Origin of the sequence: Sodalis sp. RH15 (assembly GCF_047324255.1) — a bacterium.
In the GTDB taxonomy this organism is placed as follows: Bacteria; Pseudomonadota; Gammaproteobacteria; order Enterobacterales; family Enterobacteriaceae; genus Acerihabitans; species Acerihabitans ligni.
The window spans coordinates 4,488,932-4,604,274 of sequence record NZ_CP178738.1; the positions used below are offsets into that span (position 1 = coordinate 4,488,932).

Genomic DNA, 115,343 nt, shown 5'->3' on the forward strand with positions numbered 1-115,343 from the left:
CTTTTTTTATCCCGTTGGAGATACAGTCAAGGGCCATCACTCAGCAACGATAAACAGAATCATTCAGTCCTGTCCCATGGGTCCTCGGCCATACGACGGGGACTCGCAGAGGGTCCTCGGCCATACGACGGGGACTCGCAGATATCGGCTCTCCTTATAGGCCTGAAAAGCCACCGCTTATGATATTGACAGACCGGGCGCTCTTTCAATAAAGTGAAGCTTCAACGACATGGCAGGCCGCCCGAGAAGGCGCACTTTACCCCTCCGGATATGGCGACACGACTGATTGTCTCGTCGCCAATTTCTTGCATAAATTTTACAGAGAAGCATCATGACCACTCATCCGAGACGGATTTCGTTCAGGAATCGCAGCATCGAAATCGCTGGGAATTTTTATGTCCCGGACGATTTTGACGAGGCGAAGCGATATGCCGCCCTCGTTATCGCCACGCCGGGAAGCAGCGTGAAGGAGCAGATCGGGGCGATCTATGCGGAAAAGCTGTCGGCGCAAGGCTTCGTGGTCGTCACCTTCGATCCCTCTTACCAAGGAGAAAGCGGCGGGGAGCCGCGTGACCTGGAGGATCCGGCAGCGCGCGTCGAGGACATCCGCTGCGCCGCGGATTTTCTAACGACGCTGCCCTTCGTCGGCGAGGACAACATGGGCCTGCTCGGCATCTGTGCGGGCGGCGGCTATGCGGTGAACGCCGCCCTGACCGAGCATCGCTTCAAGGCACTCGGCACGGTCGTGGCCGGCAATATCGGTCGCGCCTTCCGCCAGATGCAGCCGATGGCCGAGGTGCTCAAGATGCTCGACGCCGTCGGCAAGCAGCGCACGATCGAAGCGCGCGGAGGCGATCCCCGGCGCGATCCGTGGATTCCCGACACGTTGAAGCAGGCCGAGGCCTCAGGCGTAACCGATCCGGACTTGCTGGAGGCGGTCGGCTTCTATCGTGAGTCGCGCTATTGCCACCCGAACTCCACCAACCGATTGTTCTTCCAAAGCTTCGGGCTTCTCCTGGGCTTCGATGCCTTTCACCTCGTGCCGGAATTGCTGACGCAACCCCTTCAGGTCATCGTCGGCGGCCGCAAGGGCACCACGGGTTCCTATGATGACGGCAAGACGCTGTTCGACCTGGCGCCAACCAAGAAAGATTTCTTCGTCATCGAGGGCGCGGGGCATTACGAAATGTACTACAAACCCGAATATGTCGATCAAGCTGTCGAGAAGCTGACAGTGTTCTACAGAGAGCATCTCGGGGCGTAAAGCTGGAGATAAGCAGCTCTTCAGGAGGTTGTAGACAAAATGAACCTCCTCGTGATGTGTGCCTGTGACCATATCCGTCACAAGGAATTTGCAAAGATCTCCTATCGCGCTAAGCGCGATAGTGGATGAGATATTCCGCGACGGCAGGAAGACCATAGAAAGCCCATCCGCTCAATAATATTAAGACTTGAAACGAAGTTGTCCCATAACCCCTAAGTTTTGTAACACCGTCTCTTCTGTCCGTGTCTGCCGGCATTCAGGAGTTGCAGAAATCAGTCGCAAATTTCTTATAATATGCGACGATCTATGCAACACGATGGGGAAGCCATGATAGACAAGCACACCCGCCCTGCTCGATCAGAAAAGCGGCCGGATGCTGATCGGCTACGCCAGGGTATCAACCGATGACCAGGACTTGTTCTTCCTGACCGTCATGGTATCAATCGCCAAACATGGCATCAGGTTCATTCGATACCCTCGACCATGCCATAAAAAAGTGGGGCTTGGCTAGGCGAAAATTTGCCAGACGGTGCCACGCAAAAAAATCAAAAAAGCCCGCATTTACGCGGGCTTAGATGTACTTTTTGCTATCTGGTGCTGGACCTTACCGAACGTCCGATCACTCCCACTCTGTCATCAACAGGCCTTGTAAGTCACTATGATTTAAGGGATTTTCAGTGATCGATAAATTCCATACCGTCGCCGTCTACCGTCAAAATCGCGCGCTTAATGTTGGCGCGGGTTATGGAACGATTTGCGCGGCGTCGACATTTCCGAGCTTATTGTCGATCAGAATGAATCTTAGCGCGCTCAGACTTGCCTTGGAATGACCGATTCTTCTCCTGCTTACGGCGTCATCCCACCGAGTGTTCTGGCCGCCTGCTCAAGCCCACCCAGTACGACATCTGCGACACGCAATGAGAAGTCTTGCGGCAATTCGGCTTACACTTCGGCGATCGCCGCTGGGGTACGGGCAAGTACTTCTTCGATGATCGGCTCTGCGGTCGAGGCATAGCCGACTTTCTGTGCGGTGCTATTGAAGTGCCTGCGCTGGATGCCATGCATCTCGTAGTGCCGGTTCTTGCCGAGCAAGGCCATCGCCAGCTTGATGTCATACGGCGACCACTGGCTGGGACCATCGCCCAGCACCGGGTACACCGACATCACGTCATACAGCGGGGTCAACTGGAAACGACCACGAGGCAGAAGCTGGATGCTGAAGTTCTTGGCATGGCCGTCGGGCGCCCGCAGCAACCAGAACAGTACCTGCGACGCCATCAACGTCTTCATGTCGGCCTCGGCATTCACCGATTGCCGCAGCGTGCCGAACAGGGCCTTGAGGCCCGGACCGCCCTCGTTCTCGTATTTGCGCAATGGCGAGCAGCCCTCGACCTGGGAAAAGTCTTCCTGTGGCAGACGCATGAGCCACTGCCCATTCGGTGCGACGCGCCGGTCGAAACGCTCCACCACCAGCACACGCTGTCGGCCGAAGGTCGCGATATGGGCATCGGCCACGGGCAATCCGTAGGCTTTCAGCAGCCGCAAGCACAGCCATTCGTTGTCGACCGACGTGCTGAAGTCCGCCCGCCGCCCGCCCATCAGGCCGAGCGGAAGCTTGAAGATGTGGCTCGTCGGCGTGGCGCCACGCGGCGCGAGCCATTGCCCGTCCCACCAAAGGAAGGCCGTCTTCTCCTGCGCACCGGCCAGCGAAATGCGGAAGTCCGCGTCCGGGTCCCGGCCCCCGGCGAAGGCCTGCGGCGAAACGGTTTCGATCAGGTTCCGCTCGATATCCTCCTCGGACAGGGGCAGGCCCTCGATTCGATCGAAGTCGGTGGGCACCTCATCCTCATCCAGGATCTGGACGGCGCCCAGCGCCGTCGTCGGAAAGATCGAATCGGCAGGCGGCAAGGCGTTCGCGGTGTCGGCCGATGTTAGCGATGCCAGCGCCGTCGCGGCGATGTTCGCGAGCATTGCCGCGCGCGGTAGCGAAGTGGCCGTCCTGGTCAACAACGCCGGCATTATGGAGCTCGCGCCGATCGCAAAGATGGACGCCGATACGTTCGACCGTATGGTCGCGATCAATCTCAAAGGTACGTTCAATACGCTGCAGGAAGCCGCGAAGCGGATGGGCGATGGAGGCCGCATCATCAACACCTCCAGCAGCGTCACCAAACTGCGCTTGCCGGGCTACGGTCCTTACGCGGCAACCAAGTCAGCGGTGGAGACGCTGACCGCGGTCCTAGCGCACGAACTGCGCGGCCGGAACATTACCGTCAATGCCGTCGCGCCGGGACCGACCGCCACCGAACTGTTTTTCAAGGGCAAGTCGGAGGAGCTCATCGGCAACATTACGAAGATGGCGCCGCTGGAGCGGCTCGGCGAACCAAGCGACATCGCCTCGGTGGTGTCATTCCTCGCCGGCCCGGATGGTGCCTGGATCAACGGCCAGACTTTGTTCGCGAACGGCGGCGCGATTTGACCGGGGGTGTCGCCATGCAACAGGCACGAAAGACAGCGCTGGTGACCGGCGCTTCCCGCGGCATTGGCGCCGCGATTGCTCTACGGCTCGCGCGGGATGGCTTCTCGGTAGCGGCCAACTACGCTTCCGGCACGCGTGAGGCCGATGCGGTCGTCGACGACATCGTCGCGGCCGGCGGCCAAGCCTTCGCGGTGCAGGCCGATCTGGGAAAGGCCGAGGACACGGAGCGTTTATTCGACGCCGTGAACAGTCGTTTCGGAAGCCTTGACGTTGTTGTCCATAACGCTGGCATTCAGTTGCTCGGATCGCATGCCGAGATGGAGGTCGCGGCCCTCGACCGTCTTATCGAAATCAACTTGACCGCAGCGTTTCGCGTGCTGAGCCGTGCGGCACGGCAGGTCTCGGAGGGCGGGCGCATCATTGCGCTCTCCTCAGGCACGACGGCGGTGCTTCCGCCGCGCTATGATGTCTATGCGGCGACCAAAGCGGCGGTCGAAGTGCTGATTGGCGTGCTGGCGAAAGAGCTTCGCGGCCGCGGCATCACGGCGAATGCCATTGCGCCGGGCCCCGTGGCAACGGACCTCTACCTCAAGGGAAAGACGGCGACGGAATTGGAAGAGACCGCAGCCCGGACGCCTCTCGGCCGTATCGGACAACCGAACGACATAGCGGGCACCATCGCGTTCCTGGCCGGACCAGGCGGCGAATGGATCAACGGCCAGACGATCCTCGTCAACGGCGGCATGATTTGAGCCGCTCAACAGGAGAAGCAGAAAACATGAGCAAGACAATATTGATCACAGGCGCATCCAGCGGATTCGGCAAGATGACCGCCTATGCGCTTGCCGACGCTGGTCATACGGTCTATGCGTCGATGCGCGATACCAAGGGGCGCAATGCTGAACAAGTCGCCGCTGCCGCTCGTCATGCCGCCGCGCACAGTGTCGATCTCAGAACGGTCGAACTGGACGTGCAGGAACAGGCATCGGTCGACCGCGCCATTCAGACCGTGATCGATGAAAAAGGTGGTTTGGATGTTCTGGTCCACAATGCCGGGCACATGGTGTTGGGCGCCGCCGAGGGGCCGACGGCCGATCTTCAGGACAGGGTGGGAAAAGGACATGCTGCCATGGAGCCAAAAGACGCCGATCCGCAGGCGGTCGCCAGAGCGATAGCAAGCGTCGTTGAGCTTCCCGCCGGCAAGCGGCCGTTCCATATCACCGTCGACCCCGCCGACATGGGCTATGAGGTCATGGCTGCGATGGGCGACCGCATCCGTGCCGAGGTCATGAGAGCGATGGGGCTAGGGGATATCTTGACGCCTGCGTCCGCCTAGGCCCTATCAGCCCCCGGCATTAATGCTGCCACTACTCGAGGCCATCGAAGCCTGGGTAACCGATGCGGATCGGCTCACAGTGCGTGACCGGATCGTCGCGCTGGCCGACGGCATCTTCGATGGTCCGTTCCAGGGGGATGTGCCAGCTCGGCACATTTCAGGTAGTCCTTACTCAGCCAACGCGGACTCGAAGTCAGCACATCCGTATCGCGCATGCCCAATCCCTTGGCCACGGCGCGCCATCTAGCCACCGCCTGGACAACCTCGCCCGAAATCTCGTTCGCCTGCTCGGCCTTCAATCTGAAATAGGATGCTTCGCTCATCAGTAAGGCCCGGCTGGCGATGACTCCAGAATCCTCAGTCAGCCAGGTCTCGCTTTCGCGTCGGTCTCCAGGCATCGGGTCGAGGTCGAAGGCTGGCAACAGGCGCCATCCGTGACGGCGTGCGTCGTACAGGAAACCGGTATTGGGCAGGTGATCGTCGGTGTTGCAGATCAGGAAATTGAAGGCCAGTCGTCGCCATAACTCGTGGATATCGGCCCATCGGGTTGGCGCCCACTCGAAGCAGCATGTCCACCAGTTCCGTGTAGGCATGCGATGTGTCACGGCCGTTGGACTGCAGCATCGCCGCGGCCGACGTGTAGGGAATACGGCTGGCATCATCGGTGCGGTCGAACGTCGAATGATGGCAGCCGCCATGCCGTTGATCAGTTCCACGCGAGCCGGTACCACGTTGATGCCCGCCTTGGCAGCCAGATGCATGGCAAGTATCTCGCCACGAATGACGTCGCGCTGGTCCGGCTGGCTGGGAAACTTGCCCAGGGCCAGACGGCCATCCGTATCTCGAACTGTGGACTTGGGCCGTGCCCCACCTGCCACCGTTAACCGCGAGTTGCAGCGAAATGCCCATGATTCGGACCAATCAGCGCCACAACTCGACCAGATTCATGCGAACTCGGTCCAACATGATGACCAGCCATTGCCCGAAAGCTCAAGACGCGAGCATCCATATGGCGTCCGGTGGCATAGCGGAAGGGCATGATTAAGCTGATGCAGCTTATCGATCTATCGAGCGAATCGTATAGTCCGCCATGACTGACCAATCCTTGTCACCGCCGCCGGCGCTAACCGCCTTGGCCATCTGTTCGAGAACAGCCCTGAGCATAGGCAAGTCTCTTCCTAACTGTTCGGCTGCCGCATCGGCCAGGCGCAAATCCTTCCAGCCCAAGCTCGCTTTGAATCCAGGCTCATACCGATCTTGGATAATATTGGCGGAATATACCTGGTAAGAACGACTGCCGAACAGCGTATTCAATATCAAATCGAAAAAGCGTTCCCGCGCCAGACCGTTTTCCTCGGTGAGTACCACTGCCTCGGCCATGGCCTCGATCGCCATCGTGATCATCATGTTGCAGGCAATCTTAGCGGCATGAGCAGTCGGCTGCTCCTCGCCCAGGTTCCAGATCCGCTTGCCAATCACTTCCAATATCGGACTCAGCTTTTCCAGCGTGGCCGACGCACCAGCCGCCAAGATATTGAGCTCGCCCTTCGCGGCGACATCCGGCCGTCCGAGTACAGGCGCGGCCAGGTAATCAATGCCAGCTTCGCGATGGCATGCCACCAATTCCCGCGAAAACGAGACGGAGATGGTGGATGCAACCACATGCACCAATCCCGGCTTGGCTCGAGAAAGCACGCCGGTGTCCAGCAACACTTCACGGATCGCGGAATCGTCGGACAACATCGTCAAGGCGATGTCAGCCTGCAACGCCTGTTCCGGCGTATCGACCACATTGACACCCGCCACCTCACCGCCCGAGCGGCTCCAAGCCTTCACCGTATGACCAGCGGCAGCTAGATTTTTCGCCATCGCCTGGCCCATGGCACCTAAGCCGATTACACCGATTTCCATTTGATTCTCCTGGCAAGTGGGAATGCGCCGTCAAGACCGACTGCATCACCCGGGTTGGGTCAATTGAAGTGGGTCGCGGAGGCGACGGTGCGCCATGCATCGAGATCCGCTTGAAACGCCGCTCGCTTGCCCTCGGCGACGCCAGAGGCGACCGGCCCGAGAGGCCAGGTGCAGCGGCGATTCTGTACGGTCGACGGCGCGCATGATCAACGGCCCACTGGAACATCTTGTAATCAACCAAATCTTTTTCATGATTTCTCCTGTCCACGCCGTCAGAGGGTATCGAGAGATTTCAATCCTGCGTTTCTGTTCGCTCGATGATCCACTCAAGCACCGGGGCGAGCGCCGCATCGGAGTTTTTTTCGTATATCAGACCATGTCCATTGCCGTGAACGCCCCGGTCCGGCAGATGCAAAAGCTCGGCGGATGCACCTGCCGCGTTGAGGAACGCTGCGGTCGGCGGACTAGCCGCGGCAAAGGCGGACGCCTCCGCAGTCACGATCAGGATGGGCAATCCAACCAGCGACGGCAGCCGCAAGGTGCCGGGCTCGGCCGTGCGCAGTGCATCAGCATCGGCAACCGGGGGGGCGAAGCGCAGCGGCGCGGCACTCGGCCCCCAGCGCATCGCGCCGATGTTAGGAATGTCCGCGAACGGTGGTCCCATCGGTTCAATGGCAGCAATGGCCTTGACCAGCTCCGGCCGACGATCGGCCACCAACCAGCCATCCGGGCCAGAAGCCGAATGCGTGAGAAGAATGGCCGGCCCGATGCGATCGAGCAGCGCCGCCATGCGGTCGGCATCCAGCGTCTGGGACAGCGCAAGGTCCGCAGGTAACGGCCCATAACCCGCGATGAACTCATCCATCGCTGCGGCATCGTCGGACGCGAACGGCCATAGTGTGTGTCGCGGGTCGTCGCCTGGGAAGTAGATGTATTGACCGCCTTCATACGAAAACGGCGGCCCCATTTCACCCAGCGTGCGCGAATGGAACGGAGAACGCCCGTGCCCCGGCCGGTCGATGACCAGCACCGCGTAACCGGCCTCGACCAAGCGCTGTGCCCAGCCTGGCCTGCCGTCAGGCGTGTCGAACCATTCGGTGCCCTGAAAGCCACCGCCGTGCATCAGCACGATCGGCCAGGGCCGCGTCACGGCTTCGGGCGACTCCCATTCCACATACATCGGGCCGCGCTGGTAGGTCTTGCCTTCCTGCTGAACCCTCTCGCCGGGTATCCAGAAATGCCCGCGTTTCACCGCTCTGGTAGGCGCTGTGGTCCACGGCGCCCATCTCGTCTGTTGTTTTGACATCGAATTTCTCCGGATTAAAGCCTGGTCGCACGCGAACGGTCAGGCGTTAGGTCGGTGAAGCGCGGCACGTCTGCCATGACTGCGGAGGTCTCGGCCGAAACGAACGCGGCCTGTACGGCGGCCTCATCGCGGAACACACATTCGCAAATCGCGATCGTGCCGGCCTGGTCGATGGCAGGAAAAAATGCGGTGGCGCTGATCAGGCCGTATCGCTGCCATGAACGCATCACCAGCGGAAGGTGTTCGTTGACATAGTGATCGCGATCGAATCGGCTTTCCGGCGCACCTTGATAGCTGACGTAGATCACCACGGACGGGTCGCTGTTGCTCATGACGGCTCTCCTGCCCCGCAGTCGGCCAATCTGCGGGAAGTTGTTGAACGGAAGATCACTTGTCGTCGAGGAATTGCGTGACTGCCTCATTCAGCGGTGCTGCACATTCCTCGGGCAGCCAGTGACCACAGCCCGGCAGCACCGTGCCGGTGACGTGGGTCGCGTAGCGGCGCATCTGGTCGACCTGATATTGCCCCATGCCACCGTTGCCGCCGCCGCCAATCGCGAGCGCCGGAATCGTGACCTTAGTCTCGGCCAGGACCTTATTGTCCGCGACGTCCTGATTCAACACACGGTAGTACTCGAAAGCGGCGTGCAGGCTATGCGGCTTGGCGTAGGACTTGCCGTAGAGGTCGAGCAACCCGTGTGTGAATACCGCGGTGTTGGTCGCGTGCACCTTCATGAAATGCGCGAAGAAAAAGCGCTCCTTGCCGGTCACCAAGGTCTCGGCCAGATGATCGCCCGCGGCAAAGAAACTGAAGTGCCACACCAATGACTCGCCTTTCGGCGTAAAGGCCGGAAACGAGTAGATGGTGTCATCCGGGATCGGCGCTTCCATATAGACCACGCGGCCGATATTGTCCTGGTGCTGGACCAGCATCGGATAGGTATTCCAGATACCGATGTCATGCGCCACCAAGTCGAACTTCTTGCCGCCGCTGAACTGGACGGCCAGCTTGTACAGAAGCGGCGCGACGTCCGTGGCTCGATAGGATGGCGGTACCGCGGATTGTCCCAGTCCCGGGAGATCCGGCGCGACCACGGTGAAGTTTTTGGCCAATATGGGCATCAGCTGACGCCACTCGTACCAGGTCTGGCCAAAGCCGTGAACCAGGTAGACCAGCGGCCCGGAGCCGCCTTTGACATAGTGGAGTTTGACCCCGTCGATTGTCTGGTACGCGCTGGTAAAGCCCTTGGGGACCGGAAATTCGTCAGCGGCGAACGCCGGTGCTGCGAACGCTAACGCGAGGGCGAGCGCGAAAATATGTCGGAGACGTCGGAACATCTTGTTTTCCTTGAGTACGTGATGGAAAGGCAAAGAACATGGCAAGCGAAGGCGCACGGCTGGTGGCCATCGCTGGATAACGCATCGATTCAGTGGCCGTCGACGGCACGGGTACCGGCCAGGCGTGGCCCGGGCCGGAAGCCATGCGCTCTGGCCGACCAGGCAATGACGAATCCTAGTGCCAACAGCAGGACCAGGACCCAGGGGAACGAGCTTGCACCGCAAGCGTGCAGCAGGACGCCCCCGAGCAGACCGCCTCCCGCGATGGCGCCATTCCACGCCACTACATTCATCGACAACGCCGCATCGGCGCCGTCGCCGGCGGTATCAGCCAGAGCGGTCTGAAGCAGCGTTGCCGCCCCGCCGAACGTCAGGCCCCATATGGCCACGCCCAGATAGACCGCCATGGGCAGGCTGGCAAACCAAGCGAACAATAGGGAAACGACCCCAAACGTCGCCAGGCTCGTCAGCACCGCAGCGCGCAGGTGGCGATCCACCAGCCGCCCGGTGATCCAAATCCCCAGCAATGCAGCCAGGCCAAAGACCAGCAGCACCCGATCCACCCGCGTGAGCAGTCCGGCCTGCGCCACGAACGGCGCGACATAGGTGTAGAGGATGTTGTGCGCGAGCATCCAGGCGATCACCGTGCCGAGCACCGGCCGTACCCCCGGCGTAACCAACACCGTGCGCAACGACACGCGCTCGTGGGCCGCCTGACCGGGGTAATCCGGCACCTTGGCCAGCACCCAGACGATGAGCATCAAGGTCAGCGCAGACATGATCCAGAATGCGGCACGCCATCCCACCAGCGCGCCGAGCCAGGTACCCAGCGGCACGCCCAGTGACAAAGCGATCGGCGTACCGACCATCGCGATCGCCATCGCTTTGCCTTGTTGATCCACGGTGACCATCCGCCGCGCGTACCCCGCGAGCAGGCTCCAGGCCAATCCGGCGGAGACGCCAGCGAAGAAACGTGCGGCCAGCGTCAGCCAGTAATGGGAAGAGACTGCCGTGACCGAGTTGAACAGCAGAAAGCCGACGATCGTCAACAGCAGCACACTGCGCCGCCTCCAGGTCCGTGTAGCAATCGTCAGTGGAATCGCCGCCAGCAAAGAACCCGCCGCATAGGCCGTGACCATCTGTCCCGCCATCGACGGGGAGACGGCCAGTCCTTGGCCGATCTGCGGCAGAAGGCCCGCCGGTAACGTCTCGGTTAAGATGCAGATAAACCCTGTCATGGCCAGCGCCAACAGCGCAAAGACCGGCAGCGGCGTAGCTGCGTGCTCCGGCGACGAATTAGAAGTAGCTGTTTTCACAGGACGTTTCCTACTAGGGGAACAGAAGCAATGACCGATTTGATCTAAAGAGGAAGATGACCAAACCGTTTTGCAGTTTTATATCGAATGGTATAAATGTACGTGAAAGCATTAGCGATTGTCAACCACTTATATATCGATTAGTATTTATACCTTCACATAAAGGTCCGAATCGGCAGGAGAACGCCATGGCGCAGATGGGCAGACCCCGTACGTTCGACCGGGACGAGGCTATCGATCAAGCCTTGCACCTGTTTTGGGAACAAGGCTATGAAGCCACCTCTTTGAATCAACTGAAGGCCGCGATTGGCGGCGGCATTACCGCACCGAGCTTTTACGCCGCGTTCGCCTCGAAGGAGGCGCTATTCCAGGAGTGCGCGCAGCGCTACTTGAGTCAATACGCGACCGTGACTGAATGCCTATGGGATACAGCGCTGACACCGCGTGCAGCGTTGGAAAGGGCCCTGCGTGCTTCGGCGAAAATGCAATGCGAACGCGGCCATCCCAAGGGATGCATGGTCGCTCTGGCAGTGATGAGCGCGCCCTCGCCAGAAAACGCGGCGGTGACGCAATCGCTGACACGGTCGCGCGCTCGCACGCGGGGCGGCATCACCGATTGTATTGAACGCGGCATCGCTATCGGCGAGTTGGCGCCAGAAACCGACGCGCGAGCCCTCGCCACGGTGTTCGACAGTTTCTTGGTCGGCCTGTCCACGCTCGTGCGCGATGGAGTGAGTTATCCCGTGCTCAATGTTTCTATCGACTGCATTATGACGGCATGGGACACGGCAAAGATTCGGTGACTATGTTCAATTTCCAAGCTGCGGCTTCCTCGCCGTTTCAGCCAGCAGGTAAATTTTCAGCCGAATACGTTGCCATGCACGCTAGCGGCTGCGCTCGCGCATCTTTCGTGACAAATGGACGGTTCTTATCACGAATACCGGCTCCGGCTACGCTCAAATTCGCCAAAGCCCGTTGGAACCCTATTCGCCCTCTCGATTATCAACAGACTTCCCAAGCCGGCTAGGGTAAAGGGTTGGATGGGGCATCGACCTGGGGCCGATACCTTTGCTTTTACCCTCATCCGCGGAGTTCTTTAGCTGGCGCGGAAGATGGCGCAGTTTGCTGTGCCTTGACCTTTTCGGGCTTATTGCCAATCAGGTTTCATTATATCAAATTTACTGCTTTTTTAAGGCAGAGATTGCGGTTTATAAAAGACATAAATGTGATACTTTTAGTGAATCTATTTCAAATTTTATAAACTAGCCTAGCCAGCTAATGAGTACCCTTTCAAGTTTAGCTAATGCCTCGGCACGCTTACCTTCTGTCATCCCACCGATATTATGTAACTTCCATTTTACTGCGGACAGCTGTTGATCTGGCTTTCCGGCGCTAACGACCAATCCGTCCTACCACGCTTAAAAGACATCAGAAAGTTAAAATCCTGCTGGGTGAACTGTGCTTGAAGCACGGTCAGCGTCTGTTCAGGCATCGCCGCTTGCGCCATCTGGGACTGACGCTGTAAGGTCATCATCCGGTCCTTGGGATAGTCCCAGGATACCGAAGCCATCCAGGCTTTTTCAGTCGAGGTGAGTTCCAGCAAATAGCAGCGGCGACTGGTGGTGATCACCAAATTGGTTCTGAGCCCCGAGCGGATCGGTTTCACCAGCACATTGACGCGCTGTTCGTCGCCCGTGCCGCTGGCGGTCTCGCCGACAACCCAGCGCACCGTGTCACCGGCGGCGATCGTCACCAGTCCTTCGCCCGGTTGCAAGGCAACCATCGTTACCCGGCCCGGCGCGGCATAAAGCTGGTACAGCGCACCGTCGGTGTAAGGTCAGACCTGGATAGCGTTAACCTACCCTTCCAAACTTGGCGCTACGCGTGCCTCCGCATTGGCGCGCGATACCCGCACATGCTCATTGGCCGGCGCCGGTATGGATTGACCTTCTTTGTTATCCGGCAACGGTTTCATCTGCGCCGGCATCGGCAACACCTTCGGTACCGCCAACACCTTGAATGATTTTACCGGTTCGGGCCGGTAATAAGAAATGCTTGGCGGGTAACGCTTTTTATTCAAAACAGGACCAGCCAGCAGGCACAAAATAGGTTATATTGCCTGTTATTTATATAAGAGATTTGCTTGCATGTTAAATGATATTCGTACACCATTAATGTTTGTACTTATCGCTCTTATTATCAGTATTAAAAAAAATGGCATCAATAAAAGAACTTATTGTATAGTTATCGCACTTTCGCCCTTGGGTAATTTTCTAAATTTATTGTCGATTGAAAGCTTAACTACTGTTAATATCACATTACATGGCCTTATTGATTATTTTATCTCTACGGCCATAACGCTGATTATTTCGCTAATCATCTTATTGATATTTCATTTACTTGAAAAGGTAAATAAAAATTATGAATAATGGTAATATTCCACCCAGCGATCAAAAAATCATGAACAACCTCGGGCGCGATATAGCTTTTGGCGCGCTTGGCGGTGCGTTGACCGGTGGCCCGCCTGGCGCGGTAATGGGAGCCGGACTTGCCGCCGCGCAAAATGTCACTATTGGCCTGATGGATCATGGACCGGTCAATGTGCAGATGCCACAGGTGCCGATGAGGCCAACCCAGCTACATCAAGTCCCTTCGCTCAATATTCCTGGTGGAATGCCTTCTGAACAATGAAGAAATAATTTAAGGCCTTAATTCAGACTTTATACCAATAGTAACAGGAACATTATTTTATGATCCCATGGTAATGACCTACCTGTTATTTATCTACTGGTTTATACCTAATAAAATGCCGTTAATTTAGTCAAACACGCTATCATTTATATTATTATTTTCCAAAATAAAAAACCCGCATATATTTAGCGGGTTTTTTATCAAATTAACACCATTTATAACCGAAGAGCTATTAACTCACTCCCACTCTATCGTCGCCGGCGGTTTACCCGATATATCGTAAACCACCCGTGAAATCCCATCGATTTCATTAATGATCCGATTGGACACCCGGCCCAAAAACTCATACGGCAGATGCGCCCAATGGGCGGTCATAAAATCGATGGTTTCCACCGCGCGCAGGGAGACCACCCAGTCATACTTGCGGCCGTCGCCCATCACGCCCACCGAACGCACCGGCAGGAACACGGTAAACGCCTGGCTGACCTTATTGTAGAGGTCCGCTTTATGCAGCTCTTCGATAAAAATCGCATCGGCGCGGCGCAAAAGGTCGCAGTATTCTTTTTTCACCTCACCGAGCACCCGCACGCCGAGGCCCGGACCAGGGAACGGGTGGCGATAAAGCATATCGTAGGGCAGTCCTAGCTCAAGGCCTATGCGGCGCACCTCGTCCTTGAACAGCTCTTTGAGCGGTTCCACCAGCCCCAGCTTCATCTCTTTCGGCAGGCCGCCGACATTGTGGTGGGATTTGATGACATGGGCCTTGCCGGTGGCGGAAGCGGCGGATTCAATCACGTCGGGATATATAGTGCCCTGGGCCAGCCATTTGACGTCGGTCTGTTTGCCGGCTTCCTCATCGAACACTTCCACAAACACCCGGCCGATGGTTTTGCGTTTGGTTTCCGGATCGGCGATACCGGACAGGGCGCTGAGAAAACGCTCCTCCGCCGGGACATGGATAATATTCAGGCCATACTTCTCGCCGAACATCTCCAATACCTGGGCGGCCTCGTTCAGCCGCAGCAGTCCGTTATCCACAAATACGCAGCTCAGGCGATTGCCGATGGCGCGGTGCAGCAGCATGGCGGTGACCGACGAATCCACCCCGCCGGACAATCCCAGAATCACATGGTCGTGGCCGATTTGCCGGCGTAGGCGGCTGACGGCATCTTCGATAATCTTGTCCGGCGTCCACAACGCCTCGCAGCGGCAAATATCCTTGATAAAACGTTCCAGGATCCGCTGGCCCTGGCGGGTATGGGTGACTTCGGGATGGAACTGCACGCCGTAGAACCGTTTTTCCTCGTCGGCCATGATGGCGAACCGGCAGCTCTCCGTGCTGGCGACGGTGACGAACCCCGCCGGGATGTCGGTGACCTTGTCGCCGTGGCTCATCCAGACATCCAGCAGCGGCTTGCCGTTGACGCTGAGGGAATCCTTGATGTCCCTTATCAGGGCGCTGTCGTTTAACACCTCAACCTGGGCATAGCCGAATTCGCGCTCATGAGAGCCTTCCACCCGGCCCCCCAGCTGCATGGCCATGGTCTGCATGCCATAGCAGACGCCCAGCACCGGGACGCCGGCCTGGTAAACATACTCCGGCGCAACCGGACTGTTATGTTCGGTGGTGCTTTCAGGGCCGCCGGAAAGAATAATGCCGCTGGGTTCGAAGGCGCGGATTTGCGCTTTTGTCACGTCCCAGGCCCAGAGTTCGCAATAGACGCCCAGCTCGCGCACGCGGCGGGCGATAAGTTGCGTGTACTGCGAACCGAAGTCCAGGATCAGAATGCGATGTTTATGGATATTATCTGTCATAGAAGGCGTATTCCAAGAGCGGTGGTCAAAATACAACACCACCCGGCCGCGGCCGGGAAGAAAAAATCAGGGATGGCCAATCCTCGGCCATCTGACGCAACGGGCGGCGCACCAGGGAGATAATGCACTATTACCGCCCGCAGCGCACCGTCCGGCGCGTTTAGCCCATGCGGTAATTCGGCGATTCTTTGGTGATGGCGACGTCGTGGACGTGGCTTTCCTGAATGCCGGCGCCGCTGATGCGGACAAATTCAGCCTTGGTGCGCAGTTCGTCGATGGTGGCGCAGCCGGTGAGTCCCATGCAGGAGCGCAACCCGCCCATCTGCTGATGCACTATCTCTTTCAGGCGGCCTTTGTAGGCCACCCGCCCTTCTATGCCTTCCGGCACAAGTTTATCGGCGGCGTTGTCGGTCTGGAAATAGCGGTCGGAGGAACCTTTGGACATGGCGCCCAGGGATCCCATGCCGCGATAGGATTTAAACGAACGGCCCTGGTAGAGTTCGATTTCGCCGGGGGATTCCTCGGTACCGGCCAGCAGCGAGCCCACCATGACGCATGAGGCGCCGGCGGCAATGGCTTTGGCGATATCGCCGGAGTAACGGATGCCGCCGTCGGCGATAACCGGAATACCGGTGCCTTCCAGCGCTTCCACCGCATCGGATATGGCGGTGATTTGCGGTACGCCGACGCCGGTAACGATACGGGTGGTGCAGATGGACCCCGGCCCGATACCCACTTTAACCGCGCTTACGCCCGCTTCCACCAGCGCGATGGCGCCGGCGCCGGTGGCGATATTGCCGCCGATAATCTGCAAATCGGGATATTTTTCACGGGTGGCGCGAATGCGCTGCAATACGCCTTCGGAATGGCCGTGGGAGGAATCGATGAGCAGCACGTCGACACCGGCGGCCACCAGCGCGTCGATACGCTCTTCATTACCCGCGCCCGCGCCCACCGCCGCGCCTACGCGCAGCCGGCCGTGCTCATCTTTGCAGGCATTGGGCTTGCGTTCCGCTTTCTGGAAATCTTTTACCGTGATCATGCCCAGCAAATGGAATTGTCCGTCCACTACCAGCGCTTTTTCTACACGCTTCTCGTGCATTTTTTGCAGCACGACTTCGCGGGCTTCGCCCTCTTTCACCGTCACCAGGCGTTCCTTGGGCGTCATGACCGCGGTGACCGGCTGGGAAAGATCGGTGACGAACCGCACATCGCGGCCGGTAATGATGCCCACCAGTTCGTTGTCATCGGTGACCACCGGATAACCGGCGAAACCGTTGCGGGCGGTCATTTCCTTAACCTGGGACAGGGTGGTTGACGGGGTAACGGTCTTGGGATCGGTCACCACGCCGCTTTCATGTTTTTTCACCCGGCTGACTTCTTCGGCCTGGCGCTCGATGGACATGTTTTTATGGATAAAGCCGATACCGCCCTCTTGGGCCAGTGCGATAGCCAGGGGCGCTTCGGTAACGGTATCCATGGCCGCGGAGAGCAGCGGAATGTTGAGACGGATTTTTTTGGTCAGTTGGGTTCCCAGCTCGGCTGTGTTGGGCAGAACCGTGGAATGTGCAGGTAAAAGGAGGAGATCGTCGAAAGTCAGGGCTTCTTTTGCGATACGTAACATAGCAATATCTCACCAGGGTGGATGTATAAAATATTGCCGTGGCATTATACAGAACGTAAACGGTTGCCTCCAGCTATTTTTTTAAAAAAACCTTGATAACCGGCCAGCGTTAAGTAATATCAACCGATTAAGTCTTTTTTAACAAAGTTGATCCAGCTCACATGTCTGCACCCGCCTCGTCACTGATTTTTACCGTTTCCCGCCTGAATCAACAGGTGCGTGAACTGCTGGAAAGCGAGATGGGCCAGATCTGGCTAACCGGCGAGATATCCAACTTTTCCCAGCCCGCCTCCGGCCATTGGTATTTTACCCTGAAAGACGATCGCGCCCAGGTGCGTTGCGCTATGTTCCGCAACGGCAACCGGCGGGTGACCTTCGCCCCGCGCAACGGGCAGCAGGTATTGGTGCGGGCTTCGTTGACGCTGTATGAACCCCGCGGCGACTACCAGCTGATTGCCGAGAGCATGCAGCCGGCCGGCGACGGTTTGCTGCAGCAGCAGTTCGAACAGCTCAAGCAGCGGTTATCGGCGGAAGGACTGTTCGATCAGATCCATAAACAGCCGTTGCCCAGCCCGTCCCGGCGGGTTGGCGTCATCACCTCCGCCAGCGGCGCGGCGCTGCACGATATTCTGAACGTCCTGCGCCGGCGGGATCCGTCGCTGCCGGTGGTGATCTACCCAACGCCGGTGCAGGGACAGGACGCGCCCGCGCAGATCGTCCGGGCCATTGAAACCGCCAACCGCCGGCGGGAGTGCGATGTGCTTATCGTCGGCCGCGGCGGCGGTTCGCTGGAAGATTTATGGAGTTTTAACGACGAACGGGTGGCGCGGGCCATTTTTGCCAGCATATTGCCGGTGGTGAGCGCCGTCGGGCACGAAACCGATGTGACCATTGCCGATTTTGTCGCCGATCTTCGTGCGCCTACCCCCTCGGCGGCGGCGGAGCTGGTGAGCCGCAATCAGTTGGAGCTGGTGCGCCGGTTGCAGTCGCAGCAGCAGCGGCTGGAAATGGCGATGGATTATTATCTGGCCCAGCGCCAGCAGATTTTTACCCGCCTGCAGCACCGCCTGCAGCAGCAGCATCCCCATTTGCGGCTGGCGCGCCAGCAAACCACGCTGGTCAAACTGCGCCGCCGGCTGGACGACGGCGTACAGGCGCAGCTGCGGCTGGCGCAGCGCCGCCATGAGCGGGTGCAGCAGCGGCTGGGCCAGCAATCGCCGCTGCCGCGCATCGGCCGGGTGCAGCAGCAATTGCAGGCGCTGCAATATCAGTTGCAGCAGGCCATGACCCGCCGGTTGAATCAGCAGCAGCAAAAATTCGGCATGTTATGCTCGCGGTTGGAAGGCGTCAGCCCGCTGAATACGCTGGCGCGCGGTTTCAGCGTTACCACCGGCGCCGATGGGGCGCTGATTAAACGCACCGGGCAGTTACAGCCCGGCGATGCCCTGACCACCCGTCTGCAGGATGGCTGGGTGGATAGCCAGGTGGTTCGCATTACGCCGTCGAAGAAGACCGCCGGTAAAAACCGCTAGCCGCCGACACCTACCGGCCATTGTCCCGGAGATTGCCGGAAGGGACGCGATTAGCATGTTCCGGCTTCGGGACACATCTTTACCGCTCGGGAGCTGACCGTGCCGCCGAGTGGGCAAAAACGTTATACAACGCCCCGATAAACAGCAATACGCAGGTGCCGAGAAATACCGGCCGCATGCCGAAATGGCCGCCGACAACACCCCCCAGCAGCGGGCCCGCCACCTGGCCGACATATTGCGACGAGGTGGAATACCCCAGGATTTTGCCGGCAATCCTGTCCGGCACGTTGTGGCGGATGACGCTGGCGATACAGGGCAACAGCCCTCCTAATGCCAGTCCCATGAAAAACCTCAGCACCACCAGTTGCCAGCCCCGGCTGACAAATGCCTGGGGAATCAGCAAAACCGCCGCCGCCAGCAGGCAGCCGATGATCACATTCCAATGACCGCTGCGGTCGGCCAGCTTGCCCAGCCAGGATGCTGACAGAATGCTGCCCAGGGCCGCAGCGGACATGGCGAATCCCGCCACCAGGGTCACCTGTGAAAAGGGCACCAACTGCCCCACGTAAAGGGTAATGATAGGCTCGATGGACATATTGGCGATCATCAGCAGCGCACCGGTAATCAGCATGGCGATAACGGGTTTGCTCATGCGCGCCGCGCCGGCGGGCGCCGGTTCGGCAGCCCGTTTTTTTGCCGCGCCAGGCTCCTCCTTTAATAAAAAAGTGGTGGCGAGGAAAGCGATGAATATTGCCGCCCCGGCGGCGATAAACGTCCCGCGGATGCCAATCAGCGGCGGCAGAGTGCCCCCTATCAGCGGGCCGGCGAAATTACCGGCCATGATGCCGGATGACATTATCCCCAGCGCCCAGCCGGTGCGGGCTTTCGGCGTTTGGGTCGCCACCAGGATCATCGAACCCGAGGCATAGCCGCCCAGCAAGCCGGCGAGCAAACGCAGCGCCACCAGCTGCCAGACGCTTTGCGCCATGCCCAGCAACGTCATGGCGACGGCCATCCCGAGGCTCGCCCGGATCAGCATCAATTTACGCCCGTATCGATCTCCCAGGCGGCCCCACAGCGGCGCGGTAAACGCCGCGCTGAAAAATGTGGCGCCATAGGCTACCCCGGACCATTGGCTGATGGCCGCATGTCCCGTTGCCCCCAGTTGCTCCACGTACAAAGGCAGGAAAGGCAGCAATAGCGTCATGGCGATAATGGTGGTAAAGGAGCCGAAAACACAAACAAATAAATTACGCTGCCAGTAGCGACTACCGTCAGCGATATCCACCGAGGCATTAACCATGATAATTCCTTTAACCGCCAAAATACTCAGGCAATATCCGCTTATTCATAAGAGATTTATAGCCATTAGAAGCAAAAATAATACCAATCAAATACCAATGAAAACAACTTCTACCGTCGGGGTAAAAAAATCTTAAAAGACGAGCTGCTCTTTATTTCCGGATTAGAGACGATACGGTTGCTCATTGTATATTCTGCGGCAGATTCATCCTAAAAACGCTTTTATATCATCATAAAAAGAGAGTAACGATTTGTTAATGAAAGGTTATATTTTGCTAAATTCTTAATATTACGCTTTAAAAACAATCAGATAACAGGCATAAGCGTTAATTATCTTAACCAGGCGATAACATCACTTTTTGGTTTACATGCGGATGTCCGACTAATAGAATCGGGTTTGAATAGCAGACAGTATTGGGCCAAAAGCAACCTCAATAATATTGCCCTGCCGTATACTTACTTTTATATATAGAGACACTGCGCATGAAAGAGCATTTCGTCGCGGGCCTTTGCAGGAGTCTGTTGGCGTCTGCCCAACGGCAAAAGGCTGCGAACAACGCCCCGGTGGATGTTGTCCTTATCGGCGGCGGCGTCATGAGCGCCACCCTAGGCACGCTTATCAGGGAACTTGAGCCGGACTGGTCTATTCATCTGTACGAGCGCCTGGATAAACTCGCCCAAGAGAGCTCAGACGGCTGGAATAATGCCGGCACCGGCCATGCGGCATACTGCGAATTGAATTACACGCCGGAACAGGCAGACGGATCCATTGATATTTCCAAAGCTGTTTCCGTCAACGAATCATTTGAAATTTCCCGGCAATTCTGGGCTTATCTGGTTAAAAACCAGCGGGTGGGCGCGCCGGAAACCTTCATTAATAATGTCCCGCATATAAGTTTTGTCTGGGGCGAGGAAGATGTGAATTTCCTGCGCAAACGCTATGAGACATTACAGCAAAGCACCCTGTTTAAAGGCATGGAATATACCGAAGACAGCCATGTCATCAAACAATGGGCGCCCGCGATTATGGAAGGCCGCGATCCCTTTCAGAAAGTGGCGGCTACCCGGATGGCGATGGGCACCGACGTCAATTTCGGCGAACTGACCCGCCAGATGCTGGCGTCGCTGGCGCAACGGGGCGGATTTGATTTGCACCTTAAGCATGAGGTGGTAAACATAACGCGCCGGGAGGATGCGACCTGGGAGATATCCGTCGCCGATTTGAACAATGGCGGCAAACGCTCCAGCGTCCGCGCCCGCCACGTATTTATCGGCGCCGGCGGCGCGGCTCTTACGCTGCTGCAAAAATCGGGCGTTCCGGCGGCAAGGGGTTATGCCGGATTTCCGGTGGGGGGCAAATTCCTGGTGACCACCCGGCCCGATATCGTCAATCAACATCAGGCAAAAGTTTATGGCAAAGCCTCGGTGGGCGCCCCGCCGATGTCGGTGCCGCATATCGATACCCGCATGCTGGACGGGCAACGTTCCCTTTTGTTTGGGCCTTATGCCACCTTCAGCAGTAAATTTCTCAAGCAGGGGTCGTGGTTCGATCTGTTTTCGTCGCTGAACCGGCATAATCTGCTGCCCATGCTCCGCGTCGGCTGGGATAATCTGAATCTGCTGCGCTATCTCATAAGCCAGGTACTGATGTCGGATACCAAACGCCTGGAGGCATTGCAAGCCTATTATCCCGGGGCCCGGCTGGAGGACTGGCAATTAATCGATGCCGGCCAGCGGGTACAGATCATCAAAAAAGACCCGGTCAAGGGCGGTATTCTGCAGTTCGGCACCGAGATGGTCAGCGCGGAAGACGGATCGCTGTCGGCGCTGCTCGGGGCATCGCCGGGGGCGTCTACCGCCGCGCCAATCATGCTGGAACTGCTGAACAGCATGTTTAAATCCAGGGCGGCTTCGCCGGCCTGGCGCGACCGGCTGCAAGAGATCATTCCCTCCTATGGCCGGTCTCTGAACGGCGATGGGGAGTTGACCGATCGGATCCATGCCTATACCAGCCGCGTTTTACAACTGCACCTTGCAAAAAACCGGCCGCAAGCCGAGCAGGCGTCGGCCAAGGCATGGGAAGCGTTGCCCAAGGTCATCTGAACCGGCCGGTGATTTAACCGGCGGCTGTACGGTTCAGATTGCGATCGCCGCCGAGAGTTTGAGCATTCAGGGTTTATCTTGCTATAACATTGTTTATTATCTGCATAGCGTCCCACGTTGCGACGCGATAAAACGATGAAGGCATACCATGAATACTACCCGTTCGGCGCACCAGGAAGATTTGTTTTCATCTCTGGCCATCGTTTTATCCCGGCGGGACTGGGAAAATCCCGCCAGCACGCATTACCGGCGATTGCCCGCGCATCCTCCGTTCAACAGCTGGCGCGACGAAGACGACGCACGGCGGGATCTGGATTCCCCCAGCCGCCTCACCCTCGACGGTGAATGGTTTTTCAGCTATTTCAAGGAGCCGCAGGCCGTACCGGAGAGCTGGCTGCAGGAGGATTTGCCCGATGCCAGGGGAATAGCCGTCCCCTCCAACTGGCAGATGGCGGGCTACGACCTGCCCATCTACACCAATGTAAAATACCCCTTTCCAGTGGATCCGCCGCGAGTGCCTGAGCACAATCCCACCGGCTGTTATTCCCGCGATATCACCATACCCGATGGGTGGCTGAACCAAGGGCGGACCCGCATTATCTTCAACGGGGTGAATTCGGCGTTCTATCTCTGGTGCAACGGGCTGTGGGTAGGATATTCCCAGGACAGCCGGCTGCCGGCGGAATTCGATCTCAGCGGCTACCTGCATAGAGGGCAAAACCGCCTGTGCGTCATGGTGCTGCGCTGGTGCGACGGCAGCTATCTGGAAGATCAGGATATGTGGCGCATGAGCGGCATTTTCCGGTCCGTATCCCTGTTGCACAAACCGGCGGTGGGGTTTCATGACATCCGCATCCGCACCCGGCTGGACGCGTTATATACCGACGGCGTGCTGGACGTCTGCGTTGCGCTCGCGCCGCCGGAGGCCGGGTTAAGCGGTTACAGCCTCGTGGTTTCCTTGTGGCGGGAGGATGAACGCATCTCCGAGCACCGTATGCCGTTCGGTTCCGCGATTATCGATGAACGGGGTCGTTATCCGGAACGCGCGGATATGCGGATTGCCGTGGCGGCGCCGCGCTTATGGAGCGCTGAAACGCCGCATCTTTACCGGGCGGTGGTGGCGTTACGGGACAGCGAGGACGCTATCCTGGAGGTGGAGGCCTACGACGTGGGGTTCCGGCAGGTGGAAATCAAAGACGGGCTGTTGCAGCTCAACGGCAAACCCCTGCTGATTCGCGGCGTTAATCGCCATGAGCATCACCCGGCCCGGGGACAGGTCATGGATGCCGAGAGCATGCGGCAGGATATCATGCTGATGAAACAGAATAACTTCAACGCGGTGCGCTGTTCCCACTATCCCAATACGCCGTTATGGTACCGCCTGTGCGATCGCTACGGCCTGTATGTGGTGGACGAAGCCAATATTGAAACACACGGGATGGAGCCCATGAACCGGCTGTCGGACGACCCGGTCTGGTTCCCGGCTTTCAGCGAACGGGTAAGCCGCATGGTGCAGTGCAACGGCAACCACGCCAGCATTATTATCTGGTCCCTGGGCAATGAATCAGGCCACGGCGCAACCCACGATGCCCTCTATCACTGGGTCAAGTCCAGGGATCCCGGCCGCCCGGTGCAGTATGAGGGGGGCGGCGCCGATACCCCGGCCACGGATATCATCTGCCCGATGTATGCGCGGGTGGACGAGGATCAGCCCTTTCCGGCGGTACCCAAATGGTCGATAAAAAAATGGCTGAGCCTGCCCGGCGAGCGCCGCCCGCTGATTTTGTGCGAATACGCTCACGCCATGGGCAACAGCCTGGGCAACTTTGCCGACTATTGGCGGGCTTTTCGTCAATATCCCCGCCTGCAGGGCGGATTTATCTGGGACTGGGCGGATCAGGCCCTTGAGCGCGTTGACAACCAGGGCCGGACCTATTGGGCCTACGGAGGCGATTTCGGCGACCGGCCCAACGATCGTCAATTCTGCCTCAATGGTGTAGTTTTCCCCGATCGCACGCCGCATCCGGCACTGTTCGAAGTAAAAAAACAGCAGCAGTTTTTTCAGTTCCGTCTGCTGGAAACCCAGCCGTTACGTATCGAGGTGGAGAGCGAGTATCTGTTCCGTCCCAGCGATAACGAAATTTTACACTGGTCTCTGGAGCTGGAGGGGACGCCCCTGCGGCACGGGGAATTACCCCTCGGGCTTGCCCCCGGGCAGACAGCCGCGCTGACGCTGGCCGAGAGCCTGCCGCCGTTGCACAGCGAGGGACGGCTCTATTTACAGGTGCGCATCCTGCAGCCGGCCGAAACGCCCTGGTCTCCCGCCGGTCACTGCGTCGCCTGGGAGCAATGGCCGCTGGCCTGCGGCCGTTTGCCGCTCACGGCGCCGGATAGCTCGGCGGGCGATGTTCCGCGCCTGCATGAAAAAGAAAGCGAATTTGTTGTCTGCCACCGGCGGCAGCGCTGGACGCTGGATAAAAACAGCGGCTGGCTGAGCCAATGGTTTGACGATGAACGGCCGGCTTTACTGGCGCCGCTGACGGATCAATTCATACGCGCGCCGCTGGATAATGATATCGGCGTCAGCGAAGCGGACCATATCGATCCCCGCGCCTGGGTAGAACGCTGGAAAGCCGCCGGCCTGTTTGATCTTGAACACCGCTGCCTGTCCATTGAGGCCGAACAGCTGTCGAATCGAGTCATTTTCCGCGCCGTGCACGGCTATTTCCGCCAAGACAGTCTTTTAATACAAAGCGTCTGGCATATCACCCTTGATAAGAGCGGACAGATGGAAACCGACATCCGGGTGACGGTGTCCCCGAGCCTGCCTCCCCTGCCGCGGGTCGGCGCGGTCTGCCAGTTGAACGGCGTGGTGAAGGAGGTTGACTGGCTGGGGCTTGGGCCCCATGAAAACTATCCGGACCGGTGCGATGGGGCGCGTTTTTCCCGGTGGCGCCTGCCCTTCGAACAGATGCACACCCCCTATATCTTTCCCAGTGAAAACGGCTTGCGCTGTTTTACCCGCCGGCTGGAACTTGGGGAGTGGCAAATCAGTGGGGATTTTCATTTTTCCGTCAGTCGCTACGGCACCGGGCAATTGACCCGCGTCACGCACCGGCATCTGCTGGAGCCGGAGCCGGGAATGTGGCTGAACCTGGACTACCGACATATGGGGGTGGGCGGCGATGATTCCTGGAGTCCGAGCGTACACGAAAAGTACCTGCTGAACGACGGGGAATACCGCTATACCTTACGTTTTCGGCGGGAGGAGGCCCCACGCCAGGGTTCGGATGCAACCGGCGGCTAATGCATCTGCCCTTGTACAGGTTAACGATTGACATGGAGACCGGTTTGTCGCTACCGTCTCTCTACGTCCATTGCCGGTATGGCAATAGCGTCCGAACCACTGGCACAGGCTTTCAACCGGAGAGGTTTATACATGCCGGCCAACAACGTCACGATTATCCGGTCTATCGAGCTTAAAGATAAAGACAAGTGGAAACAGCTTTGGCGTCGTTATCTCAGCTTCTACTCCACCATCCTCGATGACGCGTTATACGATTTTACCTTCCGGCGCCTGGTAAACGGCGGCCATCCGGCCATGTTCGCCTTCGTGGCGGAAAGCCAGGGCCAGATCGTGGGGCTGGTGAATTGTGTCGTGCATGAAAGCAGTTGGTGCCAGGAACCGGTGGTTTATCTGCAGGATCTTTATGTGGATGAGAGCATGCGCGGCAAGGGAATCGGTCATTTATTGATTGAAAAAGTCTATGCCCATGCGGATAAAACCGGCAAGGCCGGCGTTTACTGGCTGACCCAAACCAATAATCAAATCGCCATGGCGTTGTACGATAAAATAGCCAGGAAGACTGATTTCATTCAATATCAGCGCTAGCGCGCGACATCCGGTCCTTGCCCGTTTTACCCCAAGGCTTTCCCCCTTTGCGCCAAAGGCGATTATACTTTTATAACGACATAATTTTCAGGCCAGATTTTTTAATACGGCGGAGAGAGTACGGCAAATACGGCCTTAATCCCCCGGCGGTACATCTGGCATTAGGCCGGCAAGGAGGATTATTTGTACAGTCCAGACCGACTTAGGCATAGCGTTATCCCTCCGTATATCCTGCGCCGTATCATGGAACGGGGCAGCGAGCAGCAGCGCTTGAATGCCCGCCAGACCCTGACCCATGTCCATAGCCTGATGGGGCGCAATCCTCTGCCCGCCCGCTATCAGGTCGCCCAGCAGGCCGGCCAGGTGAAGCGGGGGATATACGACGCGCACCAGGCCATGACCCTGCCCGGCACGCTGGTGAGGCAGGAGGGACAAGCCGCGGCCGATGACCGGGCGGTTAACGAAGCCTATGATTATCTGGGCATCACCTATGATTTTTTCTGGCAGATATTCCAGCGCCATTCACTTGACGCAAAAGGATTGCCGCTGACCGGCTCGGTCCATTACGGCATCGAGTATCAAAATGCCTTCTGGAACGGCGAGCAAATGGTGTTCGGCGATGGCGACGGCGAAATCTTCAATCGTTTTACCATCGCGCTGGACGTGGTGGCCCACGAGTTAGCCCATGGCGTCACGGAAACCGAAGCCAATTTGATCTACTTTGAGCAGGCGGGAGCGTTAAACGAATCTCTGTCGGACGTATTCGGTTCGCTGGTTAAGCAGTTCCATCTGCGACAGACCGCCGCGCAGGCTGACTGGATTATCGGAGCGGGGCTGCTGACGGAAAAAATCGCCGGCCGGGGCTTACGTTCCATGTCGTCCCCCGGCAGCGCTTATGATGACCCGCTGCTGGGCAAAGACCCGCAGCCGGATCATATGCGGGAATTTGTCCGTACTCGCGAGGATAACGGCGGCGTGCATTTGAATTCCGGCATCCCTAATCGGGCGTTTTATCTGGCCGCCACCGCGCTGGGGGGATATGCCTGGGAAAAAGCCGGTTATATCTGGTATGCCACCTTATGCGATCACCGGTTAAAGCAAAATGCCGATTTCGCCGCGTTTGCCCGCCTGACAATCCAGCATGCCGGCCAGCACTTTACCGATGAGGAAGCTCAGGCGGTTGAACAGGCCTGGCGCGCAGTGGGCGTATCGTCGTGACTACACGGCCGTTGGCCGCTCGGTTCGGTATTTATCCGGACGACGCCGCAATCTGTCCCGGAGAGGAAGATGGACCAATGCCCTGTGCTTGATGAACAGACCGTGATCGAAGTGTCGCGAGAGGGCGGATTTGCCTACATCCCCGCCCTGCTGGCGCGCCGGCGTTTCAGCCTGGGGCAGATGCCGTCCGGGCAGCGGGAGCGGCTGTGCGCGTTAATCAGGCAGTTGCTGATGCAGTCCCCCCCGGGCGGACGTTGTCCGGGCAGCGGCGATACGCGTTACTTCCGGATCCATATCCTCAGGCCGGATAACCGGCAATCGCCTTCCTTTTTCGAACTGCTGGTGCCGGAGGCCAGCGCTCCGTCGGAGCTGGCCCGGTTCTGGCAAGAGGGACGGACGGCGGAGAATTGATTAAGGCGTGATATAGCGCGGGACGACGCGTTTTTTCGAGATCAGTCCATCGCCATGGGGGCAAAAATAGTCCGCCGCCCCACAGGCAATCAGTACATCCAGCGGTTTGCCGCAATCAGGGCATAACACTTCCCGCTTGAACCGGCCCTGGCAGGACGGGCAGTAAAAATCCTCACCCTGCCGCTGAAGTTCATGTTGGCACACCGGGCATATATCATCCATCGTGTCTTCCTTAAACAAGCATCAGGGGCTCAGTAAAATCAGCCTTTATTTTAGCCGGTTCCCGCCCAGAATTGAGCACCGCCTGTGCGCTAGGACAACAGTACCGTCCGGACACTTTGTCAGCAAACTGAGGCCCCTATAGGGCCTTGAGTTTTACTTGCTCTTTTTGATGTGGCTTATCAGACGTTTGCGCTTGCGCATCTGGTTTGGCGTCAGGGTGTTGTGTTTGCCGGCAAAGGGGTTAGCCCCTTCATTGAACTGAATACGGATCGGCGTTCCCATGATTTCCAGCGAACGGCGAAAATAGTTCATCAGGTAACGTTTATAGGAATCCGGTAAATGTTTCACCTGGGTACCGTGTATCACCACGATGGGCGGATTGTATCCCCCGGCATGGGCATATTTCGGTTTCACCCGGCGCCCGCGCACCAGCGGCGGCTGGTGTTCTTCGATGGCCATCTGCATGATATTGGTGAGCATGGAAGTGCTGATGCGTTTGGTGGAACAGCGATAGGCTTCGTTGATGGATTCAAACAGATTGCCTACGCCGCTGCCGTGCAGCGCGGAAATAAAATGCACCCGGGCGAAATCGATAAAGCCCAGACGCATATCCAGCGTCTCCTTGACTTCATCGCGGATTTCCTGCGTCAGGCCATCCCACTTGTTCACCGCAATCACCAGTGAGCGCCCGCTGTTCAGGATAAAACCCAACAGCGAGAGATCCTGATCGGAAATGCCTTCCCGTGCATCAATTACCAGCAAAACCACATTAGCGTCTTCAATGGCCTGCAATGTTTTGATAACAGAAAACTTTTCCACCGTTTCGGTTATTTTGCCGCGTTTGCGCACGCCGGCGGTATCGATAAGGATATATTCCCGCTCATCCCGCACCATGGGGATATAGATACTGTCACGGGTGGTGCCCGGCATATCAAAAACCACTACGCGATCTTCCCCCAGTATCCGGTTGGTCAGCGTGGACTTGCCGACATTGGGACGGCCGACAATGGCCAGTTTTATCGGCAGGGACTGCGGGTCAAAGGCCTCTTCCTCTTCGTCTTCAGGAATGCCCTCTTCATCTTCCGGCCAGGGCTCCTGGCCCGGATACTCCACCACCTCTTCTACTTCTTCCACCACCAGCGGCGAGAGGGCATCTTCCAGCAGGCTGTTGACGCCGCGGCCGTGTGACGCGGCAATGGCATAAACCTCGCCCAGGCCGAGGGAGTAGAAATCACCCACCGCGCTGTCGGCATCAATGCCGTCGGTTTTGTTGGCCACTACCAGCGTGGTTTTTTGCCGGCTGCGCAGATGCTTGGCTATGCCTTCATCCGCCGGCATCAACCCGGCGCGGCCGTCCACCATAAACAGCACGATATCGGCTTCTTCAATGGCCACCAGAGATTGGCCGGCCATGCGGGTTTCAACTCCCTCTTCATTGCCGTCGATACCGCCGGTATCGACAACGATAAATTCATGGCCTTCCCATTCCGCACGACCATACTTGCGGTCACGCGTCAGCCCCGGGAAATCCGCCACCAACGCATCGCGAGTATGCGTTAACCGATTAAACAGGGTGGATTTTCCTACATTGGGGCGCCCAACCAGCGCGACGACAGGTATCATTGTTACAACCTCATAAGGTAATAAAGTATTTCAGCACGAAACTGGGCTGATTATATAAGACAAAACGGCTCCTGAACATGTCAGGAGCCGTTGATGACCCGCGAACTGAGAATCAGACGGGTAAATCCCTATTTTTTAGCGGGTAAACGCGTAAACCTCGCCGCCGTTGGCCTGAACCAGCAGTTTGCCGCCGGCGACCACGGGTTTGCTCTGCAATCCGGAACTGTCAACTTTATTCTGCGCCACGAATCGCCCGTCGTCAGTATTTATCCAATGCAGGTAGCCTTGCGAGTCGCCCGCCACGAGATAACCGTCGAACAGGACCGGCGAAGTCAGGTTACGATGCAGCAGTTCGCTTTGCGTCCACAGGGTAACACCGCCCTGTATATCCAGCGCCAAAACCCGATCGTCCTGGTCCACGACATAAATCCGGTTGCCGTCCACAATCAGGTCGTTGACCGAACCCACTTCACGCTTCCAGGCAATCTGGCCGGAACGCAAATCCAAGGCGGCCAGGTTACCGTTGTAAGCCAGGGCGTACACCATATTATTGACCACCACCGGCGAGGTGTTCACATCACCCAGGCGGGCGATTTCCGTCGCGCCGGTGGTTTGTGAAATACGCTGCTGCCAAATCATCTGGCCCTGCGCCAGCATGATGGCGCTGACACGGCCGTTGTCGCCGCCCACAATCGCCGCGCCAAAGGCGGTGACCGGCGCGGACTCGCCCCGCAGGGTCAACGGCGGCATATCCAGATTCGCCGTCCATTTTATCGCGCCGTCGGTCTGGCTGAGGGCTTGCAGCATGCCGTTGCTGGTATGAATCAACACCAGGCCGTCGCTGATAACCGGCGTCGACAGGGCTTCGCCGGCGACTTTCGTCTGCCAGGCCACCGTGCCGTCGTCGGCGCTCAGGGCGTAGACCACCGCCTTTTCGCTGCCGATATAAAGCCGATTGTCCGCCACGGCGACGCCGCCGGATAACAGTGCGGGGAGGTTACTGGACAAGAAGCCGGTTTTTTCCGACAAATCCACCGACCAGATTTCCTTGCCGGTATCAATATCCAACGCTTTCACCGTGCCGCGACGATCCGCTGCGAATACGCGGTTGTCCTGCCAGGCCGGGTGAAGATTGGAGTAAAATTCGCCGGTGCCGTTACCGACCGATTTGCTCCATACTTCGGTCGGCTGGAACTGATTGTCCACTTTTGGCAGCGGTGACATGACGACCACATCCTCTTCACCGCTGAACCATGAACAACCGCTGAGCAAAGCTAATGAAATCAGTCCGACGAAACATGTTTTACGCAATTGCATGGGGTCCCTCTTAGCTGGACAAGTTATTCAGTTTCATGCGCAACAAGGCCTGTAATGCCTGCGGCGGATTCGCTTTAAGCGCTTTGTCATAAGCGTCCCGCGCCGCTTGGTTATTACCCTTGATCAACTGGGCGTCGCCGCGGACATCGTCCGCCAGTGCCGACCAGGCCGCAGGTTTTACTCCGGCCAAGGTCGTGAGCGCGCCGTCCACGTTTTTCCCTTGAAGCTGAACACGAGCCAGACGGAGATTAATCAACGACTGAAGATTTTCTTCTTTCGTCTGGGTTAAGGCTTTCTTCAGTTGTTTTTCCGCGGTGGCGAAATCACCTTTTTCCGCATAAAAACGTGCCAAATCCATGGAGGTCAAGGCACCATAGTTGTTGTTATTGCTGTCGGCAAACTTCTGCGCGGCGTCGACCCGCTGCTGGTCCGCATCGCTGGTGAGCGCGGTATTGACCTGCTGCCAGGCGGCGGACGATTTCATCATCGAGTCGTTTTGATGGTTGTGCCAATAACGCCAGCCCACCAACGCGGCGATACCGATAATGACGCCGATAACCAGCGCCTTACCGTTATCCGCAAAAAACCGCACCAGCGCTTCACGCTGTTCGTTTTCCGAGCTGTAGACTTCCACGTGGTCTTTCTCCTTAACCTAAAATCGATGCCAGCCGTGCAGCAACATCGCTTTGCGCCAGCGTTTCCTGGTCGCCGGTGGCGAGATTTTTCACCACCACCTGCTGCGCGGCAACTTCGTTCTCTCCCAAAACCAAGGCCAACCGTGCACCCCATTTGTCGGCGCGGCCGAACTGCTTCTTGAAATTGCCGCCGCCATAGTTGGTCATCAACCGCAGGGCGGGCAAAGCGTCGCGAAGACTCTCCGCCAGGGCCATTGCCGCGCTCAGGGTCGCCTCGCCGGAGGAGATCAGATAGACATCCACCGTCGGCCGGGGTTTGAAATCCGGATTGACCGCCTGCACCAGCAGCACCAAACGCTCCAGACCCATGGCGAAACCCACCGCCGGCGTGGCGCGTCCCCCCAGCTGTTCAACCAATCCGTCATAGCGGCCACCGCCGCACACCGTTCCCTGCGAACCAAGGCTGGTGGTCACCCACTCGAAGACCGTGCGGTTATAGTAGTCCAGGCCGCGCACCAAACTCGGATTTACCGTATATGGGATACCGGACTGCTGTAAAAGTTCACACAGTCCGGCAAAGTGTTTACGGGACTCTTCATCAAGGTAATCGGTTAGCACCGGCGCGTCTTTCAGCAAAAGCTGAATATCTTCATTTTTGGTGTCCAGGACACGCAGCGGATTGACATACATGCGACGGCGGCAATCCTCGTCCAGCCGGTCCTGATGCTGTTCCAGAAAGGCCACCAGGGCATCGCGGTAATTCGCGCGCGCTTCAAGGGAGCCAATGGAGTTGAGCTCAAGGGCGACGTGCTGATGAATGCCCAGCGCCCGCCACCAGCGGGCGGTGAGGAGGATGAGCTCCGCGTCGATATCCGGCCCCTGCAGGCCGAACACCTCGGCGCCGAGCTGATGGAACTGGCGATAGCGGCCCTTTTGCGGGCGTTCATGCCGAAACATCGGCCCAATATACCACAGGCGCTGTTCCTGGTTGTAAAGCAAGCCATGTTCAATGCCGGCGCGGACACAGCCCGCCGTGCCTTCCGGCCGCAACGTCAGGCTGTCGCCGTTGCGATCCTCGAAGGTGTACATCTCTTTTTCCACAACATCGGTCACTTCGCCGATAGCGCGCTTGAACAAAGGGGTCTGTTCAACAATCGGTAAACGGATTTCACTGTAACCGTAACCGGCCAGTACATCCTTCAGTATGCCTTCAATACGCTGCCAGACTGCCGTTTCTTCCGGCAAATAGTCGTTCATGCCGCGAATGGCCTGGATGTTAGTTGCCATGTCGATTCTCTATAAAAAATTACTTATCAATCAAATTAACGACAATGCGATTGCTGTCATCAAGCATGGCCGCCTTGGCGCGGATTTTAGCTTCCAACTGATCGATCATCTGTTCGTTATCGAAACGGTCGCGCTGGCGCACGCCGTCTTCATAAAAACCGCTCTTATTGTGGCCGCCGGTGACGCCGATGGTGGACACCAGCGCCTCCCCCGGACCGTTAACCACACAGCCGATAATGGACACATCCATCGGCGTGACGATATCTTCCAGCCGCTGCTCAAGGGCATTGACCGTACCGATAACGTCGAATTCCTGGCGCGAACAGGTGGGACAAGCAATGAAATTTATGCCGCGGGCGCGAATGCGCAGGGATTTGAGAATATCAAATCCTACTTTGACTTCTTCCACCGGGTCGGCCGCCAGCGAGATCCGCAGGGTATCGCCGATGCCTTCGCTGAGCAGCAGACCGAGCCCGATGGCGGATTTCACCGCGCCGCTGCGCGCGCCGCCCGCTTCGGTAATCCCCAGATGCAGGGGCTGATCGATGCGCGACGCCAGCAAACGGTAGGATTCAACCGCCAGAAAGACATCCGACGCTTTGACGCTGACTTTAAACTGGTTAAAATTGAGGCGATCCAGTATGTCGACGTGGCGCATGGCGGATTCAAGCAAGGCTTCCGGCGTGGGTTCGCCGTATTTTTCCTGGATGTCGCGCTCCAGCGAACCGGCGTTGACGCCGATGCGTATGGGAATGTTTTTATCACGGGCGCAATCCACCACCGAGCGGATACGCGCTTCGCTGCCGATATTGCCGGGGTTGATGCGCAGGCAGTCCACCCCATACTCGGCGACTTTCAGCGCGATGCGATAATCGAAATGGATATCCGCCACCAGCGGCACGCTGACCTGCTGTTTTATCAGGCGAAAGGCGTCAGCCGCATCCATGGTCGGCACCGAAACGCGGACGATATCAACCCCCACGCGCTCCAGCGCCTGGATTTGCCGCACCGTCGCCGCCACGTCGGTGGTACGGGTATTGGTCATCGATTGTACGGCAATAGGCGCGCCATCACCAATCGGCACCTTGCCGACATAGATCCGAGTAGATTTCCGGCGGTTAATGGGTGCGTGATTATGCATACATTCTCTCCATAATTGCTCAATTCAGCCTAATTAGCGGCTATGGTGAGTCTCGCAACCTGGTTTGATCTGACATATCGGCTCAAATCCACCGGTTTGCCCTGATATTGAATCTGGACCGCCGCAGGAGCGCCGATTTTCAATTTGAACGGCGCCTGACCGGCAAGATTGAGTTTACCGCCGGGACGCTGTGTACCGCTGAACAGTTTTTTACCGGTGGCGTCGGAGACTTCCAGCCAGCAATCGGCGGTGAAATTCATCACCAGCCCGTTGGTGCCGGCCTCGCCTTCGGTCGGCGCCGGTGCCGGTGCCGAAGATGCGGGCTGCTGGGTTGCGGAAGAGGTCGGCGCGGCGGCGGGCGCGTTATTTTGCGCCGTGGCCGGCGAGGTCGCGCCATTGGCATTAGCGCTGTTGGCGACAGGGGCCGCTGCCGCACCCGGCTGAACCGGGGTGGCGGGCGAAGTGGCGCCCGCGGCGGCGGCATCGCTGCCGGCGGACTGATCCGCCGCCGGCTGGCCCGCGTCGTCGCTGCCGGTGCCATCGTCACCGTTTTGACCGCCGGAAGCGGTATTGTCGTTATCGCCCCCCTGGTTCAGCTTGGTGGAGGATTGATCGGCCATATCGGAGATATCCTTTTGCTGCGCCTGATGGTTTTGCCACCACCAGGCACCGGTCAGGCCTATCACCACGAACAGAATGAGCCAGGTAAATCCCATTAACCAGCCGTCCCGCTTTTTGCGGGTTTTTCCGAGGGCAAAAGTCTGCATCGGCGCGACTTTCGAGGCTCGCACCGGCGCCTGTTTCGCCATCATCGGCAAAATTTCTTCTTCGGAAACGTGAACCAACCGGGCATAGGAGCGGATATAACCCCGCAAAAAGGTCGAGGCCAGATTGGGATTGGCCCTGTCCTCTTCTATTTCCTTCACGGTCGTGACCTTCAGGCACAGCCTTTCGGCCACCGCCTGCTGGCTGAGTCCCATTTGTTCACGTGCCTGACGCAGGCGTCCGCCTGTCGTTGTTGATGCTGTCTGATCTTGGAGGGCTTCAGTATTCATTAGCTAGGAACTGCTGGTACTGTTTAGATTGTGGAAAACTTCGCGCAAGCCGTGTGCCATAACGTTGAACGTCATTGTGGCGTCCCGCTAACGCAGCGAAACGAATCTGTAACCATAAACTTTCAGCACTTGCCGGAAGAATATGCTGATAAATATCCAATAATAGTTGTGCTTTATCGCCTTTCCCTTCACTGAACTGCCGGTCTGCTTCCGCCAGCAAAGCTACGCCCTTTTCCGGGTCGTATTTCAGCGCGCGACTGAGTAACGTCCGCGCCTCATCGTTTTGACCGGCTTTGAAAAAACAATAGCCGGCATTTTCCAGACTATCGGCGACCTGTCCGTAATCCGTTGACCGTGCCGCAGCAGCAAACTGTTGTTGCGCCGATACATACTGCCCTAAACTACATAAAAACGCACCGTAATTATTCAGTACCGAGGCGTTTTGCGGCGCCAATTTCAGCGCCAGGTTATAACGATTCTGCGCGGCGTCGTTTTCGCCGACCCGTTGTTCATAAAGCGCCATGCCCAATTGGGTTCGGTAATCGGCGGGGGCGCCTTTTACCGCCTTGTCGAGATTCTGCCGCGCCGCATCAAGATTATTGGCCGCCAGATATTCCATACCCAACTGCAATCGGGTTTGAGATGACTGTGATGATATCTCGGTATCATGTTTGTCACCGGCGCATCCATTCAACAACCCGAATAGCAATAATACTCCTGTTAACCGTCTCAGCGTCATGCCTGTTCCCTTTTATCCTCTGAAGATTCGGTTATTTTCATCGCCGCCCGTCCGGCGGCGGCTCATCACAAGGTTCTCACCGCGATTGGCTCTCCGGCCATGCGCTTATGCAGAGTCCGTTTAGTGCGATCGATAACATCCCCCGCCAATTGCCCGCAGGCGGCGTCAATGTCGTCACCCCGGGTTTTGCGCACGATAGTGGTAAAACCATAATCCATCAGCACCTTGGAGAAACGATCGACCCGGCTGTTGGAGCTGCGCCCGTACGGCGCGCCGGGGAAGGGATTCCACGGAATCAGGTTAATCTTGCAGGGCGTGTCCTTCAGACACTCCGCCAGCTGATGCGCGTGTTCCGTACCGTCGTTGATATGATCCAGCATGACATATTCCACCGTCACCCGCCCCTGGTTGGCATTGGATTTATCCAGGTAGCGGCGCACAGCCGACAGGAACATGTCGATATTGTATTTTTTATTGATAGGAACGATTTCGTCACGGATGGCATCCGTCGGGGCATGCAGCGAAATGGCCAGCGCCACGTCAATCATATCCCCCAGCTTGTCCAGCGCCGGAACCACGCCGGAAGTGGAGAGGGTGACGCGGCGTTTCGACAGGCCGAAACCAAAATCGTCCAGCATGATTTCCATCGCGGGCACCACGTTGGTGAGGTTGAGCAGCGGCTCACCCATGCCCATCATCACCACATTGGTGATGGGCCGCTGGCCGGTAACCTTGGCGGCGCCGATAATCTTCGCCGCGCGCCACACCTGGCCGATAATTTCCGACACCCGCAGGTTACGGTTGAATCCCTGCTGGCCGGTGGAGCAGAACGTGCACTGCAGTGCGCAGCCCACCTGGGAGGAGACGCACAGCGTAGCGCGATCCTCTTCCGGAATGTAAACGGTTTCCACCTGCTGGTCGCCGACCTTAATCGCCCACTTGATGGTGCCGTCGCTGGAACGCTGCTCGCTGGCCACTTCCGGGGCGCGTATTTCGGTCAAGGTTTTTAATTTGCCGCGCAGCGTCTTGTTGATATCGGTCATCTGATCAAAATCGTCACAGCAATAATGGTACATCCATTTCATGACCTGATCCGCACGAAAGGGTTTTTCGCCGATGCCCAGGAAAAATTCGCGCATCTGCTGGCGATTCATATCCAGCAAATTCAGCTTTTGGTTGAGGGATGCGGGCTCGGCGAGTTCCACCGCCGCTGGCGGCATTTCAGGTACATATTGCTCTGACATGGTAATGAAGGCCTCGTTATTACACGTTATGGCGCGGAAAAGATAAAGAAATGCCCCGGCCGAGTGCGGACTACCACCTCATCCGGGGCGCAACAGTTTTAGATTTTAGCGCAGAGCGGCGCTGCTTAAAAGCAGCAGCCCCGCTTTTTTATCTATCGTGCGGCGGCGATTAGCGTGTGCGGGGGCAAATCTCGTCTTCACTGAAGAAATAGGCGATCTCGCGCGCGGCGGATTCGACGGCATCGGAACCGTGCACGGCATTTTCCGTCAGGCTGTCGGCATAATCGCTGCGCAGGGTGCCGGCCAGAGCGTTGGCCGGGTTGGTGGCGCCCATGATTTCACGGTTGCGCCGCACGGCATCCTCGCCTTCCAAAACCTGGACCACCACCGGACCGGAGATCATGAACCCCACCAGCCCGTCAAAAAAAGGTTTGCCCTGATGCTCGGCGTAAAAGCCTTCGGCCTGCGCGCGGGTCAATTGCAGCATTTTAGCGGCAACTATCTTCAAGCCGGCGCTTTCAAAGCGCGCATAGATGGCGCCGATGACATTCTTTGCCACCGCGTTGGGTTTCACGATGGAAAAAGTACGCTCTATCGTCATAATGACCTCTTTGTAACAAATTAATAAATGGTCGAGTTAATCGTTTGTTGTATCGACCTGTTCAAGTGGCGCAAATTATAGGGATCGGATAGACGTTTGCCTATCAGAAATGCAACATTCCATTAAAAAAAATTTAGCTTATTCCCTACTTTTCAAGGGGCTATTCTATTTTCCATAAAAAAAGGGTTTATACCAGCGCAAATTCCGTGCAAATCGCTCAAAAATTAAATTCTGTGAGGAAAGGCCTTACCGGAGCAATCCGCTTGTTCGAGAGCTTAAAATCACCGACAATACCTTATCTTACGGGCTGCGCAGGCTGAATGGCCCGCCGCGGCGCAACCACGGAGCATCGTTATGACCTCATCGCTGTTTGTCTCCCCCGCCTGGCTGCAGGAACATATTCACGACCCTTCGGTGCGGATTTTGGATGCGCGGATGTTGCCGCCCGGTTACCAGGGGCCGCGGGATCTGCATGCGGAATATCTGGCGGGACACCTGCCGGAAGCGGTGATATTCGATATCGAGGCGTTGTCAGACAGCAACAGCGCGCTACCGCATATGCTGACATCCCCGGAGGCGTTTGCCGCCGCCATGGAAGCGCTGGGGGTGGGCGATGGGCAGCATCTGGTGGTTTATGATGACGGTTCGCTGTTTTCCGCGCCCCGCGCCTGGTGGATGCTGCACGTCATCGCCGGCGTAGAGCGGGTGTCGCTGCTGGCGGGCGGCATGGCGGGCTGGCAAAGGGCCGGCCTGCCGCTGGCCGCAGGACCGGTGTTCCAGGACCCGCGCACCTTTCGTCCCCACCCGTCGGCGGGTCATGTGAAAAGCCTGGCTGACATGCGCCACATTATCGCCCACCGCTCGGCGCAGGTGATTGATGCCCGCCCCGCCGCCCGTTTCAGCGGCCAGGAGCCGGAGCCCCGCCCCGGCCTGCATCGCGGCCATATTCCCGGCAGCAAGAATTTGCCGTGGCATGCGCTGGTGCGGGACGGGGAGCTGAAAAGTCCGGAAGAACTGCAATCGATAGTGGATAAGGCGGGAATCGATACCGGCCGGCCCCTGGTGGCCAGCTGCGGTTCAGGGGTTACCGCCGCGGTGGCGGTGCTGGCGCTTACCGAGCTTGGCATTGAGGGCGTGGCGCTCTATGACGGTTCGTGGAGCGAATGGGGCGGTCGGGACGATGTACCCATTGCGACCGGCGAAGGAAACGACTAACCCGGCGCTGATGATGTCTGGCCCGACATTGCCTTTGACTCCCGGGGCGCGGTGTCCAAGGCAATTCAGGCGGCAAAGCCATGGCGCCGCCGCCCCGTCAAAAACCCCGGCAATCAGGCCGGTTTGCCATCGCGCAGCGTCCGCAGCCAGCTGCCCCACTTGCGTTCGTAGAATGGCTGGATGTGGTGGATGAAGTAATGGCTGATACCCGACTCATCCTTGCCCACCAGGCAAAGGTCAACCGGCTGTTCATCGGGGGCGGTGTCGGTTGCAACCTGTCCCGCCGCTTCGATGGCGGCCTCGGCATCCCCCTCGCACTCCAGTCCAATCAGCCAGTGCGGCGGATCCTCGGGCTCGTCGCGGATCTGCACCATAAACGCCCGCCGGACCTGCTTATAGTCGGCGAACAGCCTGGTAAGTGAATCAACCATCTGCGCCGGTTTCTGCTCCGTATCGCTAAGGGTGAAGCGCATTTCGCCTTCGAGAATTTCACGCTCGGTCAGGGCATCGCCGCCGTTCATCATCAGGGCGGTAATTTCATCCGGACTGAAAGACTTGCCGTAAGGCAGTTTGGGATTTAGGAACAGCTCCGCTCCCGCCGTCATGGCGAACAGCGTCCGGGTGGGCAGCGCCATAAACGGCTGGGGTTCGGTGACCGCCTGCTGCAAGGCTTCTAAGGATGTAAAAAATGGTATGGCGGTGGTGCCGTCCGGTTTTTCCCAATGTTGCAGATTAACCGGCTGTTCGCCGTCATGGCGGGCCGCGCCGGCAATCCAGCCGTCGCCGGCATCCCCCAGCACAAAAACCGTCGATTCCATTAACAGGCGAAAAAAAGCCGGCCGATGGGCCGGTTCGCCGGCCGCCTGTTTCAAGGCAAGATCCAGCGCATTCGCCTGAGCTGCATTATTCTGAGTCATTATATTCTCCGTTAACCGTGCCGCCCCGGTTTCCGGTCCGGGGACGGACAAGATTATTCGGCCGCCTGGGACAACAGCAGATTGGCCAGGGTACGCACCCCCAACCCGGTAGCGCCGGCGGACCATTGATCCACCGCGCTCTTGCGGTAGGTGGCGGAACAATCGATGTGCAGCCAGCCCTGCCGGTAGTTTTCCACAAAATGGGACAGGAAAGCCGCCGCCGTGCTGGCGCCCGCGGTATAGGACGCTCCCGCCACATTGCTGAGATCGGCAAAGTTGGACGGCAGCTGGGCACGGTGGAACTCCGCCAGCGGCAGGCGCCAGAACGGTTCGTTTTCCTGCTCGGCGCTGCTAAGCAGCGACTGGGCCAGGACATCGTCAAAGCTGAACAGCGCGTGGTAATCATTGCCCAGGGCGGTCTTGGCCGCGCCGGTCAGGGTGGCGCAGTCGATAATGATACGGGGTTTTTTAGCCGAGGCGTCGATAAGACCGTCCGCCAGCACCAGCCGGCCTTCGGCGTCGGTGTTCATGACTTCTACGCTTTTACCGTTGCGGTAGCGGATGATGTCGCCCAGCTTGAACGCGTTGCCGCTCACCATATTGTCGGCGCAGCACAGATACAGGCGCACGCGTTTTTTCAGGCCGCGGGCGATTGACAGGGCCAGGGCCCCGGTGACGGTGGCCGCGCCGCCCATATCGGATTTCATCGAATCCATGAAGCTGCTGCCTTTCAGGCTGTAGCCGCCGCTGTCGAAGGTAATACCTTTACCCACCAGACATGCCAGAACCGGTTCATCCGGATTGCCGCCCGGGTTGTAGTCCAGGGAGAGCAGCACCGGCTGGCGGTCCGATCCGCGGCCGACGCTGTGGATGCCCGTATAACCGTTCTCGCGCAGATCCTCCGCCTTGGTAATGCGGTATTTGATATCGTTGGAGACGTGGCACATGATATCCACAGCGCGCTGAGCCAGCTGCTCGGGACCCAGTTCTTCCGCCGGGGTATTGATGGTATGGCGCACCCAGTCGATGACTTTCAGCCGGTTATCCAGCTCCTGCCTGGCGTCCGCCGCCAACTCCGGCCAATCGATGGTTCGCTCGCCCTTCGGCCCGCGGTAACCCTGCCAGAAAGACCAGCAGCGTTCCATATCCCAGCCGTCGCCCTCAAGACGGACATGTTTCACGCCCTGCCCGTCGATTTTACGTGCCCCACGCTGGATTTCCATCAGCGCATTGTCGCCGGTCAGGTGAATGGTCATTCCGCCATCGCCGGCGCTCAGCAGCGTTTTTTCGCCCCAACGGGGATCCGCTGCTACCGTTGATAGCATGACCGGCATCGCTTCGGTTGTCATAGTATGACTCCTATAATTGTTGTTTGTGTGAGGCAATCCTGTACGTATCCGGTACAGTGACAAAATCATGGCCCCTACCGGGCGCCCCTTTCAATCTCTTGCCGAACGCCCCGCCTCATTGACTTGGCGGGACAAGGCCCGCCGATGGTCTCTAAACCTAATGACAATGGGATGACATTCAGCAGCAACGTCCCGCAATCGGGCTAACAGCCCGTGTATTCGACCCGGAGGGTGGCAAAAGACGTGGTGGTTAGCGTCGCGTCCACTCGATACTGCCGATATCCACGCCCTGCTTGAACATTTTCCACTGGGGGGAGAATTCGCGCAGGCGGCCGATGGCGTTATGCACTTGCCCGACGGCGTAATCGATCTCCTCGGCGGTGGTAAAACGCCCGAGGGAAAAACGAATGGAGCTGTGCGCCAGCTCATCAGCCAGTCCCAGCGCGCGCAGCACGTAGGAAGGCTCCAGGCTGGCGGACGTACAGGCGGAGCCGGACGACACGGCCAAGTCCTTCAACGCCATGATAAGCGACTCGCCGTCCACATAATTGAAGCTGACATTGAGAATATTCGGCGCCCCCTGCTCCAGGCAGCCGTTAAGATAAACTTCTTCCATGTTCCTGATGCCGTTCCACAGCCTGTCGCGCAGCGCGCGCAGCCGCGGCGCTTCAGTCGGCATCTCTTCCTTGGCGATGCGGTACGCTTCGCCCATGCCGACTATCTGGTGAACCGGCAGCGTGCCTGAACGCATGCCGCGTTCATGGCCGCCGCCATGCATCTGCGCCTCGATACGCACCCGGGGCTTGCGGCGGACATAAAGCGCGCCGACGCCCTTAGGGCCATAGATCTTATGCGCGGTGAAGGACATCAAATCCACGTTGAGCGCGGCGAGATCGATGGGCAGCTTGCCGACGCTCTGAGTGGCGTCCACATGGAAAATGATTCCCCGGCTACGGCACATTTCACCTATGGCCGCGATATCCTGCACCACGCCAATTTCGTTATTGACATGCATGACGGATACCAGGACGGTATCGTCGCGCATCGCGTCTGCCAACTGTTGCAAATCAAGAAGGCCGCTGCGCTGCGGCGAGAGATAGGTGACGTCGAATCCTTCGCTTTCCAATTGGGAACAGGTATCCAGCACGGCTTTATGTTCCGTTTTGCTGGTGATGATGTGTTTGCCTTTGTCCCGGTTGGCATGGGCCGCGCCCTTGATCGCCAGGTTATCGGATTCCGTGGCGCCGGAGGTAAAAATGATTTCACGCGGGTCGGCGCCCACCAGATCCGCGATATGATTGCGCGCAATATCTACCGCCTCTTCCGCCTGCCACCCGAAACGGTGCGAGCGGGAAGCCGGATTACCGAAATTACCGTCCAGGGTTAAACACTGCATCATTTTTTCGGCAACCCGGGGATCGGCCGGTGTCGTGGCCGAATAGTCCAGATAAATCGGCAGTTTCATTGCTCTTACGCTCCGTACATTACTTCAAACTATACCCATCATACCTCGGCGTTGCCGCCTTCCTGCAAGGTGAATCGTTAGGGTATATGTTAAATGCCGTATTATTGCTTATGCGCGCAGATTAACATTAATGGTTTCTTGGATACGTCCGTTTGTGGCGGTGCGGCGGGTATCGTTATTTTGCCGGTCGGCCACATCAAGGATCTCTTCGTTCTGCACCAGTTCGGCCAAAGAAATATTATTGAGGAACTCGCTGATGCGCACGCTGAGATCGCGCCACAGGGTATGGGTCAGGCAGCGATCGCCGTTCTGGCAGCCTTCTTTGCCCTGGCAGCGGGTAGCATCCACAGATTCATCCACGGCGGTGATGATGGCGCCGACCGCGATTTGATCCGCTGCTTTACCCAGCAGATAGCCGCCGCCGGGACCGCGCACGCTGGCCACCAGATCATTTTTACGCAAACGAGAAAAAAGTTGTTCGAGGTAAGACAGGGAGATACCCTGGCGTTCGGAAATTTCAGCCAGCGGAACCGGCCCTTCCTGGGAATGCAGCGCGACGTCAAGCATGGCGGTAACCGCATAACGGCCTTTAGAAGTAAGTCTCATGATAATAATTCCCGTTGGGTGAAATATGTCAAAAGTCTGCCATTCCTGACTAAAATAGTCAACTATTTAACCAAGCATTCCACTCAAGTATTAGTCGCGTTTTAGCTCGTCTTTTGCCGCCTGGGGATGTTCGATTGAGGTCAGGATACCGCGCAGGATATGCAGCTCCTGGCTTTCCGGACGAGCGCGGACGAACAGCCGGCGCAGTTTGTTCATCACCTGCCCCGGATGGGCCGCCCGGATAAAGCCGGTGCGGATCAATACCTGTTCCAGATGCTGGTAGAACCGTTCCAGCTCATCCGCCATCGGGTAGGGCGAGTCCTCCCCATGAACCGGCGCGGCGGCTGTGAGGCTTTCCAGGTACGCTACCCGGATTTCATAGGCCAGGATTTGCACCGCCATCGCCAGATTCAGCGAACTGTATTCCGGATTGGCGGGAATCATCACGTGAAAATGGCACTTTTGCAGCTCTTCATTGGTCAGTCCCACGCGTTCGCGTCCGAACAGCAGCGCTACCGGCGCATGTTCCCCTGCTTCAACGCTTTTAGTCCCGCATTCCCTGGGTTCAAGCATCGGCCAGGGCAAGGTGCGGGAACGCGCGCTGGTGCCCACCACCAGACCGCACCCGGCCAGCGCTTCGTCGAGGCTGCCGACGATGGTGGCGTTGCCGATGATATCGCTGGCGCCGGCGGACAGGGCAATGGCCTGTGAATCGGGTTGGGTTAACGGGTTCACCAGATAAAGGTTGCTCAACCCCATGGTTTTCATGGCCCGGGCGGCAGAACCGATATTACCGGTGTGGGATGTTTCGACCAAAACAACGCGAATATTGTGCAGCATAATCTTTCAAAGCTAAGGGGAAAGTGGGCAATATATTATCACACCCATAGGTTTTTTACCGAAACTCTGCTATACTCCGCGCCGTTTCAGTTCTTTAACATCTTAGTGGACGATATCCATGCATCCGATGCTTAACATCGCCATTCGCGCTGCGCGAAAGGCGGGTAATTTAATTGCCAAACACTACGAAACCCCCGATGCCGTCGAAGCCAGCCAGAAGGGCGATAACGATTTTGTCACCAACGTCGATCGCGAAGCGGAGCGGCTGATCATCGAGGTAATCCGTAAATCCTACCCGCAGCACACCGTGATCAGCGAAGAGTGCGGTGAACTGACCGGCGAGGATCAGGACGTACAATGGATAATCGACCCACTGGATGGCACCACCAATTTCATCAAGCACCTTCCCCACTTCGCCGTTTCCATTGCCGTACGCATTAAAGGCCGCACCGAAGTCGCGGTGGTCTACGATCCCATGCGCAACGAACTCTTTACCTCATCCCGCGGCCAGGGCACCCAATTGAACGGCTACCGCCTGCGCGGCAGCACTGCCCGTGAATTGGACGGAACGATTCTCGCCACCGGTTTCCCCTTTAAGGCCAAGCAGCACGCGGCAACCTATATCAACCTGCTGGGCAAGCTGTTTACCCAATGCGCTGATTTTCGCCGCAGCGGCTCCGCCGCGCTGGATCTGGCCTATGTGGCGGCCGGAAGGGTGGACGGCTTCTTCGAGATCGGGCTCAAACCCTGGGATTACGCCGGCGGCGACCTGCTGGTGCGTGAAGCCGGCGGCCTGGTAACCGATTTTGCCGGCGGCCATGAGTATTGGCAGTCCGGCAACCTGGTGGCGGGCAATCCCCGTGTGGTAAAAGCCATGCTCTCCGCCATGCGCGATGAGCTCAGCGACGCGCTGCGGCGCTGATTGACCGGCATCAACCGGTGCGCCGCGGCGATAGTCCGGCGGCCCGCCGGGTCCCCCGCCGTCATGCTCCGATTTCATGACGCCGGCTTCATGTCCCGGGCCATCAATGGCTGAACGGTCTCACCGTGCCCATCAGCAGCGGCTGGGCGGTGAGATAAAGTACCGCTCCGGCGGCTACCAGCAGCAAACCGCCGGCCAGCGACAGGGTTGCCCACGCCACGCCGGCGGATATTCCAGAGGTATGGCGGCGGGTTAGGCTTTCGGCCACCCGGCGGCTGAAAAACACCAGCAAGGCCAGCGTCAGCAGGGTCAGGGAGGTCCCGGCGGCCATCACCAGCGCCGATATCACGCCCCAGCCGTAAACCCCTATTACTTTGGCGAACAGCAATACCAGCACCGCGCCGGAACAGGGACGAAACCCCATGGCCAGCACCACCGCCACGCGGGTTCGCCAGCCCGCGTCCGCCTGTAGCGCCGATTCATCCGGTAAATGGTGATGTCCGCAGGCGCAGTCCGCGGGATGGTACCCACCGTCAATCGGCGCTAACGGCGTCGAGAGTAGTACGGCACGCTGCCCCTTCCCCGGGGGAGCAAAGCCCGGACCGGCCCGATAAGGACGCCCATCCTTCGGCGGTTCATTCCCCAGGTAGCGCAGCGAGGTAATGGCGCCAAGAGGCCGTTGCCCCCGATGCCTGAAATTCCGGATGATATCGCGCAGCTTCAGCAACGCCCGCCGGCACAGCAGCGCTCCCAGCAAGGCTACCAGGATATAGCTGCTTTTTTCCAGCCAGAACTCCCCGAGATGCAGCACGCGGGAAGAAAGGTGAAGCCCCACCAGTACCACGCTCACCAGGGCGATGGCCATTCCCCCTTGCAGCAGGGATGCCGCCAGCGTCATGGCCATGCTGAGTTTCAACCGGGAAGGATGCGTGGCCAGATAGGTGGTGAGCACCACTTTGCCATGGCCCGGACCGACGGCGTGCAGGATGCCGTACACCAGGCTGAACAGCAATAGCGACAAACCGGCCCGCCCCGGATCCTGCTGAACCTGATAGAGCAGTTGCGCCAGGTGCTGGTGCAGCTGTTCTTGCCATACCACGCTTTTCAGCAGGATCAACGGCCAATAGGCGATAAGGTAGCGTATCGCCGTCAAGGCCGCCAACAGAAACAGCCAAAACGGCCAAAGGCCCGCCAGCCAATAACGTACGGTGCGGGAACCGGGCCCGGAGGCGATTGTCAGTGACATTGCAGTTGTACCCTTTGAGCGAATTGTTTGCCCAGGCTGGTATCGACTCCCTTCGAACCGGGATTATCCAGCGAGAGCGCGTAGGCCTGCAGGGAAGGATTGGGCTTGGGGGTCATCAACGTCAGCTTGCAACCCGCCGACAATCCGGCAGGCAACGTAATGGCGGTCTCATCGCGATACGTCATATCGACAAAATAGGTGGGATCGTAGGTTGAAAAAAAGATGGGGCTGCCCGCCAGCAGCGGCGGATGCGCCAGGGGCAACACGAACATCAGCACCGCCTTTTGTCCGTTGCGGTATAAATGGTATTCCGCCGGCATATCTTCAAATTTAACCCGCTGCCCGTCTCGATAGACCTCGGTGAAATAGTGCTGGCCCAGCACATTGGCCATGACCTGTGCCGCCAGTTTTTTCCAGGCTACCGAATCCGGTTTGGCGCCGGCATCGTCATAAAAAACATCGGCGGAGGTGATTTCATCCATGGTCCAGGTCATCTTAAAGCCGCTGAGATAATTATCACGGCTAATTATTTCAGTTTTCATATCTATAAAACTATGGGGATGGGCGAACGCCGCCTGGCTCACGCCCCAGGTTAACGCCAGCAAAACCCGCCATGGCGGATTTCTCCCCCCGCGTCTGTTTCGATGATATAACACCAAGATAACTCCTTGCGCCACCTTGCCACCCCAGGGTTGTCTCACCCTCTTCTCCTTTACGGTTTCATCCCTGGCGATGCTAGCGGATAGAACTTCGTCACCGCAAGACATTAACTGTTGCAAAGGCTTGCGGCGGCAAATCCTTTTCATCGCTAAATGCCTTCTCAAAATGTGATCGCCCTTGAATCTCACAAACAAAAATTATCCTAACCTCACACAGGGAAATTGATTAGCTATCATTAGCAATAATACCAACGTAAGGACAATGAGACCCATGAGCCTGCCCACCCCACCGGTGCCGGCGCTTTCCGGTTCGCAACGTCGCAGCCATTTGCTTTTGATGCTTTTTGCGCCCCTGCCATCTTTGTCGCTGGTCTCGCTTTCAAGGTATAACGGCGAGGATTTACCCACGACACGGCGCGATCTGGTCCACATCGAAAGCGAGATGCGGCGTATCTACCATCTCTCCCTGGTGGTGGGGCATGACGGCAATTACCGGATCGAAGGCAACGTTCTGAATAAGCGGCTGTGCCTTATAGAGGGTCTGCGCCGTACGCTGCGCCTTTGTCCGGACAAAGTGAACCGCTATTTTTTGCCGCTGCAACAGCATCAGTGGCTGCATCTGCCCGCCGATTATCAAATCACCGATGAACAGTTCGAGGCTGCCATCACCCGTTACACCTCGTTACTGGAAAGGCCGCCGTCCGCAAGCGATGTGGCCTTTTTGCATCTCTATTTGCGTTATGTATTGATGCAATGCCATGCACGGGAGCAGCCGGAATTCAATCAGCATCAGCTGCAATGGCTACAGCAAAAAGCCGAATACCGGCAGGTGCTGGACATTTTTCGCTTATGGCCCCTGCCGGAGAACGAACTGATAGGCTTTACCCTGCTGGCCCGGTTGCTGAAGACACCCAACCAGACCGGGGTCCGTTCCGACGACGACCGACAGCTCTTGCAGGAAGTAAAAAACATCATCCGGCGGTTCGAACAGGTGGCGCAAACCACCTTCCATCAGCCGGAGATGCTGGCCGGCCAGCTTTTTTCCCATCTCAGCGCCGCCTTGGAACGCTGCCATTTCCGCGTCGGTATCGACAACAGCCTGCAATTGGAAGTGGAGGAGAAATACCCTCGTCTGTTGCGCACAACCCGCGCGGCGGTAATGCCGCTTGAAGCGGCATACCGCATCCGCTTTCCCCGCGAGGAGCTGGGACTTATCGCGGTGATTTTTGGCGCCTGGCTGATGCAAGATAACGATTTGCAGGAGAAGCAGGTGGTTATACTGACCAACAGCGAGGGGGGCAAAGAAAAAACGCTGGAGTTACAAATCCGCGAGTTGACCCTGTTGCCGCTGAATATCAAGTTCCAGTCCCTGGCCGAATTCCAGGTTCGCGGCGCGCCTAAAAATACCGTTTTGGTCATTTCGCCTTTTTCTCTGCCGCTACCGCTGTTTTCGCCGCCGCTGATGCTGGTGCGCCTGCCGCTGGCGCAATCCCAGCAAGAGCGTATCCGTCAACTGCTGGAAGCCTGATTCCCGAAGGGAATCGATCATTATCGCTTTCCCTCAATAGACAATGGGAATGGGTTTAATTTAACATTTCATTTTAAAAATTGAAGAAATCGCTCATCCAATGCCGCCTTGGCTTTATTTTATTGAGTTGTTTACCTACTATGCTTCACCCATTTAGTAATGATAAAGCGTATTAATGAATTCGATTAAAGCACAACCTGATGCCTGCACATTTTCACCGCATTTAAAAAATTGTGGCGTCAATTCTCCGGATCAAAATCATGAAATTAATAATTTTATGGGCCTGTTCAAGCCACTAATTCAGGTTTCCAATATTGCTTTGAAAATAAGCGCCAAATGTAAACCCTCAGCCGTAGCAATAACCAAATGTTTTTCCGCGCTGGTATTTTTTTCTATACCGTTCTCCGCGGCACGGAATCTGCCCAGGGATAAAACAAACAAGGGGGATGATTATAAAACCATTGGTAAAGAGCTCCACCAAGCAGCACTTCAATGGCGGGATGAAAATATTATCCATCATCAAAAAAAATCCGATGAGAAATTACGAATTAAAAATATGCATCAGGCCGTCACGGCCGCTGTTTATTATGCCTCTGCATTGACTTCACCCGCTCATCACAGTGAAAGGCTCGGACCTCGAGAAAATAACAGGGCTGCCGACGATGCCCATTCAACGGCGCTATCCTCCCCGATCCTTGCCATGGGAATCCAAAAAAGCATAGAACAGCTTCCTCCATTAGATCCTACTGAGTATTACATGATATCGGGCTATGGCGATAACGCCGACCGGTTGGTTCCATTGGAAAAAAGCGGCAAGAACACCCACCATAACTTTCTGCGTTATCGAGATGACCCTGATGTATTGACGTCCGGGTTCCCGCAGCAGGCGGCGTTTCCATTGGATACCCCGAGTGACGCCTCGCTAACCGCCCGGCCGGGTCGCCGCGGATTAAGCGGAAAAAGGTTCGCGGCGCCGGGCAAGGACAAAACGCAGAATATCTTGACCAAGATTAAAAAAGCTGACATCCGGAATGTCCCTTTATTGCCCCCATCCAAGAACGATCCGCGACTGCCAGCCGCCATCATTCAGCAATGCAAGGCAACTCTGGCTGAAGATGAATATGGCATAGCGGTGGCTAACCTCAACCCAGCGCACTATGGCCAGGGTAAAGTCTATGAAATATTTACCGACCGCGATGGCATCAGCCAACCGGTTTCCCGCTTTTATGTTTTGATAAACGCCGATGGGATATCGGTGCGCCCGGTAGTGATGCCGGAGCACGGCGTCAAATATGAAATTTTTGATTCCGGCAATCAGGCCGTCAGCTACCCCCTGGCCTTTAGCAACGGCCAATGGATACTGCAGCAGCCTACGGCTTTGCAAGTCTCGAAATCGTTAATCCGCCGCATAACCCCGGCAATGGCGGATCCAAATATTGTGGAGTCGGTATTATCCGCGCCCGATGAGCGGGGATTACAGTGGTCCCATGACCATAAAAGCTACTTGAGGATAAAAGGGCATTATGTGGAATTAATCCGTAATAAAAATAAAAGTAATCGATATCATATTGTGACAAAGCACAAAAGAAATAGAATCGATATTAAATTTCATAATAATAAATTTATCGTGACTTCTCAACGCAGCGGAGCCAAAAGGAATATAGCTGCGGCCAAGAGGGAAATACTGGTGTATTAATTTACGCTTATCCCCCGCAATCACATCTGCGGGGGATAAGGCATTCGGCTAATCAGGCATAAACCGGATAACGGGCGCAGATGGCCAGGACTTTTTGCTTGGTGCGCTCAATGACCGCTTCATCGTGAACATTGTCCAGTATGTCGCAGATCCAGCCGGCCAGTTCACGCACGTCGCTTTCGCCAAAGCCGCGGCGGGTGACCGCCGGGGTGCCGATACGGACACCGGAGGTGACAAACGGACTTTTCGGATCGTTTGGCACGCTGTTTTTATTAACGGTGATATTGGCGCGGCCCAAGGCGGCGTCAGCCTCTTTGCCGGTGAGATTTTTCTCCACCAGGTCCAGCAGGAACAGGTGGTTATCGGTACCGCCGGAGACAATGTTATAACCACGATCCAGGAAAACCGCCACCATGGCCTTGGCGTTTTTGGCAACCTGCTGCTGATAAATCTTGAATGCCGGTTCCATGGCTTCTTTCAACGCCACCGCCTTGCCAGCGATAACGTGCATCAGCGGACCACCCTGCCCGCCGGGGAATACCGCCGAGTTCAGCTTTTTATACAGCTCATCGCTGCCGCCTTTCGCCAGAATCAGGCCGCCGCGGGGACCGGCCAGGGTCTTATGGGTGGTGGTGGTGACCACATGGGCGTGAGGAACCGGGTTGGGATAAACGCCGGCGGCAACCAGCCCGGCCACGTGAGCCATATCAACAAACAGATAGGCGTCGATGCTGTCGGCGATTTCACGCATTTTGGCCCAATCCACAACGCCGGAATAGGCGGAGAAACCGCCGATAATCATCTGCGGCTTATGGGTTGACGCCAGTTCCGCCAGCTGCTGGTAATCGATATGCCCGGTTTCGTCGATGCCGTAGGGAATAATATTATATAGCTTGCCGGAAAAATTCACCGGCGAACCGTGGGTAAGGTGGCCGCCGTGGGCCAGATTCATGCCCAGCACCGTATCTCCCGGCTGCAACAGGGCGGTGTACACGGCAAAGTTGGCCTGGGAGCCTGAATGGGGCTGTACGTTGGCATAATCGGCGCCGAACAGCTCCTTGGCGCGATCGATAGCCAATTGCTCGACGATATCCACAAATTCGCAACCGCCGTAATAACGTTTGCCCGGATAACCTTCGGCGTATTTATTGGTCAGTTGAGAACCCTGCGCCTGCATGACGCGCGGACTGGTGTAATTCTCCGACGCAATCAGCTCAATGTGCTCTTCCTGGCGCACTACTTCCTGCTCCATTGCCTGCCACAATTCGGCATCGTAATCTGCAATGTTCATTTCACGCTTTAACATCCGGTTCTCCTGCTTCAACTGACGTAATTCGTCGATTAAGTTACTCGCCATATTTCACGTTGCGGGCGCGTTGGCTTCCCTGCAAGTCGAACTATGTAGAGTAGAATCCGAGGGGGTATGGCGATAGTGTAAACTTTTTTGCCCCTGCTCCGATAGGTGCGGGGGCGGCTTTTTACGCAAACGTTTCCCTGCGGTTACGCCGCAGGGCTTGGGGGATGGGGTCCGGCGAACCTTCAGGATATTTTTTCATTGCGGCAGGGCGTTTTTTCATGAGGGGGCAGCCCATGAGCTAAAAGTTCACGGCGGGCGATTTATGAACGAGAACGGCCATCGCCCAAGCGGCATACTACGCCGGGACGAAGCCGCCGGGCCGGATTAAATCGCTTCTTCGTCCTGCTCGCCGGTACGAATACGCACCACGCGCGCCACGTCGAAGACGAAAATTTTGCCGTCGCCGATTTTACCGGTTTGCGCGGTATGCATTATCGTCTCCACACAGCTGTCGACGATATCATCCGATACCACCAGCTCTATTTTCACCTTGGGCAAAAAATCCACCATGTATTCCGCGCCGCGATACAGCTCGGTATGGCCTTTCTGGCGTCCGAAACCCTTCACTTCAGTGACGGTCATGCCGGTGATACCGACTTCCGCCAGCGCCTCGCGGACATCGTCCAGTTTGAACGGTTTGATAATCGCATCGATTTTTTTCATTATACAACCTTTCTCAAGCTGATTTGCGGCCTGCGCCGCTCATCATCGGATAGAAGAGAGCCAACTTAATCTTTGAAATCATTAGCGTCCAGCTCATGGCGCGACAGAAGCTTGTAAAACTCGGTCCGGTTACGACCCGCCATACGCGCCGCCTGGGTCACATTTCCCTTGGTAATCTGCAGCAATTTGCGCAGATAATGCAATTCAAATTGCAGCCTGGCCTCAACAAAGGTCGGCAAGACGGTATTTTCACCTTCCAGCGCCTGTTCCACCAGCGCCTCGCTGATAACCGGGGCAGAGGTCAGCGCCACACACTGTTCTATCACGTTAACCAGCTGGCGTACATTGCCGGGCCATCCGGCCGCCATTAAACGCTTCATGGCGTCGGAGGAAAAACTTCGCACAAAGGGTTTATGCCGTTCCGCCGCCGTCCGTAATAAATGGTTGGCCAACAGGGGGATATCTTCGGCCCGCTCGTGCAATGCCGGTAGTTTCAGGCTGACTACATTCAGGCGATAAAAAAGATCTTCCCGAAACTCCCCTTGCGCCATCACTTTGGGTAAATCCCGGTGGGTGGCGGAGATCACCCTGACATCTATATCCAAATCCCGGTTACTGCCCAAGGGGCGTACTTTACGTTCCTGCAATACCCGTAATAATTTTACCTGCAGGGAGAGAGGCATGTCGCCGATTTCATCAAGAAACAGCGTCCCGCCCGCGGCGGATTGAAACAGCCCCTCCCGGCTGCTGACCGCGCCGGTAAACGCCCCCTTGGCATGGCCGAACAGCTCCGACTCGAGCAATTGCTCCGGCAACGCGCCGCAGTTGATGGCGACAAAGGCGTTTTTGCCGCGGGGACTGGCGGCATGTATCGCCTGGGCCAGCACCTCCTTGCCGGTGCCGCTTTGCCCGGTAATCAGCACGCTGACATCGGACTGGGCCACCATTTTAGCCTGCTCCAGCAGCCGCAGCATGATGGGGCTGCGGGTTACGATGGACTCCCGCCAGCTCTCGTCGCCGGCCGGCATGGACAAGGACAGCGCCTCGTCAATGGCTTTATATAAAGCCTCGCGGTCCACCGGTTTGGTGAGGAAGCTGAACACGCCTTTTTGCGTGGCGGCCACCGCATCGGGTATGGAGCCGTGGGCGGTGAGGATTATCACCGGCATGCCGGGCTGGTGGCGCTGAATCTCCTCGAACAGCGCCAGCCCGTCCATTTCATCCATCCGCAGATCGCTTATCACCAAATCGATTTTTTCCCGCGACAGCAGGCGCAGCGCTTCCTGCCCGCTTTCAGCGGTGGTGACGTTGAATCCCTCGCTGCTCAGACGCATGCCCAGCAGTTTCAGCAAACTGGCATCGTCGTCCACCAACAGCAAATTGGCGTTTTTACGTTGGCTCATGGGTTACCGGTTCCTTCGCTTCATTGCTTCGCGGCCGGTGCCGTCTTATCGCCGGCGGCCGCACCGGCGCCCGATGCCGGGGCATCGGATGCTCCCCCGTCGCCGGCATCATTGTCGCCGCTGTCTGATATGCCCTGTTTACGGGCCGACAGGCGCCGTTCTATTTCCGTCAGATTTTCCAGCTTGCGGGTGGTTATATCCAGTTTACTTTGCAAATCCGCCTGCTGCTGGCGCATTTGCTCGATTTGCGCCGCGTCGGCCTCCAGTTGCCGCTGGTGACTGCTGCGCTCGTCCGCCAGAATCAGGCGCAGCGCTTGCTGCTGGCGCCACATTTTAAAGATGGGATATACCGACGGGGGGAACTGGGAGCGAAAGCTCAACAGGCGCTGATAGGTCTGGCGCCGTTCGGTCACGGACATATTGGCGGCATTCAGCAGAAGGCTTTCCCGAAACGCGTCGTCCCATGTATCGCCCCCCTGATTTTCAGCCTCGAGCCGCGCCTGCGACGGGGTCATGCGCTCGGCGCACTCCATGGCGCGCAGCCAGTAGGTGGCGTCCTGGAGGTCGCCCTCACCGCGGGTTTGCCAAATCTGGCCGCATTCGGCGGCATTTCGTCCGGGGACCGCGTTTTGCCGTACCATAGACAACGGCGTCGAAGAGTGCCGGCTGTCGGCATTGCCTACGCAACCGGTCAATAGCGACGGCAGCATCAATAGCGGTCCCAACATCGCCAGAGGATTGCCGGCGGGCCAGCGAAGGCTCAACAGACTTTTGATACTGACGGCAAACCCATGGTTCGCCGGTGAAAACCGTAAATTCATTATTATGCGTTCTCGGCGGTTAGGGGTAATTCGATACGAAAGCAAACACCGGCGTAATCCACCGTCACCAGATTCAGTTCGCCGTTCATGCGGCGTATACAATCCCGTGCAATGCTCAACCCGAGTCCGCTGCCTTTTACCGCGCCTTTGCGCTGTACGCGGCCTTGATAGAACGGCTCGAAAATCATGCTCCGCTCCGCGGCCGGGATCGGCTCGCCGCTATTGGCCAATTCCAGGCAGAGCCGTTGCCCCGCCTGCCGGCTGCGGATCCAGATGTTACCGGATTCCTGTCCATAGTACACCGCATTGGAATAGAGATTATCAAGTACCCGCATTAATAACAGCGGCTGCGCCCGGCAATGTTCGCATTCCAGTTCCACCAGGGTATGAATGCCTTTGGCGCGGGCCGGCAGGCTGTGGGCGGCAACGACGGAATCGATCATGTCGCGCAGGTGGATATCGGCGAAGTCGGCCGGGCTGTCGGCCAGCTTGCGGTTGTAATCCAGCAATTGCTCGATTAACTGTTGCAGGTGGCGGCTGCTGCTGTCGAGAATCGCCACCACGTCCCGTTGATCGGACGTGAGCGGCCCGGCGATTTCATCCGCCAGCAGGGCGGCGCCTTCCCTCAGGCTTGCCAACGGCGTTTTCAATTCATGGGAGATATGCCGCAAAAATTCATGGCGCTGGGATTCAAGCCACGACAGCCGTTCGTTAAGCCAAAGGATCCGCTGCGCCAGCGACTGGATTTCACGCGGCCCGCTAAATGAAACGCCGCCGTCCAGCGACCGCCCTTCCCCCAGCCGGTTAATCATCTTTTCCACCATTTTCACCGGACCGATAATCATCCGGGTAAACAGCATGACCAGCATCAGGCTGAACAAAAAGAGCAGCAGCGCCTGCCAGCCGAAAAAACGCCCGCGTTCGGCGATGGCCATTTGCAACTGCTGGCCGCGGGCGAAAATACTGGTGCGGGTAGCCTGCACCATGTCGCTGTTGGCACGGGAAAAATCCCTGAGCTGGTCGGAGGCCGCTTTACTCGGCCCGCTGTTTTCGCATTCAAGATGCTGTAATCGAGCAAGCAGGTCACGCAGCCTTTGAACATAGCGCGGATCGGAGGGCATGCCGCCATGCGCAGCCAGAATCTGGCCGTATTGATTAAGCTGGTTTTGATACAGCGTCACCAGCGTCTGATCATCCAGAACGCAATATTGGCGATAGCTGCGCTCCATTTCCAACGCCACGCTGCTCATGGACTCGGTGCGGCGGGCATCCACCAGGGTGCTGCGATTGATATCCGCCGCCTGCTCGCTCAGATGGTCCAGGCTTTTCCAGGCCTGATAGGCCAGCAACAGCAAAGGCAGCAGCACCAGCGTGAAGGCGAGGATAACCAGCTGTCTTAGGGATCGGGGAAACAGACGCCACTTTTTCAAAGAAATCATCCTGTGATTACCGTCCGGTAACCCTGCCGATGCTATCCGACTCGCGGCCATGACGAAAGCACAAAATCATCGGCGCCGGCGTTAAACCACGCAGGGGTCTCATCGGCAAACATAAAACCTGGCCGCCGCCGCTAAATCACGCATGGGCTTCAACCCCAGGCAAAAAAAAACACCCGCCTTACGGCAAGTGTTTTTTTTCAGAATAGGGGGTGCCTCACTCAACGTGTCGCCCGATGTTTGATAAAGTCGTAAGACAATTATCGGTATGTTGGACGATAGGCACCGTTCTTTGGCGTCATTCGGTAGTTATGTAGCAATCTCTGCTCTTGGAGAGCAGCTGCGGCATATCGAGGTGAATGAGCAACTGGACAATATTATGCAGCTATCGTGCCAGAAATAAAAGTGTTTATTAACCAATTGAAAAATATGCTTAATATTCTTTCGGTATGTATATAAGCATCTGCCGCCGCGGGATAGTGCCGATGTTCCGTCGCTCAACGGAGACACAAAGCAACTGAAAAAAAATTATACATAAAAAACAATTGATTATCTGTCTCCTTTTAGAGACAGATAATTCCGAGAAATAGGTAAAAAGCGACACTACTACATACAGCGAGTCGCCATTACCGCTTAACCTAATTGTTTTCTGGCATTGCGGAAAATCCGCATCCAGGGTCCGTCTTCTCCCCACTCTTGCGGATGCCAGGAGTTGGTTACGGTCCTAAAGACCCTTTCCGGATGCGGCATGGTAATGGTCACCCGCCCACCGGCGCTGGACACCGCCGTGATGCCGTTGGCCGAACCGTTTGGATTGGACGGATAGGCCTCGGTGGCATGCCCCGAATTATCCACAAAACGCAGCGCCACCAGGCCGGCGCTTTCCAACGCCGCCAAATGAGACGAATCCCGCACCTCCACCAGCCCTTCCCCATGGGAAACCGCTATGGGCAGACGCGAGCCTGCCATGCCCTGCAGCAGAAGCGACGGGCTTTGCGTCACCTCCACCAGACTGAAGCGGGCTTCGAAGCGTTCTGATTTATTGCGCACAAAACGCGGCCACAGCTCGGCGCCGGGAATAAGTTCCCGCAGGTTGGACATCATCTGGCAACCGTTGCAGACGCCCAGCGCCAGGGTTTGCGGACGATGAAAGAAGGCGGCGAAGTCATCGCGCACCCGCGGATTGAACAGGATGGATTTGGCCCAGCCTTCACCGGCCCCCAGCACATCGCCGTAAGAGAATCCACCGCAGGCCACCAGCGCCTGAAATTCCTGCAAATCCCGATCCCCCGACAGCAGATCGCTCATATGCACGTCCACGGCGTCAAAACCGGCGCGATAAAACGCCGCCGCCATTTCCACGTGGGAATTGACGCCCTGCTCCCGCAGCACCGCCACCTTGGGACGCGCGCCTTTGGCAATAAAGGGGGCCGCCACATCCTCGGCGGGGTCGAAGGTCAGCTTGACGTTCAGGCCCGGATCGCTGTCGTCTTGTTTCGCGGCGTGCTCCTGATCGGCGCAGTCGGGATTATCTCGCAAGCGCTGCATTTGCCAGGTGGTTTCCGCCCACCAGGTACGCAGGGTGGTGCGGTTTTCACTGTATACCGTACTGTTGCCGGCACGGATAATCACGCCGTCGCCGGCTATGGCACGGCCCAGAGTGAACAGGCAATCCTGCAGGCCGTGCCGGGCAAAGACTTCCGCCACCAGTTCGCTGTCTTCGGCGGCAACCTGAATCACCGCCCCCAGCTCTTCGTTAAACAGCGCCGCCAGCCGATCCTGGCCCAGGGCGGCGATATCGATATCCAGGCCGCAGTGGCCGGCGAACGCCATTTCCAGCAGGGTCACCAGCAGACCGCCGTCGGAGCGATCGTGGTAAGCCAGCAGACGCCGCTGCGCCACCAGCTCCTGCACGGCACGATAGAAACCGGCCAGCTGCGGGGCATCGCGCACATCGGCGGTCTCGTCCCCCAGTTGGCGGTACACCTGGGCCAGAGCGGTGGCGCCCAGCGCCTGATGGCCGGCCCCCAGGTCAATGAGCAGCAGACGGTTTTCTCCGGCGGCGCGCAGCTGCGGCGTGACGGTGCCGCGCACATCCTCTACCCGGGCAAACGCGGTAATCACCAGAGACAGGGGAGAGGTGACTTCCCGCTGTTGCGTCCCCTGCTGCCAGCGGGTCTTCATCGACATGGAGTCTTTACCCACCGGAATGGTCAGGCCCAGCGCCGGACAAAGCTCTTCCCCCACCGCTTTTACCGCATCGTATAAACCGGCGTCTTCACCCGGATGGCCGGCGGCGGCCATCCAGTTAGCGGACAATTTGATCCGTTTAATATCGCCAATCTGCGTCGCCGCAATGTTGGTGAGCGCTTCCCCCACCGCCAGACGGGCCGAGGCGGCGAAATTCAGCAACGCCACCGGCGCCCTTTCGCCCAGGGACATGGCTTCGCCGTAATAGCTGTCCAGACTGGCGGTGGTAACCGCGCAGTCCGCCACCGGGACCTGCCACGGACCCACCATCTGATCCCGCGAGACCATGCCGGTCACCGTGCGATCGCCGATGGTTATCAAAAAGGTTTTTTCCGCCACCACCGGCAAATGCAGTACCCTTTTGACCGCCTCGGCCAGATGGATACCGCCCCGGGCCAGCGGTTGGCCCGCCGCCGTTAACCGGGTCACATCACGGAGCATTTTGGGGGTTTTGCCCAGCAATACATCCAGCGGCATGTCGATGGGCTGGTTGTCGAAATGCCGGTCCGCCAGACTCAGGTGCATTTCCTCGGTGGCCTCACCGATTACCGCGTAAGGCGCCCGCTCGCGGCGGCAAATGGCCTCAAACTCCCCGAGCCGCTCCGGCGCCACCGCCAGCACATAACGCTCCTGGGATTCGTTGCACCAGACCTCCAGCGGGCTCATGCCCGGTTCATCGTTGGGGATGTCCCGCAGCTGAAAACGTCCGCCGCGCCGACCGTCGCTCACCAGCTCCGGCATGGCGTTGGACAGGCCGCCGGCCCCCACGTCATGAATAAACAGTATCGGATTGTCGTCACCCCGCTGCCAGCAGCGATCGATGACTTCCTGGCAGCGCCGTTCCATTTCCGGATTGTCCCGCTGCACCGAGGCGAAATCCAGATCGGCATCAGACTGCCCGGACGCCATGGATGAAGCCGCCCCGCCGCCCAGGCCGATGTTCATTGCCGGCCCGCCCAGGACAATCAGCTTGGCGCCGATGGAAATTTCCCCTTTCTGCACATGGCCGGCGCGAATGTTGCCAATCCCCCCCGCCAGCATAATCGGCTTGTGATAACCCCGCAGTTCGACGCCGTTGTGGCTGCTGACCTGTTCTTCATAGGTACGGAAATATCCCGTCAGGGCCGGACGGCCGAACTCATTGTTAAACGCAGCGCCCCCCAGCGGGCCGTCGGTCATGATATCCAGAGCGGAGACAATGCGATCCGGCTTGCCGAAATCCTGTTCCCAGGGCTGCTCGAAACCGGGGATACGCAAATTGGATACCGAGAACCCCGTCAGGCCGGCCTTGGGCTTGGAACCCCGTCCGGTGGCGCCCTCATCGCGGATTTCTCCGCCGGAACCGGTGGCGGCGCCGGGCCAGGGAGAGATGGCGGTGGGATGGTTATGCGTCTCCACTTTCATCAGGATATGCGCCGGTTCCTGGTGAAAATCGTAACGCTGGTCCCGTGGGTCGGCGAAAAATCGTCCCACCGAAGAACCTTCCATAACCGCCGCGTTATCTTTGTAGGCCGACAGGACAAACTCCGGCGTCTGTTCAAAGGTATTCTTGATCATTTTGAACAGCGACTTTGGCTGTGCCTGGCCGTCGATAACCCAATCGGCATTGAAGATTTTATGGCGGCAGTGCTCGGAATTGGCCTGGGCGAACATATAGAGTTCCACGTCGGTGGGATTGCGCCCCAAACGGGTGAACGCCTCCTGCAGATAGTCTATTTCATCGTCGGCCAACGCCAGCCCCAGTTGATGATTGGCACGCTCCAGGGCGGGACGGCCTTCGGCGAGCATAGCCACCTCCCCTACCGGCGCCGGCGTCTGATGCGAGAACAACGCCGCCGCCTGTTCAAATTTATCGAACACAGTCTCCATCATCCGGTCATGGAGCAGAGCCCCCAGTTGGCGCCACTGCTCCTCGGTGAGGGTGGAGCCCTGGATATAAAACGCCAGTCCGCGCTCCAGACGCTTTACCTGCGGCAAACCGCAGTTATGGGCGATATCCGTGGCTTTCGACGACCAGGGGGAGAGCGTACCGGGGCGCGGCGTCACCAGCAGCAGGCGCCCCTCGGGGTCGTGTTCGGCGAGAGAAGGACCGTATTTCAACAGCCGCTGCAATCTTGCGTGTTCGTCGGTATTGAGGGGCGCGCTCAAATCGGCAAAGTGAACATATTCAGCATAGACAGCGCTTACCGGAAGCCGGGCTTCCTGGCAGCGGGCCAGCAGTTTATTGATACGAAATGCCGACAGAGCGGGCGAACCACGCAGTATTTCCATAATAAAGATCTCTCGTCTTTGAACCGACGCCCGCCAATGCGGGGTACGGCTTGCCATGGGGCGCAACTTCAGGGGGAAACGCGCGCCATTATAGAGAATCCCGGCGGCGGACGAAACCGTTTGCGCGGTTATTCTTGCGCGCTGAATAACCTTTCTTACTGTATGGTCTTTAAGCTTTTTTGTTGCACCGTGGCGCTTTGTTGCGCAAAATGCCCCGACACCAGGGAGAAAATGATAACGATTTTGCCGTTCGAGACAGTAGGGATTGCACTCCGGCAAGAGATAACTATTTGAAGCGCTTAAAATTAAATTATGTCGTGATTGGCGCCATCACCGCATTGCTGACCTGGGCACTTTGGTTCAACGTGCCTTGGCATGGGATGCAAGATGATGTGCTCAGTCAAATCAAAGCCAGAGGAACGCTACGCGTCAGCACCATCGATGCTCCGCTGAGTTATACCACGACCAACCACCAGCCCTCCGGTTTCGACTATGAACTGGCGAAACGCTTCGCCGATTATCTGGGGGTAAAGCTGGTTATCCGCCAGCGCGGCACCCTCAATGAACTGTTCGACGATTTGGATAACGACGACGCCGATATGCTGGCCGCGGGCCTCATCTACAATAACGAACGGTTGCAGCGTTACGCCACCGGCCCGGCCAATTATTATGTTTCCCAGCAGCTGGTGTATCGCCTGGGGCAGCCCCGGCCGAAAAATCTCGGCGCGCTGCAGGGCCGTCTGGCCGTGACTTCCGGGTCGGCCCATATTTCACTGCTGCGCGCCATGAAAGAAAAAAAATACCCCCAACTGGCGTGGGAGGTGTCATCGGATCTGAGCAGCAAGGCGTTACTGGAACAGGTTGCGGAAGGCAAGCTCGATTATACGCTGGCGGATTCCGCCACCATCGGGTTGCTGCAGCGCATCCATCCGCAATTGGCGGTGGCGTTTGATGTCAGCGACGAAGAGCCGGTGACCTGGTATTTGCCAAAGAAAAACAGCGATAACCTGTCGGCCGCGCTGTTGGATTTTTACCACGGGCTGAATGAAGAAGGGATAATCGCCCGGCTGGAGGAAAAATACCTCGGCCATGTGGGCAGTTTTGATTATGTAGACACCAAAACCTTCCTCTCCTCCATCGATGCGACCTTACCGGCATTACAATCCCTGTTCCAGCAGTATGCCACTGAAATTGACTGGAAATTACTGGCGGCCATTTCTTATCAGGAGTCCCATTGGGACCCATTGGCCGTTTCCCCTACCGGGGTACGAGGCCTGATGATGCTGACCCGCGCCACCGCCGACAGCCTGGGCATCAACGATCGGCAGGATGCGGAGCAGAGCATTCGCGGCGGGGCGCTCTATTTATCCCATATGATGCAGAAAGTGCCCGAGACCATACCGGAAGATGAAAAAATCTGGTTTGCGCTCACCGCATATAATATGGGTTATGCCCATATGCTGGACGCACGCGCGCTCACCGCCAAGCAAAAGGGCAATCCCGACAGCTGGGTGGACGTTAAACTCCGCCTGCCCATGCTCAGCCAGCCCCGTTATTACCAGCAGACTACCTACGGTTACGCCCGCGGCCAGCAGGCGTATGATTATGTGGAGAATATCCGCCGCTACGAAATGAGCCTGGTGGGCTATCTGCAGGAAAAAGATAAAGAAAAAGACAAAGAAACCGAGAAAGAAAAAACCCTTCAAGCAGCGCAAACCATCCCTCAGCCGCCAAGCTCCTTTCCGGTCGTTACCAGCCAATTTTCCGGCTTGACCGCCGTTCCATCCGGCATGGCGCCCGTTCTGGCCAAAGCCTCACCTTAACCGACGGCGGGCGGCTGTTCTTTCATCGCCTGGCGCCGCGCTTTATGCGCAGACCGGCGGCCGCGAAAAAACGCGCTGAGACGGCTTGAACACTCTTGCTCCAGCACCCCGGAGGTCATGTCCACGAGATGATTCATCCCCGGATGGCGCAGTATGTCGCACAGGGAGCCGGCCGCGCCGGTTTTCTCATCACGTGCGCCGAAGACCAGCCGCCCCACCCGTCCGTGAATCATCGCGCCGGCGCACATGACGCAGGGCTCCAGGGTGACATACAGAGTGGTATCCACCAGCCGGTAGTTGCCCAGCACCGCCCCGCCCTGGCGCAAGGCCATGATCTCCGCATGGGCGGTGGGATCGTGGCGGCCGATGGACCGGTTCCAGCCTTCGCCAATCACCCGATCCCCCAAGACCAGCACCGCGCCCACCGGCACCTCGCCCTCGGCCTCGGCGCGTTCGGCAAGCCGCAAGGCATGGCGCATCCAGAATTCATCCCCCTGTTCAATGTTCATCATCGCCATCCCGGAAAAAGTCGTCGCGTAAATATACCCGCAAGCCGGCCCGTTAATCCAATTGCTTCAGGTCCCCCTCGCGGGTCACGCGCCAGCGATACTCGCAAAAATAAAGCAGCGGGCTGTCGTGCAGGCTATCGCTATAGCCGCTGAAGAGCTTGAGCGGCGTGCCCAGTTCACGCTCCAGCTGGGCAACCTTTTCATGTCCCAGGCAGCGCAAGGTCAATACCCAGCCGCCATGAAGACGCTTCATCCGGCTGCCGATAAGGCGTACCCGCGGCAAAAACAGCGCATCGCTGTATACCCCGCGCACCAGGGGCTCGGGGGAGCCGGTAATCAGCCAGACTTCGGTATCCTGGCTGTCCAGATACTCATTTAGCCGTTGCAGCACGATGGGAAATTCCGTGACGCGACGGCGAAACCAGGCGATAAAACGGTTTTGCAGCTCAAGCAGGCGCTCCTCGCTGTGCCCGAAGGTTATCGACCATAACAGCAGGCTCATCGGCCAGCGGGCCGAACGCCCTTTTGACATCAGGCCGATAACCACGATGGGTAATACCGGCAATACCAGTACAATATTCAACGGCGAATGACAGAGCAAATACCGCAAAAAACACCCGAACATATCCTGCCGGTGCAGGGTGCCGTCCAAATCGAAAAAAATAACACGCGATGCTGCTGAGCGGCTCAAAACACGTCCTCCGGCTCGAAAATCCTAAAAAAAATAAGCGAAAACAGGTTCAGTCAGGGTCATCCAGCGCTCGACGCAAATAACCCTGGTGTCGTTCCAACGCGCGTTGCGCTCCAGCGGCGTCGACGCCGGTCAGTATCATCAGGATAGCCGGTTTGACCTCATAATCCGTTTGCGCAAGGGCGGCTTTCGCCACGGTTATTTCGGCACCCGTGGCGTCGGCGACAATTCGACATGCCCGATCCACCAGCTTGATATTGGTGGCTTTCACATCCACCATCAGATTTTGGTAGACTTTTCCCAGTTTTACCATCGCCCCGGTGGAAATCATGTTCAGTACCAGCTTTTGGGCGGTGCCGGATTTCATGCGGGTGGAACCGGTAAGCACTTCCGGTCCGACGACCGGGGAGATGGCCACCGCGGCTTCGCGGGCGATGGGAGAATCGGGATTACAGGAAATCGCCGCCGTGGCGCAGCCCAGCCGGCGCGCATAACGCAGCCCGCCGATGACATAGGGCGTGCGCCCCGATGCCGCCAGCCCGATCACCATATCGACGGCCGTCAGACCCAGCGCCTTTAAATCCTCTTCCGCCAGGGTCAGACTGTCTTCGGCGCCTTCCACCGCCTTCAGTAACGCGCCGGGACCGCCGGCAATCAGGCCGACGACCCGTTCCGGCGCCACGCCGAAGGTGGGCGGACATTCGGCGGCATCCAACACCCCCAGGCGACCGCTGGTTCCCGCCCCCAGATAGATCAATCTGCCGCCTGCCATCAACGCCGCCGCCGCCAGATCAACCGTCGCCGCGATGGCCGGCAGTTCCCGCGCCACCGCCTCCGGCACTTTACGATCCTCTTGATTAAACAAGCGCACCATGTCCAGAGTAGTAAGCTTGTCCAGATCCATGGAATCCGCGTTGCGGGTTTCCGACACCAGGGCACCTAAATTCATCACGCCACCATTGAATATTTAATTCAAATAACAAACACTATTATTGAATATTTAATTCCGGCGGGCGAGGGATTTCACATTGGAAGGAGAGCTAACAAAGGGGTTCATCTCTTTGCGGCCGGCAGCGGAGCGAAGTCCGGTCTCGCGCCCGCCTCGAATTCCTCAGTTTTACTTTAATCGGTCTATTGGAAACATTTATGAGCAGCCTGCTCCGCATTCGCCAGATTTATCACGGCCTGTCGGCTAACGATCGCAAACTTGCGGATTATTTACTGGCTCAAACCGACGCGGCCAGACATCTCAGCTCGCAGCAGGTGGCGGCGCAGGCCGGCGTCAGCCAGTCCGGCGTGGTGAAATTCGCCCAGAAACTGGGATACAAAGGTTTCACCGCCTTGAAACTGGCCTTGAGCGAAGCGCTCGCCACGGCACATATCCCTTTATCCGTCCCGGTGCATAACCAGATCCTCAGCGACGATCCCATCAAAACCGTCGGAGAAAAACTTCTGACGGAAAAACTCGCCGCCCTGCGTGCCACGCTGGACATCAACAGCGAAGATAAGCTTCAAGCGGGTGTGGCCATGCTGAAAAACGCCGGCAGGATTGTCATCGTCGGCATCGGCGCCTCGGGACTGGTGGCCAGGGATTTCTCGTACAAACTTATGAAGATCGGCATGTCGGCGGTGGCGGAAACCGATATGCATGTCTTACTGGCCACCGTACAGGCGTTTGGTCCCCGGGATGTGCTGCTGGCCATCTCTTACAGCGGCGCCCGACGCGAAATCAATTTGGCGGCCCAGGAAGCGCACCGGGTCGGCGCCGGCGTCATGGCTATTACGCACTTCTCCCCCAACAGCCTGCAACAGCACGCCGATATTGCTTTATATACCGTCGCGGAGGAAAAAGCCCAGCGCAGCGGCGCCATATCCTCCACCGTGGCGCAGCTTTCTCTGACCGACCTGCTGTTTATGGCGCTGGTACAGCGGGATCTGGAAAATGCGCCGCAACGCATACGCCATAGCGAGGAACTGGTCAGAAGACTCAATAAATTCACTGAATAGGCAATGACAACGGAATTCAGCCAGACCTATATTTCTGCCGCCGAGTTTTGGGCCGTGGGAACTGAAGCATTGCCGACAGCATCGATGGCCAATTTCATCGTCAAGTGCAGCAGCGCCTGCTCCAAGGGACCTCGCGTTGGCCGGCCCGTTATATCCCTTTTCATCCGTGAACGCTCCATTATAGCGATATCCATAATAAATTTAACCACGCTGTCGGCATTCCTGGTCATAATATCCGCCCGAAACATAGGATCATGGGAAATGGCTTGGTTGATCATTTCTATGTTTACCATATCGTTTTTTTCCCAACCCAAGTGACTCCTGATCTGTGGCGCGATTTGACTGTAGTTAATCACGTTGCCCTGGTCCAGCATAGTTTGCAGCGTGGAAGCATGCTTTGCCGGCGATAAATCCTTAATACTCTTGGCGCTAAGATAATAAATATCGTCGGTATGATAGGCTAAATGGGTTACTTCATGCATCAGGGTTATGGCAAGATGTTCCTGCTTGTCCAAGCTCTGTACCAACCGGTCGGCCATAACAATCACACGATTGCGACCATCCCCCGGCACGCAAAATCCCAAGATCTCGCCTTCAAGGGGCAGCAATTTATATCCGGAAAAGGGGTCCGAGGGCGAGGCTAACGCTGATTGGTATACACCAAGCGAATTCTTTTCCCTTACCGTGGACACGATAAGGACGTTTTTTACCACCTCCCTCTTGAGATTGATGGCTGCGTCTATAATTCCTCGAAACCTATCGACCGCCAATCCGACAATAAAAGGGTCTTTCACCGTTAAAGCGTTTGAAAAATAACTTTCAATCATCATTTTTTCCAAAGCGTTCGTTTTAGCACGCTCTAAAAAATTACTGACTTTCCCTATATCATCAAAAACGTTGCCGAACTGTACACTGACCGAAAGCTGCGCGCCGGCGAGGTAGGGATGTCTTTTACTCAATTGGGTTTCAACTGTTCCGGTCACCCGAACGGTTTTGATTTCGCCGAATACGCGGGTTATCTCGTTATCGATATGTGTGGAAACGTACTCGTCTACCAAGGGTGCTATCCTGCGCATCGGCATAAAGGAATTGAAGCTTGGCAGCGGATGGTTGGGCACCGGGCGGCGCACAACCGACGAGGTGCCGGCGATCGGCTGCGCGCCATTCATCGCCATAACCGGTGGTAAAGGCCGTCGCTGATAACGTATCGGATTGGCGAGCAGGACCGCCTCTTGAGGCGGGATTACAGCGATTTGGTGACGGTAAAGGGTATATTTATTGCTCTGGATACCGGTGTTGTCAGGATTAAGCCGCAGGTAAACCTCCCGGCCAAGGTATTTATCTCCACCGGGCTTGATAAACCCCACCTGCGTTTTGGCGCCGTCTATTCTAATGGACTTATCAGGAATGAACTCCAGCGGCAATCTTTCCATGTGTTGACCGTTACCCATTCTGCGCAGCGCATTCTTAATGCCTGGAATAACATTCTCTAAATATTCCCCCAGGCGTGACGATTGGGCAACGATCGTTTTTCCCAACGCCGATGGCAGCCGTTTCAACAAAGGATCCGCTGTATGTACCGCCATCTTTGCCAGTGAGGCGGCCTGCCCGCTGCCCGCCAATTTCAACGCCGGAATCATGCCTAGACGAAAGGATTGCACCCCTTTATTTAGCCCCAGTTTGGCGCCTGCTTTCAGCAAAGGCGCTAACAATAAGGTATCCGTCGCGCAATGATAAAATTTTTCACCTTTCTCCCCTTCCTCACCCGTGGTCAAGCAGGAATATAATGGCATCATGGAAAAAAGCGATTCCAAAAGGGATTCCACCGGCGTTTTTATATTACCGTAGTCGTTCAGCGCCCGGCGCAAAGCATTTTTATGCTTTAGCGCGAGCGTATTTATCAAATGTTCATCGGCGGTTTCTCCTACATTAGTAGCCGGGGCCGGCCGGTCCGTCAGTTCCAGGCTGAAATCGGCCTGCACCCGTTGCCGATCCTCTTTCGCCAGCAGTGGCTTATAGCGGGCGATATCTGAATCCACGCGAATTAATTCATATTGCTGCTGTTTTTTGACCAAGGCATAAATACGCCGCTCGCCTACCCGCTCGGCGCCTATGAGATCGACATCGTCGGGATTGGGAAGGATGGTCACCCGATCCGGGTCGTAGGCCAACGCCGGCAACATCACATGGGCACGGGTCTCATGCTGTTTGATTAATGCAAACGTCGGCAGGGAAATGAGGGAAGTGTTGATAAAGCGGAATTCATCTTCCGGCAGACGACTTAGGACGTCGCCGATAAGCAGCCGGTCCACCTGATAAAAGGCGTCGGCAAGATCGTCGGTCTGCTGTTTAAATCTCTCATCCAGCAAGCGGGTATGGTACTGCGGATTGGCTTGTGCCAATTGTAACCGGGTTTGGAATGATGCGAAGAGTTCAGAAAACCGGTTTAATGGATTGTCCTGCTCACGGCGTCGCGCCGGCGAATTGAAGAATTTTTCCAGGGCGCTTTTTTCCAGCGCGGATGCACCCGTGCGCCGGTCCTGCATCATCGCGTCCGGGTTATCGACGCTATAGTCAATCAGGGCGGGAATAAGGAAAAAATTTGACCAATGGTCAGGAACAACGCCTATATTCAGTTGAAGGCAAATCATTCGTCCCAGCACGGCGGCGTCCTGCGGCGTTAATGCCTGCGTATCGCTGCCCGCCGCCAGGGCAAAGGATGCCCCGGCGTGTTTATTGGCCCATTCAGGATCCGTGGCGTTGATATTATACAGCTGCGGGGTTGCCAGCAACGGGATCACCGGCGCAATGATATGTCGTATGATATAGTCCCTGACGTCACTACCGGCCAGGACGCGCCCACCCGAGAAAAACGCATAAATAGCGTTATCAAGCCTCAATTTGATAAATACAAGCCTGTTTCCCTCTGATTTCTGGCTATCAACAATCGCTTCGGTGATAAAATCAACCATGGCGGCGCCGAAGAGATTCTCGCTTATCCACATATCAATAATCGTCTTAGCCATAGGCGGTGGCATCATTTCAAAGGGATTAACCCCATAGCCACCTGTAGCCGTCTGGATAAAAAGGGCAACCTCTTCCTGCGACAGGGTATTTTCCGTGAGGGCCTTTATGACTGATTTTACCAGAACTGCCCGATCGGTATACTTGACATCGCGATGGCCATTACCCAGCTGGGCCACCAACTGGGCAATATAACGATTTTTATCGTCCAGAATTTCATTGTCGCCATTGTGATTACTGGAAGAATTATCGATGCCAAATCCAGCGGAAAAGTGACCCTCCGGCAACGCGGCGGCAGAAGCAAGAGGGAATCGTATGGGATCCTTTATATTACCAATAAAATTATAAACCTTAGCAAAGGCTCCTATAATGCTGGCGGACAGAGCATTAAAACTGCCGGCCTTATGCCGAACGACGGCAAATTCGGCCCCTAACGGCCGACTTCCACGCGCAATAGCGGGTCCATTAAGCGCGGTGGTGGATAACAAAGCCGCTGAGGCGAATATCATCTGTGCTTTTGCCGGCATGGCCGGAACGAAATTAAAGGTTGAATTGATAGTGATTTCTTCGTTAACAACCTGCGCCAGCTTGTGTAAAAAGCCGCCTGCTATTTTCACATGATATTCTTTTTGTTTATCTGAAAAATTATTAAAGAGAGTGTTATTGATGTCGGATTTTCCGATATCGTGAGTTTGAAACATTATTGACGATAATTGCATAAAGTATCCTTTATAAGATCACATTGGTTTGTGGCAGCAGTCTCATTTGACCAGCTTGGGGAGAGTGTTTTCCGATTTCTGGGATATCTAAAGTCCAACGCTCTCCCTCCGTCTTCGCCCTAGCGAGAGTGCCGCCAGGTATGCGCATTACCGACCTGTACGATATTTTTTAATGCGCAAACTTCAAGATCCCAATACTCTTCCAACTTGGCATGGGTCGACCGGTCCATTACGATGGGCAAATTTAATAACTTCAGCGCTTCCCTGGTCTGTTTCTCATTGGCCAGGTTTTGATCGATGATATGGTTAAAAAGATCCGGGCCGGTGAGGTAGGATAACGTTGACGCATAGCGGGCGGAAGCAACTGCATCTTCGAGTGAAGGCCTGTGGGTATAGAATTCTTTATGAGACATATAACGTCGATAGCTCTCATCCAACATGGCGTCTAAAGTCGGATTGTTGGCATGGGTGCCCCAATTACTGTTTGGGTATTTTCCCTTAATATTTAACGCACTATGATAAACCGGCGTGGATAATATCAGTCCCTCCGGGCTGGTGCTGAAATCGAATAGTCCGGGGGGAAGAAAAAGCGTGTCGTCCACATCCATATAAAGCCCTCCCCGGCGATTAAGCAGATCCAATCGAATGACATCGCAGGCGGAAGCGAAGTTGGTCGCCCGGCCTCGGTTACCATCGATGGCGGCAGAATAATGCTCGAAATTTTTCGTTTGTGAAAAAGCATGATAATAATCGGTGAATTCTAAATTGATGACCACTACGTCTTTCGCCAGTTCCTTCAACCGCGCCAGGTTGCGAACATAGGCATCATTATTTTCGCTGGAAAGATAGAGCTTAAAATCATAGGGACGTGGGAACTCTTTTGCCATACGGGCGTTATTTTGCAGATTTTTGATAATATTTTCTGGTATGTCATTCTTTCCGACCCAAATGGACGTAATTTTTCTCGGAATGTTTTTTTTCAAGTTCGCCAAAATTTTTATGGGGGAGCTATTCCACGGGAGATCGATTCCCAATGCCTTGATACCCTCATATTGGTCTTGTGGCGTAGCTAAAGCCGGTTCAAGTATGTTTGTTTTCTCCAGTTTACCGTCAGGATTGATCATATAATTATCTTGAGGGACAAACTCGATTATCGTCTCGACCTTGGTTTTGTCCTTGCGCGGGTAAAACACATTACGCGACAGATCGTATATTACCGAGGTGGCTTTACCGTTTATTCGCGTGCGGATTTCATTCATATCAACAAAAAATCCATATTCATTGAACTTCAACCGTTTGGCCTTTAAGGAAGTGAGCGTATTGGAAAGGGGCGCTGACATCGCGCGCAGGGCGGAACCGGCGTTATCTGAAGAACCGGCCGCGCCGGAATGGCCGGCGGCATTAACGGGATCCGCTGCGCCTGAATGTCCGGCGGCGCCAGGATGGCCGGCGGCGTCCATGGAATCTCCACGCCATTTAGCCGCGGCCCGGGGCCCTCCTTTCCCGCCCAGTCCTTGATGGCCCATGATTTTCAGCTTTTCGCTGAATTTAACCGGAATGGCCCTGAAATGATTTTTTTTGCTCAGAAACAGCTTGGGTCCAAACAGGATGCCTGTTTCCAGGTTGCTCATGGCATAGACCTCACGATCGCGGTATTTTTGATCTTCAAGCCGTTTAATACCGATCTTTCTTCCCGTGCCTTTCTCGGTGATGATAAATACCGGATCAAAATGCGCCGATGGCGGTAATAACAACGGTGTATCCAGTGTCCGTTCAAAGAGTGCTTTTATTTTTGGTAAGCTCTTTCCCATATGCTTACTGACTGACATGGCCTGATAAAAAGATTTTTTACCGACAAAATAAATAATTTCAAAGCCTGGATCCATAAAGCGAGCCGCACCTTTCGCCAACGCTATCATCTCATTGAGTGAGACAATTTTCGAGGCAGGCTGAAGAGAATGTACAAGTAAAAGCTGTGCCGACCTGGCAGCAATATCCTTCATGGTATAACGTGCCGCCGCCATGGTGAGCGCGTTTCGCCCCGCCGTATGCAGGCCTTTCAAAAGCAGCGTGCCGCTTTTTGCCATCAGCTGGTTTATTTGGCCCAATACCGGTATCAGTGAAACAATATCCAGCGCGCAATCTAAAACAGTCTCTTCCACTTCATCTTCGGCAATTCCGTCAATACAGGAATAAAAGGGAATCAATGATAGGAAAAAATCTTTTGCCATATGCAGAACATGTTTATCATAACCCGCTTCATACAATTTATTCATCATTTGCGCGGCATGATCCGCAACCAGGGACTCTATCAGCTTCGCGAAATTCTGGGAAAGCGGTAATATCTTTTTTGTTTTCAGCAAACAGACAGACACCCTGCCGTTGCCAGGCATTAATGAGGCATATTCCTGTAATGGCAAGAGATAGATTATCCGATAGCCCTCATTATTGCGCGTCAAAGCATACAAAACATCCTGATAAAACCGGTTCATGACAAACAGCTCGGTTTCAGGATGCAAAATAATCTTTGCAACGTCGGCAGGAAAGGCATAGGAACCGGGACTCTCACGAAACCACCGGGTTTGGCAATACTTGAAACCAAACTTCGGATTGATCAAGGGCTCAGAAGCCACATATTTATCCACGGTAACGTCATGCCAGTGATTATCGTCAGTAGGGAAATAGGTACTCCAGGCGAGCCCCAGCAACAAACGTTCAACCACACTGAACTTTTCGGTTATCGCTTTGTTTTGTGCGATAAAAACATCATCGATGTTGGGCAATTTAACGTAACTTGCCTCATCAGGATAAAAGAATAGCAAGCGAGCACTCGTTGCTCCGTCATTGTGGCGCATATAGGATATGGCTAAAGGGCTATCAAGAGAATGCATCGCGGAAAGGGGGCAATCGGGAGTAATTTTTAACAAATACTCACTGGCGGAAACTTGGGAACAAGATTTATTGAGAATCTCCTCAGCGAGTGCTGTTCGCGATTTGTAGTTTGCCATCGCCACGGATAGCGCGGTGAAAGGATTACTAGCTTGTAAGTAAAGTTCTTTTTCCTTAAAATAATATTGTAAAGCATCGTGGACAGCGGATGCATAAATTTCATCTTTTTGATAATGTCCTTCCCGTGATGCTATAAACCTCACCAAGGCGGGAAATTGATAAAACAAAAGCCATTGTGGGGGAGCCAGACCGGCTTCAACCTGCAATTGAACAAATTCACCCAATTCCGCGGCTTCTTCACGACTTATATTACCTATATTCATGTCGCTTTGGCGTGCGAAAATCAAACCGGCCTGTATGCCCCCCAGCTCAAAACTCGTCATACTAATATTATTAAAGGGGGTTTCTTGCCAGTATTCCAGTACCGGCAATTCGGGGATAATTATCCGATGCCACAATTCTTCCTTACACTGCGATTTATCCGCCGCACCGTCTTGCGAGGTAAGATTGCCCCAATATGTCGCCAGAACGCCGTGCAACCGAGTCCCCAACGATAATAATGATAACTTTTCAAGGTCGTGGTAGGTTGAAAGCTGCCCGGTGAAAAAGTTTTCAAATGTATCGTTTAATACATTCATATGGAACCAGCGGCGAACGACCATTCCTGCGACATTGCCGGGAATATTCTCGCCTTCGCTGCCGCCATAATAGGCCACTGAAGCCAATAATACCCTGGCCAGCTCATGGATATGAACCTTCTCCAGCGCAATATACGACAACGCGTCCCGCACCAGGTCCGCAACCAGCGTGATATTCTCTTGATTCTTTATCGGAATATTATTTAAAAAACCGTACATGGCCGCATTTTGTTTAAGTAAAGTTGCAGCGGCATTTTTTTTCGGATAATAGAGATTATCGGTATGAGCATTGATAAGGCTATGATTGCCCACCGGGGCAGGTGGTACTTCAACCGCGGACGCTGAGGGAAATAACGATATGTTATCAATATAGGTTTTAACCTTGTAAACGCTGTTTTCCATCAGGCGCTTCATCGTCGACATAGCGGCAGTGGATATTAACGTCATGACATTCGTCGACGTACCGGCAATGCCGGCCCAGCGCCGGCCCGGCTGGTTATCATGGTTTTTATCATCTGCCCGCCGTGATGCTCGCAGCGATTGCCCGGTTATACAATCGTCCCGGCCTTCATAGCCAAGGCGGGCCGCCGATAAATATTCCGCAGACACCGGAAAATCATTTCTTATGCAGCAATTGGCCGTTATTTCCGCCGCATTGACCGTGGACAGCGATATTTTTTTGATTCCGATGCCTAGCGGCGACCGGAAAACACCAGCAGGACCACTCCCCGAGGCCGCTGGTTTCATTCGCCGGGCAGAAGGGGAAAAAACCATTGGCTCTGCCGCATTGGTCACCCACAACAGCATATGCAGCATCAGGTTTGCCCGGCAATTCGCAGCGGCATCCCCTGGATGATTAGATAAATAATGTAATCTGGTTGTCAGCTTTTTATCGCTCATATATTTATGAGTTTTATTATGATATATCCCGATATTTTGTCGATAGATATCCTTATCATTCAACTTCATTATTAGCCCCATTGGTTATTAATATTAAATCAATTTTTTCAATACTAACAATGACTAATTTATAACATGTATATTTTAGTGGAATTGGTATATAACTCTGCAACTTCTAATTTATTTTGAAACGATTAAGGGCGCGAGGTCAGTGAAAAACCGGCTTATTCAGAATATGCTAAACCCGATAAGCTGCATAGCGTTTTTGCTAAATAATAGGGATTGCTCAAATAACGCCGAGTCGCTGGACGACGTTTATCTCGACACATAAGGGCGCCACGAGGTGCGGGCCCGGCAATAGAGGACATTATTGGCGTTTGCCCGGCTTTGTGGTAATGTGCGCGGATGATACGGCTGAACAAGTCCCGGCCGTTAATGGGTGCAAAAGTGATATGGCTTTATTGATTACCAAGAAGTGTATTAACTGCGACATGTGCGAGCCCGAGTGTCCGAACCAGGCTATCAGCATGGGGCCTGAGATCTATGAAATCGACCCGAACCGCTGCACTGAATGCGTCGGTCATTACGAGACACCTACCTGCCAGAAAGTGTGCCCTATTGATAACACCATCATTGCGGACCCGGCCGTTTTGGAAAGCAACGAGCAGCTGTGGGAAAAATTCGTGATGATGTACCACAGCGATCGATTGTAGTTTATCCACCGTCTCGTCGTCCACTCAAGCGGCGGCATTAGCCGTTAGGCCTGGGGGCTTTCTTGATATTCGATGATAACGGTGGCGCAGGCATAATGGCGCTCATCCGCCAGCGTCACGTGGATTTGCGTCACCTTCAGGTTTGCCGCCAGCTCGGCGGCCTGTAGATGTAGCGTCAAACCGGGCTTACCCAACACGTCGTTGTTTACTTCAAAATGCGCAAACGCCAGGCCGTTGCGAATACCGGTGCCGAACGCCTTCGCCGCCGCCTCCTTTACCGCAAAGCGTTTGGCCAGAAAGCGGATGGGCCGCTTATGCTTAAGGTATTGCGCCCATTCGGCCTCGCTAAGGATACGGCGAGCAAAACGGTCGCCGCTGCGCGCCACCACCGCTTCGATACGCTCGATTTCAACGATATCGGTGCCGATCCCAAGGATAGGCATCAGGCGCGCGCCTTGAGCATCAGCCGCTTCATTTCGGACACCGCCTCGGCCAAACCGCTCATCACCCCGCGGCCGATGATGGAATGACCAATGTTCAGTTCGTGCATTTGCGGCAGCGCGGCGATGAGCTGGACATTCTGGTAGGTCAGGCCGTGACCGGCGTTGACTTTGAGTCCCTGGCGCTCGGCAAACACCGCCCCCAGGCGTATACGCTCGAACTCCGTCAGCCGGGCGGCTTCATCAGCGGCATCGGCGTATGCGCCGGTGTGTATTTCGATATAGGGCGCACCCACCGCCACCGCCGCCGCAATTTGTTTTTCATCGGGATCAATAAATAACGACACCTGAATGCCGGCCGCAGATAAACGAGCCACCGCATCTCTCATCTTGTCGATTTGGCCGGCAACGTCAAGGCCGCCTTCAGTGGTCACTTCCTGGCGTTTTTCCGGTACCAGGCAGCAAAAATGCGGCCGCAACTCACAGGCAATGGCGATCATTTCGCTGGTCACCGCCATTTCCAGATTCATCCGGGTCTGGATGGTCTGGCGCAGTAAACGGACATCGCGGTCGGTAATATGGCGGCGGTCTTCGCGCAAATGAACGGTGATACCATCCGCACCCGCCTGCTCGGCGATAAAGGCCGCCTGTACCGGATCGGGGTAATTCGTGCCCCGCGCGTTGCGCAAGGTGGCAATATGATCAATGTTCACGCCTAACAGCAAACCGGACATAGCATTCCTCTGTACTCAGTCAACCTTATCAGCCTAGACCTGCCGGCCTACACCTATCATTTACATCTATATGCCCGCACTAGTCTGTTTATGCTTAGCGCGGTGGATTATCCCGGCACCGAAACGGCCCCGGCCAGTTTAACCGGGCGTGCCGTTGTCGGGCAACGGCTTAGGCGGGATTTTATTTACCATAAACTGGCCGAAAAGCTCACGGCTTTTTAAGGGCTTACCCCCCAGATAGGGTTTAAGCGCCATGCGGGTAAACCGTTTAGCGGCGCGCAGCGTTTCCATATCGGGAAAATGTCCGGCGGCCAGCGCCTGCAGCTCACGTCCGGTAAAGCTGTAGTGGTCGATGACGACGCTGGCTATAAAACCTTTTTCTTCCCGGAAGCGGTAAGTCATATCATCATCCACCGGCAGGCCGGTAGCGGCACAGTGCAGGAAATCCACGCCGTAGCCCAGGTGATGGAGCAGCGACAGCTCAAATCGCCTTAGGGTGGGCTCGGGGGATCCGGTAGCGGCCGCAAGTGACTGCAAACATTGCAGATAATCAAAGAACAGGGAGGAGTAGTCGGTGCCGTAGGCCATTACCCGTGACAGCAGCTCATTGGCATACAACCCGCTGTAGAGCATCAGGCCGGTTAACGGCAGGCCCAGGGAGACAGGCTCGGCATTGCTCAGGGTTTTGACTTCGCCCCGCCCGCTCCAGCGGATAAGCAGCGGCGTGAAGGGTTGCAGAACACCTTTCAAGGCGGAGCGGCGGGAGCGCGCTCCTTTGGCCAGGATCCGCACCCGCCCGTCGTTTTCGGTAAAAAAATCCAACAGCAAGCTGGTTTCGCTATAAGGTCGTCCATGCAGGACAAACGCGCGCTGCCAGCCCTCCATCGGCTATTCCCTCAGAGATCTTCGCCGTAACCTAGACTGCGCAAGGCCCGCTCGTCATCGGCCCAGCCGGATTTCACCTTAACCCAGAGCTCGAGATGCACTTTGTTCTCGAACATCGTTTCCATATCCTGACGGGCTTCGATACCGATGGTTTTGATCTTGCTGCCCTTGTTGCCGATAACCATTTTTTTCTGGCCTTCGCGCTCCACCAGGATCAGGCCATGGATATCAAAACCGCCACGTTCGTTGGTGACAAAACTCTCGATTTCCACGGTGACCGAATAAGGCAATTCTTCGCCCAGGTAGCGCATGAGTTTTTCACGGATAATCTCGGAGGCCATGAAACGCTGCGAGCGATCGGTAATGTACTCTTCGGGAAACTGATGCACGCCCTCGGGCAGGCACTTGCGCACAATAGCCGCCAGCGTGTCGACATTCATCCCGGTTTCGGCGCAAATGGGCACCACATCGTGAAAATTCAGCTGCTGGCTGAGGAAATTCATATGGGGCAGCAGCCGGCTTTTGTCGGTGACGTTATCCACTTTATTAATGGCCAGCACCACCGGACAATGGACATCGCGCAGTTTGTTCACCACCATCTCGTCATCATCGGTCCAGTGAGTGCCTTCCACCACAAAAATAACCAGTTCCACATCACCCATGGAGCTGCTGGCGGCACGGTTCATCAAGCGGTTGATGGCGCGCTTTTCTTCAATGTGCAGCCCGGGAGTATCCACATAAATGGCCTGGTAAGGCCCCTCGGTATGGATACCCATAATGCGGTGGCGGGTGGTCTGCGGCTTACGGGAGGTAATGGAAACCTTCTGCCCCAGGAACTGGTTCAGCAGGGTGGACTTGCCCACGTTGGGCCGTCCGACAATGGCCACAAATCCGCAATAGGTTATTTCTTCGCTCATTCAAGCTCCAGCTCTTTCAGCGCCTGCTCGGCGGCTGATTGTTCGGCTTTACGACGGCTGGATCCGTTACCCACCACGGGTTCCGACAAGCCGCTGACATGGCAGTGAATAGTAAATTCCTGATCATGCGCCTCGCCACGAACCTGAACCACCAGATAAGTAGGTAACGGCAAATGACGCCCCTGCAAATACTCCTGCAGACGGGTCTTTGGGTCCTTTTGCTTGTCGCCGGGACTGATTTCATCCAGGCGGCTGCGATACCAGTTAAGGATCAGACGCTCGATATTCTGAATGTCGCTATCGAGAAAAATCCCGCCGATCAGGGCCTCCACGGTATCGGCCAGAATGGATTCACGACGAAACCCGCCGCTCTTCAACTCTCCGGGTCCCAGCCGCAGGCACTCTCCCAGTTCGAACTCGCGGGCCATTTCCGCCAGGGTATTGCCCCGCACCAGCGTCGCGCGCATGCGGCTCATATCACCTTCGTCTACCCGCGGGAAACGAAGATACAGCGCATTGGCGATGACAAAACTCAATATTGAGTCACCAAGAAATTCCAGCCGTTCATTATGTTTGCTGCTGGCGCTTCGGTGTGTCAAAGCCTGTAACAGGAGCTCGTTCTGCTGAAAAGTGTAGCCCAGTTTCTTCTGGAGCCTATTAATTAAGATGGGGTTCATGCGTTACCAATAACTCAACCATGCGTCAAATAACTACAGCATACGGAACAGGTCTGCTTGAGCTAAGCCACGCCAAAACTGTTTCGTTTGCAGTGGCGCCCTTACCGGGAACCAGTCTGTTATAACCTTCATCTTTCAAGCCGCAGCTGTGTTGGCTACACTTGTTCACCCGAATCACTTACCTAAGTAAGCTCATCGGGTTCACAACCTTGCCGCCTTGCTGCAACTCGAAAGCTATTGGGTATACTACCTTCATCTTTCAAGCCGCGGCCGTGATGGCCGCAGCCTGAAAGCTATTATGTATATTCTACAACGGGTGGCGCGATAATGCTTCGCTTAAAAAGAGATTTGATTAATGAATACCGCCGATACGTCTTAAACGAACGCCGGTAGGCCATTTCCCTTCTTGTTTTTCAAAACTCATCCAAATCGCCGTCGCTTTGCCCACCAGATTTCTTTCCGGGACAAAACCCCAATAACGGCTATCGGCGCTATCATCGCGATTATCGCCCATCATGAAATACTCCCCGTCGGGCACTACCCACTCCATCCGCTGCTGGTAATAGAGATTCATCTGATCCTGCTGGCCGGGAACGGTCAGAATACGATGGGATATGTCGCCCAGGGTCTCGATGCGCTGCGCCAGGCGGATACCGTCATCCACCGACTGGTCCGGCGCCACTTCCAAAAAGCCGGAGGAGGATTCGCCGTTGCCGGTGGAATCAAAGGTCTGGACAAAATCGCTGGGAGCCATTTCGCTATAGGTCACCGGCAATGCGCTGTTGCAGGTAGGACTATTGCCGCACCCCGGATGAACCGTCACGGTTTTTGACAGCGGATCGTAACTGACGCGGTCGCCGGGCAGACCAATCACTCGTTTGATATAGTCCAGCGTCGGGTCAAGGGGATATTTGAATACCACCACATCGCCGCGCTGCGGATGCCCGGTGGGGATCAGCGTGGCTTGGGTAATGGGATTTTTGATCCCGTAGGCGAATTTTTCCACCAGGATGAAATCCCCTACCAATAACGTCGGCATCATTGAGCCCGACGGGATTTGAAACGGCTCATAAATAAAAGAGCGGACTACAAATACCACCAGCAATACCGGAAAAATCGAAGCACAGGTTTCAATCCAGCCGGGCTGGCCGACTTTTTTCGGCACGGCTTTACCAGCGACCGGAACGCCGGTATCAAGCGTGGCTTGCGCTTGTTTCATCCGGCGTGCCGGTGCCAGTTTAAATCGATCCACGCACCAGATAATACCGGTTATCAAGGTCGCTATTGCCAGGATCAAGGCAAACATATTCGCCATGCTAACTCCTCAAACTCATTTACTGTCTTTGCCGACGTGCAGAATAGCCAAAAAGGCTTCCTGCGGCAGCTCCACGTTACCAACCTGCTTCATGCGCTTCTTGCCTTCTTTTTGCTTTTGCAACAATTTCTTCTTGCGGCTGACATCGCCGCCGTAACATTTCGCCAGTACGTTTTTACGCAATTGCTTAATAGTGGAACGGGCAATAATGTGGTTGCCGATAGCCGCCTGAATGGCGATATCAAACTGCTGCCGGGGGATGAGTTCCTGCATTTTCTCCACGATTTCGCGCCCGCGACGCTGTGAATTATCACGATGGGTAATTAACGCCAGGGCGTCTACCCGTTCTCCGTTAATGAGGATATCCACCCGAACCATATCGGAGGTTTGGAAACGCTTGAAACCGTAATCCAGCGAAGCATAGCCGCGGGAGGTGGATTTCAGCCGATCGAAAAAGTCCAGGACCACTTCCGACATGGGAATTTCGTAAGTGAGCGCCACCTGGTTGCCGTGATAGACCATATTGGTCTGCATTCCGCGCTTTTCGATACAAAGGGTAATGACATTGCCGAGGAACTCCTGCGGCAACAACATATGGCATTCCGCGATGGGTTCGCGCAACTCAAGAATATTGTTCAGGGGCGGCAGCTTGGACGGGCTGTCCACGTACTGGGTCTGGTTATCCGTGGTCACCACTTCGTAGATAACCGTCGGCGCGGTGGTGATAAGCTCCAGATCGTATTCCCGCTCCAGTCGCTCCTGTATGATTTCCATATGCAGCAAGCCCAGGAAACCGCAGCGAAAACCAAAACCCAGGGCGGTGGAGCTCTCCGGCTCGTAGAACAGCGAAGCGTCGTTCAGGCTCAGCTTCCCGAGAGCATCGCGGAAGGCTTCATAATCGTCGGAGCTGATGGTGAACATGCCGGCATAGACCTGCGGCTTCACTTTCTTGAAGCCCGGCAGGGCCTTTTCCGCCGGTTGGCGGGCCAGGGTCAGGGTATCCCCCACCGGCGCCCCCAGGATATCCTTGATGGCGCAAACCAGCCAACCCACCTCGCCGCAGTTCAGGATGTCCCGGTCCACCCGCTTCGGCGTGAAAATGCCCAGCCGGTCGGCATTGTAGCTCTGGCCGGTACTCATGACCTTGACTTTATCGCCCTTGCGCAGCGTGCCGTTTTTTACCCGGATCAGCGACACCACGCCCAGATAGTTGTCAAACCACGAATCGATGATCAGCGCCTGCAGCGGCCCCTCCGGGGAGCCTTGGGGCGGTGGGATGTCGCGCACCAGCCGCTCCAGCACTTCCGGCACGCCTTCGCCGGTCTTGGCCGAACAGCGCACCGCGTCGGTGGCGTCGATGCCGACGATATCCTCGATTTCCTGCGCCACTCGCTCGGGATCGGCGGCGGGCAGATCGATCTTGTTCAATACCGGCACGACTTCCAGATTCATTTCCATGGCGGTATAGCAGTTGGCGAGAGTCTGCGCCTCCACGCCCTGCCCCGCGTCCACCACCAGCAAGGCCCCTTCGCAGGCCGCCAGGGAGCGAGACACTTCGTAGGAAAAGTCCACATGTCCGGGAGTATCGATAAAGTTCAGTTGGTAAATCTGACCGTCATTGGCTTTATAATCCAGCGTTACGCTCTGGGCCTTGATGGTAATGCCGCGCTCACGCTCCAAATCCATGGAGTCCAATACCTGGGCTTCCATTTCCCGCTCGGCCAAACCGCCGCAGGTTTGGATCAGGCGATCGGAGAGAGTCGACTTACCGTGGTCGATATGGGCGATTATTGAAAAGTTTCTTATATGCTTCATTTATATGAATTTTTCTCAAATTTTAACGCTAAAAAATATTCCAATGGAAACGGGGATGGATATAGCAACACGATTACCCGTAAAAACATCGTCGCATCTTACACTGAAAGCGGAAACCAAGAAAGGCAGCCGAGGAAGATCCGGCTGGGGCCTTGTCATCGGATTATTACCCCACTCCTTGTTCCTATGACACTTCCGGCATCAGCCGCTTCCCGACAAACCGCCGGAAGGTTGTAAATTGATTTAAAGCGGGAGGTTGGAATGCGATACACGCCCGCGAACGCGGACCATTGACGAATAGGGAGTAGCCCGGAGCTGTTGAGATAGCGTCCAGGCAGCGGCCCGTTATAAGGCAACAGGGCCGGCGGCGGCCCGTCACCGTCAAGCTACTCTTTTTCCCGACGGAAAGAGAGGGAAGCCGGCGGCAGAGCGATTTGCAAAATCACCGGTTGATATTCAATCTGGTTGCCGATGCGCTGCGCCAGAAAACGCGCCAGCAGCATACCGCCGGCCCCCCCCAGCAGCCCACCCAATGCGGCGGCGATATCGGTGTGGAAGAGGCCCTGCAGGATTGACGCGCAGCCGATTAAGCCCACCAGAGGCAGCATATACACCAGCAAAGCCGAACGGATCAGGCTGCTTTCGGTGATGCCCACTTCCACCCGCTGGCCGGGCACCAGAGGGTGCTTGCTTTCCACGCGCAGCTGGTGCGACGAATCGGCCCCCATTTTATTGAGGATGCTGGTGCCGCAGCTGCTGCGGGAATGACAGCTGCCGCAACCCGAGCTTTGCTCGCAACGCAGTTGCGCAATACCTTGCTGCCAGGAGATAACCGTTGCCCATTCTTTAATCATGGTTGCGCCTTAAACACCACGCTGTCGGCGATACGCTTTGCGGTTGCCGGAGGCAATTCACCGACTACGGTGATTTCTGTATTGTTGCGAATATCGGTATAGACCGTGCGCCTGCCGGTGCGGATATACCGCTCCGCGCTGCTGTCCGCCGCGGTGGCCTGGTTGATATTCACCGCGAAACTGAATAACCCGTCGGAATACAGCCTGGCTTCAATGGGCACGTTAATGCCCGGCAGCGTACGGCGACTGCGCGAGACTTCAGCGGTACCCGCCGGCAGCCAGTTGGTGTTCCAATCAAACTGTGACTTTTCCGAGGCCGGCACCGCCAGCAACGGAGGTAGATTCACTTTGTCCAGACCCTGCATCATGTCCATGACCTGCGGGTCGACGACAAATGAGATCACCCGGAATTGTTCCAGCGCCTCACCGTCGCGATCCAGCAAATCGACACGTAAAGGCAGTTTCGTCTCGGAGTCGATCCACACCACGTAACCAAACCGGGTACTGTCCCGCGCTACTATGCGCACCACATCGCATAAGCGATCGGAGACTCGCGTCCGCCCTACGGGAATAAAATCGTAGAACTGCGCCAGACGCCCAAAATCAGCGTAAACGATAGAAGGAAGAGAATCAACGATATGATCGCCGGAGAGTGTAAAGGGTTCGAGGCCGGGTTCGAAATAACTGATTTCGTCGCCCCGCTGAAGGATTTCAAGCCGGGGGCCATCCATTTGCAGCAGCTGTGCAAACGGACGTTTTTCAAACAGGGCGTGACGAAAACGCAAAGAATCCACACCCTGCTTGCTGACGCTGACGTAAGCAAATTCATAGCTTAATGATTTGCTTGCCTGGCTCATCTGCTGAAGCAAGACGCCGGGGGCGGTAATGGGGGCAGGAGCCCCTGCGGGGGCGGAAGCAGGTGCCCCGGAGGGAACGGAAGCGGTAGCCTCGGCCGGGGCATTTGTCGCATAGAGCAAGCCGCTTGTCATTAAACAAACGGCACACCAAAATTGCTTCATTACTGAGGCTGCATTCCTAATGACTGTGTTCCCGGGACCTGAACCGCTGCTTGCTGGGCTTCATGCTGGTCGAATTGCAATTGCGTTGAATGCACCCGACGCTGCAATTCGAAATCCTGAAAGATTGCGTTGATGCGTTTGCGCTGTTCCTGCACCTGCTGCTGCTGCTGCTGCGAACCGGTATCGGCAACCGCGCCGCCTGAAGGGACACCCAGGCTGACGGGGGACGCCTGGCCCATCATGGGCAAGGTGTTGAATACCGGCGCTTCCGGCTGCGCATCGTTGACCGGACGGTTATAGTGCTGAACGCCGACGATGACCGCCAGAGACACGCAGGCCGCCAAACCGATTTGGGTCACATGGGCAACCCAGGGGCTCGCCTTGCGCCAGAACGGCAGCTTGTGCCAGGTTTCCGGCCGGGGCTGCGACTCTTTCACCGAGACAGGCACCAGGCGTACAGGTTCCTGGGCAATTGCGGCCGCGACACGATCGGCGATATCAAGATGAAGGGTTTCACCAATATCACCACGCATTGTATCGCGGATCAGATGATACCGTTGCCAGCTCTGCCGTAACGAGTCATCTTTCGATAACGCGTTAATCAGTTCATTATCGAACAGTTCACCATCCATAAGAGCCGAAAGCTTTTCATTACGCATGCGTGGGCACCTTCTCCTGCCGCCATCGTTATCGCTGAATCAGCGGTTGAATTTTATTATCAATAGCTTCGCGTGCACGGAAGATACGCGATCTTACCGTTCCCACGGGGCAATCCATGATGGACGCTATCTCTTCATAGCTTAAACCATCCAGTTCCCGAAGCGTAATGGCCATACGTAAATCTTCAGGAAGCCCTTCAATAGTGCGAAACACTATCTGTCGCAATTCTTCAGACAACATTAAATTCTCAGGGTTCGATATTTCTTTCAATGCGCCGGCACTTTCGTAATTTTCGGCATCATTGGCGTCCACATCGCTGGCCGGCGGACGCCGTCCCTGAGCTACCAGATAATTTTTCGCCGTGTTTACGGCGATTCGATACAGCCATGTATAAAAAGCGCTGTCCCCGCGAAAAGAGTCCAGGGCGCGATACGCCTTGATAAACGACTCCTGGGCCACATCAGGTACGTCCCCTTGGGGAACGTAACGCGACACCAGGCTCGCTACTTTATGCTGGTAACGAACGACCAGTAAATTGAACGCTTTTTGGTCGCCTTTCTGCACCCGTTCAACCAGCACCTGATCCGTTAACTGCTCGCTCATCCGAGGTAAATTCTCCCCAAATTTATCTCCACGCGAAAAAAATAGTACCGCCAGCCACTAAACCAATAACACGAGCAAGCTCCCGCTTGGAGTTTATGCTAACCATGAAGTTCCGTCCCACCTGTATTTTTTTGGATTCAATGGGAGACGGCTATCGGCGCACCGGCTCTCGGGCCGGGTGTCAGTCAGACTATCATGAAAAAAATATTTTTAGTGTTAGATTCCTGAAATCACGCGACCAGATCATAAAATCCGGTCCGGCACCGTATCAACAGCGCAGGTTACCCGGTATTGCGACGGCTGTCAGTAAAGAAGAGAAAATTGTCATGGGTAAAATATCAGCAATTAGCGGTTTAGCCCTAAATCATTGAGTGCTACCATCGGAAAACTGTAATTTCTTATTGGGTAAACACCATCCAAATGCAACCCTCAACTGAACATGTAACCGATGTATTGGTCATTGGCAGCGGTGCGGCCGGGCTTTCGCTGGCCTTGCGCCTGGCCGGGCATTGTCAGGTCATGGTACTGAGCAAAGGGCCGCTCAGCGAAGGATCCACCTATTACGCCCAGGGCGGCATCGCCGCGGTGTTTGACGAAACCGACACCATTGATTCCCATGTGGAAGATACGCTTATCGCCGGCGCCGGGCTGTGCGATCGCGAAGCGGTGGAATTTATCGCCGGCAACGCCCGCCACTGCGTCCAATGGTTGATTGACCAAGGGGTTTTGTTCGATACCGAAACCAGCAGTGATACCAAGGAGCATTATCATCTGACCCGAGAAGGCGGCCATAGCCACCGCAGGATTTTGCACGCGGCGGACGCCACCGGCAAAGAGGTGGAAACCACTCTGGTGGAGAAAGCGGCCAACCATCCGAATATCCATATTATGGAGCGCTGCAACGCGGTGGACCTGATAAGCTCCAATAAAATCGGGCTGACCGGTACCCGGCGGGTGGTGGGTGCGTATATCTGGAACCGTGAAAAGGAACGGGTGGAAACCTGCCGGGCGAAGACCGTGGTGCTGGCCACCGGCGGTTCGTCAAAAGTCTACCAATACACCACCAACCCCGATATTTCCTCGGGGGACGGGATCGCCATGGCCTGGCGAGCCGGCTGCCGGGTGGCCAATCTTGAATTCAACCAATTTCACCCCACCTGCCTGTTTCATCCCCAGGCGCGTAATTTCCTGCTGACCGAAGCCCTGCGCGGCGAGGGAGCGCTGCTCAAGCGTCCCGACGGCTCGCGTTTCATGCCCGATTTCGACGAACGGGGAGAACTGGCGCCGCGGGATATCGTGGCCCGCGCCATCGACCACGAAATGAAACGCCTGGGGGCCGACTGCATGTACCTGGATATCAGCCACAAGCCGGCGGAGTTTATCCAGCATCATTTCCCGATGATCTATCAAAAGCTGCTTACCCTTGATATCGATTTAACCAAAGAGCCTATTCCCATCGTGCCGGCGGCGCACTATACCTGCGGCGGCGTGATGGTGGATCAGCGCGGACGTACCGATCTTGACGGGTTATACGCCATCGGCGAAGTGAGTTATACCGGCCTGCACGGGGCCAACCGCCTGGCGTCCAACTCCTTGCTGGAGTGCCTGGTCTATGGCTGGTCCGCCTCGGAGGATATCATCACGCGCCTGCCCACCGTCAAACAGGCAAAACAGCTGCCGCCCTGGGATGAAAGCCGGGTCAGCAACTCCGATGAAGAAGTGGTCCTGCAGCATAACTGGCACGAACTGCGCCTGTTCATGTGGGACTATGTGGGCATCGTGCGCACCACCAAAAGGCTGGAACGGGCCTTGCACCGGATCAATCTGCTGCAGCGGGAAATAGACGAGTATTACTCCAATTTCCGCATCTCCAATAATCTGCTTGAGGTGCGCAACCTGATCCAGGTGGCGGAACTGATTGTAAAAAGCGCCATGCTGCGAAAGGAGAGCCGGGGCCTGCATTACACCCTGGACTATCCGGATATGCTGGAAAATCCGCAGCCCACCATTTTGCACCCCTGATTAACGTCCTGCCCCTGAAACCGGCCGGTGCAGCAGCGCCGCGCCGATTTTCGCGGAAATCCCGCCCGCCCATGTCATAACCCGAGATAAAAATCCCGGGTCAAGTCGCGGTAGGCCGCCGAATAGGCCCGGTTTTCATCCCTGAGCGTAAACGCCGAACAACAGGATGCTCCCGCCGCCGTTGACAGTCCCAGCAAAATCCGGTGCGGCGGTTTGCCCGGATTATCAGCCACCTCGGTGCGATAGCGTACCTGCCACCGCTGCCGGCGGGCCAGCCGGATAATCCCCTCGCCGATGTCCAGGGGCAATACCAGCATGAACAGGCCCTCCGGCGCCAGCAATCGCCGAGCGGCATCCAGCAGGTGTTCATGGGTCAGGGTGCCGGTGGAACGCGCCCGATCCCGGCCGGTATCCCGGCAGGGAATACCCACCGGAAAATAGGGCGGGTTACTGACAATCAGTTCATAACGTTCAGTGGACGTCAAGGCATAAGTGAGAATGTTATCGTTAATAACCCGTAAACGCGCCGCCCAAGGGCTGCGGGCACAGTTTTCGCCCGCCTGGGCCGCGGCCGCGCCGTCCAGTTCCAAAGCGTCGATAGCCGTCCCCTCTCCGGTGCGCTGGGCCAGCATGAGGGCGATAAGACCGCAGCCGGTACCGATATCCAGTATACGCCGCGGGACAGGGCAGAGCGGCGTCCAGGCCCCCAGCAGCACGCCGTCGGTGCCTACCTTCATAGCGCATCGATCGTGGGCGGCAAAAAAATACTTAAAGGTAAAACCATCCCGGCGCAACAGGGTCTTTTGACCTGGCGATTCCATCATTACTAGGCTCCCGGCGAACAATCGGGTTACTTTATGTCAAACAGGCCCGGTGTGGAAATAACCATCCATGCGGAAACAGATGAAGATTGATCGGGATCCGTCTATAATCTGCGCCCCAACCAGAGGTAGACCATGACCGTAACCCAATTCACCGAACTCGACCTACATGAAAGCCTGCTCGCCGCCCTGCAGGATAAAGGCTATGAGCGTCCTACCGCCATTCAGGCCGAAGCGATCCCGCCGGCCATGGAGGGACGCGACGTGTTGGGTTCGGCGCCTACCGGAACCGGTAAAACCGCCGCCTACCTGCTGCCGGTGCTGCAACACCTGCTGGATTTTCCCCGCAGGAAATCCGGGCCGCCGCGGGTATTGATCGTCACGCCCACCCGTGAACTGGCCATGCAGGTCGCTGATCAGGCCAGGGAACTGGCGGCCCATACCCAGATTGACGTCGCCACCATCACCGGCGGCGTGGCGTATATGAATCATATGGAAGTGTTCAGCGAAAATCAGGACATCGTGGTGGCCACTACCGGCCGGCTGCTGCAGTACATCACAGAAGAAAATTTCGACTGCCGCGCGGTGGAAACGCTGATTCTGGATGAAGCGGACCGGATGCTGGAAATGGGATTTGCCCATGACGTGGAGGTGATTGCCGCCGAAACCCGCTGGCGCAAGCAGACGCTGCTGTTTTCCGCCACCCTGGAAGGCAACGCGGTGAAGGATTTTGCCGAGCGCCTGCTCAACGATCCGGTTGAAATCGATGCTGCTTCCTCCCGGCGCGAACGCAAAAAAATCGTCCAGTGGTATTACCGCGCCGACGATCTCAAGCACAAAACCGCCCTGCTTTGCCATTTGCTAAAACAGCCCGACGTGACAAAAACCATTGTTTTTGTCCGCAAGCGCGAACGCGTCCATGAACTGGTGGGCTGGCTGCATGAGGCGGGCATTACCTCCTGCTATCTGGAAGGGGAAATGGTGCAGGCCAAACGCAATGAAGCCATAAAACGCATGAGCGACGGACGCATGGCGGTGCTGGTGGCCACCGACGTTGCGGCGCGCGGGCTGGATATAGATGATGTCAGCCATGTGATTAATTTCGATCTGCCCACCACCGCCGACGTGTATTTGCACCGCATCGGCCGCACCGCCAGGGCGGGCAAAAAAGGCACCGCGATTTCCCTGATTGAAGCCCACGATCACCTGCTGCTGGGCAAAATAAGCCGCTATCTTAACGAACCTTTGAAAGCACGGATCGTGGACGAGTTACGCCCCGCCACCCGTGCGCCGTCGCCAAAAGCCACCGGTAAGCCATCGAAAAAAGTGTTGGCGAAACGGAAGGAGAAAAAGCAGCAGGGACAGGTGAAAGACAAGGTCAAAGTGCGTCTGCGCGATAAAAGAAATATCGGCAAGCGCCGGGCGGGCAAACAGGTTGAGAGTGAATCGGCAGCGGCGGCAAAACCCGCTGATGAATAATGCATCGCACCTCTAAAAAAGCCGCCCGCCGGGGCGGCTTTTTTTTATGCCACACCCGATCTTTCAGGGGTTTAACACTCTAGAAATGAGAATGATTGTATTTATGATACTTAACTAAAATTTTTATTTTTGATAAAATAATTATTGAGTTATTTTTATTATTATTTCAATTAGTTACCTGCCATATGATTTGAAACAAGTTCTGTTCAAAATAGTGACAGCGGGTCAATTCCGTTATTTGATATAAACCTGTTTTTATCTTATTCAGTTTTTAATACATTGATTTATAATAAAATTATATAACACTCTAAAATCCGATCCATGAAAAAAGGGAGCCTAGGCTCCCTTAATGCACTACAAAGACCATTAGATGGCTGATGTAAACGTACGGGTGATAACATCGCGCTGCTGTTCCGGCGTTAACGAGTTAAAACGTACGGCATAACCGGATACGCGGATGGTCAATTGCGGATACTTATCCGGATTGGCGATGGCGTCTTCCAAAGTTTCACGGGTTAACACATTCACATTCAAATGCTGCCCGCCTTCTACGCGCACGACTTCTTTTTGTTCAATGGGAATCTGGCGATATTCAATGTTACCCAGTTCGCTTAACGCTACGACCTGATCATCGGCATAGCCGGCAACAGCACACAGGCAACGCGCCTGCTCCACACTGTTATCCAGCAGCCAGAAAGAATTAATCAAAGCTTTATTGTCGGCCTGGGTAATTTGAGTTCCGATAATCATAGATGCCTCCGTGGTGTGGCTTTCAAAATTTTCACGCCATGTCCCTACTGCATGTTTTGCGTTTGTGGACATTTGGTAAAACCAATTCGTCTGCCTGATTATATACCAGCCAATCGGCCGACTATCCTTGATTTAAATCAATTTTTAAGGCGATAAGTCTTTTACCAAAAAGACATGTTTATGTTTTATATCAATTTTGTTGTTTTAGCGCCGGCACTTTTTTTAAAATAATTTTGAAATAATACAATTTAATTTGCCATGCATCTCATTCACATTAAGCATTTCGCCGACGGTCGTTACCCGGTAAGCTACCGGATAAGTCATTATCCAACATGGAGCGTACCATGACGCAGAGCCCCACCTGGCGGGATACCCTCGCTGAAGAAAAAACCAAACCCTACTTCCGGCAAACCCTGGCTTTCGTGGCACAGGAGCGGGCGGAGGGAAAAACCGTCTATCCGCCGCAACCTGACGTATTCAACGCGTTCCGTTATACGGAACTGGCAACGGTGAAAGTCGTCATTCTCGGACAGGATCCCTACCATGGCCCCAACCAGGCCCACGGCCTTTCCTTTTCCGTTCGGCCGGGCGTGCCCGCCCCGCCCTCACTGGTGAATATCTATAAAGAACTCAGCGCGGACATTCCCGGTTTTACCATTCCGGATCACGGTTGCCTGCAAAGCTGGGCCGGACAAGGCGTGCTACTGCTCAATACCGTATTGACGGTGGAAGCGGGCAAAGCCCATTCCCACGCCAGCCTGGGCTGGGAGACCTTTACTGATAAAGTTATTGAAGTGCTGAATGAGTGCCGCGAGGGGGTGGTTTTCCTGCTCTGGGGTTCCCATGCGCAAAAGAAAGGCGGAATTATCGATCCTAAACGCCATCATATTCTCAAGGCGCCCCATCCTTCGCCGCTGTCGGCGCACCGGGGTTTTTTGGGCTGTAAACACTTCTCTAAAGCCAACGCGTTTTTAATAGAGCAGGGGCAAGAACCCATAGACTGGCAGCCGCATCTGCCGTCTCATTGATTTACGCAGCGACGGCAGCGACGGCCAGGACCCATTCTGATCGGTAAGGGCAAGCCGGGAAGATGAGAATCTTTGGTTGGGCGGGAATCGGGATATTTCAGGTGCCGCTAATCCCGCCGAGGCTGACAGTTTGCCAACCGGCGGGAGGAATTCAATAATGCATTCAAGCCATTATGGCTGCGCCAAGGGCTGGTATCTTTAGCTGCGGGCCTTCGACACAGCCACCATGGCCGGGCGCAGCAGGCGTCCGTTCAGGGTATAGCCCTTTTGCATCACCATCATGACCTGGTTCGGCTCATGCTCGTCCGATTCCAGCATGGTCATCGCCTGATGGACTGCGGGGTCGAAAGGAACATGGGTATCCCCCACCACCTCGATACCGAATTTGCGCACCGCATCCAGCAAGGATTTCAACGTCAGTTCAATGCCTTCGATAAGCGGGGTCAGCTCGCTGTTGGACTTGTCGGCCGTATCCAGCCCGCGCTCAAGGTTATCAATGACCGGCAGCAGTTCGCCGGCAAATTTTTCCAAAGCGAATTTATGGGCCTTTTCCACATCCAGTTCGGCACGGCGACGCACATTTTCCATTTCCGCCTTGGCTCGTAGCATGCTGTCGCGTTCCCGTTGTTGTAGTTCATCCACCCTGGCCTGCAAAACAGCAATTTGCTCATCGCGCGGATCCACGACTTCTGCCGTCTCGGGCACAGCTTCCGACTGTTGCTCTGGTTCCATATCGATTTCCGGTGAGACTTGCTCGTCAGGGGCGTTCTGTTCTTTACTACTCATCATGAGTTTCTCCGCGTTTTAGCCTTTTTAATCTTGCTACTCCGCTTATTATGGGGATGAATAGCAGGGATTCAAGGGATGTCGCATAATGTATACCCAATGGATTTCAAATTGCAGACAGCGCGGCTGCAACTTGAAAGATGAAGGGTATAGTCAGCAAAACACGGCGAGGAAAACAACAACATGAATACACCCTTTAAGAGCATCGGCATTGTCGGCCATCCGCGTCATCCAAACGCCCTGGCCACTCATGAAATGCTCTACCATTGGCTGATCGCGAAAGGACATGAGGTTATCATCGAGCATCAAATCGCCCGGGACCTTAATCTGGAAGGCGCAGCCACCGGCAGCCTCGCCGACATCGGCCAGCGGGCCGATCTGGCGGTAGTGGTGGGGGGGGACGGCAATATGCTTGGCGCGGCGCGTATCCTGGCGCGCTACGACACCAAGGTGATTGGCATAAACCGCGGCAACCTGGGGTTTCTCACCGATCTCGATCCGGATTCAGCCCTGCAGCAGCTGTCAGATGTACTGGCGGGAGACTACCGCTGTGAAGAGCGCTTCCTGCTGGAAGCGCAGGTCTGCCGCGACAACCAATGCGGACGGCTCAGCACCGCCATCAATGAAGTGGTCCTGCATCCCGGCAAGGTCGCGCATATGATTGAATTCGAAGTGTATATTGACGATAGCTTCGCTTTCTCCCAACGTTCCGACGGTCTGATTATCGCCACCCCCACCGGCTCCACCGCCTATTCCCTCTCCGCCGGCGGCCCCATACTCACCCCGCCGCTGGACGCCATCGTACTGGTGCCCATGTTTCCCCATACCCTATCGTCACGGCCGCTGGTCATCAACGGCAGCAGCACCATACGGTTGAAGTTTTCCCAAATCGGCAGCGAACTGGAGATCAGCTGCGACAGCCAGATAGCCCTGCCCATTCAGGAAGGCGAAGAGATTTTCATCCGCCGCAGCGAGTACCACCTCGATTTGGTGCATCCTCTTGATTACAACTATTTCAATACGCTGAGCACCAAACTAGGCTGGTCGAAAAAATTATTTTAAAAAGCGGCAGCCGCCGCTTTACTGTATAAAAAACCAGTTTATACTGTGCTTAACTCCAGCTATGTTGTTTTGTACAGGAATATCGCCATGCTGTCTCAACTGACCATCGCTAATTTTGCCATAGTGCGTGAATTAACCATCGATTTTCAAGCGGGAATGAGCGTGATAACCGGCGAAACCGGTGCGGGTAAATCCATTGCCATCGATGCGCTCGGCCTTTGCCTCGGCAGCCGCTCGGACGCCGCCATGGTACGGCCCGGCGCGGCCCGGGCGGATATCTGCGCCCGGTTCGTCCTCGGCGATACTCCCCTGGCCGCGCGCTGGCTGGCGGATAACGAGCTGGACAACGGCAATGAATGCCTTTTGCGCCGGGTGGTGGGCCAGGACGGGCGCTCCCGCGGCTTTATCAACGGCGTGTCCGTGCCGCTGTCGCAGCTGCGGGATCTGGGGCACCACCTGATACAAATCCACGGACAGCATGCCCACCAGCTGCTGATGCGGCCGGATCATCAAAAGCACCTGCTGGATGCCTATGCCGATGAAAAAGCGCTGCGCCAGACCATGGCGGGCGCTTACCGGCAGTGGCATCAAAGCTGCCTTGAACTGGCCGCATCCCGGAAAAACGCCGCCGACCGCGCCGCCCGACGCGAGCTGCTTCAATATCAGTTAAAGGAACTCAATGAGTTTATGCCGGTTGCGGATGAATATGAACTCATGGACCTGGAATATAAGCGCCTGGCCAACAGCGGCCAGTTGATTACCACCACCCGCCAGGCCCTCGAGACCCTGAGCGAGGGGGAAGACCAAAATCTGCTCGGGTTATTGTATGGGGTCAAGCAGCGGGTGACCGAACTTGCCGGTATGGATGCCGCCCTTTCCCCCATTCTGGATTTACTGGAGGAAGCCTCCATACAGCTCACCGAAGCCAGCGATGAGCTGCGCCACTACGGCGAGAATCTAGATTTGGACCCGGCACGGCTGTTTGAACTGGAGCAGCGGCTTTCGCGGCAGATGAACCTGGCGCGCAAGCATCATGTCGCCCCGGAGGAATTGCCGCAGTTATATCAGCGTCTCCTTCAGGAGCAGGAATCAAGCGAACGGCAGGATATCGACGCACAGGGGTTGGCGGAGGCGGTGGAACGGTATCATGGACAGGCGCTGCACGCCGCCCGCCAGCTCAACCAGAAACGGCTGGAGCATGCGGGGGAATTGGGGGAGCTTATCACCCGCAGCATCCGCGAGCTGTCGTTGCCCCACGGGAAATTATCCATCGCCGTCCATTTTGATGAAGACCAGCTCAGCGCCGACGGTTGTGACCGCATCGAATTCCTGGTCACCACCAACCCCGGACAACCGCTGCAGCCCCTGGCGAAAGTGGCCTCCGGCGGCGAATTATCCCGCATCGCCCTGGCAATCCAGGTCATTACCGCGCGTAAGATGGATACCCCGGCCTTGATATTTGATGAAGTTGATGTCGGCATCAGTGGCCCTACCGCGGCGATTGTGGGTAAAATGCTGCGTCAGCTGGGCGAGTCCACCCAGGTGATGTGCGTTACCCATTTACCGCAGGTTGCCGGTTCGGGCCATCACCACTTTTATGTCAGCAAAAATACCGATGGCAACGAGACCGAAACACAGATGCTTTCGCTGAACAAAAAAGCCCGCCTGCAAGAGCTGGCGCGTCTGTTGGGCGGTAGCGAAGTGACTAAAAATACGCTGGCAAACGCTAAAGAACTGCTCGCAGCATAGAAAAGCTCAACTTTTTTACGTTCCCGCGGTCATAGATGGGCCTTCTAGAGGTTCCCAATGTCGGCAAGGTCTATTATCATCGGCATCCTATGCCCAAAAGGAATGTGATTATTATGAGCTGTAAGACGTTGACCGCCGCTGCCGTCGTTCTTCTGATGTTAACCGCCGGTTGTTCTACGCTGGAAAGATTGGTTTACCGCCCCGATATCAATCAGGGAAATTATCTGACCACAGCTGACGTGGCGAAACTTCATACCGGCATGACCAAGCAACAAGTGGCTTATACGTTAGGCACGCCAATGCTACACGACCCGTTCGGCACCAATACCTGGTTTTACGTGTTCCGCCGCCAGCCGGGCCATGAGCCGGTAACCCAGCAAACCCTTACCCTGACATTCGATAACAGCGGCACATTGACCCATATCGATAACCAGGCAGCGCTGAATGCCCCCAGCTCATAACGGCCAGCGCCATAGCGGCGGCGGCCGGGAATGATACCCGGCGGCTGTCGTTCAGGTGTGTTGCTGGTGTAGTTCTGGTGTAGTTCGGGAACTGAGTCCACCAAAGAGATGGCCGCAAAACAACAGCTAGACGGACACGCCGCTCCGTCTTACTTCTTGGTGCGCTCCGCACGCTGACGCCGCCACTCCTTCGGATCCAACAACAGCGGCCGGTAAATCTCCACCCGATCGCCGTCATTCAGGATGTCCTCCAGCACGGCGGGCCGGCTGAATATCCCCACCTTGTTTTTGCCCAGATCAATTTCAGGCCGCAGGGCCAAAATACCGGAGGCCTCAATGGCGTCTTTAAGCATGCTGCCTGCGGGCAAGGTGAGCGGGTAAAGATACTGCCGCTCAGGCAAGGCATATACCACCTCTACCCGGATGTCAGGCACTGTAAACCTGCTGCGCACGGCGGGTAAAGGCCTGCACCATGCTATTGGCCATCTCCTTGAAGATGTGGCCGAACGCCAGTTCGATTAATTTATTCTTGAATTCAAAACTGAGTTCGAATTCCACCTTGCAGGCTTCCGGGCTCAAGGTGGTAAACCGCCAGTCGCCGGAAAACGTGCGAAACGGCCCCGACACCAGGCGCATCACAATGCTCTCGTTATCGGTTATCACGTTGCGCGTGACAAACGTTTTGCTGATGCCTGCCTTGGACACATCCATCTCGGCGGTCAGCTCGTTACCTTCTTTTCCCAGCACCCGGCTGCCGGTACAGCCGGGTATGAATTCCGGATAAGCACTGATATCGTTTACCAGAGCAAACATTTGTTCCACGCTGTAGGGTACCAAGGCGGAACGACTGATATGAGGCATAAGGGTTCCTGTCATGTCGTTAACTACTTAATATTATCATTTATCTGTCATGAGATAAAAAATCTGTTACCGCTTGTTTAACGCCATTTGCTCGAAAACCCGGCAACCGGGTCAGGAAAGCATTTAATTCCCCCCATAAAACTGTATAATATTTAGTATCATGACAAAGAAAAAAGCTCAAAAACCAGGCTCCGCCACTATTGCGCTGAACAAACGCGCCCGACATGAATACTTCATAGAGGAAGAGTTCGAAGCAGGACTCTCGTTGCAGGGATGGGAAGTCAAATCGCTGCGTGCCGGCAAAGCCAACATCAGTGACAGCTATGTGCTGCTTAAAGACGGCGAGGCCTTTCTTTTTGGCGCCACTTTTCAGCCGTTGGCGGTGGCCTCCACCCATGTGGTGTGCGATCCCACGCGTACCCGCAAGCTGCTGCTCAACCATCGCGAGCTTTCCACGCTCTTCGGCCGGGTTAACCGCGAGGGGTATACCGTGGTGGCGCTATCCCTTTATTGGAAAAACGCCTGGATCAAGGTACGCATCGGCGTCGCCAAGGGTAAAAAAGAGTACGACAAACGCACAGATATCAAAGAGCGCGAATGGCAGGTGGATAAAGCGCGCATAATGAAGCACGCCGGCCGTTAAGGTTTGCCCCGCCACCGCGTTTTTGCTATAATGAAATTAACAACTTGGGGCTGATTCTGGATTCGACGGGATTTGTGAAACCCAAGGTGCATGCCGAGGTGAGGTAGGCCTCGTTAAACAGCCTCAAAAAAATAATTGCAAACGATAACTCGTTCGAACCTGCTGCTTTAGCAGCTTAATCAGCTTAATACCCTGAAGGTTCCCTCTCTCCCTAGCCTTCGCTCTTAGGACGGGGATCAAGAGAGGTCAAACCCAAAAGAGCTCGCGTGGAGATCCTGCCTGGGGTTAAAGCGCTAAAACTAATCAGGCTAGTTTGTCAGTAGCGTGTCCGTCCGCAGCTGGCAGGCGAATGTAATGACTGGACTAAGCATGTAGTGCCGAGGACGTAATAATTCCGGACGGGGGTTCAAATCCCCCCAGCTCCACCAAATTCTTGGTTGATGGTTACCAGAGCCATCCAACGAAGTCCTAGAAGCCCGCAAGGCGTAAGCCCTGCGGGCTTTTTTGTATCCTCTCGAGTCTGAAGTCACCTAATTAAATCCAATCCTTTTGGGCCCATTGATAGGCCCAACGAAAACTATTATGGTTTTCGTTGGGCCTACAAGAGCGGAGACTGATCATGTCAAGACAAACCAAGCCGTTAACCGATACGGAAATCAAAGCACCAAAACCTAAAGATGCCGATTATCTCCTCTAGGATGGTGATGGGTTGGCTCTACTTATCAAATCAAGCGGCAGTAAACTCTGGCAGTTTCGCTACTATCGCCCTTTCACCAAACAGCGGACGAAGCAAAGTTTCGGAGCTTATCCAGCCGTCACGCTTTCTGATGCACGTAAACTAAGATCTGAATCGCGCATCTTGCTGGCAAAGCAGATCGATCCATTTGAGCATCAGAAAGAGCAGCTCATTTTCACCTCGGCATATGGGCAGTAATCAAAAGATGATGAGTTAGGGTCGCCTATTCATCAACTCATCGCCACTTAATATTATGTTTTGTATAAATAAAAATCAAAGGCGAACAGGATGAACAGTTTTGCGTAAAATCTTTTTTTCCCGGCAGACTCGCATAACACTGTTGCTGCCGTTTTGACTTAGTGCTAAATTTAGTATCAAATATCGTACTAAAAAGGACTCGTTATGTCTGTACAACCTATCCTGGCTAATGCGTCGGTGAGTATCAGCGATTTTAAAAAGTCACCCAATGGCGCCCTGAAAGAGGCCCACGGGCAACCGGTGGCGGTGTTGACCAACGGCCATATCTCCGGTTACTACATTTCACCGGAAACATGGGAAGCCATGGTGGATTATCAGGAAGATATCGAACTCGGCAAAATCGCCCGTTCACGGATGAAAGGTAAGCGCGTCAAGGTCAAGCTGGATGAGCTATGAGTTGGAGTTTGAAGAGCATGCCCTTAAGGAGTTTAAAAAGCTGGGCGCGCCGTTACGGGAGCAGTTCAAAAAGAAGTTAAAAGAGATTTTGGTCAATCCCCATATTCCCGCCAATCGGCTCAGCGGCATGCCTGATTGTTATAAAATCAAGCTCAGGTCTGCCGGGTATCGGTTGGTTTACCAGGCGATCGATGAAGAGGTGATTGTGCTGGTGCTGGCCGTGGGCAAGCGTGAACGCTCAGAAGTATATAACGCCGCTAAAGCCCGGCTCTAACCGGGTGGTGTGTGCGGCAACAACGATTCAAAATTTGCCTTCATCATCCCATCACTTTTCCACATCGGTATACGTTCAGGTATATCCTGAAATCTGAATTGGAATTAAATCCATATATACCAATTCATTACGTGAAAAATTCAGATTCCGCCAGCGCATGGCGCAAGCCCTGCGGGCTTTTTATGTTAGTGGAATGCTGGGGAGATCTTGTGACTATGCCTAAGATATCCGGCGCTCCCCCGAAAAGGATATCTTTCCCGCCATCGGCGATATCAGCATCACGGACATTAAAGCTCGCACGCTGGTACAGGCTATCAACGATTACCCGCCCTGCCGAAGCCTCAAATAGCCGCTGGACAGAACTCGATTTATCAGCGAGGGAATGGCATATACCGGCGGAACGCATGAAAATGAACCGGGCGCATAAAACCGAGGCAACCGATGAACAGCCAAACGGTGAATGCAGGGCTGAAGCCAGATTGAGAGAGGTAAAAAATGAACGCTAAACGCATACCTCCAACCAAAACCCATGCCGAAATGGTCTCAGATTGGATGGAACAACCGGAATTTAAGGCTGAATACGAAAAGCTGGACGGGGAATTCGCCTTCAAATCACCGATGAGCGGCCTGAACGGCGCTAGAGGATGTCGAACTCGCCAAAATCGCCCATTTAAGAATAAAAGGTAAGCGTTTTAAGTCGATTTGAACGAACCATGAAATTGAGCGCCGCCACCTGTCATCACTCATCGGTCGTGCCGGGCAGCGGTTCTGCTTGATAGCGCCGGCGGTGTTCTCTCGGCGAGTACCCCAGAACCCGTTTGAACGCCTTGCCGAAGGCGCTTTCCGTACCGTAGCCGATTGACCAGGCGATTTTGGAAACAGGGTCATCAGACGTCTGCAGGCGATCGCTGGCGAGCAACATTCTCCAGTGCGTAAGGTATTCCATTGAGGTCATCCCGACCTTTTCCTTGAACCGTTGAGCAAAGACGGTGCGCGACATGCCGACGTGATGAGCGAGTTCCTGTATTTTCCAGGGATGCCCCGGATCGTTGTGCATGCATGCTATCGCGGCCCTCATCTGCGGGTCGGCAAGGGCAAAAAGCCACCCTACGCCCCTGGTTGCCTCGCTCTGCAGGTACAGCCTAAGGGCCTTCACCAGCAAAATATAAGCAAGCTGTTGCGCCACCAGCGATCCCCCCAACTGAGGATCGCGTAATTCCTCCCTTAAGGATTCCAGCGACCATCGCATCACTTCTTTGCTCGACTCGTTGCGGATATGGACGATGGGAGGCAGCGCGTTCAGTAGGATGTCGGCATGCCCGCCGGTCATGAGGAAGTGCCCGCCAAGAACGGAGCATCCGCCCACGGCGTCGGAAAAGAGCGGAACATCCGGCCTGCGCGCGGCCATTTGCACGTCGAAATTCACCGGCGGAGAAGACAGGTCCGTCGCCAGGCAAAACGGCCGGCCGCGGGGAAGGAGGATAGAATCCCCCTCCCCCATGAACACCGGGTCGGTTACTCCCTCCATCGCCAGGAAACATGAACCCGCTACCACTGAGTAGCACTTCAAGCCCCGATGCTTAGGGAATTGGATACGGGATTTTTCGTTCACTACAAAGCCCCCCTACACATAGGTCTTGAGCTTGAGCAGCGATAACACCTCTGAGAGCGGGTCCATGCAAATCCGTACGATCAAACCAGTAATACGAACTTAAAGAATATATCGTACGGCCCTCTTTTGCTATCGTGACGACTATTGGTAAGAAGAAACGCGAGCGTCCCTCGTTGAGATAACTTATCCATTCACATCAAAGGAACAGCTATGAAAATTTTCCTAACCGGCGCGACCGGGTTTATCGGCACTGCCCTGGTGCCCGAACTCATCAACGCGGGTCATCAGGTGCTTGGGCTGGCGCGATCGGATGACGGGGCGAAACGGCTCATCGCCGCCGGGGCCAAGGTGCATCGCGGCAGTCTGGAGGACCTGAATAGCCTGCGTCTTGGCGCAGCCGGAGCTGACGGGGTGATTCACTGCGCTTATGACCATGACTTCTCGACGTTCGAGGAGAGCGGCAAAAAGGAAAGCCGGGCCATTGACGCCCTGGGTTCCGCGCTCATCGGCACGGATCGCCCGTTGGTCATCACCTCGGTAACCGCTATGGGTGCGGCGGCTCCAGGCCGGATCGCCACGGAGGATTATTATATTCCCAACCATCCTATCCCCCGTACCCCTACGGAAAATGCGGGAGCGGCCGTTGCCGATGGGGGGGTGAATGTGTCGGTGGTCCGCCTGCCGCAGGTGCATAATAAGGTCAAGCAGGGTCTCATCAGCCAGCTTATCGGCCTGGCTCGCGACAAAGGGGTATCGGCTTATGTCGAGGAAGGAGTCAACCGCTGGCCGGCGGCGCACCTGCTGGATGTGGCGCGTCTCTATAGGCTGGCGTTTGAAAAGCATGAGCCGGGCAGCCGATATAACGCGGTGGCAGAGGAAGGCATACCCCTGCGCCAGATAGCGGAAGCCATTGGCAAACTGCTGCAAATCCCTGTGGTCAGCATCCGTGTGGAAGAAGCCCAATCCCATTTCGGCTGGCTGGCCATGTTCGCCGGCATGGATATGCCCGCGTCAAGTCAGCTGACCCGGCAGCGCCTGGGGTGGCATCCCACCGGTCCGGGACTGCTCAGCGATCTTGAGCTGGATGCGCGCACGGATACGCAGGGTGGGAATTTTTAATCATGGGTACTGTTGCCATTTATCTTTGGATATACTTGCCGCAGAGATTCAATCATTTGGCATAGTGTATGGCTTATATATTAGGTTTGCCGACTCCGTCGGATTATGCGGTCCTGTCCACCTGGGTGGAGGATGCCACGGCCTGTATGCGCTGGGCAGGGCCTAATTTACCGTTTCCACTGGATGCGGAAAATTTGCCACAGTTACTGAATGGACAGGATGCGACCAGAAGGAGCTATATACTGTGTAACTCTGAGCGTCCTGGCGATCCCCTCGGATTTGGCCAGGTGGTACAAAAAGAATCCGGCATTAGCCATTTGGCCCGTATTATCATATCCCCGCAAACCCGTGGGAACGGCCTTGGCCGGGTTCTTTGCCAACAGCTTATCGCCAAAGCAACCGAAGTCAGCAGCATGAACCTATTGACGCTCAATGTGTATCGGGATAATCAAAAAGCCATGGGGTTATATCTGTCCCTTGGCTTTGCCGAGGCAGATAAACAACCTCGTTCTGACATGGTTCTTATGCAAAAATTATTGAAGTGATGCGATGAATTTGCGTTTTTTCAGTCCACACTGCGGACTGTTAAATATAGCTTGCTGAAAGTGATAGATTCCCATAAATATAGCCACTCATCAGAAACACCGTTAATAGTGCAGTATTCATCTATATTCTGTAACGTCTTTCCTTGATATTTGCTAATCCAAAAATCTGTTTTATTCATTGCTACACGCACATATACCACCGATATTCTGAACAGCCGCTGCAAATTTCTCATGCCGATGCAAAAATACGTTGTCTCTGAAAGCACGGTTAGTTAATGTTTCCGCGCTTCTGCATAGTGAGCTAACACAGAGAATGAGGGCCGGTAAACCAACCACACAGCTAAGGCCCGGCCCCATATTGAAAAGGGGAAAGTCATCAATTCCTATTGCCTAAGGTCCAGTGCCTGCCTCCTGTAAATCAGCCACATAAATTTCAGACGCCACATAGCTGCCGTTTCCTTTTTCATCAACGCTAAACAGCCCGATGTCATGAAAAACAACCAAGCGATCAAAGGCATTATTGAATTTCATCGCCATCTGCTTTGGCTTGGGATGGCGGGTGTCGGAGATGAGCAGCTCAGCCAACGGCAGGCTGATATGGCCCAGGGAGACCACCGCGCCTTGGTTTTCCTCATCATGGATGCGGAATATTTCGATATAACCGTCGGAAAACCCTAGGGCTACCAGTGCGTTCAGCGAAGAAAACGCCACGCTCGCCAGCCTTCCCATACCGAAGCTTTCCGTGGAACAAGGCCGGCTGCGTTGCAGTTTTATCTGCCGGTCGCCGAAGGTATCATCCAGTACAACTTCATGGGTCAATGTACTGCCATCACGCCGGGTATAGCCAAGAAAACGCTGGTCTGGGGAAACGAAGTCCGGCTGGTAGCCCTCAGGAGTGCCGCGGTGGGGATTATCCTCGCCCAAAAAAGACCATCCATCATCCCAGGGAGCAAACAGGTCGCCGGTGTCGGTTACCCACCACTCTTTGCCCGGGACGCACGATCCGTCCAGGCTTGCCTCTTTATAGGGAAAGAGATCCTGTGACGCGAGCGGTGAGCCCATAGACGGCATGCTGTAAAATAACGCCGCCTCCGTATGGGACGTGCGGATATGAATCAGTACTACAATACTGCCGTCCGGCGACGTAACAATTTCATCTATCTCCTGATCGGTATTATGGCGATACAGCGGGGTCTTAACCCCATCCGGCGTTTGCGCCCAAATCTGGCCCTCAAGATCGATCCAAAATATCGGCTGCTGTGTTTTCGATAAGGCGAATTTTGTGACTATCGTCCGTTGGCTGGCATGCTCCAGCGCCGGCAGCCAGCGGCGTAGACTGCCTTCGGGGTCAAGCGGCTTGACCGTCACCCCCTCGCGTTCCAGCAGCAAGGCATAGTCTTTCTTTTGCCACTTATGGCCATCGATGTATTCCTTGTCGCTGATAAAGAGCTGCATATCGGGTCGCCGGGCTATCAGTAATGGCGCGGGCAAACGCCAGACGCGGCTCTCGTCCTGCCGCCATTGCCGATGGCTCCAGGCGCTTCCTAATGGTTTATGGGAACGGCAGAGCCAGACAACTTTCTCCAAAGTGGTCCAGAGTGAAAGCGCCTGAAAATCATTTTTCCACTCAACCTTCAGGTGGCGATCCATGCTGAAAGCGCGCAGCGCCACGCTGGTGGCATGCAGCAATTCATACCGGCGTTGCACGTCAAGGCGCAGCAGCAGCGCCACCTGGCGTAAACGGGTGTACAGGTCGGACTCCGGCAGCGGCAAAGTATCAACGTCGCTATAATCCATCCCGCACAGTGTCGCCAGGGTAGGATAGATATGATTGGAATAAGTTCGTATCGCCAGCCGATCAAAGCGGGAACGGGGCTCTCGTATGCCATTATTTTTCGCGGGTAAATGGTCTTGGATATCGACAATATCAAAACTACCGGTAAATAACTCGTAACGGAGCGTCCAATACTTGTCGCCAGATTTATCCCCGTTCAGGGATAAGGTATGGTAAATCCCATTGAAATGGGCGATATGTAAAATACGATCGCCTATTTTCAGGAACATTTTATTACCGTAGCAAAATGCGCCGTTAAACAGCGGTGGCAACAGAAAATCAATATGAGGTTCTTGCGTGGCCTGCGGGTTGTCTTCAATTTTCTTTCGTAGTGATTCGCCGATATGGTGGGAATTGGAAAGCTCTACCGGCGAGGCGAAAACAAAATCGCCGCCGTCTATCACATAGGCCACGCGAAACATCGGGGCGGCGGGTTCGCTGGGATGGCGCAACAAGAAGGTGCAGGCGTTTTTTTCGATTGAGAGATAATAATCCGCCTCGCCGATCTTGACGCTCAAATCCTTTTCGTTATGGATATTGGCGTAGTAGCTCAAAATACCATCGTCATTCAAGGTGTAATTATGGAGCAACCGACGCCAGTCCTGAACCCGCGGCAATGTCAAATCCCGTTTGCGCCGATGCCGCAAAGGAGACAATTTCAGCCTGAAGGACCGGTCGTCAATTCCGGGCTCAATCATCGACACCCGCTCGCCCTTCACGTTTGTTTTCGCCAGCCAATCGTCGCTGTTATCCAGGGCTTCAGTGTTGCCGGTCTGATGATCAAGGACCCAGCGGCGGTGATTGACTTCAAATGCCGACCATTGCCGATCGCCGAACTCCAGCATATGAAGCGGGTATACCACCAACACTTGAATAGGCAGATTGCTGGAGAGCGACCAGTAATAGGGGTTGCTTTGCGATGATGGCGCGTACGCATTCTCATCCAGCCGCACGGCGGGATGGCGGTAGTCTGTCAGCAGGCAGCGCGGGTTATCGCCGCTGTACAGGCAAAAGTATTTTTTATAAATGCCGAACCGACTATGAATATCCAGTTGGGCAAACATTAAATGGCCGTCCGGCATGCGTTCCCCGGTTTCCACCGCTACCATGCTGCTGTTTTGTATTTGCAAAACCGAGTAATCGGTACCTTTTATTGTCAGGGTCAGGGGAGTATTGCCATACGCGTCATAGAGAATCGTCCCCTCCAGATCGAGACTTTCGGTAACGATCTTGGGTAATTCCCCTGACACTTTGATAAGCCTAGACTTTAACGCGCCGAGTCCAACTATCGTTTTGCCGAGCACCGCCAGATAAAGCCCCTTGCTCACGATGCTCAATGAGCGCAGGGCGGCAAAACCCGGGTCCAGGCTATTGAGCGCCTGTTTGCCCATGACATCCGCGAAGTGCCTCATTGAAGAGCTCGTACCGACGATACCGCCGGCAATCTGTACTGAGGTAGGCACAACATTGCGGAAGATTTCCTGATTCGAGGCGCTGAACATCGGCCCCCCTAACGTTTGACCGGCCCCCACCATTCCTTCCCTGAACAGGCCCAGCCCGGCCTTGACACCGGTAAAGAACAGAGGTAGCCCCACCAGGGCCCCGTCCACCAAACACTCGGCAAAGGCTGCTTGATGCTGGTTATCGATAATGGAATTGATACAGCTGTAAAAGGGAATAACGTATCCGGCCACCGTGTCCAAAACCTTTGTCGGCACAGACTCGCCGCCGGTATAACCCCTGGTGTGGATTTGCAGCCGATAGGATTGATAATGGCGCTCGGCGAAGTGCTGCAGGAAAAGCGCCACCGTCTCGTTCGACCGCTTCATCAAGCTGGCGTTCAGCATCGAGGAGATGGCAAGCTTGAATTGAGAAATTATCGCCGGCGCCGGCCAATCCACCATAAAAGGTTTTAGGGCGCTGTAATCGTGATGCCCAAGTTTGAGTTCACGCAGAAGGTAACCCTGGGAAGTGGTCTGCAGCGTAAACAACCGTTCGGTATCACCCTGTTTGGCCTGGAAAAAAAGCGCATCCGGTTTGCCGAGGTGTTGGAAGACAACGCTGGAATAAAACATATCCTTCGGCCGGCGGATCAACTCCAGCTTGGGGATGACCCATTTGATCTCCGACCGCTGAAGAAAGCGCAAATCATCCGCCTGTAACGTCTCATCCCGGACGTCGCTGGGCATAAAGGCCACAGACAGCAGGGCGTTATCCAGATCCCGGATCGAACCGGCAAAGGCATCCACTTGCTGTTGATAAAACGTATCCAGACTGGGCACCCGCTCGCCGTTATCCAGACAGTAAAAACCGGACGGCGACAGCAGCAGTTGCTGGACGGATGTCTGCGCGCTCCGCTTGGTATGTCCCTTGGGGAGGCTCAGCGTCACCAACCGGGCATCCGCGCTGCCGCAGGATTGTTTAATCAATTCCGCCGCCGCCGCCTCCCTGCTGCGCCAGGCGGGCCGATGATAAGCGGCCTGATAGTGCGTAAAGCCGTTATACAGGTTACCGACGGTGAGATGACGGGCCTCCAGCTCGGCTTTTAACGCGTCAAAGGCAGCGTCAACGGTATCGGATGCCAGTATTTCCCCTAAACCCAGATCCGGCCGCGCGCGCAGAAAATACAGCAGCAGCCCCAGATACATAATCGGCTCCACGCCGGAGGCCAGCACGCCCTGGCGATACATACCCACCAACCCGAGACCCAGTTCGATCAGAGAATAATAGGACATCGATTTGAGCTTATCCGGATCCTCCTGAGTAATTGCTCGGGCGCCGAATTGCAATAGGGTCCAGGTCAGACTGCCGACCCACAGATTATCCAAATCAACACTCGTTCGGGTATCGTTATTACCGGCTTCCTGAACATCCGACTGGGCATACAGGCTATTGAGATAAAATATGGGGACTTCAGGGGCTTCGTAATTTTCCCTCCATAGCCGTTGATGAGTCTCATACCCCGCAGGATAGGGCCAGGATTGCACTATTCCGGCAAATTCCTGGTGGGTAATATGGCGCTGGGCGTCAAATAGCTTTACGACACGCAGAACGATGCTCTCCTCACCATAAATAAAACGGCACAAAGCCTGCGCAATCAGGCTCCGTTGTTGCAGGGGTGTAAGGTTCTCGCCCCGTCGCTCGCCGTAAAGATGACTGCCGTACAGGGTCAGGCGGGCAACATCCGGAATAATGTCCGGTAACCGATCGACGCTTTCAATCAGTTTGGCGCCCAACGGCTTGACATCGACATTTTCGGGATCCACTTTTGCCGCCGCTTTTTTATTTAAATAGATTCCGAGCATGTATTGCGGATCGGAACGGGCAAACCGGGGTGAAGGCGCCGCTTCGCGCTTTACCTTTAAGGAAGAACCTTGTCTCCGCGTCACGGCATGATCATGGCGACGGTTCCCCGACGAAGAGGCATATTGGGATGCCTGCGGCTCTATAACGAGGTCTCCTGACATCTTTGGCGTTCGACCGGCGTAGATTCCCGCCAGATTATTATCGCCGGTGGGCAACGTTGCCTGCGTCTGCCCTTCCCTTTGCCAAGGCGACAACACCATCAGGGCGCAAATAAACCGTTCCGCTAAATTTTTAGGCTTTGCCGGCAATCCTCCTATAGCAGACATGGGGCTGCAATGAGTCACTTTCTCACTCTGCAGACTTTGCGCAAGGTAATAAAGATCGCGACCGGTTAAACGATCATTGTTCCGGACATTGCCATGGTTAATGGAATATGCCGCCGTGAAATACTGATTAAGATATTTTTTAGGGGTATCCCCCTGGAGACCCTGATAGGCCGCTGGTGAAAGGATTGACCGATCAATGTTATTCATCATATTGAGTACCTATCTTATTTCCAGGCATTGTATATTTTGATCGCAGCGTATAAAACGATGGCCAAATTAACCTTATTCAAGGAATGACTATAGTGGCAGAAATATTAATTAAAATAGATTTATCCAGGTTTTTTCTTTGTTAAAGATATCAATAATACAATATAAATACATTCTTATATAGAATTACATATCGTGTTTTGCAGAATAAACTGAATTGCTATAAAATATATCATCTCTGACTGATTATAGAATTCAAAGACATTTATTGTTAAAGAGATATTTCCAAGAAAAATCTCGAAAAGCGATTTTTTACGTGCTTTTGAACTTCAATATTACATATCCATGGCGATAATTTATTACCCCCGAAATATAACAAACCCGTCGGCAAAATTATTACATTGGCGAAAGGCTGTTTCACCGGCCGGCTCACAATAAACGTCTCGGCGGCTATCGCAACGTTGATTCTTACGCATCCCTTCAGGCTTGGTTTACCGCCACAGTCAAGGGGTTTGTACAGCGGTATGGGAAAATTCGGTCTTGAATAACTCTTTCAGTTATTTTGAACATATCAGCCAAAAAATTTTTCTGGACTATTTTATTAATGCTCGTTAATATTAGTTCATCGAAAGCAAAAAGCTTTCACCCTTACAACGAGAACACAGGATACCATCATGAAAAAGACAATCGCAGCACTCGCACTCATCGCCGCCATGGTCGCACCGGCAGTCTCCATGGCCGCCCAGAACGATTATCAGGATTATGCCCATACCTACCCGGTAAGCCAGGGCAATGCCCATCATGTTAACACCGCTGAATAACAGCCCGGCTAACTGATACAAAAATTTTCATCATATCGCCCCTCCCTGGAGCATCGCTACTGGGGAGGGGCTTTTATTTGCAGGTAAGCAGTAATTCACGCTCAATAAAGACTGACCTCCATTCTTTTTTCACTTGAATACCCCTCGCTCAACAGTTGGTACTTCGCCAGCGCTTCACGGCTGTTTTTTGCCAGAACGTGCAAATGTGAAATGGCGAAACTCTGGCATAATGCCGCACGTATAATTTCTCCGGCGTCCGGATCGTCCAAAGACTGCGGGGTTACCACTTCCCCTTTCAGTAAAAAGATAAAGCGTTGTTTTGACATCATGATCTCCTGAGTAAACCCCGGTAGTAACCAGTGCGGGACGTGATGGTTATCACATGTGCGCGCCCTGAGGCCCATAAAGAGTAGATAGCAAAAAGCGATTTAAATATAATCACTTATTCTCTTCTTTCGATAACCAATTGGAATGGATACTCTGCTCTTGCGTGCCTTTGTCCTGTTGGCGGAGACACAAAACTATCGTGAGGCGTCGCAACGGCTTTTCATTACCCAGCCTGCGCTGTCAAAAAAGATCAAACTGCTGGAAAACGAGCTGGGCCTGACCCTGTTTGTCCGGGGAAGACACGGCGCTCAACTGACCCATGCTGGAGTGCTGCTGCTGGAGAAAGCGCGTGAACTGGTGGAGCAAGGGGAAGCGTTGCGGCATTATGCTCTCGATATTGCGAAAGGGACCAAGGGAAATCTGGCCATCGGTTTTGGCATTTCCGGCATTAAAATCGCGCCGGACTGGGTGGCGCGCTTTCGCCGGGCTTATCCGGATGTCATCGTCAGCCTGGAGGATATTTCTTCCACCCAACAGACCGCCCAACTGTTATCCGGCCAGCTGCAATTGGCTTTTATGCGCATGCCGGTGGAACCGCCGCTTACCGGACTTAAACTTATTTCCGAATCACTGGTGCTGGCGGTGAAGAAAAAAACGGTACCGGCAACCACCGACCTCCAGGACTATCAGCTCATTGCTTCGCAGCCCTTTATCCAACTGTCTGCGGAAAAAGGTCCGGGCCTGTTCCGGCAAATAGAACTGTTTCTGGAATTTAACCACATCGTTCCAAATATCGTGCAGCGGACGCGGGACCTGCAAACCATGCTGGCCTTGGTGGTCGCCGGTGTAGGCGTAGCCGTCGTGCCGGAAAGTACGGTTTATATTGCCCCCGAAGGCATAGATATGATCCCGCTGCGGGGCCCTTATGCCCATTGGGACGTGGGAATGTTTTGGAACCCCGCCCTGGCGGATCCGCTGCGGGATCTCTTTATCGCCATGGTGCAGAGTGCCAATGAAGGCGACCCGGCGGCATGACGGCTGTGTTTACCTTCGCCCTTGATAAACACTTCAACGAGATTAATTTATCTCAAACCCTGGTTAGGCTTCGATGGTGAAAATTCTGTGATCAATTTCACAGAATTCAACGTCTTTAACATAGTATGGTAGTATGGAGAGTAAATGAGGATCATTATCAGATAACATCTCGTTAAGGAAATTTTGAGGCCATGCTGAGAATTAGATCATATCCATAGTATTTATAATAAGGTCAAGAGTATGGCGCATATAATGCCTTTATTGTGGGTTTTAGTCGGGATAGCGTTGTTGGTAATATTGATTGTTAAAGTCAAAATGCACACTATTTTGGCGTTAATGGTCTCGGCAATTTTTCTTGCATTTGCCGAAGGAATGCCCATCGATAAAATAGTCGCCACGATACAAATGGGGCTAAGCAGTATTTTAGGCACGCTAACCCTGATTGTTATTTTTGGCGCCGTGATCGGTAAATTAATGACGGAATCCGGTGCATCGCAGCAGATTTCCGATACTATTATCAACCTGCTGGGCGTGCGCTACCTGCAATATGCATTGTTGATCATCGGTACTATTTTCGGCATGGCCATGTTTTATGAGGTGGCGTTTTTGATTACCGCGCCGCTGGTGATAAGCATAGCGAAAAAAGCCAATATTCCCTATATGAGATTAATTGTGCCTTTGGTGGCCGGCGCAACCATGGGGCACAGCATTTTTCCGCCGCAGCCGGGACCGATGGCGTTAACCACCGCGTTTCATGCCAATATCTCGCTGGTCTATATCTTTGGCCTGATAGTTATCATTCCCTCCATAATCTGTTCCGGCATCATATTGACAAAATTCATTCCGGGCATCGATAAAATGCCGCTGGGTGACATTATGGCGCCCCCCGAGTTCAAACCCGCCAACGAGTTGCCGGGGTTCGGCATCAGTTTATTGGTGCCGTTGCTGCCTGCCATCTTGATGATTTTCTCGTCAATCATCCGGCTGATAGTGGATAAAGATAGCGAGCTGTTCAAGGTGGCGGCCTTTCTCGGCAGCGCCGAAATCAGCATGCTGATTGCCGTGCTGGTAGGCATTTTCGCACTGGGCGTTTTAAGGGGAAAAAGCGGCCAGCAGATTACGGACACCTTAAGCGTCGCCATCTCCGGCGTATCAAACGTGTTATTGGTTATTGCCGCCGGCGGCATCATGAAAGAAGTGATTATCAACACCGGCGTCGGCAACGCCATTGTCAGCATGGTGGGGAATATTCCGGTTTCGCCGCTGATTCTGGCATGGCTCATTACCGTCATAATCCGTATCCTGACCGGGCAAGGCGCCGTAGCCGCCATCACCGCCGCGGGCATTGTGGCGCCCATGATTGATGCTTTCCACGTCAATCCGGTCTTGATGGTACTGGTGTGCGCGGTGGGCAGCAATACCATGACATTGATGTATGACGGCGGGTTTCTTTTATTTCAGCAGTCATTCAAGATTTCCATGAAAGACACCTTTAAAACCTGGGGATTATTGGAGCTGGTAAATTCTCTGGTGGGGCTGGCGGTGGTGATGCTGCTGAGCCTGTTTGTCCACTGAACACCAGCGGACCTAGCAGACCTTCGGCCACGACAAAGTCTCCCGGTTTATGACGTCGGTTATCATAGCCACATACGATGGCGGGACGTGTCCCGCCCTAGCATGGTGCGGTAATAGCTTACCCGTCCCTGGGAGGGCTTTGCTGGAAGGCGTCCACAAGAAAATTGATCTTGGCGCGGGTCTTGGCCGGGGACGCATTGCGGGTTGAGTCTCAATACACCCCTGGCATCGGCCCGCTGCGAAGCCAGCAGATTTTCAACGTCACCCAGCGCCGGCAACAGCCGGTTTACCATCTGTAGTTACTGCTGCCACGCCTCGGTCAGACTTGGCTTACGCGTACTCCGCTGGAATAACCCTGCCCCCAGGGGCGTCTCCAGCGCATCAAGATGCTTGGTGGCCATGGCCGGCACTCCTGCTGCGGGCGCCATTATCCTGAGGGAAGGCACCCCAATCCGGCCAGGGTCTCCTCCACCGCCTGATCAAGCGGGGTATGGGGCTCGCTGCCCAGCAGCGCCGTCAGACGTCGGTTGTCCAACCTGACCGGGCGGCGCCATAAATAGCGCATCTCCAGCAATTCCCGCAGGGTGGGCGCCAGGGGGGAAGCCAGCCGCACCAGCCACCAGGGGAAGGTACGCAGCGCCGGTTGTCCTCCGTGGCGCGCCACAACGCGGCTTATGGCCGATGCCATTTGCGTGCCGTCGGCATCCCAATGGCCGCCCATATGAAACGTGGCAAAGGGCGCGAGGGAGTTCCCGCGGTCCAGCAGCGCCGCTATGGTGTTCGCCATGTCCGGCAGAAAGCACCATTGATGGCCGACACCGCGGTCGCCGGGTTGGTTGATACGCTTCACGGCCCGTCCCGGTGCGATCAAGCCCTGCGAGAACCAGTTATTGGCGGCCCGCGGCCCGAAGAAGTCCCCTGCCCGTACCACTATCGCCCGGGCGCCCTGCCCGGTGGCCGCATACAAGCGCCGTTCCAGTTCGACGCGGATGCCGCCCTTGCGGGTCAGCGGGTGCTGCGGGGCATCTTCATCCAGTAGCGGAAAGGCATCCGGGCCATAGTTGTAAACCGTGCCCGGCAGCACGATGGTGGCGCGCCCAGCGATGGCGGCGGCAATGGTATTATCGATCATCGGCAGGACCAGTTCCCCCCATCGGCGATAGCCGGGGGGATTAACGCCGTGCACAATGACGCCGCACCCTTGGGCCGCCCGCCGTACGTCATCGCTATTCATGGCATCGCCGCGCAGCCAGGTGATGCCGTCGTGCCCTGCCCCGGTATCCGGCGGCCGGCGATGCAGCGCCACAACCCGCCAACCGTTGTCGCGAAGCCTGCGGGCCGTTTCTCCGCCGATACCGCCGGTGGCGCCCAGCACCAGGACCTGTTTTCTCGAATTGTCCGTTCTCGTCATTTTTCATCTCAGTCTATTGGCCAATGGAAAGAGTCTGCCGCCGCCGGTAGTAAAAAGAAATTGTTGATGATAGCGTATCGGCTATATATTTATGTATGGTGACGGGAGCGAAGAGGTATGTCTGACGCTATCGGATGGGAGCTTTACCGTACCTTTCTCGCCGTGCTGACCGAGGGGTCGCTTTCCGGCGCGGCGCGCGCCCTCGGCATTACCCAGCCTACGGCGGGTCGCCATATCTCGGCCCTGGAAGCATCGTTCCGCCAGCCGCTGTTCATTCGATCGCAGACGGGGCTGATGCCCACGGAAGCCGCGCTTTCCCTGCGCAGATATGCGCAGGACATGCGGGATACCGCGGCGGCCCTGGCGCGCGCGGCCACCAGCCGGGGCCGGGAGGTGACGGGTACGGTGCGCGTCTCCGCCAGCGAAGTCATCGGAGTAGAAGTGCTGCCGCCGATGCTGGCGCGGCTGGGGCAATCGCATCCGCAGCTCAGGATTGAACTGGTGCCCACCAACCAGGTGCAGGACCTGCTGCAGCGTGAAGCCGATATCGCGGTGCGCATGACGCCGCCAAAGCAGGAGTCGCTTATCGCCCGGCGAGTGGGGGAGGTGGAGCTGGGGTTGTACGCCCATGCCGGCTACCTGCGGCGGCGGGGCATACCGTCGGCGCCGGCGGATTTGATGGGGCATGCGCTGATAGGGTTTGACACGCAAACGCCCTTTTTGCGGGCCGCCGGCAAAGCGTTGCCGGAGTGGACACGCGAAGGGTTTACCTATCGCACCGACAGCGATGTGGCGCAGCTGGCGCTAATCCGCGCCGGCTGCGGTATCGGCTGGTATCAGTCGGCGCTGGCCGGACGGTCCCCGGAGCTGGTGCGCGTACTGCCCGCCCAGTGCCAGTTCAGGCTGGAAACCTGGGTTACCATGCATGAAAACTTGCGCAACAGCCCGCGCTGTAAAGCTGTTTTTGATGCGCTGGCGCTATGTCTTCAGCAGCATACGGCGGCGTAGAAAACAAGACCGGGGGCACCGCCGCCATGGATCCGGGTGCCGGTTTATTTGCCCAGCGTGGCAAACATGGCCACCACCGCTATGGCCATGACCGCCGTGCATATCCAGCCCAATACGCTAAGCCGGGTGGAGATGACAAATTTACCCATGATATCCTGACGCGCCGCCATCAGCATCATTACCACCATGATAGGCACGGAAATAACGCCATTGATTACCGCGCTCCAATACAGCGCCTTGATGGGATCAATGGGCATGAAACAGATTCCGATGCCAATCAGGGTCGACACGGCGATAATGGTGTAGAACTCTTTGGCATACTTGAATTTCAATTCCAGGCTGTTTGGCAATTTAAAGGCCCCGGCGGCGGCATACGCGCCCGAGCCGGCCAAAACCGGAATCGCTAGCATGCCGGTGCCAATGATGCCGGCGCTGAACAGCCAGAAGGCAAAATCACCGGCGACGGGGCGTAACGCGGTCGCCGCCTGCGCCGAGGTATGGATTTCAGTCACCCCGTGCATATGCAGCGTCACCGCGGTGGTTAAAATAATGGCGAAGGCCACGACATTGGAAACCGCCATGCCGATGAAGGTATCGATTTTAATCCGGCGGAAATTGGTTGTCGCCTGCTCGGGGGCATGTTTAATCGCCTCCGCCTCGTCATCGGCATGCTGCTCTTCCACCTCTTGCGAGGCCTGCCAGAAGAATAGATAGGGGCTGATGGTGGTACCGAAAATGGCGACTACTGTCGTAACATAGGCCGGCTTCCAGGATAAATGCGGCCAAAACGTATTTATCAAGACCTGTGTCCAGGGTATATGAATAATAAAAATGGTTGCCACGTAAGCAAGCAATGCCAGGGTTAGCCATTTCAATATTCGCACATAGCGTTTATAAGGAATAAAGATCTGCAGAAGTAATGATATTAAGCCAAACCCCACCACATACCAGCGGACGGGACCTTTTACCAATAAATTCAGCGCCCCCGCCATAGCGGCGATATCAGCGCCGATATTGATGGTATTGGCAATCAGCAGCAAACCCACGATGGTATAGAGCAGCCATTTGGGATAGTGTCTGCGAATATTGGTGGCGAGTCCATGACCGCTGACACGGCCTATTTTGGCGCTGATAATCTGGATACCCACCATTAGGGGATAAGTGAGCATCAGCGTCCATAGCATGCTGTAGCCAAATTGCGCGCCGGCCTGGGAATACGTCGCGATGCCGCTGGGGTCGTCATCGGCGGCGCCGGTAATCAAACCCGGCCCGAGTTTTTTCAACCAAGATTTCGACGGTTCGTTTTTATTATCTTCGGGTTTAACTTCCACCCCTTCCAAGCCCGTGGTATTTGACATATGACTCCAGAGCAGACCTAGGTATGTCCGCCCGTTTACTATTGCTCTCTTTTTAAACTTCTGCCTGGAAGGCTTTGCCGCTAATAGCAAAAAATCCATTTTGACTTTAGTTCACGGCTAATGAATATGCCACTGACAGCCCGGCTCATTTTGATATCAATGTGCTCTGGAGAATCGTATAAAAAAAAAGCTTATACAGCTCTGATGATTTTTTTTAATTTTTAAAATCAATAGCAATCCTATAAAAGGCAATGGCCATTAACCGATTCGGCGACAAATGAAACAGTCCCCTTCGCAAGGAGGACGAAGGGTGGCATAGAGATTGTCCTACGAGGGACCCAATGATTTAAAACGAATTTTCCCAAGAGCAATGACCAATAATTTTTTTTAGGGACTGACATAAAAAAAATATGACGTTTATCTCAAAATCACTGTTTAAGGAATAAAGGATATTTTAGATCACCAGGACAATTATTAAGCGCAATGTTCAATTTTGCTGGCCTATACTCCTGACCATAGCGGCGGAAAGCTCGACGGATTTGTCACAGGCATTGCCCCAACTCTCCCAGCCCGGTACCCGGTTTCGGGCAAAGAGTTCAATACGCGGGACGTCGCCCACCAGTTCCACCAGTAAGCGACGAAACAAATCGGGCTTGGCGCTGTGTTCGCCGCGCGGCGCCGTCTGGTGCTGGCAGATGCCGGCGCTTGCCCGCACGGGCAATCTGCCCCGCACGGCAAACATGCAGTCTTCGGAATTAGCGCGCGTCAAATGGCCCATGCCGATTGCGGAATTCCCTTTGCACGGGTTTGTTTTATGCCAGGTGAAGCCTTTCATCGTCATAAAGCGGAACCCCCAGGCCTCCACAACCTTCAATGCCTCAAGGGGCATAGAGGGTACGTGCCACATCGCCAACAGACAGGATGCGGGATCGGCTAAATCCCAGACCGGCAACCGGCAGATATCGGTAACGGTCATGACGGGATACTTGAATTGAACGCCCCGCTCGCCGTCCTTGGATTTATCGCGATATTGCCAGGGCGGGTCGGCGTAAATAAGCTTAAATTTCACGCCGCACCCCAGCTTTATAAAATAAGAAAAAACCGCTCATGAGCTCAATCCTGACATTCGATGAAGGAAATTGCATAAGCCAGGGAGGGGAAGAGAAAAACATGAGCGATGGTAACGATCGAAAAATTTTTCTTTTCCGCCAATGGCCTTCAAACCTTAGGAAGGCGGTCAATATATGTCAAATAAACAACCGGGCCAATGCCTTCACTGCAGAAAAATTAATCATTGCTAAAGAGGCTTGCCCGGCAGCAGCTATTCCTTAGCGATATGCACGCGCAGCCCCTCCTCTCCCGGCGCGAGATCGGGGCGCAGCGTCAGTGCCGGAATATCGTAGGCACCCGTATTCTGCGGACGGAAGGGGATAGGCGCAGCGGTCCACAGCGTATCAAGGCGTTGCCCCAAGGCGTCGCGGATATGGCCATATCGTTTTTCATCGGTGCGGCCGGTACGGTAGATAACGAATGGCGGCACGACATCGAAACCGGGGTAATACAATATCCCATGCTGAATAGGGAATAAAATATCC

97 protein-coding genes, 1 other RNA gene and 4 pseudogenes (1 of these 102 cut by a window edge) are annotated in these 115,343 nt (G+C 55.5%); 39 read left to right on the forward strand and 63 right to left on the reverse strand.

Annotated elements, in window-relative coordinates:
* The first annotated feature begins 331 nt into the window (after positions 1-331).
* Positions 332-1,264, forward strand: a complete 933-nt coding sequence (locus tag ACL2XO_RS20405) for an alpha/beta hydrolase (protein WP_413741384.1) — start codon at positions 332-334, stop codon at positions 1,262-1,264.
* Between the two features lie 942 nt (positions 1,265-2,206).
* Here the strand turns inward: ACL2XO_RS20405 and ACL2XO_RS20410 are convergent.
* Entirely contained in the window at positions 2,207-3,235 is a 1,029-nt protein-coding gene (locus tag ACL2XO_RS20410) for a HipA domain-containing protein (RefSeq protein WP_413741385.1), read from the reverse strand.
* Between ACL2XO_RS20410 and ACL2XO_RS20415 the strand changes: the two are divergent.
* The 3 genes and pseudogenes from ACL2XO_RS20415 to ACL2XO_RS20425 form a co-directional block, all read left to right on the forward strand.
* Positions 3,141-3,743, forward strand: a pseudogene (locus ACL2XO_RS20415) (SDR family oxidoreductase); the annotation flags it as partial. The gene ACL2XO_RS20410 and the pseudogene ACL2XO_RS20415 sit on opposite strands and share 95 nt — an antisense overlap.
* Before the next feature lie 14 nt (positions 3,744-3,757).
* Entirely contained in the window at positions 3,758-4,495 is a 738-nt protein-coding gene (locus ACL2XO_RS20420) for an SDR family oxidoreductase (protein ID WP_413741386.1), read from the forward strand.
* Between the two features lie 26 nt (positions 4,496-4,521).
* Entirely contained in the window at positions 4,522-5,079 is a 558-nt protein-coding gene (locus ACL2XO_RS20425) for an SDR family NAD(P)-dependent oxidoreductase (protein WP_413741387.1), read from the forward strand.
* A 74-nt stretch (positions 5,080-5,153) separates the two neighbouring features.
* Here ACL2XO_RS20425 and ACL2XO_RS20430 read toward each other — a convergent pair whose 3' ends face one another.
* The 6 genes from ACL2XO_RS20430 to ACL2XO_RS20455 form a co-directional block, all read right to left on the reverse strand.
* On the reverse strand, positions 5,154-5,957 hold the full coding sequence (locus ACL2XO_RS20430; protein ID WP_413741388.1) for a type II toxin-antitoxin system HipA family toxin: 804 nt from the start codon (positions 5,955-5,957) through the stop codon (positions 5,154-5,156).
* A 178-nt stretch (positions 5,958-6,135) separates the two neighbouring features.
* A complete protein-coding gene (locus ACL2XO_RS20435; protein ID WP_413741389.1) occupies positions 6,136-6,990 on the reverse strand; it encodes an NAD(P)-dependent oxidoreductase in 855 nt (284 codons plus the stop codon).
* A 292-nt stretch (positions 6,991-7,282) separates the two neighbouring features.
* The gene (locus tag ACL2XO_RS20440) at positions 7,283-8,296 is read right to left on the reverse strand and encodes an alpha/beta hydrolase (RefSeq protein ID WP_413741390.1); all 1,014 of its coding nucleotides are present in this window, start codon (positions 8,294-8,296) and stop codon (positions 7,283-7,285) included.
* 14 nt (positions 8,297-8,310) lie between these two features.
* Complete coding sequence (locus tag ACL2XO_RS20445; protein WP_413741391.1) at positions 8,311-8,628, reverse strand: EthD family reductase; 318 nt, start codon at positions 8,626-8,628, stop codon at positions 8,311-8,313.
* Between the two features lie 55 nt (positions 8,629-8,683).
* On the reverse strand, positions 8,684-9,634 hold the full coding sequence (locus ACL2XO_RS20450) for an alpha/beta fold hydrolase (RefSeq protein ID WP_413741392.1): 951 nt from the start codon (positions 9,632-9,634) through the stop codon (positions 8,684-8,686).
* An 89-nt stretch (positions 9,635-9,723) separates the two neighbouring features.
* Entirely contained in the window at positions 9,724-10,872 is a 1,149-nt protein-coding gene (locus tag ACL2XO_RS20455) for an MFS transporter (RefSeq protein ID WP_413743096.1), read from the reverse strand.
* A gap of 266 nt (positions 10,873-11,138) precedes the next feature.
* Between ACL2XO_RS20455 and ACL2XO_RS20460 the strand changes: the two genes are divergently transcribed.
* Complete coding sequence (locus tag ACL2XO_RS20460; protein ID WP_413741393.1) at positions 11,139-11,753, forward strand: TetR/AcrR family transcriptional regulator; 615 nt, start codon at positions 11,139-11,141, stop codon at positions 11,751-11,753.
* A 459-nt stretch (positions 11,754-12,212) separates the two neighbouring features.
* Here the strand turns inward: ACL2XO_RS20460 and ACL2XO_RS20465 are convergent.
* Positions 12,213-13,048: pseudogene (locus tag ACL2XO_RS20465) on the reverse strand (TrbG/VirB9 family P-type conjugative transfer protein).
* Positions 13,049-13,371: 323 nt separating this feature from the next.
* On the opposite strand from ACL2XO_RS20465, the gene ACL2XO_RS20470 reads away from it, so the two are divergent.
* Entirely contained in the window at positions 13,372-13,641 is a 270-nt protein-coding gene (locus tag ACL2XO_RS20470; protein ID WP_413741394.1) for a hypothetical protein, read from the forward strand.
* A gap of 237 nt (positions 13,642-13,878) precedes the next feature.
* Here ACL2XO_RS20470 and guaA read toward each other — a convergent pair whose 3' ends face one another.
* Both guaA and guaB read right to left on the reverse strand, forming a co-directional pair.
* Entirely contained in the window at positions 13,879-15,456 is a 1,578-nt protein-coding gene (guaA, locus tag ACL2XO_RS20475) for a glutamine-hydrolyzing GMP synthase (protein ID WP_413741395.1), read from the reverse strand.
* Positions 15,457-15,616: 160 nt separating this feature from the next.
* Positions 15,617-17,080 (reverse strand): IMP dehydrogenase, encoded by a 1,464-nt coding sequence (guaB, locus tag ACL2XO_RS20480; RefSeq protein ID WP_132926789.1) that lies wholly within the window; start codon positions 17,078-17,080, stop codon positions 15,617-15,619.
* 161 nt (positions 17,081-17,241) lie between these two features.
* Between guaB and xseA the strand changes: the two genes are divergently transcribed.
* Positions 17,242-18,612, forward strand: a complete 1,371-nt coding sequence (gene xseA, locus ACL2XO_RS20485; RefSeq protein ID WP_413725231.1) for an exodeoxyribonuclease VII large subunit — start codon at positions 17,242-17,244, stop codon at positions 18,610-18,612.
* 79 nt (positions 18,613-18,691) lie between these two features.
* Here the strand turns inward: xseA and ACL2XO_RS20490 are convergent, their stop codons facing one another.
* Positions 18,692-19,915, reverse strand: coding sequence for an MFS transporter (locus tag ACL2XO_RS20490; RefSeq protein ID WP_413725232.1), 1,224 nt, complete (start codon positions 19,913-19,915; stop codon positions 18,692-18,694).
* A gap of 482 nt (positions 19,916-20,397) precedes the next feature.
* Here ACL2XO_RS20490 and ACL2XO_RS20495 point away from each other — a divergent pair, with 482 nt between their 5' ends.
* From ACL2XO_RS20495 to ACL2XO_RS20515, 5 genes are all read left to right on the forward strand, one after another.
* Positions 20,398-22,017: a malate:quinone oxidoreductase gene (locus ACL2XO_RS20495; protein WP_413741396.1), complete on the forward strand. Its 1,620-nt coding sequence runs from the start codon at positions 20,398-20,400 to the stop codon at positions 22,015-22,017.
* A gap of 148 nt (positions 22,018-22,165) precedes the next feature.
* Positions 22,166-25,324: a beta-galactosidase gene (locus ACL2XO_RS20500; RefSeq protein WP_413741397.1), complete on the forward strand. Its 3,159-nt coding sequence runs from the start codon at positions 22,166-22,168 to the stop codon at positions 25,322-25,324.
* Positions 25,325-25,456: 132 nt separating this feature from the next.
* Positions 25,457-25,909 (forward strand): N-acetyltransferase family protein, encoded by a 453-nt coding sequence (locus ACL2XO_RS20505; RefSeq protein ID WP_413741398.1) that lies wholly within the window; start codon positions 25,457-25,459, stop codon positions 25,907-25,909.
* 183 nt (positions 25,910-26,092) lie between these two features.
* Positions 26,093-27,127, forward strand: a complete 1,035-nt coding sequence (locus tag ACL2XO_RS20510; protein WP_413741399.1) for a M4 family metallopeptidase — start codon at positions 26,093-26,095, stop codon at positions 27,125-27,127.
* Positions 27,128-27,196: 69 nt separating this feature from the next.
* Positions 27,197-27,538: a protealysin inhibitor emfourin gene (locus tag ACL2XO_RS20515; protein WP_413741400.1), complete on the forward strand. Its 342-nt coding sequence runs from the start codon at positions 27,197-27,199 to the stop codon at positions 27,536-27,538.
* On the opposite strand, the gene ACL2XO_RS20520 is transcribed toward ACL2XO_RS20515, so the two are convergent.
* From ACL2XO_RS20520 to ndk, 10 genes are all read right to left on the reverse strand, one after another.
* A complete protein-coding gene (locus tag ACL2XO_RS20520) occupies positions 27,539-27,760 on the reverse strand; it encodes a zinc ribbon domain-containing protein (protein WP_413741401.1) in 222 nt (73 codons plus the stop codon).
* A gap of 153 nt (positions 27,761-27,913) precedes the next feature.
* Positions 27,914-29,383, reverse strand: coding sequence for a ribosome biogenesis GTPase Der (gene der / locus ACL2XO_RS20525; RefSeq protein WP_132926775.1), 1,470 nt, complete (start codon positions 29,381-29,383; stop codon positions 27,914-27,916).
* A gap of 135 nt (positions 29,384-29,518) precedes the next feature.
* Positions 29,519-30,700, reverse strand: coding sequence for an outer membrane protein assembly factor BamB (gene bamB / locus ACL2XO_RS20530; protein WP_413725237.1), 1,182 nt, complete (start codon positions 30,698-30,700; stop codon positions 29,519-29,521).
* A gap of 10 nt (positions 30,701-30,710) precedes the next feature.
* Complete coding sequence (locus ACL2XO_RS20535; RefSeq protein ID WP_132926771.1) at positions 30,711-31,334, reverse strand: YfgM family protein; 624 nt, start codon at positions 31,332-31,334, stop codon at positions 30,711-30,713.
* A 13-nt stretch (positions 31,335-31,347) separates the two neighbouring features.
* Positions 31,348-32,622, reverse strand: coding sequence for a histidine--tRNA ligase (hisS, locus tag ACL2XO_RS20540; RefSeq protein WP_132926769.1), 1,275 nt, complete (start codon positions 32,620-32,622; stop codon positions 31,348-31,350).
* Between the two features lie 19 nt (positions 32,623-32,641).
* Entirely contained in the window at positions 32,642-33,763 is a 1,122-nt protein-coding gene (gene ispG / locus ACL2XO_RS20545; protein WP_132926767.1) for a flavodoxin-dependent (E)-4-hydroxy-3-methylbut-2-enyl-diphosphate synthase, read from the reverse strand.
* A 29-nt stretch (positions 33,764-33,792) separates the two neighbouring features.
* Positions 33,793-34,818, reverse strand: a complete 1,026-nt coding sequence (gene rodZ, locus ACL2XO_RS20550; RefSeq protein ID WP_413725238.1) for a cytoskeleton protein RodZ — start codon at positions 34,816-34,818, stop codon at positions 33,793-33,795.
* Positions 34,808-35,557, reverse strand: a complete 750-nt coding sequence (gene pilW, locus ACL2XO_RS20555; RefSeq protein WP_132926763.1) for a type IV pilus biogenesis/stability protein PilW — start codon at positions 35,555-35,557, stop codon at positions 34,808-34,810. The genes rodZ and pilW overlap by 11 nt, the downstream gene beginning before the upstream one ends.
* A gap of 65 nt (positions 35,558-35,622) precedes the next feature.
* Entirely contained in the window at positions 35,623-36,801 is a 1,179-nt protein-coding gene (locus ACL2XO_RS20560; RefSeq protein WP_413725239.1) for a bifunctional tRNA (adenosine(37)-C2)-methyltransferase TrmG/ribosomal RNA large subunit methyltransferase RlmN, read from the reverse strand.
* 169 nt (positions 36,802-36,970) lie between these two features.
* Positions 36,971-37,402: a nucleoside-diphosphate kinase gene (ndk, locus tag ACL2XO_RS20565; RefSeq protein ID WP_132926761.1), complete on the reverse strand. Its 432-nt coding sequence runs from the start codon at positions 37,400-37,402 to the stop codon at positions 36,971-36,973.
* Between the two features lie 354 nt (positions 37,403-37,756).
* Here ndk and sseA point away from each other — a divergent pair, with 354 nt between their 5' ends.
* Entirely contained in the window at positions 37,757-38,617 is an 861-nt protein-coding gene (gene sseA, locus ACL2XO_RS20570) for a 3-mercaptopyruvate sulfurtransferase (RefSeq protein ID WP_413741402.1), read from the forward strand.
* Positions 38,618-38,730: 113 nt separating this feature from the next.
* On the opposite strand, the gene sseB is transcribed toward sseA, so the two are convergent.
* From sseB to trmJ, 5 genes are all read right to left on the reverse strand, one after another.
* A complete protein-coding gene (gene sseB, locus ACL2XO_RS20575) occupies positions 38,731-39,534 on the reverse strand; it encodes an enhanced serine sensitivity protein SseB (protein WP_132926757.1) in 804 nt (267 codons plus the stop codon).
* A gap of 53 nt (positions 39,535-39,587) precedes the next feature.
* Positions 39,588-40,883: an aminopeptidase PepB gene (pepB, locus tag ACL2XO_RS20580; protein WP_413741403.1), complete on the reverse strand. Its 1,296-nt coding sequence runs from the start codon at positions 40,881-40,883 to the stop codon at positions 39,588-39,590.
* A 250-nt stretch (positions 40,884-41,133) separates the two neighbouring features.
* Positions 41,134-42,348 (reverse strand): IscS subfamily cysteine desulfurase, encoded by a 1,215-nt coding sequence (locus tag ACL2XO_RS20585; protein WP_413741404.1) that lies wholly within the window; start codon positions 42,346-42,348, stop codon positions 41,134-41,136.
* 108 nt (positions 42,349-42,456) lie between these two features.
* Positions 42,457-42,954: a Fe-S cluster assembly transcriptional regulator IscR gene (gene iscR / locus ACL2XO_RS20590; protein ID WP_132926753.1), complete on the reverse strand. Its 498-nt coding sequence runs from the start codon at positions 42,952-42,954 to the stop codon at positions 42,457-42,459.
* 90 nt (positions 42,955-43,044) lie between these two features.
* The gene (gene trmJ, locus ACL2XO_RS20595; RefSeq protein ID WP_203524589.1) at positions 43,045-43,794 is read right to left on the reverse strand and encodes a tRNA (cytosine(32)/uridine(32)-2'-O)-methyltransferase TrmJ; all 750 of its coding nucleotides are present in this window, start codon (positions 43,792-43,794) and stop codon (positions 43,045-43,047) included.
* Positions 43,795-43,912: 118 nt separating this feature from the next.
* Between trmJ and suhB the strand changes: the two genes are divergently transcribed.
* On the forward strand, positions 43,913-44,716 hold the full coding sequence (gene suhB / locus ACL2XO_RS20600) for an inositol-1-monophosphatase (protein WP_132926749.1): 804 nt from the start codon (positions 43,913-43,915) through the stop codon (positions 44,714-44,716).
* A gap of 103 nt (positions 44,717-44,819) precedes the next feature.
* On the opposite strand, the gene ACL2XO_RS20605 is transcribed toward suhB, so the two are convergent.
* Together ACL2XO_RS20605 and ACL2XO_RS20610 are read right to left on the reverse strand one after the other, a co-directional pair.
* Complete coding sequence (locus tag ACL2XO_RS20605; RefSeq protein ID WP_413741405.1) at positions 44,820-45,962, reverse strand: nickel/cobalt transporter; 1,143 nt, start codon at positions 45,960-45,962, stop codon at positions 44,820-44,822.
* Positions 45,953-46,567 carry a DUF1007 family protein gene (locus ACL2XO_RS20610; protein ID WP_243701624.1) on the reverse strand — a complete coding sequence of 205 codons (615 nt, stop codon included), beginning with the start codon at positions 46,565-46,567 and terminating at the stop codon, positions 45,953-45,955. The genes ACL2XO_RS20605 and ACL2XO_RS20610 overlap by 10 nt, the downstream gene beginning before the upstream one ends.
* A gap of 325 nt (positions 46,568-46,892) precedes the next feature.
* On the opposite strand from ACL2XO_RS20610, the gene csiE reads away from it, so the two are divergent.
* Positions 46,893-48,149: a stationary phase inducible protein CsiE gene (gene csiE, locus ACL2XO_RS20615; protein WP_413741406.1), complete on the forward strand. Its 1,257-nt coding sequence runs from the start codon at positions 46,893-46,895 to the stop codon at positions 48,147-48,149.
* Positions 48,150-48,324: 175 nt separating this feature from the next.
* Positions 48,325-49,845 (forward strand): hypothetical protein, encoded by a 1,521-nt coding sequence (locus tag ACL2XO_RS20620; protein WP_413741407.1) that lies wholly within the window; start codon positions 48,325-48,327, stop codon positions 49,843-49,845.
* A 52-nt stretch (positions 49,846-49,897) separates the two neighbouring features.
* Here the strand turns inward: ACL2XO_RS20620 and glyA are convergent, their stop codons facing one another.
* From glyA to purL, 6 genes are all read right to left on the reverse strand, one after another.
* Positions 49,898-51,151 (reverse strand): serine hydroxymethyltransferase, encoded by a 1,254-nt coding sequence (glyA, locus tag ACL2XO_RS20625; protein WP_413741408.1) that lies wholly within the window; start codon positions 51,149-51,151, stop codon positions 49,898-49,900.
* 375 nt (positions 51,152-51,526) lie between these two features.
* On the reverse strand, positions 51,527-51,865 hold the full coding sequence (gene glnB, locus ACL2XO_RS20630; RefSeq protein ID WP_132926739.1) for a nitrogen regulatory protein P-II: 339 nt from the start codon (positions 51,863-51,865) through the stop codon (positions 51,527-51,529).
* A gap of 65 nt (positions 51,866-51,930) precedes the next feature.
* Entirely contained in the window at positions 51,931-53,268 is a 1,338-nt protein-coding gene (gene glrR, locus ACL2XO_RS20635; RefSeq protein WP_132926737.1) for a two-component system response regulator GlrR, read from the reverse strand.
* 20 nt (positions 53,269-53,288) lie between these two features.
* The gene (locus tag ACL2XO_RS20640; protein ID WP_413741409.1) at positions 53,289-54,089 is read right to left on the reverse strand and encodes a two-component system QseEF-associated lipoprotein QseG; all 801 of its coding nucleotides are present in this window, start codon (positions 54,087-54,089) and stop codon (positions 53,289-53,291) included.
* Between the two features lie 2 nt (positions 54,090-54,091).
* Complete coding sequence (locus ACL2XO_RS20645; protein WP_165934253.1) at positions 54,092-55,528, reverse strand: sensor histidine kinase; 1,437 nt, start codon at positions 55,526-55,528, stop codon at positions 54,092-54,094.
* Positions 55,529-56,158: 630 nt separating this feature from the next.
* Positions 56,159-60,049: a phosphoribosylformylglycinamidine synthase gene (gene purL, locus ACL2XO_RS20650; RefSeq protein ID WP_413743097.1), complete on the reverse strand. Its 3,891-nt coding sequence runs from the start codon at positions 60,047-60,049 to the stop codon at positions 56,159-56,161.
* Between the two features lie 287 nt (positions 60,050-60,336).
* On the opposite strand from purL, the gene mltF reads away from it, so the two are divergent.
* On the forward strand, positions 60,337-61,869 hold the full coding sequence (mltF, locus tag ACL2XO_RS20655; protein WP_413741410.1) for a membrane-bound lytic murein transglycosylase MltF: 1,533 nt from the start codon (positions 60,337-60,339) through the stop codon (positions 61,867-61,869).
* Here the strand turns inward: mltF and tadA are convergent.
* The 3 genes from tadA to murQ are packed head-to-tail and all read right to left on the reverse strand — an operon-like array spanning position 61,866 to position 64,018.
* Positions 61,866-62,381, reverse strand: coding sequence for a tRNA adenosine(34) deaminase TadA (gene tadA, locus ACL2XO_RS20660; protein ID WP_413741411.1), 516 nt, complete (start codon positions 62,379-62,381; stop codon positions 61,866-61,868). The two genes, mltF and tadA, sit on opposite strands and share 4 nt — an antisense overlap.
* A 49-nt stretch (positions 62,382-62,430) precedes the next feature.
* A complete protein-coding gene (gene yfhb / locus ACL2XO_RS20665; RefSeq protein WP_413741412.1) occupies positions 62,431-63,069 on the reverse strand; it encodes a phosphatidylglycerophosphatase C in 639 nt (212 codons plus the stop codon).
* A gap of 49 nt (positions 63,070-63,118) precedes the next feature.
* Complete coding sequence (murQ, locus tag ACL2XO_RS20670; protein WP_413741413.1) at positions 63,119-64,018, reverse strand: N-acetylmuramic acid 6-phosphate etherase; 900 nt, start codon at positions 64,016-64,018, stop codon at positions 63,119-63,121.
* Positions 64,019-64,215: 197 nt separating this feature from the next.
* Here murQ and ACL2XO_RS20675 point away from each other — a divergent pair, with 197 nt between their 5' ends.
* Positions 64,216-65,076 (forward strand): MurR/RpiR family transcriptional regulator, encoded by an 861-nt coding sequence (locus tag ACL2XO_RS20675; RefSeq protein WP_413725251.1) that lies wholly within the window; start codon positions 64,216-64,218, stop codon positions 65,074-65,076.
* 26 nt (positions 65,077-65,102) lie between these two features.
* Here ACL2XO_RS20675 and ACL2XO_RS20680 read toward each other — a convergent pair whose 3' ends face one another.
* Positions 65,103-68,819: a hypothetical protein gene (locus tag ACL2XO_RS20680; protein ID WP_413741414.1), complete on the reverse strand. Its 3,717-nt coding sequence runs from the start codon at positions 68,817-68,819 to the stop codon at positions 65,103-65,105.
* A 119-nt stretch (positions 68,820-68,938) separates the two neighbouring features.
* Positions 68,939-73,375, reverse strand: a complete 4,437-nt coding sequence (locus ACL2XO_RS20685; RefSeq protein WP_413741415.1) for a glycosyltransferase — start codon at positions 73,373-73,375, stop codon at positions 68,939-68,941.
* A 383-nt stretch (positions 73,376-73,758) separates the two neighbouring features.
* On the opposite strand from ACL2XO_RS20685, the gene ACL2XO_RS20690 reads away from it, so the two are divergent.
* A complete protein-coding gene (locus tag ACL2XO_RS20690; RefSeq protein WP_413725254.1) occupies positions 73,759-74,019 on the forward strand; it encodes a YfhL family 4Fe-4S dicluster ferredoxin in 261 nt (86 codons plus the stop codon).
* A gap of 44 nt (positions 74,020-74,063) precedes the next feature.
* Here the strand turns inward: ACL2XO_RS20690 and acpS are convergent, their stop codons facing one another.
* The 11 genes from acpS to rpoE form a co-directional block, all read right to left on the reverse strand.
* Positions 74,064-74,462 (reverse strand): holo-ACP synthase, encoded by a 399-nt coding sequence (gene acpS, locus ACL2XO_RS20695; protein ID WP_413725255.1) that lies wholly within the window; start codon positions 74,460-74,462, stop codon positions 74,064-74,066.
* Positions 74,462-75,193: a pyridoxine 5'-phosphate synthase gene (pdxJ, locus tag ACL2XO_RS20700; RefSeq protein WP_413741416.1), complete on the reverse strand. Its 732-nt coding sequence runs from the start codon at positions 75,191-75,193 to the stop codon at positions 74,462-74,464. The genes acpS and pdxJ overlap by 1 nt, the downstream gene beginning before the upstream one ends.
* 138 nt (positions 75,194-75,331) lie before the next feature.
* Positions 75,332-76,078 (reverse strand): DNA repair protein RecO, encoded by a 747-nt coding sequence (recO, locus tag ACL2XO_RS20705; RefSeq protein ID WP_413741417.1) that lies wholly within the window; start codon positions 76,076-76,078, stop codon positions 75,332-75,334.
* 11 nt (positions 76,079-76,089) lie between these two features.
* Entirely contained in the window at positions 76,090-76,995 is a 906-nt protein-coding gene (gene era, locus ACL2XO_RS20710) for a GTPase Era (RefSeq protein ID WP_203524606.1), read from the reverse strand.
* Positions 76,992-77,672: a ribonuclease III gene (gene rnc, locus ACL2XO_RS20715; protein WP_132926557.1), complete on the reverse strand. Its 681-nt coding sequence runs from the start codon at positions 77,670-77,672 to the stop codon at positions 76,992-76,994. Before rnc ends, era begins: the two co-directional genes overlap by 4 nt.
* A 352-nt stretch (positions 77,673-78,024) precedes the next feature.
* Entirely contained in the window at positions 78,025-78,987 is a 963-nt protein-coding gene (gene lepB / locus ACL2XO_RS20720; RefSeq protein ID WP_413725258.1) for a signal peptidase I, read from the reverse strand.
* Positions 78,988-79,002: 15 nt separating this feature from the next.
* Positions 79,003-80,802, reverse strand: a complete 1,800-nt coding sequence (gene lepA / locus ACL2XO_RS20725; protein ID WP_132926553.1) for a translation elongation factor 4 — start codon at positions 80,800-80,802, stop codon at positions 79,003-79,005.
* Positions 80,803-81,188: 386 nt separating this feature from the next.
* Positions 81,189-81,656 carry a SoxR-reducing system protein RseC gene (gene rseC / locus ACL2XO_RS20730; protein WP_132926551.1) on the reverse strand — a complete coding sequence of 156 codons (468 nt, stop codon included), beginning with the start codon at positions 81,654-81,656 and terminating at the stop codon, positions 81,189-81,191.
* Positions 81,653-82,675 (reverse strand): sigma-E factor regulatory protein RseB, encoded by a 1,023-nt coding sequence (gene rseB, locus ACL2XO_RS20735; RefSeq protein WP_413725260.1) that lies wholly within the window; start codon positions 82,673-82,675, stop codon positions 81,653-81,655. The genes rseC and rseB overlap by 4 nt, the downstream gene beginning before the upstream one ends.
* Positions 82,675-83,334, reverse strand: a complete 660-nt coding sequence (gene rseA, locus ACL2XO_RS20740) for an anti-sigma-E factor RseA (protein ID WP_413725262.1) — start codon at positions 83,332-83,334, stop codon at positions 82,675-82,677. The genes rseB and rseA overlap by 1 nt, the downstream gene beginning before the upstream one ends.
* Before the next feature lie 28 nt (positions 83,335-83,362).
* Positions 83,363-83,938 (reverse strand): RNA polymerase sigma factor RpoE, encoded by a 576-nt coding sequence (gene rpoE / locus ACL2XO_RS20745; protein ID WP_132926545.1) that lies wholly within the window; start codon positions 83,936-83,938, stop codon positions 83,363-83,365.
* Between the two features lie 420 nt (positions 83,939-84,358).
* On the opposite strand from rpoE, the gene nadB reads away from it, so the two are divergent.
* Positions 84,359-85,960: an L-aspartate oxidase gene (gene nadB / locus ACL2XO_RS20750; protein WP_203524611.1), complete on the forward strand. Its 1,602-nt coding sequence runs from the start codon at positions 84,359-84,361 to the stop codon at positions 85,958-85,960.
* 74 nt (positions 85,961-86,034) lie between these two features.
* Here the strand turns inward: nadB and ACL2XO_RS20755 are convergent, their stop codons facing one another.
* The gene (locus tag ACL2XO_RS20755) at positions 86,035-86,784 is read right to left on the reverse strand and encodes a tRNA1(Val) (adenine(37)-N6)-methyltransferase (protein ID WP_413741418.1); all 750 of its coding nucleotides are present in this window, start codon (positions 86,782-86,784) and stop codon (positions 86,035-86,037) included.
* 132 nt (positions 86,785-86,916) lie between these two features.
* Here ACL2XO_RS20755 and srmB point away from each other — a divergent pair, with 132 nt between their 5' ends.
* Positions 86,917-88,260 (forward strand): ATP-dependent RNA helicase SrmB, encoded by a 1,344-nt coding sequence (gene srmB / locus ACL2XO_RS20760; RefSeq protein ID WP_132926539.1) that lies wholly within the window; start codon positions 86,917-86,919, stop codon positions 88,258-88,260.
* Positions 88,261-88,626: 366 nt separating this feature from the next.
* Here the strand turns inward: srmB and grcA are convergent, their stop codons facing one another.
* Positions 88,627-89,010 carry an autonomous glycyl radical cofactor GrcA gene (gene grcA, locus ACL2XO_RS20765; RefSeq protein WP_132926537.1) on the reverse strand — a complete coding sequence of 128 codons (384 nt, stop codon included), beginning with the start codon at positions 89,008-89,010 and terminating at the stop codon, positions 88,627-88,629.
* Positions 89,011-89,354: 344 nt separating this feature from the next.
* Here grcA and ung point away from each other — a divergent pair, with 344 nt between their 5' ends.
* Entirely contained in the window at positions 89,355-90,038 is a 684-nt protein-coding gene (gene ung / locus ACL2XO_RS20770; RefSeq protein ID WP_132926535.1) for a uracil-DNA glycosylase, read from the forward strand.
* A gap of 198 nt (positions 90,039-90,236) precedes the next feature.
* Here the strand turns inward: ung and grpE are convergent, their stop codons facing one another.
* The gene (grpE, locus tag ACL2XO_RS20775; protein WP_132928031.1) at positions 90,237-90,824 is read right to left on the reverse strand and encodes a nucleotide exchange factor GrpE; all 588 of its coding nucleotides are present in this window, start codon (positions 90,822-90,824) and stop codon (positions 90,237-90,239) included.
* A 183-nt stretch (positions 90,825-91,007) separates the two neighbouring features.
* Between grpE and nadK the strand changes: the two genes are divergently transcribed.
* From nadK to bamE, 3 genes are all read left to right on the forward strand, one after another.
* Entirely contained in the window at positions 91,008-91,886 is an 879-nt protein-coding gene (nadK, locus tag ACL2XO_RS20780) for an NAD(+) kinase (protein ID WP_132926533.1), read from the forward strand.
* A gap of 87 nt (positions 91,887-91,973) precedes the next feature.
* The gene (gene recN / locus ACL2XO_RS20785; RefSeq protein WP_413741419.1) at positions 91,974-93,635 is read left to right on the forward strand and encodes a DNA repair protein RecN; all 1,662 of its coding nucleotides are present in this window, start codon (positions 91,974-91,976) and stop codon (positions 93,633-93,635) included.
* Between the two features lie 113 nt (positions 93,636-93,748).
* Positions 93,749-94,096, forward strand: a complete 348-nt coding sequence (bamE, locus tag ACL2XO_RS20790) for an outer membrane protein assembly factor BamE (RefSeq protein WP_132926529.1) — start codon at positions 93,749-93,751, stop codon at positions 94,094-94,096.
* A 149-nt stretch (positions 94,097-94,245) separates the two neighbouring features.
* On the opposite strand, the gene ACL2XO_RS20795 is transcribed toward bamE, so the two are convergent.
* Positions 94,246-94,530: an RnfH family protein gene (locus ACL2XO_RS20795; protein ID WP_413741420.1), complete on the reverse strand. Its 285-nt coding sequence runs from the start codon at positions 94,528-94,530 to the stop codon at positions 94,246-94,248.
* Complete coding sequence (locus ACL2XO_RS20800) at positions 94,523-94,957, reverse strand: SRPBCC family protein (RefSeq protein ID WP_132926525.1); 435 nt, start codon at positions 94,955-94,957, stop codon at positions 94,523-94,525. The genes ACL2XO_RS20795 and ACL2XO_RS20800 overlap by 8 nt, the downstream gene beginning before the upstream one ends.
* Positions 94,958-95,117: 160 nt before the next feature.
* Here ACL2XO_RS20800 and smpB point away from each other — a divergent pair, with 160 nt between their 5' ends.
* The 6 genes and pseudogenes from smpB to ACL2XO_RS20830 form a co-directional block, all read left to right on the forward strand.
* Positions 95,118-95,600, forward strand: coding sequence for an SsrA-binding protein SmpB (gene smpB / locus ACL2XO_RS20805; protein WP_132926523.1), 483 nt, complete (start codon positions 95,118-95,120; stop codon positions 95,598-95,600).
* Between the two features lie 46 nt (positions 95,601-95,646).
* Positions 95,647-96,028, forward strand: a transfer-messenger RNA (tmRNA) gene (ssrA, locus tag ACL2XO_RS20810).
* Positions 96,029-96,219: 191 nt separating this feature from the next.
* Positions 96,220-96,507 (forward strand): annotated as a pseudogene (locus tag ACL2XO_RS20815) (integrase arm-type DNA-binding domain-containing protein); the annotation flags it as partial.
* A 231-nt stretch (positions 96,508-96,738) separates the two neighbouring features.
* Positions 96,739-96,990 carry a prevent-host-death protein gene (locus tag ACL2XO_RS20820; RefSeq protein ID WP_203524676.1) on the forward strand — a complete coding sequence of 84 codons (252 nt, stop codon included), beginning with the start codon at positions 96,739-96,741 and terminating at the stop codon, positions 96,988-96,990.
* Positions 96,980-97,264: a type II toxin-antitoxin system RelE family toxin gene (locus tag ACL2XO_RS20825; RefSeq protein WP_203524677.1), complete on the forward strand. Its 285-nt coding sequence runs from the start codon at positions 96,980-96,982 to the stop codon at positions 97,262-97,264. Before ACL2XO_RS20820 ends, ACL2XO_RS20825 begins: the two co-directional genes overlap by 11 nt.
* A gap of 223 nt (positions 97,265-97,487) precedes the next feature.
* Positions 97,488-97,738: pseudogene (locus tag ACL2XO_RS20830) on the forward strand (hypothetical protein); the annotation flags it as partial.
* 265 nt (positions 97,739-98,003) lie between these two features.
* Here ACL2XO_RS20830 and ACL2XO_RS20835 read toward each other — a convergent pair.
* Positions 98,004-98,876, reverse strand: coding sequence for a cupin domain-containing protein (locus ACL2XO_RS20835; RefSeq protein WP_413741421.1), 873 nt, complete (start codon positions 98,874-98,876; stop codon positions 98,004-98,006).
* 210 nt (positions 98,877-99,086) lie between these two features.
* Here ACL2XO_RS20835 and ACL2XO_RS20840 point away from each other — a divergent pair, with 210 nt between their 5' ends.
* Together ACL2XO_RS20840 and ACL2XO_RS20845 are read left to right on the forward strand one after the other, a co-directional pair.
* Positions 99,087-99,995 carry an SDR family oxidoreductase gene (locus tag ACL2XO_RS20840; protein WP_413741422.1) on the forward strand — a complete coding sequence of 303 codons (909 nt, stop codon included), beginning with the start codon at positions 99,087-99,089 and terminating at the stop codon, positions 99,993-99,995.
* A 68-nt stretch (positions 99,996-100,063) separates the two neighbouring features.
* Positions 100,064-100,540 carry a GNAT family N-acetyltransferase gene (locus tag ACL2XO_RS20845; protein WP_413741423.1) on the forward strand — a complete coding sequence of 159 codons (477 nt, stop codon included), beginning with the start codon at positions 100,064-100,066 and terminating at the stop codon, positions 100,538-100,540.
* Positions 100,541-100,930: 390 nt separating this feature from the next.
* On the opposite strand, the gene ACL2XO_RS20850 is transcribed toward ACL2XO_RS20845, so the two are convergent.
* Positions 100,931-106,216, reverse strand: coding sequence for a hypothetical protein (locus tag ACL2XO_RS20850; protein WP_413741424.1), 5,286 nt, complete (start codon positions 106,214-106,216; stop codon positions 100,931-100,933).
* 671 nt (positions 106,217-106,887) lie between these two features.
* Here ACL2XO_RS20850 and ACL2XO_RS20855 point away from each other — a divergent pair.
* Positions 106,888-107,034: a hypothetical protein gene (locus tag ACL2XO_RS20855; protein WP_165934248.1), complete on the forward strand. Its 147-nt coding sequence runs from the start codon at positions 106,888-106,890 to the stop codon at positions 107,032-107,034.
* Positions 107,035-107,135: 101 nt separating this feature from the next.
* Here the strand turns inward: ACL2XO_RS20855 and ACL2XO_RS20860 are convergent, their stop codons facing one another.
* Positions 107,136-107,363: a hypothetical protein gene (locus tag ACL2XO_RS20860; RefSeq protein ID WP_413725286.1), complete on the reverse strand. Its 228-nt coding sequence runs from the start codon at positions 107,361-107,363 to the stop codon at positions 107,136-107,138.
* Between the two features lie 142 nt (positions 107,364-107,505).
* Here ACL2XO_RS20860 and ACL2XO_RS20865 point away from each other — a divergent pair, with 142 nt between their 5' ends.
* The 3 genes from ACL2XO_RS20865 to ACL2XO_RS20875 all read left to right on the forward strand — a co-directional run bounded on the left by ACL2XO_RS20865 (position 107,506) and on the right by ACL2XO_RS20875 (position 110,270).
* Positions 107,506-108,396 carry a LysR family transcriptional regulator gene (locus tag ACL2XO_RS20865; protein ID WP_132926499.1) on the forward strand — a complete coding sequence of 297 codons (891 nt, stop codon included), beginning with the start codon at positions 107,506-107,508 and terminating at the stop codon, positions 108,394-108,396.
* 240 nt (positions 108,397-108,636) lie between these two features.
* Positions 108,637-109,971 carry a gluconate:H+ symporter gene (locus tag ACL2XO_RS20870; protein ID WP_132926498.1) on the forward strand — a complete coding sequence of 445 codons (1,335 nt, stop codon included), beginning with the start codon at positions 108,637-108,639 and terminating at the stop codon, positions 109,969-109,971.
* Between the two features lie 170 nt (positions 109,972-110,141).
* The gene (locus tag ACL2XO_RS20875; RefSeq protein WP_413741425.1) at positions 110,142-110,270 is read left to right on the forward strand and encodes a hypothetical protein; all 129 of its coding nucleotides are present in this window, start codon (positions 110,142-110,144) and stop codon (positions 110,268-110,270) included.
* Here the strand turns inward: ACL2XO_RS20875 and ACL2XO_RS20880 are convergent, their stop codons facing one another.
* Together ACL2XO_RS20880 and ACL2XO_RS20885 are read right to left on the reverse strand one after the other, a co-directional pair.
* Positions 110,271-110,372, reverse strand: a complete 102-nt coding sequence (locus ACL2XO_RS20880) for a helix-turn-helix domain-containing protein (RefSeq protein ID WP_413741426.1) — start codon at positions 110,370-110,372, stop codon at positions 110,271-110,273. It lies immediately after the preceding gene.
* Between the two features lie 26 nt (positions 110,373-110,398).
* Positions 110,399-111,382, reverse strand: a complete 984-nt coding sequence (locus tag ACL2XO_RS20885; protein WP_413741427.1) for an NAD-dependent epimerase/dehydratase family protein — start codon at positions 111,380-111,382, stop codon at positions 110,399-110,401.
* 117 nt (positions 111,383-111,499) lie between these two features.
* Between ACL2XO_RS20885 and ACL2XO_RS20890 the strand changes: the two genes are divergently transcribed.
* Positions 111,500-112,390, forward strand: a complete 891-nt coding sequence (locus ACL2XO_RS20890) for a LysR family transcriptional regulator (protein ID WP_132926486.1) — start codon at positions 111,500-111,502, stop codon at positions 112,388-112,390.
* 44 nt (positions 112,391-112,434) lie between these two features.
* Here the strand turns inward: ACL2XO_RS20890 and ACL2XO_RS20895 are convergent, their stop codons facing one another.
* Both ACL2XO_RS20895 and ACL2XO_RS20900 read right to left on the reverse strand, forming a co-directional pair.
* Positions 112,435-113,748, reverse strand: coding sequence for an NRAMP family divalent metal transporter (locus ACL2XO_RS20895; protein ID WP_413725289.1), 1,314 nt, complete (start codon positions 113,746-113,748; stop codon positions 112,435-112,437).
* A gap of 487 nt (positions 113,749-114,235) precedes the next feature.
* A complete protein-coding gene (locus ACL2XO_RS20900; protein ID WP_413725290.1) occupies positions 114,236-114,817 on the reverse strand; it encodes an MT-A70 family methyltransferase in 582 nt (193 codons plus the stop codon).
* Positions 114,818-114,855: 38 nt separating this feature from the next.
* Between ACL2XO_RS20900 and ACL2XO_RS20905 the strand changes: the two genes are divergently transcribed.
* The gene (locus ACL2XO_RS20905; protein WP_413725291.1) at positions 114,856-115,080 is read left to right on the forward strand and encodes a hypothetical protein; all 225 of its coding nucleotides are present in this window, start codon (positions 114,856-114,858) and stop codon (positions 115,078-115,080) included.
* Here the strand turns inward: ACL2XO_RS20905 and ACL2XO_RS20910 are convergent.
* Positions 115,070-115,343, reverse strand: the final stretch of a protein-coding gene (locus ACL2XO_RS20910; protein WP_413725292.1) for an NAD(P)H-dependent oxidoreductase. 509 nt of this gene lie beyond the right edge of the window; 274 of the gene's 783 nt are visible here — the last part of the coding sequence; the start codon falls outside the window, past its right edge — the gene reads right to left on this strand; its stop codon occupies positions 115,070-115,072. The two genes, ACL2XO_RS20905 and ACL2XO_RS20910, sit on opposite strands and share 11 nt — an antisense overlap.

Excerpts from the sequence above, each read along its gene's own strand:
- ACL2XO_RS20515 (WP_413741400.1), top strand. The coding sequence starts at position 27,197 with ATGGACCAATGCCCTGTGCTTGATGAACAGACCGTGATCGAAGTGTCG.
- ACL2XO_RS20860 (WP_413725286.1), bottom strand. The coding sequence starts at position 107,363 with ATGATGTCAAAACAACGCTTTATCTTTTTACTGAAAGGGGAAGTGGTA.
- ACL2XO_RS20455 (WP_413743096.1), bottom strand. The coding sequence starts at position 10,872 with ATGACAGGGTTTATCTGCATCTTAACCGAGACGTTACCGGCGGGCCTT.
- lepB (WP_413725258.1), bottom strand. The coding sequence starts at position 78,987 with ATGGCGAATATGTTTGCCTTGATCCTGGCAATAGCGACCTTGATAACC.
- bamB (WP_413725237.1), bottom strand. The coding sequence starts at position 30,700 with ATGCAATTGCGTAAAACATGTTTCGTCGGACTGATTTCATTAGCTTTG.
- ACL2XO_RS20890 (WP_132926486.1), top strand. The coding sequence starts at position 111,500 with ATGTCTGACGCTATCGGATGGGAGCTTTACCGTACCTTTCTCGCCGTG.
- recN (WP_413741419.1), top strand. The coding sequence starts at position 91,974 with ATGCTGTCTCAACTGACCATCGCTAATTTTGCCATAGTGCGTGAATTA.
- ACL2XO_RS20425 (WP_413741387.1), top strand. The coding sequence starts at position 4,522 with ATGAGCAAGACAATATTGATCACAGGCGCATCCAGCGGATTCGGCAAG.
- ACL2XO_RS20885 (WP_413741427.1), bottom strand. The coding sequence starts at position 111,382 with ATGACGAGAACGGACAATTCGAGAAAACAGGTCCTGGTGCTGGGCGCC.
- ispG (WP_132926767.1), bottom strand. The coding sequence starts at position 33,763 with ATGCATAATCACGCACCCATTAACCGCCGGAAATCTACTCGGATCTAT.
- ACL2XO_RS20825 (WP_203524677.1), top strand. The coding sequence starts at position 96,980 with ATGAGCTATGAGTTGGAGTTTGAAGAGCATGCCCTTAAGGAGTTTAAA.
- glrR (WP_132926737.1), bottom strand. The coding sequence starts at position 53,268 with ATGAGCCAACGTAAAAACGCCAATTTGCTGTTGGTGGACGACGATGCC.
- grcA (WP_132926537.1), bottom strand. The coding sequence starts at position 89,010 with ATGATTATCGGAACTCAAATTACCCAGGCCGACAATAAAGCTTTGATT.
- glyA (WP_413741408.1), bottom strand. The coding sequence starts at position 51,151 with ATGTTAAAGCGTGAAATGAACATTGCAGATTACGATGCCGAATTGTGG.
- lepA (WP_132926553.1), bottom strand. The coding sequence starts at position 80,802 with ATGAAGCATATAAGAAACTTTTCAATAATCGCCCATATCGACCACGGT.
- ACL2XO_RS20865 (WP_132926499.1), top strand. The coding sequence starts at position 107,506 with ATGGATACTCTGCTCTTGCGTGCCTTTGTCCTGTTGGCGGAGACACAA.
- ACL2XO_RS20840 (WP_413741422.1), top strand. The coding sequence starts at position 99,087 with ATGAAAATTTTCCTAACCGGCGCGACCGGGTTTATCGGCACTGCCCTG.
- ACL2XO_RS20605 (WP_413741405.1), bottom strand. The coding sequence starts at position 45,962 with ATGTCACTGACAATCGCCTCCGGGCCCGGTTCCCGCACCGTACGTTAT.
- sseB (WP_132926757.1), bottom strand. The coding sequence starts at position 39,534 with ATGACTCAGAATAATGCAGCTCAGGCGAATGCGCTGGATCTTGCCTTG.
- ACL2XO_RS20645 (WP_165934253.1), bottom strand. The coding sequence starts at position 55,528 with ATGATTTCTTTGAAAAAGTGGCGTCTGTTTCCCCGATCCCTAAGACAG.
- ACL2XO_RS20870 (WP_132926498.1), top strand. The coding sequence starts at position 108,637 with ATGGCGCATATAATGCCTTTATTGTGGGTTTTAGTCGGGATAGCGTTG.
- recO (WP_413741417.1), bottom strand. The coding sequence starts at position 76,078 with ATGGAGGGCTGGCAGCGCGCGTTTGTCCTGCATGGACGACCTTATAGC.
- rseB (WP_413725260.1), bottom strand. The coding sequence starts at position 82,675 with ATGAAGCAATTTTGGTGTGCCGTTTGTTTAATGACAAGCGGCTTGCTC.
- ACL2XO_RS20500 (WP_413741397.1), top strand. The coding sequence starts at position 22,166 with ATGAATACTACCCGTTCGGCGCACCAGGAAGATTTGTTTTCATCTCTG.
- ndk (WP_132926761.1), bottom strand. The coding sequence starts at position 37,402 with ATGACGATAGAGCGTACTTTTTCCATCGTGAAACCCAACGCGGTGGCA.
- iscR (WP_132926753.1), bottom strand. The coding sequence starts at position 42,954 with ATGAGACTTACTTCTAAAGGCCGTTATGCGGTTACCGCCATGCTTGAC.
- tadA (WP_413741411.1), bottom strand. The coding sequence starts at position 62,381 with ATGATGAACATTGAACAGGGGGATGAATTCTGGATGCGCCATGCCTTG.
- ACL2XO_RS20905 (WP_413725291.1), top strand. The coding sequence starts at position 114,856 with ATGAGCTCAATCCTGACATTCGATGAAGGAAATTGCATAAGCCAGGGA.
- ACL2XO_RS20620 (WP_413741407.1), top strand. The coding sequence starts at position 48,325 with ATGAATTCGATTAAAGCACAACCTGATGCCTGCACATTTTCACCGCAT.
- pepB (WP_413741403.1), bottom strand. The coding sequence starts at position 40,883 with ATGACAACCGAAGCGATGCCGGTCATGCTATCAACGGTAGCAGCGGAT.
- der (WP_132926775.1), bottom strand. The coding sequence starts at position 29,383 with ATGATACCTGTCGTCGCGCTGGTTGGGCGCCCCAATGTAGGAAAATCC.
- ACL2XO_RS20690 (WP_413725254.1), top strand. The coding sequence starts at position 73,759 with ATGGCTTTATTGATTACCAAGAAGTGTATTAACTGCGACATGTGCGAG.
- ACL2XO_RS20410 (WP_413741385.1), bottom strand. The coding sequence starts at position 3,235 with ATGCTCGCGAACATCGCCGCGACGGCGCTGGCATCGCTAACATCGGCC.
- acpS (WP_413725255.1), bottom strand. The coding sequence starts at position 74,462 with ATGCCTATCCTTGGGATCGGCACCGATATCGTTGAAATCGAGCGTATC.
- ACL2XO_RS20850 (WP_413741424.1), bottom strand. The coding sequence starts at position 106,216 with ATGATGAATAACATTGATCGGTCAATCCTTTCACCAGCGGCCTATCAG.
- ACL2XO_RS20845 (WP_413741423.1), top strand. The coding sequence starts at position 100,064 with ATGGCTTATATATTAGGTTTGCCGACTCCGTCGGATTATGCGGTCCTG.
- ACL2XO_RS20895 (WP_413725289.1), bottom strand. The coding sequence starts at position 113,748 with ATGTCAAATACCACGGGCTTGGAAGGGGTGGAAGTTAAACCCGAAGAT.
- rnc (WP_132926557.1), bottom strand. The coding sequence starts at position 77,672 with ATGAACCCCATCTTAATTAATAGGCTCCAGAAGAAACTGGGCTACACT.
- ACL2XO_RS20520 (WP_413741401.1), bottom strand. The coding sequence starts at position 27,760 with ATGGATGATATATGCCCGGTGTGCCAACATGAACTTCAGCGGCAGGGT.
- suhB (WP_132926749.1), top strand. The coding sequence starts at position 43,913 with ATGCATCCGATGCTTAACATCGCCATTCGCGCTGCGCGAAAGGCGGGT.
- trmJ (WP_203524589.1), bottom strand. The coding sequence starts at position 43,794 with ATGCTGCACAATATTCGCGTTGTTTTGGTCGAAACATCCCACACCGGT.
- grpE (WP_132928031.1), bottom strand. The coding sequence starts at position 90,824 with ATGAGTAGTAAAGAACAGAACGCCCCTGACGAGCAAGTCTCACCGGAA.
- murQ (WP_413741413.1), bottom strand. The coding sequence starts at position 64,018 with ATGAATTTAGGTGCCCTGGTGTCGGAAACCCGCAACGCGGATTCCATG.
- ung (WP_132926535.1), top strand. The coding sequence starts at position 89,355 with ATGACGCAGAGCCCCACCTGGCGGGATACCCTCGCTGAAGAAAAAACC.
- era (WP_203524606.1), bottom strand. The coding sequence starts at position 76,995 with ATGAGCGAAGAAATAACCTATTGCGGATTTGTGGCCATTGTCGGACGG.
- ACL2XO_RS20420 (WP_413741386.1), top strand. The coding sequence starts at position 3,758 with ATGCAACAGGCACGAAAGACAGCGCTGGTGACCGGCGCTTCCCGCGGC.
- ACL2XO_RS20440 (WP_413741390.1), bottom strand. The coding sequence starts at position 8,296 with ATGTCAAAACAACAGACGAGATGGGCGCCGTGGACCACAGCGCCTACC.
- ACL2XO_RS20680 (WP_413741414.1), bottom strand. The coding sequence starts at position 68,819 with ATGCAATTATCGTCAATAATGTTTCAAACTCACGATATCGGAAAATCC.
- ACL2XO_RS20640 (WP_413741409.1), bottom strand. The coding sequence starts at position 54,089 with ATGAATTTACGGTTTTCACCGGCGAACCATGGGTTTGCCGTCAGTATC.
- ACL2XO_RS20800 (WP_132926525.1), bottom strand. The coding sequence starts at position 94,957 with ATGCCTCATATCAGTCGTTCCGCCTTGGTACCCTACAGCGTGGAACAA.
- pilW (WP_132926763.1), bottom strand. The coding sequence starts at position 35,557 with ATGACGCTGAGACGGTTAACAGGAGTATTATTGCTATTCGGGTTGTTG.
- glnB (WP_132926739.1), bottom strand. The coding sequence starts at position 51,865 with ATGAAAAAAATCGATGCGATTATCAAACCGTTCAAACTGGACGATGTC.
- ACL2XO_RS20450 (WP_413741392.1), bottom strand. The coding sequence starts at position 9,634 with ATGTTCCGACGTCTCCGACATATTTTCGCGCTCGCCCTCGCGTTAGCG.
- ACL2XO_RS20495 (WP_413741396.1), top strand. The coding sequence starts at position 20,398 with ATGAAAGAGCATTTCGTCGCGGGCCTTTGCAGGAGTCTGTTGGCGTCT.
- ACL2XO_RS20435 (WP_413741389.1), bottom strand. The coding sequence starts at position 6,990 with ATGGAAATCGGTGTAATCGGCTTAGGTGCCATGGGCCAGGCGATGGCG.
- rseA (WP_413725262.1), bottom strand. The coding sequence starts at position 83,334 with ATGCGTAATGAAAAGCTTTCGGCTCTTATGGATGGTGAACTGTTCGAT.
- ACL2XO_RS20445 (WP_413741391.1), bottom strand. The coding sequence starts at position 8,628 with ATGAGCAACAGCGACCCGTCCGTGGTGATCTACGTCAGCTATCAAGGT.
- ACL2XO_RS20585 (WP_413741404.1), bottom strand. The coding sequence starts at position 42,348 with ATGAAACTGCCGATTTATCTGGACTATTCGGCCACGACACCGGCCGAT.
- nadB (WP_203524611.1), top strand. The coding sequence starts at position 84,359 with ATGCAACCCTCAACTGAACATGTAACCGATGTATTGGTCATTGGCAGC.
- ACL2XO_RS20755 (WP_413741418.1), bottom strand. The coding sequence starts at position 86,784 with ATGATGGAATCGCCAGGTCAAAAGACCCTGTTGCGCCGGGATGGTTTT.
- ACL2XO_RS20460 (WP_413741393.1), top strand. The coding sequence starts at position 11,139 with ATGGCGCAGATGGGCAGACCCCGTACGTTCGACCGGGACGAGGCTATC.
- rodZ (WP_413725238.1), bottom strand. The coding sequence starts at position 34,818 with ATGAATACTGAAGCCCTCCAAGATCAGACAGCATCAACAACGACAGGC.
- ACL2XO_RS20470 (WP_413741394.1), top strand. The coding sequence starts at position 13,372 with ATGAATAATGGTAATATTCCACCCAGCGATCAAAAAATCATGAACAAC.
- guaA (WP_413741395.1), bottom strand. The coding sequence starts at position 15,456 with ATGACAGATAATATCCATAAACATCGCATTCTGATCCTGGACTTCGGT.
- guaB (WP_132926789.1), bottom strand. The coding sequence starts at position 17,080 with ATGTTACGTATCGCAAAAGAAGCCCTGACTTTCGACGATCTCCTCCTT.
- hisS (WP_132926769.1), bottom strand. The coding sequence starts at position 32,622 with ATGGCAACTAACATCCAGGCCATTCGCGGCATGAACGACTATTTGCCG.
- rpoE (WP_132926545.1), bottom strand. The coding sequence starts at position 83,938 with ATGAGCGAGCAGTTAACGGATCAGGTGCTGGTTGAACGGGTGCAGAAA.
- ACL2XO_RS20820 (WP_203524676.1), top strand. The coding sequence starts at position 96,739 with ATGTCTGTACAACCTATCCTGGCTAATGCGTCGGTGAGTATCAGCGAT.
- ACL2XO_RS20855 (WP_165934248.1), top strand. The coding sequence starts at position 106,888 with ATGAAAAAGACAATCGCAGCACTCGCACTCATCGCCGCCATGGTCGCA.
- nadK (WP_132926533.1), top strand. The coding sequence starts at position 91,008 with ATGAATACACCCTTTAAGAGCATCGGCATTGTCGGCCATCCGCGTCAT.
- ACL2XO_RS20560 (WP_413725239.1), bottom strand. The coding sequence starts at position 36,801 with ATGTCAGAGCAATATGTACCTGAAATGCCGCCAGCGGCGGTGGAACTC.
- ACL2XO_RS20490 (WP_413725232.1), bottom strand. The coding sequence starts at position 19,915 with ATGGTTAATGCCTCGGTGGATATCGCTGACGGTAGTCGCTACTGGCAG.
- smpB (WP_132926523.1), top strand. The coding sequence starts at position 95,118 with ATGACAAAGAAAAAAGCTCAAAAACCAGGCTCCGCCACTATTGCGCTG.
- ACL2XO_RS20505 (WP_413741398.1), top strand. The coding sequence starts at position 25,457 with ATGCCGGCCAACAACGTCACGATTATCCGGTCTATCGAGCTTAAAGAT.
- xseA (WP_413725231.1), top strand. The coding sequence starts at position 17,242 with ATGTCTGCACCCGCCTCGTCACTGATTTTTACCGTTTCCCGCCTGAAT.
- ACL2XO_RS20880 (WP_413741426.1), bottom strand. The coding sequence starts at position 110,372 with ATGGCCACCAAGCATCTTGATGCGCTGGAGACGCCCCTGGGGGCAGGG.
- ACL2XO_RS20675 (WP_413725251.1), top strand. The coding sequence starts at position 64,216 with ATGAGCAGCCTGCTCCGCATTCGCCAGATTTATCACGGCCTGTCGGCT.
- ACL2XO_RS20685 (WP_413741415.1), bottom strand. The coding sequence starts at position 73,375 with ATGAAGTTGAATGATAAGGATATCTATCGACAAAATATCGGGATATAT.
- srmB (WP_132926539.1), top strand. The coding sequence starts at position 86,917 with ATGACCGTAACCCAATTCACCGAACTCGACCTACATGAAAGCCTGCTC.
- sseA (WP_413741402.1), top strand. The coding sequence starts at position 37,757 with ATGACCTCATCGCTGTTTGTCTCCCCCGCCTGGCTGCAGGAACATATT.
- ACL2XO_RS20405 (WP_413741384.1), top strand. The coding sequence starts at position 332 with ATGACCACTCATCCGAGACGGATTTCGTTCAGGAATCGCAGCATCGAA.
- rseC (WP_132926551.1), bottom strand. The coding sequence starts at position 81,656 with ATGATTAAAGAATGGGCAACGGTTATCTCCTGGCAGCAAGGTATTGCG.
- pdxJ (WP_413741416.1), bottom strand. The coding sequence starts at position 75,193 with ATGTCCGGTTTGCTGTTAGGCGTGAACATTGATCATATTGCCACCTTG.
- bamE (WP_132926529.1), top strand. The coding sequence starts at position 93,749 with ATGAGCTGTAAGACGTTGACCGCCGCTGCCGTCGTTCTTCTGATGTTA.
- csiE (WP_413741406.1), top strand. The coding sequence starts at position 46,893 with ATGAGCCTGCCCACCCCACCGGTGCCGGCGCTTTCCGGTTCGCAACGT.